Origin of the sequence: Halorussus ruber (assembly GCF_004765785.1) — an archaeon.
Taxonomy (GTDB): domain Archaea; phylum Halobacteriota; class Halobacteria; order Halobacteriales; family Haladaptataceae; genus Halorussus; species Halorussus ruber.
Genome location: NZ_ML219769.1, coordinates 1 through 115,343, shown reverse-complemented (window position 1 = coordinate 115,343; position 115,343 = coordinate 1). Strand labels below are relative to the sequence as shown.

Sequence of the window (115,343 nt, the reverse complement as noted above, 5' to 3'; positions counted from 1 at the left end):
GTCGTTCGACCCGACCGAGAACCCGTCGAACACCTCGGCGAACTCGTCGGCCCGAATCACGTTCGAGGGGAGTTCGGCCATCACGTACGCGTCGATTTCGTCGGTATCGAGGCCGAACTCGTCCATTAGGTCAAGCACTTTCCGCCCCTCGTCGGGGGTGCGACAGAACGGAACCAGCACGACGAGGTTGTCCAGACCCGCGTCCTCGCGGACTCGGCGCAGGGCCTCGCACTCCAGCGAGAAGGCCTCGCGGAACTCGGGGTCGTAGTAGCGCGACGCGCCGCGCCACCCGAGCATCGGGTTGGCCTCCTCGGGTTCGTACCGATTTCCGCCCCTGAGGTTGCGGTACTCGTCGGTCTTGAAGTCGCTGAGTCGGACCACTACGTCCTCGGGGTGAAAGGCGGCCGCGATTTTGGCGATGCCGGTCCGGAGGCCCTCGACGAATCGCTCGCGCTCGCGCTCGCCCTGCTCGATGGCGTAGAGGGGGTGGTCGCCGATTGCCGACGTTATTATAAATTCTTCGCGCGCGAGACCGACGCCGTCCACCGGAAGCTGGGCGAGCGAGAACGCGCGGGAGGGTTCGCCGAGAATCAACATCACGTCGGTCTCGGTGTCGGGTATCTCCTCCAAGCGATTCTCGCGGACCTCGTAGTCGAGTTCGCCCTCGTAGACCCGGCCGGTGACCTCGGTGCAATCGACGGTGACGGGCGTGCCGTCGCGCAGAACCTTGGTCGCGTGTTCGGCCCCGACGACGGCCGGAATCCCGAGTTCGCGCGAGACGATGGCGGCGTGGGAGGTCTTCCCGCCGTGTTCGGTGACGATGGCCGAGGCCTTGCGCATAATCGGCTCCCAGTCGGGGTCAGTCGTGTCGGTGACCAGCACGTCGCCCGCCTCGAAGCGCCGCATCTCCGTGAGGTCGCGCATGATTCGCACCGGGCCGGAGCCGATGGCGTTGCCGATTGCGACGCCTTCGAGGAGAGTCTCGCCCTCCTCGGTCAGGTGGTACTGGCGAATCGCGTGGTCCTCCGCGCTCCCGTGGACCGTCTCGGGGCGGGCCTGCACGACGTAGAGTTGGTCGCGCTCGCCGTCGTAGAGCCACTCGATGTCCATCGGTCGCCCGAAGTGGTCCTCGATGGTCTTGGCGTGGCGCGTGAGCGCGCGGATTTGCTCGTCGGCCAGCGCGTACTGCTCGCGCTCTGATTGGGGGACCTCCTCAACCACGTTGCGGTCCTCGCGCCACACCATCCGCGAGGCCTTCTCGCCGAGGCGCTTCTCGATGATTCCCTCGGTGGGCTTGAACGCGACGTAGCGGTCGGGGTTGACCCGACCCTGCACGAGGAGTTCCCCGAGGCCGTACGCGGCCTCGATGACGACCGCGTTCTCGAATCCCGTGTCGGGGTCGATGGTGAACGCCACGCCAGAACACCCGCGGTCGGCCCGGCCCATCACCTGCACCGGGCAGGCGAGTTTGACCTCGCGGTGGTCGAACTCCCGGTCGGCCCGGTAGGTTATCGCGCGGTCGGTGAACAGCGAGGCGTAACACCCCTTGACCGCCTCGATGAGGTCCTCCTCGCCCGAGACGTCGAGGAAAGTCTCCTGCTGACCCGCGAACGAGGCGGTCGGGAGGTCCTCGGCCGTCGCGGAGCTTCGGACCGCGACCTTCGGCTCGTCGGTCCCGACCTCGTCGGCGAGTCGGCGATAGCCCGCGAGGACCTCCTCTCGGAGGTCCGCGGGCATCTCCGCCGACTCGAACAGTCGCCGGAGTTTGGCTCCTCGGTCCTGTAGCGCCTCCACGTCGTCGAGGTCGAGGTCGCCCAGTAGCTCGTCTATCGACTCGCCGAGGCCCGCCGCCGAGACGTAGCGGTCGTAGGCCGCCGCGGTCGTGGTGAACCCCGGCAGAGTCGGCACGTCGGTACTGGCGAGTTCGCCGAGATTCGCGCTCTTTCCACCCACCCGGTCGATGTCGTCCGACCGTAGCTCCTCGAGTGACAGTACGAATTGGTCGTCCCCCATGTGAACCCCGTTGTTCTTCTTCGGGAAGCGCCTTAAACGGGGGTCCTCGGTCGGAGAGGACCTCGGCTGGGTCTCGGTTTGGTTCGCGGAGTCAGATTTTCGTCGACCCCCTGGGGTTCAGCGGGGTATTGGCGGTCGACGAAAACACTTGTATGGGTTCGGCCACGAGAGGCGGATAGGCCGGGAAATCCGGCATGGTTTCAGCAGAACCCTTGTGGGTTTGAAGCTGGGAAACGACGACCGGCACGGGTGAGAATACCGGGGTTTCAGCAGAACCCTTGTGGGTTTGAAGCCTCGTCGGGGCGGTCGCTCTCGTTGGCGGCGTTGGTCTCGTTTCAGCAGAACCCTTGTGGGTTTGAAGCACACTACCGCGACCGACAAGACGGTCGTGAATCGGGTTTCAGCAGAACCCTTGTGGGTTTGAAGCTCGACCTCGACCATCCGCACGTCGTCGCTGGCCGTTGTTTCAGCAGAACCCTTGTGGGTTTGAAGCGGTTTGTTCTCGATGATGTACTCCGCGCCGTACTGGTTTCAGCAGAACCCTTGTGGGTTTGAAGCGGTGAATTACTCGGCCGAGCATCTCACCGTGCGCTAGTTTCAGCAGAACCCTTGTGGGTTTGAAGCTACGGGTGGCGCGCGCTCGGGTTCGCGTCGGCGGCCGGTTTCAGCAGAACCCTTGTGGGTTTGAAGCGGTGTAGGTCGCGGAAAGGTCAACAGTACCCGACGTGTTTCAGCAGAACCCTTGTGGGTTTGAAGCGAGGACAGCGCCCGACCGGCCAGCCCTGCGACGCCGGTTTCAGCAGAACCCTTGTGGGTTTGAAGCCCCTGCTCCACGAAATTCACGGTTATGCTACTCGCGTTTCAGCAGAACCCTTGTGGGTTTGAAGCACCGAGGACGCCGAGAACACCAGCGGGACGACGAGGTTTCAGCAGAACCCTTGTGGGTTTGAAGCGGCCTCGTGTGGGTCTTCCGGGTCATCGTGCGGCGTTTCAGCAGAACCCTTGTGGGTTTGAAGCCACGGCATCCCCCGCGACGAGATCCGCCAGCAGTACCGGTTTCAGCAGAACCCTTGTGGGTTTGAAGCCCCGATGGGTCCGAGTCCAACCGGTCGCGCACGTCTGTTTCAGCAGAACCCTTGTGGGTTTGAAGCCGAGGACACTTTTGCCCGCGCCGGTTTCGCCCCCGATGTTTCAGCAGAACCCTTGTGGGTTTGAAGCGTTGAATCCGCCCCGCTCAGCAATCCACCCGTTCACGGGTTTCAGCAGAACCCTTGTGGGTTTGAAGCTCCCATCTCGGGGGACAAGTCCCGACGAACCACAAGTTTCAGCAGAACCCTTGTGGGTTTGAAGCAAACGGTAATCTCGGTGGGGGGTTCGGGTGAATTTGTTTCAGCAGAACCCTTGTGGGTTTGAAGCTCGATAGGTGTCAGTCCGAGTATGCGACAGCAGGTTTCAGCAGAACCCTTGTGGGTTTGAAGCAGCGCGTACGACGAGGACTTCGCGGTGCTGTTGGCGGTTTCAGCAGAACCCTTGTGGGTTTGAAGCGGGAGACACAATCCCGTTCCGGACCCTCGGGACGGTGTTTCAGCAGAACCCTTGTGGGTTTGAAGCGTGCTAGCCGGTGACTAGACGACAAGAGGGATACAGCGTTTCAGCAGAACCCTTGTGGGTTTGAAGCCAAGACCGGACCGACCGAGAACACGGAGCGTGGTCCGTTTCAGCAGAACCCTTGTGGGTTTGAAGCCTTCGGCCAGACGTTCGCAACCTCGATCCCCTGCCAGTTTCAGCAGAACCCTTGTGGGTTTGAAGCCGCGGGACCGTCGAGAAGGCCGGGACCACCCCCGCCGGTTTCAGCAGAACCCTTGTGGGTTTGAAGCTTACGCGGTTGGGTCGAATTCATTCGTGCTTCACCTGTTTCAGCAGAACCCTTGTGGGTTTGAAGCGGTATGTCGCGTCCCATAGTCGTGGCCACGGACCGAATGTTTCAGCAGAACCCTTGTGGGTTTGAAGCAGGCCGCACTCGCGCCGTACGCGAAGCCCGGCCGTCGTTTCAGCAGAACCCTTGTGGGTTTGAAGCGGCCCGGAATCGAGCGTTCATACGACGTAGTCCTGTTTCAGCAGAACCCTTGTGGGTTTGAAGCTCCCCCGTAGTTGCCCTGTGCGCCGGTCACGCCGGTGTTTCAGCAGAACCCTTGTGGGTTTGAAGCCGGGTCGCATACCCCCGTCGAGGAGGTCGCGTCCCCTGTTTCAGCAGAACCCTTGTGGGTTTGAAGCAGCACCTCCTTGTAGAGGCCCCGCGAGTCGGTCTCGGTTTCAGCAGAACCCTTGTGGGTTTGAAGCCCGTGGAGTTGCCCGATAGCGTCCACGGAGACGGTTTCAGCAGAACCCTTGTGGGTTTGAAGCAGGTCGTCGGGCCACTCCCGGTCGGTCTCGCGGGTTTCAGCAGAACCCTTGTGGGTTTGAAGCCCGTGGAGTTGCCCGATAGCGTCCACGGAGACGGTTTCAGCAGAACCCTTGTGGGTTTGAAGCGCAATCTGCAACCCGAGTTCGATGTTCTCGCGCGAGTTTCAGCAGAACCCTTGTGGGTTTGAAGCGCCCTCGACCGGGTCGGTCGGCGCGCCAGCCTGCACGTGTTTCAGCAGAACCCTTGTGGGTTTGAAGCGAGGCTCGCCGCGCCGCCGGTCATGTGGTAGACGTGGTTTCAGCAGAACCCTTGTGGGTTTGAAGCACGTTGGCGCTCCGGCAGTTGGCGAAGAAATCGAGGTTTCAGCAGAACCCTTGTGGGTTTGAAGCACTTGTCCGCCGTCCGGCGGCTGACCGGATTTGGTGTTTCAGCAGAACCCTTGTGGGTTTGAAGCGGCCGGGGCGACAAGCCGGAGATTGGCGACGCAGACGGTTTCAGCAGAACCCTTGTGGGTTTGAAGCTCATGTCGCAGTCTACAGACTGGGGGCTAAAGATAACCGTTTCAGCAGAACCCTTGTGGGTTTGAAGCGTGAGTTGCTCCAGCCAGAAGTCTTGGTAGGCGTGTTTCAGCAGAACCCTTGTGGGTTTGAAGCCTCGACCGGCCGCTGTTCCGGCCCGACGACGCATACGTTTCAGCAGAACCCTTGTGGGTTTGAAGCTCGGGTGAAGGCTCCGCGCCCGCCGAGTACGGCCACGTTTCAGCAGAACCCTTGTGGGTTTGAAGCCTCGTTTGGGTGGCGAAGCGCGGGCGCGTGGTGCAAGTTTCAGGAGAACCCTTGTGGGTTTGAAGCCTTCTGGGTCGCGTACTCGGGCGGGTTCTCCCAGTTTCAGCAGAACTCTCCGAGGAGTCACCCGCGGTGGAACATATCCTGACGCATCCGCAAAAGACCACCACGCAAATGATTCCATTTGTTTCCAGAGCATACAGACAATCTACGAACATAATAACATTGCTAAGAGACCACAGACTGTGGTCTAGCCGAGGAGAACACCGGAACCACGATTGGCAGTCCTCCGACAGTCCTCCTCTGGCCCGAACCCGTCGAACAGGTGAAACCGGGAAACCGACGCCCCGAGCGCGGGTCGGCGGGTTTTAACGAATTTAAGATTACTCTAGCGAATGCGCTATGGTTTTACTATATGCTATCCGCTATGGAACATATTTACGGGTCCAGACCGTCCATTCGTCTATGGCCGCGAGCGACTCACCGCCGATTGGACTCTCCCACCCGACCGTCGAGAAGCCGAAGGACTCCTCGTCGGGACGCGGACGGCGCGAGCGCGTCACCTGCGTCGATTGCGCGTACACGGTCGAACTCGGCGACGACTTGCCGCCAAAGTGTCCGGAGTGCGGCGGCGCGTTGACGTTCGACACGTCGTAGCGCGGGGGAGACGTTGGCGGAAACGTCGGTCGGAGTCTATCTTTCAGAGTTTTTCGCTCAGTGCGGAATGCACCGAGAGAAGCATCCCTATCGCTCGCGTGTAATTGCCGGATGGCAAAGTATTATTCTGGTGTGTTATAGCATACCGAAATGGAGGGCGCGCTGAACGGGAGTCAGCTATCGCCTGTCATCCCGGGCTGGTATCCCGTCACCACTACCCAAACTGGACCTTCTCGGGAGGACTGCGCCCCGAATGAGGACTGCGCCCCGAATTCAGGATTCGACCAGCTTGACGATTTCCCGGCGCATGTCGCCGCCGATGGGGATGTCCGCGAGTCTGCTGTCGAGGCCGACCGACTGGAGGATGAGGTTCGAGTCGTCGAGTAGCGAGAGTTTGAGGTAGGTGCCCTCGCGGTAGCCGTCGCTGGTGCGGTCCATGTCGATGATTTTGAGCGTCTCGTACTCCCGGAGCTGGTCGGTGATGCGCTTCTGGCCGAGTTCGTCCACGTTGATGGCCTGCGCGAAGGCCCGATAGACGCGGTACATCTCGGTCGCTTTGAAGTACGACCGGTCGGTGAACTCGTCCATCGCGGCCAGCGAGGCGATGGCGATTTTGGCCTGCGTCGGACAGCCCCGAATCAGGTCCCGGATGCGCGTGACCTCGGCGTCGTCGTTCGCCGAGCGGACGTGTTCCTCGCGGACCTCGTCGGCGTCCTCGTCGCGGGCGATTTCGCCCGAGAGGCGAAAGAGGTCGAGCGCGCGCCGGGCGTCGCCGTGTTCCTGCGCGGAGAACGCCGAGCAGAGCGGAATCACGTCGTCCGAGAGGACCCCGTCCTTGAAGGCGTCGCGCCGTCGTTCGAGGATTTCGCCGAGTTGGTTGGCGTCGTAGGCGGGGAAGACGATTTCGTCGGGCGAGAAGGAACTCTCGACGCGCGTGTCGAGTCGGTCGCCGTACTTCAGGTCGTTGCTGATGCCCAGCACCGTCATCCCCGCGTCGATGTCGTTCTCCTCGCCAGCGCGCGAGAGTTGCATGAGGAGTTTGCTGTCGTCGGCCTCCTCTGGGGGCATACCCGTGTTGAACTCGTCGTTGGGCGCGAGGCGGTCGATTTCGTCCAGCACCACGATGACGGCGTCGTAGAGTTGGTTGATGATGTCCCAGAGGCGGTCGTAGTACGCCCCGGTGGCGATGCCCGAGGCGGGAATGGAGACGCCGGTCTCGTCCGGTCGGTTGAGCGATTTGGCGAGGTTGATGACGGTCTGGGTTTCGGAGCGGCGCTGGCCGCAGTCCACGATTGCGCGCCCGACTCGGACGTCGTTGTCCCGCGCTCGCTGTTCGACTTCCCGACTGACGTACCGCGTGACGAGCGTCTTTCCGGACCCGGATTTGCCGAGCAGGAGCGTGCCCTTGCCGGACCCGCCGTCGAGCGTCGATTTGAGGCGGCGCGCGACGGTCTCGATTTGCCGGTTTCGGCCGACGATTTTGTCCTGATTCGGCACGTGGTCGATTCGGAGCAGGCTCTCGTCGGTGAAGATGGGGTCCTCCTCGTTGAGGACTGAGAGGGGGTCGTCGCGCTGTTCGGTCCGCGAGTGAGCGACGGCCCCGTGTTCGGCGGCGTACTCGCCGAGCGTTCGTTGGTCTACGCTGTCGGCCATACACCGGATTTCAAATGAAATCGCCTTAGTTCTTTCTCGTCGGGGAAGTCTCGGTATCGAGGTGTTTTCAGCGCGAGAGGAGGTTCGAGCGGTTGTCTGCTCGCAGAACCAACTGTTTCCGTGTCCGCCTTTTTTAGTCGTCGTTCGTGGATGTTTTCCCGGTCGTCCTTCGTGGGCGTTCTGCAACAGGTCATGGATAGAATACATCAGGTTCGACACCGGGTTTCAAATGAAGTCGAGGGCGAGGTGAAGTCGGGGTGAAGTAACGTTGAGGGTGAAGTGAAGTTGAGGGTGAGATGAAGTCGAGGGTGAAATCGGAGGCGAGGAGTAAAGTCAAAGGTGAGGAGTGAACTTGAGGGCGAGCGGAAGGAACTCGGCCGACACACACACACCAGATTTCAAATGAAATCCGATTTTGCGGCGGGGAGGGGTGGAGGCCGGGTCGGCGTGCGCGAGAACTCGGGAGCGGCCGAAACACCGGCAAATAGCAGTTTGAGACTACGGAACGCGAGTTTTCGTTTCAGATGGAGAGCTATCGCTCACTTCGCGTTATTATATAATTAACTGTTTAGGTAAAGTAGTAGTAAGAGAAACGAATGTAGAGAAGCCAGCACAGCAGACGACGTGATATTCACGCCTTCCAATTCGACCATTTAAGTGAAAACCGCCATGGAACTCGCTCTGGCCTCCCCGACACCAGAACCCCGACCCTTCTTCACCGCCAATTCATTTGAAATCCGGTGTGGGTCCCCTCATTCAGAGCGACCCCTTCTCGTCTGATTTCGTCGTCTCGACTTCCTCCCGCTCACTCCATCCCACCCGCTCACCCCCATCTCACCCGCTCACCCCATCCCACCCGCCCACTTCAAACTACATCCTACCCACTCACTTCAAACCAATTTCATTTGAAATCCGGTGTGGGGGAGAAAAGAGACACCGGCGACTACCGACCGCCCGTCGGGAACTCCGCGACCGCACCGGCATCCACGTACGAAACGTACAGCGACTCGTCTGTCGCCCCCCGATTCGCCGTCGCCAAGGCGAGCCGACTGTGCGACTCGGGTTCGTAGCGCCACCGGGTCTCCCCGGAGTCGGGCGCGACTGCGACTAACTCTCGTTCGGCGGAGACCACGACGACCGCGCCGACGGCGACCAACTCGTCCACGGTCGGCGCGTCGGTGACGACCTTCCAGCGCCGGGTCCCGTCGAGGCCGAAGCAGTCCACCCGCGCGAGGCTTCCGCCGTCCGGGTCGTTGACCTCGCTCCCGACGAACACCGCGTCGGCGGTCGGTTCGATGCTCTCGACGTCGTACCCGGCACTCGCGCGCCAGACGACCTCGCCGGTCTGGCGATTCAGCGCGACTACCTCCTCGTTCGAGTAGTCCTCGTTGTGAACGACGACGTACACCTGCGGGCCGAGTCGCGGCAGTCCGTCGATTTCCTTGTCGAGGCGCGCTCGCCACAGGACGCTCCCGTCGTCTGGTTCGTACGCCGCCACCACAGACCCCGTCACCGACCCGTATCCGTCCGTCGCTCTCCGCGCGACGATGACGAGTTCGTCCTCGGCAACGACAGTCGGGTACGACGACCACGCTTCCGTCTGCCAGCGAACGCTTCCGTCGCTCGGCGACAGCGCGGCGACGCGCGTTTCGAGGTCTGCTGGCACCTGCACCGCGAACAAATCCGCGGTCAGGCCCGCAGTCCGGTAGGAGTTGGCGACGGGCCGCTCGAATCGCTTCTCGCCAGTCTCGGCGTCGAACCCGCGAACTCGCTCGTCGTCGCTTCGAGAGTAGGGGTCGAGGTCCACGAGGAGCGACCCGGCGCGGGCGATTGTCCGGCGCTCGTCGAGGCCTTCGCGGTGCCACAGACGTTCTCCTGTAGGATTGACGGTATAGAGGTCTCCGTCGGTGCTGTGGACGTGGTAGGGGCCGCCCCGTTCCGGAACTGCCGGACGCGCCTCGATGGGGCCTCCGGTCTCGACCCGGAACTCGGCCGTGCCGTCACTCGCGCGGATGCCGTGGAGCGCCTTGTCCTGCGCGCCGACGAGGACCTGCCCGTCGGCGACGACCGGCGGACTCGCGGCGCTCGCGTTCGGGATGTCGTATCGCCACGTCGGTTCGACGCTTCCGCCGAGCGATTTCTCGACTGATTCGCGGAGCGAGGAGAGCGAACTGCACCCCGCGAGCGACAGGGACCCGGCGGCGGCGATGCTGCCCAGAAGTTCGCGTCGGGAGGCGTAGCTTCCCAGCACCTCGCGTCGGGAGGCGTACGTTTCACCGTCCGACCGGTCCGAACGCTCTCCCGTCACGCCTCCAGCACCTCCTCGCCGAGTCGCGCCAACTGATACGCCTGGCCGAGGTAGACGCCGTCGCCGATTGCCGCGGCCCAGCGCACCTGCCCGCCGTCGGTGTAGCCCTCGAATCGGTACTCGCTGACGAGCGTCCCGTCGGTGTCGTGGACGTACAGAACCGTCGGCGAGAAGGGAACCGTCCCGCTGGTGCCTCGCTGTCGCACGTCGCCGCCGACCAGCGTCACCAGCTTCGCGTCGGGAAGCGTCGTCCCACCGTCCGTCGTTGGCCCGTCTGCCATCGTCGTCCCACCGACTAGCGTCGGCCCGGACGTTATCGCGTTGGCGGTCTCGGTCCGCCAGCGTCGCTCGCCCGTCTGGGCGTCGAACGCATACAGGTAGTAGTCCGCCCCGCCGACGAACACCCGGCCGTCGGCGACCAGCGGGGGCGTGAAGACCGCGTTCTGCAACGCCCCGCGCCAGCGCAGGTCGCCGGTTCCGGCGTCGAACGCCAGCAACTCCTCGGTCGCGCTTCCGACGTAGGCCGTGCCGTCAGCCACCGTCACGCCCGACATCGGCGCGCCGACTTCTACCTTCCATTGCTCCGTTCCGCTGGCGTCCACGCGCCGGAGCGTCCCGTCGAGGAGCGGCACGATGACGCCGACTTCTCGGCCGTCGTCTCCTTCTCCCCCGCTGCCGTGGTCCGCGGCGGGCGCTCCCGCAATCGAGGCCGGGAGGTCGTGGCTGTACCGGCGCTCGCCGTCGGCCGCGGCGAACGCGACGAGTCGGTCGGGCACGTCGTCCTCGGTCCCGGAGGCGGGAACCACCACGCTCTCACCGGCCGGGACCGGCGCGAACTGGACCGCGCCGGGGTCGGCCCGGTCGAGTGCCCGAATCCCCGTCTTCCAAGCGATTTCGCCCTTTCGGTAATCGACAGCGAAGACCTTCTCTGCCTTCGAGAACACGTAGGCGAACTGCTCGTCCGCGCCGACCGGCGAGCTCCGACCCTCCTCGGCGGAGACTCCCCACCGTTGTTCGCCCGTCTCGGGGTCGATTCCGGCAATCATCGGGTCGTCGCGGTGGTGACTGCGCGAGCCGAAGACGAGCGGACTGTCTGGTGGTTCGACGCCGGGGGTTGACTTTCTGAGGTGGGTTCGCCACGCCGTCGGCGTCGGAAGGCCGTCGTCGTCGCCCGTGAACCCGCGGAGGCTGCTACAACCGGAGAGACCGACCGCGAGCGCCGGGAGGGTCTTGAGTGCGTCGCGTCGCGTGTGGAGGACCATCGTCCGCCGATTCCGAGCCGCCCGGTATCAGTTTTGTCCTCTGGTTGGCACCTTCCGCCCTGAACGCCCACGCTGATTTGACCCCACCCTCCAAAGTTTCTGGACAGTTTAGAATTTCTACAATGTGTGAAAATTGTACAGGTTTCGGACCTTACGGACTGTCGAAAATCGGTCGAGCGTCGGAAGCATTATAGAGCCGTACTGAGACTGTGTAAACGCTCCAAACACCGCACATAGTCTGAACGGTCTACAATGTTTGAACATTTCACGAGGTCCGGAGTTCTCGAACCGTGCGAGAACTCCGGACCGTCTGGACTGTCCGGAAAGCCCGCGACGCTCGGGCGACCGACCGCGCTCGAACATCGTAGAGTGTGCGAAAATCGTGAGCTGTCCGAACATTGTGGAGTGTCTGAACGTTGTGGAATGTCCGAACCTCGTGGGGTGTCTGAACACCGTGGAATATCCGGACCGTCCGGATATTCCAGACGCTTCGGGGTTCCGCCGACGTGCGAACCGTCTGTGATGTCCACACGTCACGGACAATCCACACGTCGCAGGCAGTCCACACGTCGCAGACTGCTCACAGTTCGCGGACTGTCTGCAGTTTGTCAACCGTCCGCAGTTTTCCGACTGTCCGCACGTTGCGAACTGTCTGGAAAGCGTGGAATGTCCACACATTGTGGGCTGTTCAGACCGTGAGGAGGGAGAAAATCACTATGGCACGCGCAGTAACCGTCAGTCTCCAGAAGGGTGGCGTCGGGAAAACGACCATCGCTATCAACCTCGCCGAGCGACTCGCGGCCCGCGGCAACGAGGTCCTCCTCGTGGACCTCGACCAGCAGGGCAACGCGACCGAAGGCGTCGGCCTCGAGGAGTTCTACAAGGCCGACACGCACCTCGGGCACGTCCTCACCGAGGACGACGGCCCGGATCCGGCGGACGTCATCCAGCAGGTACAGAACTTCGACGTGATTCCCGCCCACGAGGACTTCGACGACCTCGAAGACAAGGTCCGCAACTCCACGTTCGGCATGCTCTGGCTCCGCCGGAAGGTGGTCGAGCCGCTGCTGGGCGAGAAGTACGACTACATCGTCGTGGACGCCCCGCCGAACCTCGGCCCGCTCTCGGACGCCGCGATGATAGCCACCGGTAACGTCATCGTCCCGCTGCTGATGAGCGAACCGAGCGTCAGCGGGTTCGAGCGCATGGTCGACCAGCAAATCAAGCCGATTCAGAACGAGGTCGAACTCGAAATCCTCGCCATCGTCCCGAACTCGCTGTCGGGCAACAACGAGGAGAAGCGAATCATCTCGGACCTCGAAGACTCGCCGTTCAGCAAACAGCTTCCACAGTTCGCACGGTCCACACATTTTGAACAGTCTGACTCGCCCGGCCCGGGCATCCGCGACCGCATCGCGTTCAGTCGGGCGTGGCGAGAGGGCGTCCCGCTGGCCGAGTACGACCCCGAGAGCGACATGCTCCCGCGCCTCGACGAACTCGCGGCAATCGTGGAACGCGGCGAGGTCGCCTCGGAAAGCGAGGAGGCCCAGCGCGAGGAGGTGCGCCTCGATGGCTGACGACAACCGCTTCGCGGGAATCAGCGAGCAACTCGGCGAGGGAAGCGACGACGAGGACGCGGAAACTTCGGACTCCGACGCGCTCACGTCGGAGTCCGAAGATGTCGCCGAGGGGGAAGTCGGAGACGCCGCCGAGGAGAAAACCGGAGACGCCGCCGAGGAGGAAGCCGAAGTGGAGAAAAACACTGACGGGGCCGAGGAATCCAACGAAGTCGAGAAATCCGCCGAAACCGAGGAGACAGACGAGGGCGGCCCCGCCTTCGACTTCGGGACGACGGCCCAGACCAGCATCTACCCGCGGACCGAAACCGCCCGCGACACGCTGGACGACGTCGAGTTCGAAGTCGAGGGCGTCCTCCGGCGCGAACACGACGTGCGGGACCTCGCCGGGCGCGAACTCCACGACGCGATGATTCGCCTCGCGGCCGAGCGACCCGAGGAGGTCGCGGACCTCGTCGTCCAACTCCGGGACGACGAGTAGGTCCCGCGAGGGTCGGGGTCTGGAGGGGCCGCAAGTTCTGAGATCGTCTGCGAATTTTCGACGGTCCACAGGTTCTAAACAGTCTGCAACGTCTCCAGGACCCGCAATATCTAAAATCTTCGCAAGGTGTAGAATGTTTACAAGGTGTAGAATATCTACAAGGTCTAGAATGCCTGAAAGGTGTAGAATATTTACAGAGTTTAGAATATCCACACAGTTTAGAATGTATAAACGCTGTTAGTGGGCGCGCTCCCGCCCAAAAACACGTTCAGAAATATTTTATTATATTTAAAAATTATTTTATTCTTATAAGTAATAAATATATTCTCCAGCGTCGCTCGTCGCTGTACGTTTTCGTTCTTCGTCGCGGTGCGTTTCGTTGGGAGTCACGCACGAGGAGATATTCCCCCGCGCCTGCCGGTTTTTAAACCCTTTTCAGGCCGTTGTGCGTACTACCGAGTGGCTATGACTGACGCCGACTCACTCGACCTCGACTTCGTACAACTCGGCCGGACCGGCATCCAGACCAGCGAACTCCAGTTCGGCACGTGGCGATTCGGAAAGGAGACCGAGGAGGGCAACGTCGAAATCGGCGAGGAGCGCGCCTACGAACTCCTCGACGGCTACGAGGCCGCTGGCGGTCGGTACATCGACGCGGCCGACGTGTACGGCGGCGGCAAGGCCGAAGAGTGGATCGGCAACTGGCTCGCCGAGCGCGACCGAGAGCGCTACACCGTCGCCTCGAAGATTTACTGGCAGATTCGAGACGGCGACCCGAACAGTCGCGGCACCAACCGCAAGAACATCCGCCACCGCGTGGACGCGATTCTCGACCGGCTCGACACCGACTACATCGACGTGCTGTACATCCACCGCTGGGACGACCAGACCCCGGCCCGCGAGATGATGAAGACGCTCAACGGCCTCGTCGAGGCCGGAAAGGTCCACTACCTCGGCGCGTCGACGCTCCGACCGAACGCCTGGAAAGTCGCCAAGGCCAACGAAATCGCCAAGTCCGAGGGCTGGGAGCCGTTCACCGTCCTCCAGCCCCGGTACAACCTCGTGGACCGCGAAATCGAAGGGGACTATCTGGAGATGGCCCGCCAGTCGGACCTCGCGGTCTGCCCGTGGAGTCCGCTCGGGCAGGGCTTCCTGACCGGCAAGTACTCCCGCGAGGACGGACTCAGCGGCGAGTCCCGCGCGGCCGAGTCGAGTCGCTTCCAAGACGCCTACCTGACCGAGGAGAACTTCGACCTCCACGACGAACTCGACGCGGTCGCAGACGAGGTCGACGCCACGCCCGCCCAGACCGCCTTGGCGTGGCTCATGCACCGCGACGGCGTCACCGCGCCCATCGTCGGCGCGCGAACCACGGACCAGCTCGAAGAGAACCTCGCCGCGGCCCAAATCGACCTCTCCGACGAGCAGGTCCGGCGACTCACCGAGGCGAAGGGCGGCCCCTACGCCGGACTCTGAGTCGGTCGTCGCTTTCGCACTCCGATTCTACTCAGTTCAGGTCCGCCCGCTCGAAGACCCAGTAGCCTCCGAGGAGTGGCACGACAGTCCACGCCACCAGCACGAGGACGAACACCCACCATTCGAGGAAGACCGGCACGGGACCGCCGAGGAGGGCCTCCGGGCCGGGGAGCGCGGGGTCGGCCCCGCTCAGCGCCCTCGTGACGAGCGCGCTGTAGGCTCCCGAGGGACTCAGGCCTTCGAGGAGCAGGAACCACGCCGGAACGGACCCGCCCGGCGGCGACCCCTCGACGACGAGATGCGCGCCCTGCGGAAGCAGGTCCCAGAGGAGCGCGAGGCCAAGGTAGCTGGCGATGCCCAGCGTCATGGCCCTCGCTCGCGTCGGGGTCGCCGCTGAGATGCCGACCGCGATGCCGACGAACGAGATGCCCAGTCCCACCGTGAGCGCGAGGACCGCGAGGAACGCGCCGACCGGAAGCCCGCCGTAGACGACCCACGAGAGGGCGCTGGCGAGGACGAACCCGATGGCGAGACCGACCGCGACGACCGCTCCTCGGCCGAGGAACTTCCCGAGGACGACCCTTCGCCGGGTCGGTTCGAGACCGAGCAGGAGGCGCAGGCTCCCCGACTCTCGCTCGCCAGCGATGGCGAGGTAGGCGGCCACGAGCGCGACGATGGGCACCAGCATCGCGGCGAACTCGCTGGCCGCGCCCAGCCCCATCAGCGCCGAGGCGTCCATCGCGGGAATCGCCAGCGGCACGATGGAGGTCACCGCCATCATGACCGCGACGACGGCGACGAGTCCCCAGAGGAGCCGCGACCGAACCGAGTCGTCGAACTCCCGCCGGGCGATGACGCGCCAGCTCATCGGTTCGCCTCCGGACTTGCCTCTGTGGCCGGAGCTACCTCCGGCGCTGGCTCGTCGGGATGGGTGTACTCGGCGAACAGCTCTTCGAGCGACGACTCGCTGATTTCGATGTCCAGTATCGCGCTCCCCGCGTCCCGCACCCTGTCGATGACCGCGATTTTCGCGGTCGGGTCGGTGCAGGTCGCTCGGACCAGATTCTCCTCGACGGTCGCGTCCGAGACGCCGTCGAGTCCTTCGACGGTGAGGCCGGTGGGCGGCGAATCCACGGTCAGCGCGATGGTCGCGCCGGTTCCGAGCGCCTCGCGCAGCCCCTCGATTGAGTCCTCGGCGACCAACCGCCCGCGGTTCAGGATGCCCACGCGGTCGCAGACCGCCTCGACTTGACTCAGGATGTGCGACGAGAAGAAGACGGTCCCGCCGTCCTCGGCGTGCTGTCTGGTAATCTCCCGAATGTCGCGGATGCCGTCGGGGTCGAGTCCCGACGAGGGTTCGTCCAGAATCAGTAGGTCGGGGTCGCCGACCAGCGCCATCCCCAAGGCGAGGCGTTGGCTCATCCCCTTCGAGTAGCCGCCCGCGGGCCGATTCGCGGCGGTCGGGTCCAGACCGACCCGGTCGAGAATCCGGTCCGGGTCGTCCTCGACGCCCTGCATGTCGATGGCGAACTCGACGTGTTCGCGCCCGGTGAGCCGGTCGTAGAGGCTGTAGCCGTCGGGCAGAATCCCGATTCGGTCGTGAATCTCCTCGGCCTCGCGCTGGGCGTCGTAGCCCAGCACGGTCGCGGACCCCGAGGTCGGTCGGATGTAGTCCAACAGCACGTCGATTGTCGTGGACTTGCCTGCGCCGTTGGGGCCGAGGAAGCCGAACACCTCGCCCTCCTCGACCGTCAGCGAGAGGTCGTTGACGGCGTAGACGTCCTTTCCGTACCGCTTGGTCAGGTTGCGGGTTTCGATTGCGGGCACGTTCAGTCTCCTCCTGCCGGTCGGCCAGCTCTGACAGTCAGACCGCGCACCCGATTCTGGTAGAGGCTCCTTCCGACGAGGCCGACGACGGCGAGCGCGACCAGCCACGTCAGAATCGCGTGGGGCACGTTGACCGTGACCAGCGTCTCGGGGAGGAGTTCCCCCTCGGGCGCGACCACCGACAGGTCGATGGGGATGCGCCCCTGCGTGGCGTTGTCCGCGCCGTGCATCAGCATGGCGAGCCACGCGCTCCCGCCGGAGCCGTTGAACACCCACGCCAGAAGCACCGAGAAGCCGACGATGCCGACGAAGTACGCCGCCACCATCGAGGCTGGCCAGTCGGCGCGGACGCCGCCGGGGACGAACTGCGGGAGGTGCCAGAAGCCCCAGAACAGGCCGACGACGAGCGCGGCGCGAAACGCCCCGTATCGCTCCTGTAGCTCCGGTTGGGCGAACCCGCGCCAGCCGAGCTCCTCCTGCCCGCCGCCCAGCAGGGTCCCGAGGACGACGCCGATGACGATGGTCGTCGGCGCGAGTTCGAAGGACGCCCAGTCGATTGGACCACCGAGCGCCCACGAGGCGACCCCGGTCGCGTAGGTGATGGCGAAGGGGACGCCGATGGCGAGCGCGTACCACTTGGGGTGGACGCGGAACTTGAGGATGCTCCCGAGCCACTCGCGGACGCTCTCGCCGCTGGCGTAGACGACGATTGCCGCCGCGACGGAGGGCGAGAGCGCGCCCAGAAAGCCCGTGACGAACCAACTCGGCCACGACGGCTGTGTCATTCCCAGCAAGTCCGGTACCGCTTCGAGGCCCCACGCCAGCGCGTAGGCGAGGACGAAAAAGGACGTGAGGCGTCGTTTCCGAATCGGTTCGGTCAGTTTCATACGGGGCTTTCGCTGTCAGGGGTGAAAAGTATTATCAATAGGATTACATTTTGTCAGGGTTGCTACTCAAAATATTTTGACTTACCGTGACTGGAGTCCGACCATTCGAGAGTAGAACAGCGGAGCCTTGCCAAAAACATCATCTGCTGATAGACGTTCCCGACCGTGCGAAATATCGAGCGTGCATTAATCGAGTCGGTCAGATATTCCCGAAGATAAATGTCCTGATAGATACTAGTTATAATATGGTTAACCTGATCGGACTGATTATGGGAGTAATTGCACTCGGATTCGGTGTACGAGCAGTAATTTGGCCGTACAAGGTTGCAAAAATCAGCGAGCGATGGGACGCTATCGGAAGTAAGCGACGGCGCTCGGAAATAGAGCCAAAAGAGTGGAAAGTGAAACTTACAAGACTGTGGGGCGCGGTTTTGATAGGAATCGGGGTGCTTCTCCTACTTATGTCAACCAACTATGTATGAGAAAAAGGTCAGTTAAATTCTATAATTTCGCACCACGAGTTGCTCACGCTCCCTGCTGTCAGCGCCGAAGGGTTTCGACAGAGTCAGCGGCGGTCAGCCGTCGATTTTCTGCTTCTCGGGAGTCGCTGGTTCCACGTCGAGCGCGCCGTCGAGGAGCAGTTTCAGTTCGTCGTCTCGTGAGCGGTCGCCTTCGTCTCCTCGGATGGACTCGTCACCGTCGCGTCCCTCTGCTCCCCGATACCGGACCGTAATCGTCGCGCGGAAGGAGTCCTCGTCGTGGACCTCGGTCTCCCACTCGCGGATGTACTTCTGGACCTCCCAGAAGGGGACCGACTGGATGTCCACGCCGCGCTCCCAGTAGAACGCGACGACCGCGGGGTGGTAGAGCAGGCGGACGTACAGCGGCGCGAAGACCTGCCGGTAGCAACTCTCACACCGTGCGATACAGTAGTGCGTTATCGACTCGACCGTCTCGTCGGTGCCGATTTCGACCGCGGTTCGACCGCCACAGACCGGGCAGGTCCCCCGGAGCGCAGTCGCGTACTCGTGGTGAATCCGCCGGTCGCACGACCGGAGAATCTCCTCGCTCGTCCGGTCTTTGGCCTCTGCCGGGGAGAGGTCGTAGGTGACGATGGGAATCTCACAGTCGGGACACCGGACCGAGAGGGCCTTCTCGCTGTACTCGGCCCGCAGGTCCGCCGACTCGCAGGACGGGCACATCCCCTCGACCTCGGTGGCCTCGAACGACGGGCGCTCGGAGTAGGTGCCCGAGAGTATCGCCCGGACGATTCTGTCGCCCGCTTGGGTGAGTCGGTAGCGGTCGTCGTCCTTGTAGAGGAAGATTTCGTCGAGGAGGTCCAAGTGGTAGGACAGTTGCGACGTGCTGTCGATGGGGACCTCGTCGTAGAGTTCCTTGAACGTGAGCGCGCCCTCCTCGCCCCGCTCGTCGCGTTCGGCCTCCGCGAACACCCGCAGGATTTCGGTTCGCAGTTCGCTACCCAACGCCGAGAACGCCGCTTCCGGTGAGACGGGCGCACTGTCAGCCATCGGTGAGTCGTTTGGCGGGCGCGTCCTAAGCCCTTGTCCTCGGTCGGTTGGTGTCGGTGAGAGACGTTCCGGAAACGGCGATGGAGCCTCGGCGTAGTTGAGCAATGTAATACAGTCTTTAGAAATTCTAAATATATTTAAAGAATCTCATTTAGTTTCTCTTAGACAGAATTAGTTACTCGATGCTTCTCCGAGCGGGCGTTTTGGCGGAGTCACGCCTCGGTTCTGTGTCTCACACTCCAGAAGTCACACCTTGACTCTCTATCTCACACGCCAGACAAGTTTAATATACCGTGCCCTGTACGTCAAATCGAAGTCACGACCCACGACGAACGAGGTAACTCCGCACCATGACACTCACTCGCCACGTCTCGCGGCACGCCCCTTCCTGCGTAGCCGCGGGACCGAAACTCGAGGAGGTCCGACCCTCCCGGGGTGCGGAGCGACCCAATCGCCGGGCGTGGCGTCGCGGGGCGTTCGCTGGTGCGATGCCCTCCGGCGGACTCCCGACGCTTTTGCCCGCATAACTCGGCCTCCTCGCGGAGTACCCGCCCGGGGCGGAGGAACACGGGCTTTCTGCTAGCTTTCACCCACCAACGGTTCTACACCACACCCAGTCCAGACGCGAGAGACCGCGATGGCGGGATTTCCCCAGTCGGGCCAAGGGGCCGCGCTGGAACCGCGGTGTCCGCGAGGACGCGGGCGTTCGAATCGCCCTCCCGCCGTCTCGGGTGCGTGGTCCAACGGCACGACGCCTGCCTCCAGAGCGGGAGATGGCCGTTCGATTCGGTCCGCACCCATCGCCGCCGCATCCGAGGCGGCATCCGACCGCTCCCCTTCGACGGGGGCGACGACCTGCGCGCCGGTAGTCCAGTCGGTCAGGACGCCAGCCTTCCACGCTGGAGGCCCCGGTTCGAGTCCGGGTCGGCGCATGCGGATTCCCTGCCGGGAGGTCCCGCCGGGTGCGGGAGTTCGGCTGTTACCCGAACCGCGCGAGGTTCGAGTCCTCGTCCCGGCGTTCGAATCCGACGAAACGAACGGAGGAGACTACGATGACGATAGAAAAACTCGACCTGCAGTACAGCGACGAAGACATCCGCGAGTTCGTCGAGGACGCGGTCGCCCGAAAGGGAACTCGACACCGACCGCGGTTCTACGCCGTCACGGGGAGCCACGTCTACGGCTTCGACAGCGCCGACAGCGACATCGACGTTCGCGGCATCCACGTCGCGCCCGCCGAGGAGTACGGCTACCTCCGGACCCCGACCGAGGAGGTCACCGTCAATATGGACGGGACGACCGAGGGGTTCGAGGAGTACGCCGAAATCGACCTCCGGAGCTACGAACTCAAGAAGTTCGGCTCGCTGCTGGCGAAGGCCAACTACAACGTCGTCGAGTTGGTCTTCGAGGCCCCCACCGTCATGAACGGCCTCCCGCTGGAGATGGACGCGCTGAGGGGTCTGATTCGGGACCACCTGCCGATGAACGTCCCTCACGCCTACCTCGGCATGGCGAAGTCGAACTACTACAAGCACCTCGACCCCCAGAAGACCGAGGGCTACGACCCCCGAGCGAAGAAGTTCCTCTACGTCTACCGGGGCCTCCTCGGGGCGCAGTACGTCCTCGAACGCGAGGACGTCGAGGCCGACGTTCGGGAACTGGCCGAGGCCGTCGATGGCGGCGACCCCGACCTCGTGGCCGACCTCGTCGCCCACAAGCGCGAGGCCGACGACCCCCATGTCTCCGATTCGCTCGAAGAGCGCGCTCGGTCGGCCATCGTCGAGCAGTTCAACGCGCTCGACTCGCTGCCCGACCCCGACAAGTCGGGGTACCGGGAGGCGCTCGACGACTGGATGCGCAAGGTCCGGGCGTGAGTTTGCCCCCGAGCGACAGCCAGCGGGAAAGCCTCCGTCATTTCGCTCCGAGCGAGGAGGAGACTCGATTTCCTCACTCCTCGTCGAGGTCCCGAAGCAGTTGCTCGGCGACCGAGGTCGTCACGTAGTAGGTGTGCTTACGGTGGGTCTCGTCCTTGGGCTTCAGCTTTCGCTCGTTCTGCTTGATGATGCTCCCCTCGTAGGTCGTGACGAGGCCGACCCGCCGGAGCGCCCGGTAGAGGTGCCGAACGTACTCGAACTCCATGTCTAACTCCTCGGCGGTCATCCGGGGGTAGTCCGGGCCGCCGCGGGCCAGACGCTTGGCGATGGTCTGGCCGTCTGGCAGGTGCCGGAGGACGTTCAACTTGCCCTCGCGCTCTTCGAGGAATCGCAGGAGGTGGTCGCCCTGCTGTGAGAGCCGGTAGTAGGTGTGGTGCTGGCGGACCTCGTCGGCCTTCTTGGCCTTGACTTGGCGCTGTTTGACCGTGCCCGACTCGATGCGTTCGAGGAGTCCCGCGGTTTCTATCTCTTTACAGAGGTCTTCGACGTGGCCCCGGTCGGCGTCGAGGTGGCCCGCCATCGACCGCGGGTAGTTGCCGCCGACTCGGTCGAGGTGGTAGCAGACGAGGTACGCGACCGGATCTGCCGGGAGCGGTGCCAGTTGGCCGACGATGGACCGCTTTCGTTCGAGGTCTGCTTCCAGTTCGGCGGCGCGCTCGTAGCGCCGCTGGGCGTTCTCGGGCGCGTCGGCGTCGAGGTCCAGACAGACGTCGATTTGGTCGCCCCGAGGCGTCTCCAAGGTCAGTTCGAGTTCGCGGTCGTCCCAGTGGTCGCCCTCCTCGCGGCGCGCCTCTTCCAGCGCCTCCTCGACCGCCTGAATGCGGGTGAAGATGGTGTTGGCTTCCCGGCGGAGTCGCTCGACCTCGGCCTCCGAGACCATGCTGTTCGTCGGTAGTCGTCGCCCCCGTAAGTATGTGATGAGCGGCGAAGCCGCCGACTCATCGACTCCCTGTCGCTCGGCTCACCGCCCTTCTCGATGCCGGGACGCGAGTTCCTCGCGGGTCGCGTCGGCCAGCGCACGGAGATTGTCGCTGACGCCGACGGGATACTCGCCCGATTTCCGGGGTCGGCCGAGCGGGGACAATCTATTCGGACCCGACCGTCGTACCGCAATGGAAACCAACTCCCTGATGATGAACGACAGCCGCCCGAACATCGCTATTTCGTACTACGAGGACCGCGGCAATCCCCTCAAACTCGAACTCTTCGACCGCCTCAGGTCGTGGGCCGACCTCGAACTGCTGGACCCCGAGCGCGAACACTCGGACCTCGCCGACAGAGGCCTGGACCTCTATCACATGGCGCGCTGGCGGCGGGGCGGGCTCGCGGACCTCGAACGGGCCTGCGAGGCCGGGATTGCGACGCTCAACTCCTACCGCGGGGCGGCGCGACTCGAAGACCGACTCGAACGGTGCAAGACGCTCCGAGACCGCGGGTTCCACGTGCCAGCGTTTCAATTCGGTCGAGCCGAGGAGATTACGCTCCGACCGCCGGTGGTGGTCAAGCCCCGCCGCGAAATCGTGGAGGGGAGCCACACGTTTCGCCTCGTGCGCTCCGCGCCTATCGACTTCGAGGGCGAGCGGTTCGTCCAGCGTTACGTCGTGCCGCGGCGCAGTTACAAGATTTTCCGGGTCGGCGAGCGCGTGCGGACGACTCGACACGAGCGCCCCGACGGAAAGCCCAGAGCGGTCGAGACCCGCCGCCGGTTCGCCGAACTGACCGACGAAGTCGCCGACCTCTACGACCTCTCGGTCTTCGAACTCGACATCGTGGTCCACAAGAACCTCTACGTCATCGACGTGAACCCGGTGGTGAGTCTGGAAGGCGTCGGCGACGCGGTCGATATTTACGAGGAGTGCATCCGAGAGCGGATTCGGGAGTCTCGGTCTGGGGAGTCACCATCCCGGGAGTGAGACTCGCTCAGAGACGATGCTCGCTCGGCGCGCCGAGCGAGCATCACAAATATCCATATAACATATATAGACATTTCCTAAACAATCAAAATTACTGCTCTCTGCCGCCTCCGACTCACCACGTGGCTTCCGCGAGGAGACCCTCCTCGTCCGCGCTCAGGTCGTAGTAGTGGACCGTCGCCTCGCGCCGGTCGGCATCGACGGTCATCCAGCGCACGTCGCCAGCGTAGTCGGGGTCGCTCCCGCCGAGGTGGCGGGCGATGACGTACTTCACGCCCTCGACCGCGGTGGTCTCTCGCCCGTGGTCCGACGAGTAGTGGCCCGAGTTGACGAGGACGGTGTTGCCGCGTTCGAGGACGTGCTGGACCGAGGGGTAGTTGAGCGTGAACCGGTAGGCTCCGGTGTAACCCGTCTCCCAGTCGGGGTGGAGTTCGGTGTGCTTGGCCAGCGGCGCGTGGCAGAACACGAACGTCGGCACCTCGCCGTCCTCGTCCATCAGTCGCTCCAGCATCGACAACTGCGGGGCCGTCACGAAGTTCTGGGTCTGGGTGAGGTGGTGATACCCCTGATGGGGACTCGAATCGAGGAAGACGTAGCGCGCGCCGTCCTCGCGGAAGTGGAACCACTGGGGGTACTCCTCGGGCGGGAAGAACTCCTCCCAGACCGACAGCGGCCGGTCGTGGTTCCCCCGAATCGGGTGGTACTCGCCGTCGAGTTCGTCGTCGAGGAGTTCCTTCGCCCGCCGGAAGTCCTTGCGGTAGTACTTGTTGTCGGGGTCGTCGTGCCACCTGCCCCAGTCGGTTCGGTGGGGGTAGTGAGACGCCAGCGTCCGCAGGTCGCCGCCCGCCACGGTCCAGTCCACGCCGACCTCGTTGAGTTTCTCGCAGGCTCGCCGAGCGCGCGGGACGCCGTCGTACTTCCGGCGCTCGCCCTCGGCGTGAGTGTCGGACATCAGGTGCAGGTCGAAGATGAGGCCAATCGTTCGCATGGTCACTCGCTGTAGAGGATGACGCTGGTTCCCTGGTCGAGATAGCCGGTGCCGCCGGTCGCCTTCGCCCGGAGTTCGTAGCCCGCGAACACCTCGCCGAGGTCGGTGTAGTCGCCGGGTCGCTCCGGCGCGAACTCCACGAACGGCGTCTGGAAGTCGTCGCCGTCCTCGTGGGTCAACTCGATTTCCGCGTCGTAGGGCTTGCCCTCCCTGAGGTGGGTCGTCCGCAGGAGGAGCGTGAGCGTCGCGCCCGGCGTCACTCGGGCGTGGCCTCGGAGGTTGAGGTAGAGCGGCGTGCGCTCGATGTCCCCGGCGTAGGGGAGCGTCAGCCTGTTCTTCTGGACGGTGACGTACTCGTCGCTGGTAATCTCCCAGTCGGTGTCGCCGGGTTCGGACTGGCGCGGCGCGGTCCCGAGCGGCCACGACGCCAGCAGTTCCGGGCCGCGCGTCCGGGGTCTGTAGTCCCGCGAGACGAGGCCGGATGCACTCCGGTCGATGGGCGAGTCTCGGTCGAGGGGCCGGTCGTGTTCGTCCATCACGACCCACCTACGCAACGCGCAGGGTGATAACTGTAGTCGCCTCAGCGAGGCGCGAGTCCGACGCCCTCGGCCAGCAGTTCGTGGGAGCGCAGGGCGTCGTCGTGGTCGGCGACGACGTGCTGAATCATCACCTCGTCCACTCCGACGCGGTCGGCGAGTTGGTCCAACAGGTCGGCGAGCGTCTCCGGACTTCCGGAGACGGCTCGCGGCCACTCGTCGGCATCGAGCGTGGCTGGCGTCGGGTCGGGGACGTCGCCGAGTTCCTCGATGGCCTCGTCCACGGACGGCGTGGTCCCGACCTCGCCGCGCTGCATTCGCGCGAACGACGCTTCGGCCACCGCCCGGAGTCGGGCCGCCTCCTCGTCGGTGTCCGCACAGACCGCGTTCACCGCGACCATCCCCTCCGGACTCTCGATGCTCCCGGCCAACCGCGACGGCCGGAAGTGCTCGCGGTACGCCTCGAACGATTGGACCGCGAGGTGCGGGCGGATGAACGCCGCGAAGCAGTATCGCAGTCCGAGTTCGCCCGCGATTTTCGCGCTCGACGGACTCGACCCGAGGACCCACGGGACTGGCGGTCCCTCGCCCGACCGCGGGATTTCGAGGTCGCCGTAGGGGTGTTCGTCGGGGTAGTCGTCGTAGAGGTGGTTGACGACCGCCTCTATTTTCTCGGTGTGGTCCTCGTCGGGGTTCTGGACGCGCCGGGACGTGCCGAGCGCGCGGTCGGCGGCCGGGGACCCGTTCGCGCGACCGAGGCCCGCGTCGATTCGTCCGGGCGCGAGCGCGTCCAGCGCGCCGAACTCCTCGGCGACCTTGAACGGACTGTAGTGGTTGAGCAGGACCGCTCCGGACCCGAGGCGAATCGCGTCGGTTTCGGCTGCGAGGTGCCCGAGCAGGACTTCCGGAGTCGTCCCGGCAATTCGGTTCGTCATGCCGTGATGTTCGGCTACCCAGAATCGAGAGTAGCCGAGTCGTTCGGCCCGTCTCGCGGCTTCGACGGTGTTGGCGTAGGCGTCGGTCGCGGTGCCATCGTCGGGGACCGGCGAGAGATCGACGACAGAAAGCTCCATGTCCCGTCTCGGGGTTTGGGCAGAATAACGGTTTGGCTCTCGGCGGTTCTCTCACCGGAGGGTGCCGACCCCGAGTCGAAGGCGTTCGAGACGCTCGCTCCGAGCGCGACGGAAACTCAGAGCGTCCGGAACACCCGCACCGTGTCGCGCTTGCCGGGTTCACAGAGCAGTTGCGCCACGCCCAACTCCGAGAACTCGTCCTTCCAGTTGCGGTGGTAGAGCGGGAAGTCGTCGTGGACGATACTCACCTCGCACCCTTCGCGGCCGCGCCGGGGGCTGTTGCCCTCGTTTTCGGCGGTAATCAGCAGGTCCGACGTGGCGCGCACGAGGTCCTCGAACACCCACTTGTTCTCGGGGTGGACGTGCTGGAGCGTCTCGACCGAGAAAATCACGTCGAAGCGGTCGGCCTCGAACTCGGGAACGATGTCCTCGATTGCCCCAGTGTGGAACGTCCCCGTCTCGGCGAGTCGCGGGTAGTGGTCGGCCATCACGTCGAAGGAGTCGGCGTTGATGTCGATGCCGGTCAGGTTCTCGTAGCCGCGGTCCAACAGGCGCGCGAGGTGGCGACCGGAGCTACACCCGACTTCGAGGATTTCGGCGTCGCTGGCGACGTAGTGGTCGAACACCGCTTCGAGGGTCTCGGTGACCTCGTTCTGCCCGATTTCGGCGTAGTAGCCCGGCGAGAACTCCTCGGAGCGATTGGCCCAGTACTCGTGGTTGTCCTCGGGTGCCACGTCCTCGTCGGGTTTCGCGTCGTCCTCCGGTTCCATGCGTGGGGGAACGTGGTCGGCGAGTAAAGAGTCCGCGGAAAAGGAGTCCGCGGAGAAAGAGTCCGCGGAGAAAGAGTCCGCGGAGTCTCGGTCGCGCCCGACGGAGGGTCGGACTACGCGACCCCCGGAGTACCGGATTGCTGTGACTGCGTCGGCGAAGTTTCCATTCCGACTCTCGAACGCGCGATTTCTTTCGACTGCTAGCGTCTCGCGCGCGCAAAGTACTACAGTATAAGTCGCAATCGGGGTAAAGGATGCCGACGTAGTATCAGGTATGAGACCTCGATACAGACACGACGCTCGCGCTGTCCTGCTGACGGTCGCGCTCGCCGTCGCGGCGTTCAGCGGGACTGCGGTGGCCCACGGCGGCGACGACGGCTTCCACCATCACAACGGCTGGATGGGAACCCACGGAGCGTGGGGCGGGTTCGGCTTCCTCTGGATGCTCCTCGGCGGACTCGCCCTCGTCGGGATTCCGGCCCTCCTCGTCTACGCCTACGCCAACCGCGGTAGTGGCGGACGCTCCGACGAGGAGGCGCTCTCGCTCCTCCGACAGCGCTACGCCCGCGGCGAAATCGACGAGGAGGAGTTCGAGACCCGACGCCGGAAACTCTCCCAGACCGGCGACACGAGATAGCCCCGGGCGTCGGCTTCAGCCCGCGACTGCGCAGCTTTCTTGTAGAAGTGAGACAATACGGATAGCAGTCTAACCGAGGTCCCGAAGTTACTCTGGTCGTTATCTCCACCTATTTACCGTCCACAACAGTCATCAGTTTCGGGGCCGAATTGTGCGGTATGGACTATACGATGCAGAAGCGAGTGGACGCAGATTTCGACGCGACCGTCGAGCGAACCATCGACGCGCTGGAAGACGAGGGCTTCGGCGTCCTCTGCGACATCGACGTGCAGGCGACCTTCGCCGAGAAACTCGACGAGGAGTTCCGCCAGTACCGCATCCTCGGGGCCTGTAACCCGCAACTGGCCTTCGAGGGACTGGCGGACGAAATCGAACTCGGCGCACTCCTCCCGTGCAACGTCATCGTCTACGAGACCGACGACGGCGTCACGGTGAGCGCCGTGGACCCGGAGCGACTCGTGGGTATCACCGACAACGACGACCTCGATTCGATTTCTGAAGAAGTCGGCGAGCGGTTCGAGCGCGTTCTCGACGCCCTTTGACATCCTCCCCGCCCTGACGGGCGAGGATTCCCACGGCACCGCACCGCTGGGTTGGGATGGTTACGGTTTGTAGTCGCCTCGAACGACAACTACTGGCTGTGCCAACCAGCCGTTACTCCTATCCCGGCATGGAATTCGGAGATACTTTTTTTGACTTCACCCCGTGTTCCGATACAGAAAGGGGTTCTTTCTGCGCGGAATCGGAGAATCCCGATATTGTCCGATTGACAGGGCCGACAGGCCGCCTCGGTTGACTGTTACTCCAGTAGCTGATAACTTAAAACATCCGTTCACACGTGGTCGGTGGAGGAATTGTCGGATTCATCCCCGCGCTAAAACACGGGGCTTTCTCCTTGCACTTCTGTAAATCCGGTCAGGTGTCGTCCGAACTCGGCCACCGTCGGGCGTCGTCCTCGACGACCGCCCGCAGTTTCCGTCGCCGGTCCGCCAACTCTTCGAGCGACTCGCTGAACTCGTCCGACGAGACGGTCGAGATGCCGGTCTCTTCGAGGGCGTCGATGTCCGGCGGCGGCGGGGTGTGGTCGGCGCTCTGGATGGTCGATTCGAGCGTGTCGAGATAGCCGCCGATGCTCGACCGGGCGTTCGCCACGACTGCGGGGTTGGGCCGGTCCGCTTCTCGCACTCCGAAGCGGAGCGCCGTCAGCGCGTCTTCGAGGATGGCGATGCTCACCGGGGCGGCCTGCCGGGGGTTCTCGCTGTGGAAGTAGTGGAGAATCGGGTACGCCTTGTGGTTCGCCGACAGGGTGTTCAGTTGGCTGACGAACGTGTTGAGCGGTAAGTCGAGCGACGAGAAGTCCTCGCCGTTCCACGCCGACCGGAGGAGTTCCTTGCCCCCCATTCCGAGGCCGGTCACGTTGCTGGCGAACGCGCGCTTCTGGGAGACGGCGTCGAGGACCGACAGGACGTAGGTGACGCTCAGCGTGACGAAGAGCATCCCGCCGCCGGTCGCCAGCGCGGTGGCGATTCGCCAGACGCCGGTCCGAGGGACGAAGTCGCCGATGCCGAGCGTGAACAGCGTGTAGCCGGTGAAGTAGACGCGGTCGGCCCACGAGATTCGACCCCTGTTCAGGGTGTCGACGAGCGCCCGCTCGGCGCTGGCGAACACGAGCGTCCACCCCGCCCACAGGAGGACGAGCCAGCCCAGAAGGGTGAGGACGAGGACGAGCGGGCCGACCAGACTCAGCACCCGCGAGTGCCGTTCCGCGGTCCGGCGGAGCGCCCGCCACGTCCAACTCATGAGGCGAGTCGTCAGCGGCCCGGCACCGCCCTCGACCCAGAGCGTCGTCCACAGGAGGTCGCCGATGGCGACCGCGATGAAAGCGACGCCGAGACCGAAGTACAGCAGGTTCATGGTCGTTCTATCCCTTCTACGGGATACTCCCCTAACGTGATTGCGACTAGTGAAATCGGGGAGAGTCGCGGCGCTACTTTCGCGTTCGGTGAGAATCCGCCGAGAAATTCGAATTTCCGAACGTCGCGCTTCAGAGACAACATATTATTTCTATGGAAATGAAAAACATTTCTTAAGGATAGAAGGAGATTTCTCGGAGGAGAGACTTCGCGGGTCCGAAACGCCGCTCACGCGCTCACGAGGTCGTCGGACTGCTGGGCGTCGCCGCCGAGATACCGCTCCAATAGCGCGAATCCGGAGTCGAGCGTGATGGCCAGCAGCGCGCCGGGCACGGCCCCCGCAATCGCCATCTCCATGTTGTAGAGCTTGATGCCCTGAAGCACCCACGTCCCGAGGCCGCCGCCGCCGACGAAGAACGCCAGATAGGCGGTGCCGACGCCGATGACCGAACTCGTCCGGATGCCCGCGAAGATGACCGGAATCGCCTTCGGGAGTTCGATTTTCCGCAGGACCTCCGTGTCGGTCATCCCCATGCCGCGGGCGGCCTCGACCACGCCGTCCTCCACGTCCTCGATTCCGGCGATGGTGTTGGTCAGAATCGGGAGGAGAGCGTAGACGAACAGGCCCGCGACCGCCGTCACGAACCCGATGCCCGTGACGGGGAGCATCAGGAAGATGATGGCGAGCGTCGGGATGGTCTGAGCCGTGTTACCGAATCCCTTGATGGTCGGCTTCGCTCTGGGGAACCGGGTCGCCGCGATGCCGAGCGGAACCGCGACGAGGATGGCCAGCAGTTCCGAGACCAGCACGAGTTTGATGTGCGTCCAGAGGTGGTGGAGGAACTGCGACCAGTTGCTCGTGATGAAGTCGTAGGCTCCCGGTAGCTCCTCGAAGATTCCGAGGGGGGCGAGCGCGATTTCGAGGAGCGGGACGAGCGCCAACTCCGGCGGCGCAGACACCATCTCAAATCGACCCCCGCGTCGGGTCGCTGGTCCCCCGGAGGTCGGCCTCCTCGACCACGCCGACGACCTCGCCGTCCCGAGCGACCGGGAGGCGTCCCGCGTCGGTTTCGAGCAACCGCGAGAGCGCGATTTGGGCGGTGTCTGAGGGCGCGACCGGGTCCACGTCCGGCAGGCGCTCGCCGTTGGTCTCGTACATCACTTTCCTGACCGGCGTGACCTGCAACTTCTTGAGTTCGCGGTCCTGCCCGATGAAGTCCCGCACGAAGTCGTTTTTCGGGTTCTCCAGCACGTTCTGGGGCGTGTCGTACTGGACGAGTTCGCCCACGTCGAAGATGGCGATACGGTCGCCCATCTTGAGCGCCTCCTCGACGCTGTGGGTGACGAACAGAATCGTCACGTCGAGTTCGGCCTGAATGTCGAGGAACTCGTCTTGGAGTTCCGCGCGGGTGATGGGGTCGAGCGCCCCGAACGGTTCGTCCATCAGCATCACGTCGGGGTCGGCCGCCAAGGCCCGAGCGACCCCGACGCGCTGGCGCTGGCCGCCCGAGAGTTCGGTCGGGTGCTGGTCGCCGTACTCCTCGACCGGCAGGTCCATCAACTCGAGGAGTTCCCGGACCCGCTCCCGAATCCGGTCGTCGTCCCAGCCCTTGAGTTTCGGCACCGTGGCGACGTTCTCTCGGACGGTCATGTGGTCGAACAGCCCGATTTCCTGAATCACGTAGCCCACGTCGCGCCGGAGTTCTATCTCGTCCTTCTGCTCGATGTCGGTGCCCTCGAAGTAGACGGTCCCCTCGGTGGGTTCGATGAGGCGGTTGACCAGCTTCATCGTCGTCGTCTTCCCGCACCCGGAGGGGCCGACCAGCACCGTCGTCGTGCCCTCCTCGACCTCGAAACTGATGTCCTCGATGGCGACCGTGCCGTCGTCGTACTGTTTGGTGACGTTGTCGAATTCTATCATGGTTTTGCGCTGGTAGTGGTGGTGGTGGCGTCTGCGTCGTCGTCGCGCCCCGAAACCCGCGACGGCGCGGCCCCGGCCAGTCCTCGGACGGCGCGGGTTCCGAGGTTCGGCTGAATCTCCTCGCCGTTCCGGAGTCGGAACACCTGCTCGACCACGCCGAAGGCGTAGTCGATGGTGAGCGTCAGCAGGGCGAGGGCGACGGTCGCGCCGACGATTTCGACCGTGTTCGAGCTACGATACCCCTCGAAGATGGGGACGCCGAGGCCGCCCGAGCCGACGATTTCGCCGATGGCCGCGATGCCCACGAGCAGGACGACCGCGTTGCGGACGCCGGACATGACCACGGGCAGGGCCATCGGAATCTGAATCTTGCGCAGGCGCTGGAACTTCGTCATCCCCAGCCCCTCACCGGCCTCGACTGCGGCCTCGTCAACGCCGGTCAATCCGACGTAGGTGTTCCGGATGACGGGCAGTTGGGTGTAGAGGATGAGCGCCATCACGACCGGCGGCGACCCCGTGCCCAGCGAGGGCAACAGGAGCGCGAACAGCGCCACCGAGGGAATCGTCATCATGATGCCCGCCAACCACAGCACCACCGTCGCCAACTTGTCGTTGTAGGTGATGAGCGTCCCGAGCGTGACCCCCAGCGGCACCGCGACGACCAGCGCCCGCAGGACGAGAATCGCGTGCTGGCGAGTGTACTCCAGCAGTTGGGTCTGGTTCTCCGCGAAGTACCGAAACACCTCGGTTATCATTCCCAGCACGACGAAGGCGGGTTCGCCGACGGCCGCGAGTTCGCCGAGGACTGCGGGTCCGCCGATGGCCGCGGGGCCGCCGATGGCCGCGAGTTCGCCGACGAGCGCGACAGCGTTGGCGGGCATGGAGTTAGACGATTCCTTCCGACTTCAGGAAGTTCTTGGCGACGGTTCGCGCATCTTTGCCCTCGATGGAAACCTTCTCGTTCAGGCCCCGGATGGTCTCGGTCGTGAGTTTGCTCGCCACCTGATTCAGCGGTTTCTCGATGGCGGGGTTCTCCTCGACCACCTTCTGTTTGGTCATCGGCGCGGGGTTGTACACCGGGAAGAAGCCCTCGTCGTCCTCGAGCGAAGTCAAATCGAACTTCAGAATCTTCGGATTCGTGTTGAATCCGCTCCCGAGGGCGGCCTGTCCGTTCCCGACCACCTTGTAGGTCAGCGCAGATCCGACGTTCTTGGTGTTGAGCTTCTCGGCGGCGTCCGCGAAGCCGTAGTGTTCGGTGACGCCGGGCCAGCCGTCCTCGCGCTGTTCGAACTCGGCGTTCATCACGACGGTCGCGTCGGTGTTGCCGTTCTTGACCCACTCGGCGAACCCGGAAATCGAGGAGACGCCCGTCTCCTCGGCCCACTCCTTCCGGACGAGGAGGACGTAGGTGTTGTTGAACGGCGCGCGGTCGAGGAGGGTGATGCCGTACTCGTCTTCGAACTCCTTTTCGACTTTGTCGTAAATCTCCTCGGGGTCGGTGATGACCTCGTCGTGTTTCGGCGGGAGCGTCGCCCAGCTCGTCCCGGTGTACTCCCAGTAGAGGTCCGACTCGCCGCTCTTGAGCGCCTCGAAGTTGGTGACCGAACCGCCCAGTCCGACCTTGTCTTTCACCTCGACGTCGGTGTTCTCTTTCAGGGCTTCGACCGCGAGGTAGCCCAGAATCTTCTGCTCGGTGAACGACTTCGAGGAGACGGCGACGGAACCGCTCCCGCCCGAGCTACCGCCGAGGACGGCACTACACCCCGCGATGGAGGTCAACCCGGCCGCCCCGGCCGCCGCGCCGGTTTTCTTGAGGACGCTTCGCCGTGTGGTCTCGTCTCGCATACCTACTCGTAACCGGAATATACCGATTAATCATTGGCACGAACTATTATCGGTCTTTAAGTACCCTGACTCACGTCGCTCTCGCTGGCACGACCGTCACCGGCACGCTCGCGTTGAGGACGACTCGCTGGACGACGCTCCCGAAGACGGCCTTCCCGGCCGGACTTCGCTTGCGACCGTAGAGGTAGAGTCGGTCCGCGTCCACCGATTCGGCCGCGTCGAGAATCGCGTCGGCGGTCCGGTCGTCCTCGCGGACGCCGTGCGGGGTCACGTCGAGTCCGCCGTCGGTCAGTACCTCGGTGGCCGCGCCGACCCCGGCCTTCCGCGAGGCGAGGTCGTCCATCGACGCCCCCTCGGCGTCGAGGTTCTCGCGCGTCGATTCGACCTCCTCGCGGTCGAAGACGTGCAGGACGACGGCTTCGGTGCCCTCGTCCTCTACGTCGGTGACGATTTCCGCCACGTCTCTGGCCCACGGCGCGTGGTTCTTCACCGGCAGTAAGACGGTACTTTCCATACCGACTCATTGGCCGACTGGGCCATCATTCGACTGTACTACATGTAAGGCGTATAAGTCAGATTCGTCAGTCGTCCTCCGCCGCGAGGTTGACGTAGGTCACGAGAAACTCCATCAGCGAGCGCTCCGCCTTCCGGAGGTGGTTCGAGGCGGTGGTCTTCGTGATGTCCATCTTCTCGGCCAACTCCTCCAAGGTGGTCTCCCGCGGGATGTCGAAGTAGCCCTCGTCGAGCGCCAGCGTGATGAGTTCGCGCTGGCGGGGCGGGATGGAACTCAGCAACTCCTGCCACTCGGCCGCGCTCGGGGTCACCTTCCGACTGAAGTCGTTGGAGATGCGCTCGACCGAGACCGGACCGAACTCCGAGAGGACCTCCGTGGCCTTCGACAGCTCCTCGCGGTCGTTCAGAAGCAGGTCGAAACACTCCCGGCCGTCTTCGAGTTTGGTCGGCCCGAGCGGGAGAAAGCCCTCGTACAGGAGCGTCTGGAGCGGCGTGAACTCGGTGAGCGACCCGCGGACGAACAGCGTCGCCGACTCTCGGTCCGCGTGGTCGAGTTTGTATCGTTCGAGGACGTCCACCTCGTCGATTGCCTGATGGTCCTCGATGACCGCGAGCGAGGCGTCCAAGTCGTCGGCCTCCAGCGCCACGATGCCGATGTAGCGCCGGTTCCGAAACGTCGAGGCGAGGAACTCGGCGAAGACGCCGTAGCGTGCGAGTTCGGCGGTCCAGTCCTCCTCGTACCGGACGCAGACCTTGGCCGTGAGCATTATGGATACACCATTCTCGGGAGGGGTTAAACCTCCCCGTGGTCCGCCAGTTCGTCCGTCCGCCCCGACTCGGCGGCGTCGTTCGATTCGTTCGCGTCGCGCCACGGCCCCAGTAGCTCCTCGACGCTCGCCGACGGAGAAGCGAGGGTCTCCTCCACCCACTCGACGGTTCCCGACGAAAGTGGCCCCTCGAACAGGTCGGCCGCTTTCGCCCTGCGCTCGGCGTCGGAGAGGGGTCTTTCCTTCGCGCCCTTCGCTCGGGTCACGTCCGAGGAGACAGTCTCGCCCTCGCCGTCGCTCAGGACGAGTTCGACCCGCGCGAGACACTCGGCGGGGAACCGGGCTTCGAGGTCCGAGTCCACGACCATCTCGACTCGGTCGGCGAGCGCGAGGACCGATTCCTCCTCGCGCCGAGACGTCCCGAGTTCGGCAGGGGTGAACTCGCCGCGCGCCAGCGCCGCCGCGACGGGGTACGGATACGAGTACTCGGCGGCCTCGACCGACTCGGGGCGGCGCGTCCCGAGGTGGGTCGCCGCCTCGAAGGTGTGGACCCGAATCGTCTCGACCGACTCGGGCGAAATCTCGCGGGAGTTCCGCAGGTCCAAGACGGCCTCGACGCCGGGTTGCGCCCACCGACAGCAGGGGTAGGGCTTGAGGTACCCCGTGGTCAGGTAGCAGTGGTCGCCGAGGTCCTCGGTCGCGGAGACGCCCTCCTCGTCGAAGACGGTCCCCGCCGCGGTGAATCCGGCCTCGGCGAGGTCCACCGCGGCGGTCCCGGCGTAGGCACCCCAGCCGATACCGTCCTTGGTCATGCCGGGGCGCTCGACGCCTCGCATGATGGGCGTCCGAGGCGCGTGGTACTCGGCGGTCCCGAGGGCGCGGGCGGTGGTCTCCCAGTCGAGGCCCCGGAGTCGCGCGACTGCGGCGGCCGCCCCGAGAGCGCCCCACGACCCGGTGCCGGTGTAGACGCCGTCGGTCTCGTGGACGGCGAGGCCCGCCCGGACTGCGAGTTCGTACCCGACGCCGACCGCGGCGAGGAGTTCGCCGACCGTCGCGCCGACTGCCTCGGCGGCGGCGAGCGCGGGCGGGACGACCACGGCGGCCGGATGGCCCTTGACCTCGCGGTGGCCGTCGTCAACGTCGAGCGCGTTCGCTGCCGTCGCGTTCACGAGGACCGCGCCCTGTTCGGAGAGCGTGCTTTCCTTACCGCCCTCCCCCGAGAGCAGAGTTGCGGCGTCTCCTCCTTTCCCGTCCCCGCCGTGGTGGTCGGCCGCGTACTCTCGGACCACGTCGGCGGTCGGCAGGGCGAACCCGGCGGTCGTCGCCGCGAGCGCGTCGAGGACGCGATTCCGGAGGTGATTGCGGGCCTCCTCGGAGAAGTCGCTGCGGGTCGCGTCGCGGACGAACGAGACGGCGGTGTCGGTGGTCATGCGGGAGAAATGGGACAGCGCTGGGTCGGGACGCTCAGTCGCCAGTCGCCGTCAGTCGTCGTCTGCGGGCGCGGCCTCGACCTCCTCCCAGTCCTGCTTGTCCACGTCGAGACCGTAGAGGTCGATTGCGTTCTGGCCGAGAATCTTGGCCTTCTGCTCCTCGTCGGCCCCGATGCAGTTTATCTTCTCCAGCGCGACCGGGATGTTCGAGGAGTGCTCGGCGGCCATGATGAGCTTCTCCGCGCCGACGCGCTCCATCGCCCGGCGGATGTACATGTTCATCGCCAGCGTGGTGTCGAGGTAGATGTTGTCCCAGCGGTCGGCCATCTGGATGGCCTCCTGCGTGAGAGTGTAGGCCCCACCCATGTGAGCGAAGATGATGTCGAGGTCGGGGTAGTCGTCGGCCACGTCCATGTACATGCCGGGGACCGAGAACGGCATCCCGTGCGGGCCGGTGTGGACCATCACGGGCACGTCGTTGTCCACGCAGGCGTCGAACACGTCGTAGGCGATGTCCGAAGTCGGGTCCACGCCCCACGCGAGGGTATGGAGTTTGACGAACTTGAAGTCGAGTTCCTGGACGCACCGGGTAATCTCCTCGTGGACGAAGTCGGTCCCGAGGTGCGGGTTGACCGCCGCGGTCCCGAAGATGCGGCCGGGGTACTCTTGGCTCGCCTCGTAAATCTGGTCGTGGACCTCCGAGACCGACTTGTCCGTCTCTCCTCCGAGCGGCTGGAGGATGGTTGCGTCCACTTTGTTCTCGTCCATCGCGTCGATAATCTGCTCGACGCTCTCGGACCACTCGAACGTGCGGTCCTGCTGGGCGTTTTCGTTGCCGATGTGGTGGTGTCCGTTGACGACCGGGTAGTCTGCCATTGCGAATAGTTGTTGTGGGAATACTCCCCATGAGGTTTGACGACAACGTGTACACTCTTGAAGTGGGGTCGGGAGTATCGAACTCCGCTGTCCGGTCGGGACGACGGGGGGAGTCGGTACAGCGGTAGCGCGATTCAGATGACCGCAAACGCGATGCCGACGACCGAAACGAGACCGAGGAGACCCGTGACGACTTTGCCGAGTTGGCGCGTCCCGAGAACCCACACGAGCCCGGCTTTCACGAGAGTATTTGCGATAGCACCGATGACGATGCCCGTCGTCGCCACCGTCGGAGTAATCGACCCCTCCCTTGCGAGTGTACTCAGCGTGAGCGTTATCGCATCGACGTCGGCGAGACCGGAGACGAACGCAGTTACGTAGACGCCCGACACGCCGAACCACGTGTCGGCCGACTCGGAGACGAGCAACACCAGCGCGAAGATTACCCCGAAGAACAGTCCGGTCCGGAGCCTGAACGGGTTCGTGATATCTATCTCGACGACGTTCGGGTTCTCGGTCGTCGACCGCCAGTAGAGGCCCGCCGCGACAAGCGCGCCGGTAATCGTCATCGCGCCCAGTGGGATTACCACCTGCGGCAGAAGCGCCGGGTTGACGAACGCAACTTCGACTACCGCCCGCGGGAACATGACTGTCGAAGCGACGACTATCGAGAAGGCCGAGACGTGATAGAGCGACGGCGCGTCGGCCGTCTGCTCGGCCATCGACACCGTGGTCGCCGTCGAGGAGACGAATCCGCCGACGATTCCGGTCAGCGCGATTCCCCGCTTCGGGCCGACGATTTGGCTCAGGACGTAGACCGCGAAGCTCAGTCCCGTGACGAAGACGACCATCAGCCAGACGTACTGGGGGTTGAGTCCGGCCAGCACGTCGAGTTCGCGGTCCGGCAACACCGGGAGGACGACGACCGCCACGAGGATGAACTTGCTCGTCGCGCGGCGTTCCTCCTCGCCGACTTGGTCCACGAAGTCGTGAATCGCGTCTTTGGCGGAGAGGAGGACCGTGACCGCTCCGCCTACGATGACGGCCAGTTCTGCGCCCCGCTCTGAATGCGTCGTCAACGCCCCGAGGAAGATGGTGAGAATCGCGGCCGTCAGGGTCGTCAGCCCGATGTCTCGTTCTATCCAAATCTTCCCGGCATACGCGACAGTTAGCGCGAGCGTGATGGCACCGACCGCGACGGGTAACAGCGCGGGGAAGAACGCGTAGACGAGCGCACCGATAACCGCAAACAGGGGGAACGTGCGGCTACCCGCGAACGTGCCACCTGATTCGGCCTGCTCCCGTTCGAGGCCGACGAGTGCGCCGATAGCAAACGCGACGAAAACGCGGAAGGCGAGTATCAACAACGAGTCGGTAGCCGGTTGGACCATTCCGTTCGGGATTCGATTCACCCTGTTGTCAAGCTTCGGGGAGATTCGTCCGTTGGAGACTACTCACCGCGAAATAACGGTTTAGAAATTTCGGAGTCGTCGTACTCAGCTATCGAACCGGTGGAGGTCCCTCGGACCGGGCACGACCGCCCCGGCGCGCCCATTACTTCGAATTAAGCCACTCACACGATTATATAACAAATATTTTTATAGTCAAAGGAAACATATACATTTCTCCTCGCCGCTCCGAACCCGGGTTACTCGCTCGCCTCACCGTCAGTCGAGTCCGAGCAGTCCGGCGGGCGTCTCGGTCACGCACCGCCGAACCGACTCCCGAGAAACACCCGCGTCCGCGACCGCCTCGGCGAACTCTCGCAGTCCCGGCACCGGCGGGTTCTCGGCCTGCCCGTAGTCGGTCGCCAGCACCGCGTTCTCGGGGCCGACGCGCTCGACTGCCTCGGCGACGCGCTCGACGGTGTGGCCCTCGGTACTCTCGACCGAATACGCGCAGTACTCCATGACCGCGCCTACGTCGGCGAGTCGCTCCTGCTGGTCGAGGGAAATGTCCACGACGCGGAAACAGGGGTGGTTGACTAGACAGTCCACGCCCGCGTCGTCGCAGGCCGCCGCGACCGCCTCGATTTCGTCCGGGGTCGCGTGGCCCGTGCCGACCGTCGCGTCGTATCGCTCCGCGAGGTCGATGATGGTCCGGGTCGCGTCCGTGACCTCGCCGTCCCGAGCAACCGGAATCTCCTCGTCCGGGCCGGGCACGCGCTGGCCGACGAATCGCTCGACGCCCTCCTCGCGGGCCTGCGAGGCGTGGTTCGCGCTCCACGCGGTCGGAAGCCAGACGACTCGTCCGCCGAGTTCGAGCGCGGTCTCGACCGCGTCTCGGTTCAGACCCCCGACCGTGCCGTTGCAGGCGACCCCGCCGTAGAGGAGTTCGTCGCCGACCGCCTCGTTCACGAGGTCCACGCGCCCCGCGGTCGGGACCACGTGGCTCTTGACCACGACGCCGCGCATTCCGGCCTCGCGGGCGTCTCGGGCGAGTTCCACGTCGCTCTCGAATCGCTCCACGAGGTCCGGCGCGGTGTGGACGTGGAGGTCGATGGCCCCCGCCAAAATGTCCGAGTCCGTCACGCCACCACCTCCGCGAGGAGTTCCATCGGGTGACGAGTCTCCACGTCGCAGTCGGCGAGCTGCTGGCCGCAGGAGGCCCCGCTGGCGGCGACCACGTCGGCGTCCGCCGCGTCGAGTTTCGCCGCGAGGTCGGTCCCGAGGTCCATCGAGAGGTCGTAGTGGTCGGTCTCGTAGCCGAACGCCCCCGCCATCCCGCAACAGGTCGCCTCGACCGGCGTCACGTCGTAGCCCGCCTGCCTGAGCAGGCCGACCGGCGCGTGGTCGCGGCCCCTCGCCGTTGAGTGACAGTGACCGTGGTAGGCCACCGAGCGGTCGGCGGCGTTCGAGTCTGCTTCGTCGGGTACGGAAAGAGTCCCGCCCGTCACCTCGTCGAAGAGGAACCCGGCCACCGTCTCTGCGGCGTCCGGAACCGGGCCGGAATTGGCCAGCAGGTCGTCGTACTCCTCCAGCGCGCTGGCGCAGGAGGGTTCGAGGCTGAGGACTGGCGCGTCCTCGGCGACGTCCCCGAGCGTCTCGACGTTTTCGGCGGCGTCGCGCTTGGCCTTCTCGACCATCCCCTGCGAGAGCGCCGGGCGGCCACAGCAGTTCACGTCCGGAACCTCGACCGCGTAGCCGAGGGCTTCGAGGACCCGGACCGTCGCCATCCCGACTTCGGGGTGGTTGTACGTCGCGTAGCAGTCGGGATAGAGGACGACTGCTCCTCGCTGGCCCGCGGTCGGCGCGGAATTGTGAGCATCCATCCTGTCCAGTAGCGACTCGCTGGCGAACTCCGGAAGGCTCCGCCGCCGGTCGATTCCGAGGACCTTCTCGGCGACGACGCGGCCCGGCTCGAACTCGGCGAGTCTGTTCGCAATCGGGGCGAGCGCGCTCCCGACTTCGTTCAGCGTCCGGACGTTGCCGAACAGGCGAGCGCGGAGCGGCACGCCCTCCTCCTCGTGTTTCTGGTGCTTGGCCTCGGTCTTGAGCTTCGCCATGTCCACCCCGGTCGGACATTCTGTCTCGCAGGCCTTGCAGGAGAGACACAAATCGAGGACCTCCTCCTGAAACCAGTCGCTCGTCAGCGCGTCCTCGCCGAGTTCGCCGTCGATGGCGTCTCGGAGGGCGTTGGCTCTGCCGCGGGTGCTGGTTATCTCCTCGCCGGTCGCCCGGTAGGAGGGGCACATCACGCCGCCCTCGGTGGTCCGGCACTTCGAGCAACCGTTACATTGCTCGACGAGCGAGTCGAACCCGCGCTCGTCGCCGAAGTCGAGCGCGGTCTCGACTTCTCGGGGGTCGTAGTCGTCGTACCGGAGCGCGTCGTCCACGCTGGCCAACTCGCCCTCCGAGTCGGGGACGACTTTGCTCGGGTTGAACACGTCCCCGGGGTCGGCGGCGCGCTTGACCCGCTGGAAGGCCTCGTAGAGGGTCTCGCCGTACATCTCGGGCAGGTGTTCCGAGCGCAGGCGACCGTCGCCGTGTTCGCCCGAGACCGCCCCGCCCACGTCCAGCACCACGTCGTGGACCGCCTCGGAGACCGACCGGAGGAGTTCGCGGTCCTCCTCGGTCTGGAGGTTCAGGAAGGGCTTGACGTGGAGGACGCCCTGCCCGGCGTGGCCGAAGACGCTGGCGTCGAGGCCGTGGTCGGCCAGCACGTCGGCCACCCGGTCGAGGTAGGCCGGGAGCCTCGCGGGCGGAATCGCGGCGTCCTCGATGAACGACAGCGCCTGCTCGTCGCCCGGATGGCGGTTGAGCAAGGGGTTCGACGCCTTCCGGACCTTCCAGAGTCGGTCCTGTTGTTCCCCCGTTTCGGCGCGCTCGACGGCGACGGTCTCGGCGGTCGTGCTGGCGGCGACCGCTTCGTCCAAGCGCCGCGCCTGCTCGCTGGCGTCGCACTCGACTTCCACGAGGAGCGCGGCCCCGGCGTTCTCCGGCACGAGGTCGATGCCCCACGCCTCGCGGGCGTGGCCCAGCACCGCGTCGTCCACGAGTTCGACCGCGCTCGGGTCCGCGGCCAGCGCGTCGGTCACGGCGTCGGCGGCGCTCCGCACGTCGTCGTAGAAGACGAGGGCGGCGGCGCTGGTCTCGGGGCGCTCGGTGAGTTCGAGCGTGACCTCGGTGACGACGCCGAGGGTGCCCTCGCTTCCCACGAGCAGGTTCGAGAGGTCGGCCCACGACCCGTCCCCGGCGACGCTGGTTTCGAGGTCGTAGCCGCTGGAGTTGCGCTCCACGTCGGGATATTTGCGCTCGATTTCGTCGGCGAGGTCGGTCCCGAGGTCGCGGACCGTCCGGTAGAGGTCGCCGACGCGGTCCTCGCGGGCGAGTTCGGCGTCGAGGTCGTCGCCCGCGACTCGCTCGAACGTCTCGGTGGTGCCGTCGGAGAGGACGCACTCGACGCTGGCGACGTTGTCGCGGGTGGTCCCGTGGCGCACCGAGTGCGGCCCGGCGGCGTCGTTGGCGACCATCCCGCCGATTGTGCAGGTACTCGACGTGCTGGGGTCCGGCGGGAAGTAGAGGCCGTGCGCTTCGAGTTCGTCGTTCAAGTCGTCCAGCACGACGCCGGGCCGGACGGTGACGGTCTGGTCCTCGGGGTCTACCGACAGCACGTCGTCGAAGTGGCGCGAGCAGTCGAGGACGATGCCCTCGCCGACCGCGTTGCCAGTGAGGCTCGACCCCGCGCCGCGGGCGACCACGCTGGTTCCCTCCTCGCGGGCGAACTCGACGGTTCGGCGCACGTCAGAAACCGAGGCGGGCCAGACGACCCCCGCGGGTTCGACCCGGTAGATGCTCGCGTCGGTCGCGTACAGCGTCCGGGTCGTCTCGCCGAAGTCGGCCTCGCCGTCGAGACCCCGGAGGTCGGGCGGGACTGAGCCTCTCCTCTCGTCGCGGTTCGCGCTGGCTCTCGTTCCTGCGTCTCCGTCTGTACTCATTACCTCTCCGTGCGCCCGCGAAGGGGATGGTCGTTCAGTCGAACATGGCGCGGGTTTTACGAGGAGCAGCCTTCTTAAATCGCCCACGTGCCGGTGGAATTTCCCCTTCTGTGGGCAATATAAAGCGTAGATACTGTCGTTCTCGTGTTTCTGGTCTGCAGAGTTAAACGAATCTATAAATACGGGCTGGTTGTCGGGATAGTGGGACTAACCCATGAAAGACCACGACCTAACTCGGCGTGACGCCCTTCGCGGGCTGGCGGGAGCGACCGTCCTCGCTACTGTGCCCGTCGGAACAACGCTTGGCCAGACCGTGAAGAGTAATTTCAAAGACGAGGACGACAACGGCATTCCGGACGAAGGTGAAGTAGTGACCGGGACCTACAAATCACTCTACGCCTACGACGCCAACGGCGATTGGTACTGGGACCTCGGCGATGGTCGCGTGCAGGGGACTGTAGACAGCGTGAACGCGCTCGACCAATCCACGCTCACCACGTGCGACTACAAGGTTCAGTACCGGGGGAAGTTCGAGAACGACCCCTTCCTCGACTCCGGGTGGGTGAAAAACAACATCAACTGCAAGGGTTACGACGACGACGGCAACTACAACTACATCATCGTCCACGAAACCGACCCGCGCTACACGGGAACCCGCCCGAGTATCTGGGGGGACTGGGAGTACCACGTCGATGTCGAATCCGGTGTCGGAAACAAACTCGCTGGGCCAAAAACACCTCAATAAGACGGGAGTTTCCCAGTCGTAGCTTTTCTTCCCTCCGTCCCGAAGCTCCTCCACGTCTCCCGAAAAGGGGCGGACATGTTCTCGGGTAGCCTGAAGTAGTTGGATAGTGGTATGGTACCCATGAGCGAGAGCCAGCGCGTCGCCGCGTGCCAGTTCGAACCGACCATCGGCGACGTGGACGCGAACCTCGACGCGGTCGAGCGAACCCTCGCCGGACTCCCGCCGAGCGCGGGGGTCGCCGTCTTTCCGGAACTCTGCGTGACGGGGTACGACCTCGACGCGGCCCGCGAGCGAGCGACTCCCGTGCCGGGCGAGGAGACCGACCGACTCTCCTCGGTCGCCGACGACCACGGCGTGACGGTGGTGGCGGGCGTCCCCGAGCGCGACGGCGAGGACCTCTACAACAGCCTCGTCGTCGTGGACGGCGACGGCGTGCGCGCCACCTACCGGAAACAGTACCTCTGGGGCGACGAGGCCGAAGTCTTCGAGACGGGCGACGGCCCGACCGCGGTCGAGACCCGCGTCGGGACCGTGGGGCTGGCGCTCTGCTACGACCTCAACTTCCCGGAGGTCGCGCTGGACTACGCCCGCGAGGACTGTGACGTGCTGGCGGTCTCGGCGGCGTGGCGCACCGACTTCGCCGACGACTGGCGGCTCCTCCTCCGCGCTCGGGCGCTCGACGGCCCCTACTACGTCGCGGGGTCGAACCACGCTGGCGACCAGCGCGGCCGAAACCACGCGGGCCTGAGCCTCGTCGCCGACCCCACGGGCACGGTGCTGTCGGAAGTCGAGGCGGGCGCGGGCCACGCCGTCGTCGCGGTGGACCCCGAGCGCATCGAAGCGGGCCGCGAGCGGAATCCAGTGCGCGAAACTCGGGGATGGGCGGAATAGAGAGTGAGGTGGAGCGGACGGTGAAAGCAATTAGGATGTTTGTTTAGGAATTGTTATTATTACTCAAGGACAACTGAAATCACTTCTTCTGCATCCATCCCTCACGCGCTAGACGCTCTCGAAGTTCGTCGTACAGGTCCGCACAGCTTTCCTCCTCACTCCGGTGCGGGGCCACGGCCGAGAGCGTCTCCCAGTCGCCGACCAACACGAGGCGCTTTCGAGCGCGAGTCAGCGCCACGTTCAACCGGCGCGCGCCCTCGTCGGGGAGTTCGAGGAACCCGCCGTTGCCCTCGTCGTTGCTCCGGACGAACGAGACGACGACGGCCTCGCGCTCGCCGCCCTGAAACGAGTCCACCGTATCGACCGTGACTCGACCAGCGCCCTCGATTCCGGCCCGCCGAAGCCGCGAGCGGATGCACCCGACCTGTCCGCGGTACATCGAGATGACGCCGACGTCCTCGGGCGCGACTCCGTTCTCGACCAGCGTCTCGACCTCCTCGGCGACCGCTTCGGCCTCCTCGGGGTTGTACAGCGAGTCGCCGCCGGACTCCCGTCGCTCCTCGCCGTCCACGTCCACGCCGACGAGGGGGTCGAGGTCCCCGACCTGCCAGTCCCGGTTCCGGTCGGCGGTCTCCAGACTCCCGCCGTAGAAGGCCTCGTTCGGGAACTCGGCGATGTCCTCGTGCATCCGGTACTGGCGACCCAGCAGGACCGAAATCTCCTCGCCGTAGCGTTCCAGCAGGTACTCGAACAGCGAGGAGTGGCTCTGTTCTTCTTTCATCGTCTCGTCGGCGCAGTAGGGCGGCAGTTGCTTGTGGTCGCCCGACAGAATCAGCTTCCGCGAGCAGTCGAGGACGATGGCCGTCGCGGGGCGACTCGCCTGCGTGGCCTCGTCCACGACGCCGACGTCGAACTGGTCGGTGTCGAACTGGGCGGCCCCGCTGGTCGTCGCCGCCACCACGTCGGCTTCCGCGACCGAGGCGTCCTCGTAGTTGCGCTCGACGACCTCGTTCGTGGAGTTGTGGCCGACCCGCGCGATGCTGAGACCGTCTCCTTTCTCACCGTCGTCACGCTCCCGGCACGCGACCTCGTGGAGCGTGCCCGGTTCCGGGTCGCCGACGGTGCTGTCGCCCACCAGCAGGTTGTCCACGGCCTGATTCGAGTGGGCGGTCACCAGCACCGAGTCGCCGTGCCAGACCGCGTGGAGGACGTAGGCCGTGAGCGTCCGAGTTTTCCCCGTTCCGGGCGGGCCGTGGATGCACAGCAGGTCCTCGGCGTCGTCGGCCCACTTCAGCGCCTGCTTCTGGTACTCGTTCAACTCCAGCTCGACGCTCGGAACCGAGAGCCGGTCGGCGGCGAATCTGGCGGGGCGATTCCCGGTCAGCAGGTCTCGCTTGGACTCGTTCGACCGCACGCTCTCGACGGCCGCGGTCCGGCGCTCGAAGGGCACCGGATTCAGGAGGTGGGTGAGCCAGAACTCGCGGTCGCTCGTGAGCAGTTCCTCGACGACGGCGGGGTCGAGCGAACACCGCCGGTCGGGTTTCACCGTCAGCACGGACCCCTCGACTGCTGTCGTCCGCACCGCGAGCGGGAAGCGGTCGTCGTCGTCCAGCGTATCGACCAGAAAGACGCTGTCCGGGTAGATATCCTCGTCCCGGTAGCGGTCCACGTCGCGTCCATCGCTATCTCTCCCACCCGGACCGCTCTCCGCAATCTGGAACTGGAACCGCCCGACCGTGTTGGGGTGGCTCACCCGCCCGAGCGAGACGAACGGTCCGGCCGCGATTCCCTTCCCGACGAGCGTCTCGATACCGGCCTCGCGGTGGCGTCGCCGGTTCGCCCGCTGTTCGGCGTCGCGCTCGGCGGTCACGAACTCGACCAGCTCCTCGAAAAAGTCGCGGCGCTCTCCATCCGAGAGCTGGGATTTCGGCGTCACCTCCGGGTCGGGTAGCTCGAACTCCGCGAGTTGCTCCTCGGCCGCTGGCGTCAGGTCCGGGTGCCAGTACTTGAGTCGGTCGCCGATGGTGGTCTCGGCCGCCTCCTCGACCGAGACGAACCGGACCGTCCCGTCGATGCCGAAACTCGTGTCGTACCACCCGATTTGCTCGGAGTCGGGCCGCCAGAGGACGTACTCGTCGGTCGTGACCGGGTTTCCGGCCTCGTGGAGCGGCACGGCGTAGCCGTCCCGGTTCGGCGGCGTCTCGCGGACGGTCCGGGCCGCCCGGTCGAGCGCCGCCGTCAGCACCGCTGGCGAGTTGTTCCGCTCGAACCGCGTCGTCCGGTCGAGGCTCCCCTTCCCCCGGAGGAGCGTCGCGTCTCGGACGTTCCAGCGCTGGGTGAGCGCGCCGACCTCTCGGGCTTCGTCGCCCGCGTCGCTGGTCTCCTCGGTCTCGTCGCTGTCCGCGGTCATGTCCTCGTGGCCCCTCGGTCGAACGCCCTCGTCTGGCGAACGCCCGCCAACACCGGCTCGGGGGGTGATTTCGAAGCCATCGCTAAAGTCGTCTCGGAGTAGGAGACACCGAGATGATAGGCGCTGCGTTTCGGGACGAAAAATCGAACTGCTGGGGCGTCAGTCCGCCTTCGCGTGGGCGTCGGTCGCCTCGCTCACGCCGTTCGCTCGGAGTTCGGTGATGCTGCTGTACAGCACGGCCGCGCTCACCACGAGTGCGGACCCGAGGATGAGGACGATGCTGACCGTCTGTAGCACCGACACGTCGAAGGCGTTGCCGAGGTTCTTGCTCGCAACTGCCAGACTGCCAGCCAACAGCATCGCCGCGAAGTACCCCTTGATGTCGTCCTCGTTGGCCAGACTCGTCGCGGCCGCGCCGATTCGGGCACCGAGCGCGCTCCCGGTGAGCAGGGACGCCACGACCGGGAGGTTCAGGTAGCCCGACTGGGCGTAGGTGAACGCGCCGAACGCTCCCGAGAGGGTGATTTGGAGGATGTCGGTGCCGACCGCGACCGCCGCGGGCACGCCGAAGCCGTACATCATCGCGGGCATCAGCAGGAAGCCCCCGCCGACCCCGAGGATGCCCGAGAGGATGCCGATGCCGAAGCCGACCGCGAGGATTATCCACAGCGAGACGCTGGAACCGCCGTTGAGCGAGATGGTCGGCGGGATGCGGACGTTCCGGAGTTTCTCGGCGAATCGGCTGCCGTCGTCGCCGTCGTCGTCGCTTCGGGCGTCGCGGAGCGTGACGAGGCCGACGATTGCCAGCAGGCCGATGTACGCGACGCTGATGAAGAGGTCAAGCGCCCCGGCCGCGCTGAGGAACTCGATGACGTACTTCCCCACCTCGATGCCGCTGGTCATCCCGACGACCATCAACACGGCGAGTTTGTAATCGACCTGTCCGAGACCGCGGTGCTTGAGCGCCCCGATGACGCTCGTCCCGAAGACGAACGCGAGGCCGCTCCCGACCGCGACCTCCGACCGGAATCCCATCACGAGCAACGCTGGCGTGACGAGGAACGACCCGCCCATCCCGAAGAACCCGAACAGGATGCCGATGAGCAGGCCGAAGCCGGTGAACGTGGCGACCATCAGCGCGCTCATGCCGAGTATTTCCATCGCTATTCACCCCGCAGGGCGCTCCGGATTCGAGGTCCGAGTACCTGTCCGAGTGCGCCGTAGACGACGTACAGTGAGATTGCTTGGACGAACACGAGTCCGACGAGGGCGAGCGCTTTCGCGTTGCCGGAGAGGGTTTCGATTCCGAACATTGGTTGTGGGAGAGTTGGTTTAGTCGTCGGTGACGGCGATGTCTGCCGAGACCGTACGCCACGCCTCCATCCCGCCCTCGACGGTTTTGACGTCGTGGGCGTGACCCTCGGCTTCGAGCCATTCGGAGAACATTTCGGCCGACCGGCCGGTCGCGCAAATCGTGACGACCGTCTCGTCGGCGTCCAGTCGGTCCGGGTCGAACTCGCCGACGAGTTCGTCCCTGTCGCCGGAGTACTCGACGTTTTCCGCCCCGGCGACGTGCCGGTCGTCGAACGCCTCCGGCGAGCGCGTGTCGATGAGGACGAACTCCTCGTCGGCGTCTCGCATGTCTTGCAAGGTTTCGGCCGATATCGTTTCTACCATCGTTGGGTGTCCCTAGCGGTGTTGCACGTAAAACGATTCGAGCAGGGAGAATAATGTGTGGTAGACCACCGTTACGACCGCCGCAACCCCGGAGTACCCGAAATTATTTCCGGTACTTTACGCCGTTTTCAGGCTTTTGCAAGCCTGTTTTCGCGCTATCAGGCCGACCGCCACCGCCGATGGAACCAATAACGTCTTATCGGACCGGCCCTAAGGTTGTCTTGTGGGAATAATGCAAGACTCATCGGTCGAGGAAATCCTCGTAGACCTCCCACCCAGTTCGAAGTTCATCTTTCACGTTCTCTCTCGGGAGGGGTCGATGACGCTCAAGCAGATCACCGAGGAGACCCTCCTCTGTTCGCGGACCGCCAGATACGGTCTCACGCAACTCGAGGAGGAAGGTCTCGTGGAGGCCGCCCCGGCGCTCCGTGACGGCCGCCAGACCTGTTACAGCGTCAGCAGGCGGTCCATCGGGACCACCGCGACTGGGTATCCGGAGTCCGTGCTGGTGCGCCCCGACGGCCTCTACAGGCAACTGGAGGAGTTCGAGACCGACGACCCCGAGTTCCGCCTCGTGGAGGTCTCGACTGGCGACGAGTACGACACCGGCCACATCCCCGGTGCCGTCGAACTCGACCTGAAACGGGACTTCTCCGACGCCGGGACGCGCACCATTCCGGACGCGAACCGATTGGAAACGCTACTGGGCGAGCGCGGTATCACGCCGGACTCGACGGTCGTCCTCTACAGCGACGGCTTCAACGAGTTGGCGGCGTTCGTCTACTGGGCGCTGAAGTACTACCGCCACCGCGACGTGCGCCTGCTCAACGGCGGGAAGCACTACTGGACCGAGAACGACTACCCGACGACCACCGAGACGCCCGAGGTCACGCCGGTCGAGTACGAGGCCCAGCCCCCGAACGACCACGTCAGGGCCTACCGACGCGACGTGCAGGACGCCCTCTCCGAGGACGTGACCATCGTGGACGTTCGCTCGCCCGAGGAGTACTGCGGCGACGCGGACGTTCCGGCCCGCGCCAGCGGACACATCCCCCGGACGGTCAACATCGAGTGGACGAGCCTCGTCCGGGAGTGCGGCCGCTTCGAACACCGCCGCGCCCTCGAACGACCCTTCGCCGAGGTCGGTATCGAGGAGGACGACGAGATTATCGTCTACTGTAACATCGGCGAACGCTCCGCGCTCGTCTGGTTCGCCCTCTCGGAACTGCTGGAGTTCCCCGAGGTCACGAACTACGACGGGTCGTGGACCGAGTGGGGCAACCTGCTGGACGTGCCGGTCGAGACCTGCGAGAACGACCCCGAGAAGTCCCGGTAACGACTGCTCGGAGTCGTCGGCTGGTTTTCCGTCGCCCGTCTTGGTCGTCTCGCGCCGACCCGCGCCGTCGTCGCGTCCGTGAAGTTACACACATCTATTTCTTCACTTTAAGCATATAAATATTTCTTTAATATTTGTATATATTGCTCTACGATTGTTCAACACCCTCTCCCGCCCCAGTCACAATCAGGTCTCGCCCCGTCCCTGCGACCACCGCAGTCATGAGTTCCGCTCCGCCTCCGCGACCATTCCGAAATTTTTGTCGGAGGAATTCTGAAGACGACTAACTGACCAACATTCTCTCGGGTATCTCAACGGTCAGGTATCGCCACGCCAAAGATTGAGTGTCTATGGACCACATCGTGGTACTCGGTGCGGGGGTGGGCGGGACGATGACCGCCAACATGCTCTCGCGCCGGCTCGACCGCACCGATGCGAAAATCACCATCGTAGACAAGAGTACCGAACACGCCTATCAGCCGTCGTTCTACCTCCTCCCGTTCGGGTACATGGACCCCGACGACCAGTTCCGCGACGTTCGGGACATCCTCCGCGACGGCGTCGAGTTCGTCCACGACGAGGTCACGGGCGTAGACCCCGAGGAGAAGACGGTCTCGCTCTCCGAGGACGACCTCGACTACGACTATCTCGTCGCCTCGCTGGGTCACCGACTCGCCCCCGAGACGACGCCGGGGATGGTCGAAGGCTGGAAGGAGACCGACTCCGTCCACCCGTTCTACCACTACGAGGGCGCGATGAGCATGCGAGAGGCCCTCCCCGAGTTCGACGGCGGGCGCTTCGTCGTCTCGGTTCCGGACACCTCCATCAAGTGCGGGGGTGCCCCGCTGAAGATGACGATGCTCGCCGAGGACTACTTCCGGCGGCGCGGCATCCGCGACGACGTCGAGGTCGTCATGACGAAACCGAGCGACGCCATCTTCGGCGTCTCGCCCTACCGCGAGAAACTGGAGGAGATTTGGGCCGACCGCGGCATTCAGGCCGAACTGAACTTCACCGTCGAGTCGGTCGATTACGAGAACGGCGTCATTCGCTCGGAGGAGGGCGACTCGCTCGAATACGACTTCTACGTACCCGTCTCGCCCCAGTACGGCCAGAAGGCCCTCACCGAACGCTCGCCGCTGACCGACGGCGGCGAGTACGTCACCGTCGATAAGCACACGCTCCAGCACGAGACGTACCCGGACGTGTTCGCGCTCGGTGACGCCGGCGACACTCCGAACGCCAAGACGGCCGCCGCCGCGCGGAAGCAGGCTCACGTCGTCCTCGACAACCTCACCGCCCACATGGAGGACAAGCCCCAGACCGCCGCCTACGACGGCTACGCGGCCTGTCCGCTCCTCACGAAGAAGGGCAAGGCGATGGTCGCGGAGTTCGACTACGAGAACAGCATCTCCGCGCCCGTCGAGAGCCGCGCCAACTGGATAATGGACATCAACGTCCTGCCGAGCGTCTACTGGAACCTCTGGCTCCGGGGCTACGACCCGCTTCCCTAACATGGCTAGTCAAGACCGAAGCGTCGGCTCCGACGCCGCCGCACAACTCGACGCGGACGAACTGGCGCGGGCCATCGAGGAGAACGACGCGAACCTCGCGGAACTCCTCGAACTGCTCACCGTGACCGAGGAGTTGGCCGCGGAACTCGTGCCCGAACTCCGCGACACGGTTCGAGACAACCGCGAGCCGATTCGAGACCTCCGGGTCGCCTTCGAGCGCGAGGAGACGATGGTCCTCCTCCAGAAGGTCGGCGAGCAGTCCGAGACGCTGGTCGAACTGCTGGACCTCCTCGCGGTCTCGAAGGACCTCACCGACGACCTCGTGCCCGAACTCGTCGTGGCGGTGCGAGAGAACCGCGAGGTCCTCGAACGCGTTCGACCAACCTTGGAGAACGAGGACACGCTCGTCCTCGTCGAGCGACTCGGCGAGAACGCCGACACGCTCGTCGAGATGCTGGAGTTGCTGGACGCGACCCACGACCTCGCAACGGAACTCACGCCCGAACTGACCGACGCCGCGACCGACAACCGCGACGCGATTCGGGACCTCCGGATGGCCGCCGCCGGGTTCGCCGACGCCCACGCAGAGAACGACGTGGACATGTACGAACTCGGGCGGAACGCGGGCAACATGGTGGCGTTCATGCAGAAACTCGGCGACCCGAGCGTCACCGCGGCCCTCGACGCGACCATCGACGGCTTCGCCCAAGAGGACCCGAAACCCGTCGGATTCTTCGGACTGTTCCGGGCGCTGTTCGACGCCGACGTGCGACGTGCGCTCGGCCGCCTGCTGGCGGCGGCCCGCGGCCTCGGCGGCGTGGATTTCGAGGGCGACGACTGACGGCGCGCCGACGCGACCTCGCCCGCTGGCTATCTTTTTCCGTTTCGATTCCGGTAACTGCGAAATATACCTGTGCCAACGAGTACCTCAGCTCGAACAACCAGAAATATTGTTTCGGACTTCACAACGAGTCTCCGGAAAGTCCGAAAGAATAGTTCGTAGAAGGCCCGTTTAGTGTGGGCGTCTCCAATCGTTAGATAGAATGTCAGACTCAACTGAGACCGACGCGACGACGGTCGAGACACCCGGAATCGGCGACCGCTTCCCCGAACTGGAAGTCCAGACGAGTCACGGCGACCTGTCGCTTCCCGACGAGTACGAGGGCGAGTGGCTCGTCCTGTTCAGCCACCCCGGCGACTTCACGCCGGTATGCACCTCCGAGTTCGTGGCCTTCGAGCAGCGCCGCGACGAGTTCGAGGACCTCGGAGCGAAACTGCTGGGCCTCTCGGTGGACCGCGTTCACTCCCACATCAAGTGGACCGAGTGGATTCGGGAGAACCTCGACGTAGACATCGGCTTCCCCATCGTCGCCGACGACCAAGGGAGCGTCGCTCAGCGACTCGGGATGCTCCACCCCGGCGCGGGCACCGCCACCGTCCGGAGCGTCTTCGTCGTGGACCCCGAGGGAATCGTCCGGTTGGTCCTGACCTACCCGATGGAGATCGGCCGGAACATCGACGAGATTCTGCGGTCGCTCCGCGCGCTCCAGAAGAGCGACGACGACGGCGTCGCCGCGCCCGCCGACTGGCCCGACAACGAGACGTTCGGCGACAAGGTTCTGCTGTCGCCGCCGAGCACCGAGAGCGAGGCCCGAGCGCGCGAGGACGAACTGGACCCCGACCGCGACGAGTACTACGACTGGTGGTTCGTCACGAGCGACCGATGACCTGACCGCGGAGTCCTGCCTCGCGGGCGCGCCGTACACTAGTATGAACTGCGGTACGAACCGCACGAACCGCGGTGACGCCCGCCGAACTGACACCCCGACACCACCTCACACCAAATGATCGACCCAGTCATCGCCAGCAGACTCCAGTTTGCGGTGACGACCATCGTCCACATCATCTTCCCCGTGATGAGCATGGGCCTCGCGCCCTTCCTCATCTATTTCACGTGGAAAGAGATACGGACCGACGAACAGGTATACGAACAACTCCGAGCGTTCTGGACCCAGATTTTCGCCATCTCGTTCGTGGTCGGAACCGTGACGGGCATCGTCCTCGAATTCGAGTTCGGCACCAACTTCGCGGCGTTCTCGACCGCCGCGGGCGAACTCTTCGGCGGCCCGCTGGCCGTCGAGGGGATGATGGCGTTCATGCTCGAAGCGACGTTCCTCGGCATCTTCGTCTTCGGCCGCGAGCGCGTCACCGACCGCCTCTACATGCTGTCGAGCATCTTCGTCGGCCTCGGCACGTGGCTCTCGGCGGTCTGGATTCTCATCGCCAACTCGTGGATGCAGACGCCCCGCGGGTTCGAGATGGCGACCAAGAACGGCCAGCCGATCGTCTCGCTGGTCGACCCCATCGCCGCCTACGCCAACCCGCGATTCCCGTGGATGTTCGTCCACATGCAGAACGCCGCGGTCCTCTCGGTCGCGCTGTTCATGGCGGGAGTCGCGGCGTACTTCGTCTGGACCGACCGCGACACGCAGTTCTGGCGCAAGACGATGAAAATCAGTCTGGCGGTCCTGCTCGTCACCGCGCCGTTTCAGGCCATCCACGGTGACGCCTACGGCCGCCATGTCGCCGATACCCAGCCCCAGAAGTTCGCCGCGATGGAGGCCCAGTACGACACCGACTCGTCGGTCGGGCTGAAGCTCCTCGCCTTCCCCACGAGCGTCTCGGACATCACGGACCCGCGCGCCGAGGAGCTATTCGTAATCGAGTTGCCCTTCCTCGCGTCCATCCTCGCCAGCGGCGGTAATCCCGGCGCGACCATCACCGGGTTGAACGACATCCCGACCGAGGACCCGCCCGTCGCCATCGTGTTCTGGTCCTTCCGTGCGATGGTCGGCCTCGGCATGTGGTTCATCCTGCTTTCGTTCTGGGGCGGCGTCCGCTGGCTTCAGGGCAAACTCTTCGAGGACGATCTCCTCGCAAAAGCACTCGTCGGCTCGTCGGTCCTCGGGATTCTCACCGTCGAACTCGGTTGGATAGTCACCGAGGTCGGACGCCAGCCGTGGGTCATCGACGGGGTGATGAAGACCAGCGCGGGCGTCTCGCCGAACCTGACCGGGACCGAGGCCCTCGCCACTCTCGTCGGCTTCGTCGTGGTCTACAGCCTCCTGCTCGTGCTGTACACCTACGTCGTCCTCCGAATCATCCGCGAGGAGGCACCGACCGACCCGCCGAAACAGGCACCGGCCGACCCGCCGAAACCCGCCGCCGAGACGCCCGAAAGCGCGGAGGGGGTCCCGAGCGATGACTGACCCCGTCGCGCTCTCGCTGGCCGACGGCCCGCTGTTCGGCCTCCCGCTCGACACGCTCTGGTTCGCGCTCGTCTTCGCCGTCCTCGGGACTTTCCTGTTCCTCGACGGGTTCGACTTCGGCGTCGGCGCGCTGTTTGCGACCAGAGACGCCGAGGCCGAGCGCGAGACGCTGCTGGCGGCCATCGGCCCGTTCTGGGACGGCAACGAGGTCTGGCTGGTCGTCTTCGGCGGGATGCTGTTCGCGGTCTTCCCGTCGGTCTACGCGGCCCTGTTCAGTCGCCATTACCTCCTTCTGTTCGCCATCCTCGCCGCGCTCCTGATCCGCGGTCTCGCTCCCGAGATGTACGAACAGCGCCACGACGACCAGTGGCAGACGTGGTGGGGCCGGGCCTTCGTCGTCGGGAGCGTCACCGCCCCGTTCTTCCTCGGCGTGTTCGTCGGCAACTGGCTGTTCGGCGTCGAGGAGTTCGCGTCCGCCGCGAGCCTCCTCGTCGGCCTCGCAGTCGTCGCGCTCACCATCACCGACGGTGCGACCTACCTCGGCCTGAAGACGCGCGGCGACATCCGAATCGAGACGCGACCGATGGGACACCTCGCGCAGGCCGGCTATCTCCTGCTCGTGGTCGCCGCGCTCGCGGTCGGCGGCCAATCCGCCTCGCACGTCTCGCTCCTGTCGCTCCCGACGCTGGCACTCCTCGCGCTGACGGTGCTGTTGGCCGCGGCGAACGTCGTCGCCAGCAGGCGCGACCGGCACGTCCTCGCGCTCGGTGCCGTGGCCGGGCAAGCCTACGGACTCGTCGCGCTGGTTGCGACGCTCCTGTTCCCGCTAATCGACCCCGTGGCCGGCCTCGAAGTCGCGGACGCCATCGTTTCGACGCTCCCGCTCAACCTCTCGACCATCGCCGCGTCGCTCCTCCTGCCGCTGGTCGCAACCTACTTCGTCGTGCTGTACTCGTCGTTCAGCGGCCCAGTCGAGGACGAAGAATCCTACGCTTGAGAACCACGCGCCGAAACTCCTTCTCTTCGCTACTCGTTTTGCCACTTCTTCCGGAGGCCAGCGCCGAAGGCCAACAGCAGCGCGCCGATGGCGAGGTTGCGGAGGAGCGACCCGAAGTCGCCGCTGGCGGCGTACTGTAGCAGGCCGGTCACGACGAGGAAGCCGACCACGAAGACCGTCAGTATCAGCGTCCACGTCGCCACGTCGAAGGAGTCGGTATCAGTCATGAGCGTTGCATTCGGGGGAAGGCCGGAAACGCGTTCGGGTCCGCGGCGTCAGTGTGCGACCGCTTCGCCGGAGACGCCAATCGAGGAGAGCAACAGTCCCGCGGCGACGAGCAGTCCGAGTCCGAGCGCGGTGACGATGTCGCCGAGTGTGAGCATCCAGACGGCCGCGAGGCTACTCATGAGGACGAGCGCGACGCCAACTATCGTCAGGGGACTGTCGAGGGAGGCGGAGTCGATTCGTGCTGTCATTGGTCGGTCACGGGCGTAGCTAGCGGACGCAGTCGCAAATAGGCGCGTCTGGCCGAGATTATCTCGCGTTTCGAGTCCGACGGCGCAGATGTCGGTAATATTTTCGCGGGTGGTGGATTCAGTTTTCGCGGGCCGGGAGTTCAGTCCCGCGGGTCGGGAGTTCAGTCGGCTAGCACTGCTCGGCGAACTCCTTCGTCGGTCCCAAGAGGACGTAGTCGGTGTCCTGCAACTCCTCGACGGAGTCCGACCCGGTGACGAACATCGCGGTCTTCAGTTCGGCGACGAGGTCGTCCACCAAGTCGATGACCGCCTCGGGGCCGGACCCCGCTGGCTGTAAGAAGGGCTTGGCCAGCCCACCGGCCTGCGCGCCCAGCGCGATGGCCTTGGCGACGTCGAGGCCGGACCTGACGCCGCCGCTGGCGACCACGCAAGGATGGACTTCCGCGGTCTGGAGCGTGCTGACGGCGGTCGGAATCCCCCAACTCCGGAACCGGTTTCCGATTTTCGCGTGGCGGTCCGCGCCGACGGCGCTCGCGCGATACGCCTCGACGCCGGACCACGTCGTGCCGCCCTTGCCCGCGACGTCGAGGACGTCCACTCCCGCGTCGGTGAGCCTCCGTGCGGTGCCACGAGATAGCCCGTTTCCGGTCTCCTTGACGATTACGGGGACGCTCAGTTCGCTCGCCACCAGTTCGATGTTGGTCAGACAGTCCCTCGCGTCCACGTCGCCCTCGGGTTGTGCGGCCTCCTGGAGGAAGTTCAGGTGAATCGCCATCGCGTCGGCGTCTATCATCTCGACCGCGCGCTCGACGCCCTCGACGCCGTACTCCGCGAGCTGTGCCGCACCGATGTTGCCGTAGATGAACGCGTCGGGGGCGGCGTCGCGGACGACGGTGAACGATTCGAGCAACTCCTCGTCGTCGGGTTCCTCCAACCCCGCGCGCTGGCTTCCGACGCCCATCGCAATGCCGGTCTCCTGCGCGGCCGTCGCCAGCGAGCGGTTGATTTCGGTGGTGTTGGGGTGCCCGCCGGTCATGCTCTCGATGACTATCGGCGCGGCGAGTTCGCGCCCGCAGAAATCAATCGCGGTGTCGATGTCGTCCCGATGGATTTCCGGTAGTGCCTCGTGGACTAACTGGACGTTGGCGAAGCCGCTTCCGGACGTCTCGACGTCCTCCTCGAGAATGATGTCGATGTGGTCGTCCTTTCGACCGGACGTCTCTGGTTCCATACCTGTGTGTTCACCAGACAAGCTCCATTAACCGTCCGATTCGCGGTCGTTCGACGACCGCGAATCGGTAGCCCGACGCGGACAGCGGAAGTGCCCGACGCTGATAGCGGGAGTCAACGGATGAGAGCGGGAACCAGTAGCTAAGAGCGAGCGTTAGCGGCTGAGAGGGACTGAGAAGGCGAATATAGATATATACGTATGTTCTCGACAGGGCCGGATATATACATACGCCGTAGGAATAAGCGGATACTCCCCGTCTATCTAAATAGAACCCGATGAACGAACTCGCACTCGAACCCTCCGCCGACTCGGTCACCGTGCAGGTAGTGAACGCCGTCGCCGACGAGACCGGGCGCGACCCGAAGGCCCTCCCGCCGCTCCACGACGTGGTCGATACGGACGCGCTGGAAACCATCGTCGCCCGCGAACCGACGACGTCGCTGATAGGCGGCGAGTCGGACGCCGTCGAGGTCACAATCGAATACGCCGGACGCGTCGTGACCGTCTCCTCGACCGGGGAAGTCGATATCTCCGAGGAGGCCGCCGCGTCCCTTCGCGCCACTCCGACGTAAGCGCTCCAGTTCCGCCCACGGCTTCGCGCCGCCCGGACGCAATCGGTATCCCACCGCCCGACGTAATCGCTACAATCTCAATCACATCCATGATAGAACCCACCAAGAAAGACACGGCCTCGAACCCTCGCTACCACTTCATCGAAACCGACGACGCGGAGTACACGGGCTACAGCGACTACGACCCGCAAGTCGGTCCCGTCTACGTCATCGAATCCGACCAGCGCGACGACGCCTGGATTCAGTCCTCCTCCTCCGTCGACGTCGAGCGCTGACGGTCCTCTAGCGGTGTAGGGCGTTGACAGTTCTCTAGCAGGGTAAAGCGCTGACGGTTCTCCAGCGGTAGAGAGTACTGACGGCGCGGTTTGGCTTCGAGCGAGTCCCCACCGCGAGAACGATGGATATAGCTACATATTTCCTAAAAATATATATTTATTTCTTAGGGGAATAATCACATATGTCTGACGATGCGTTCTACTGTCGGGAAATGCGTTCGTCTCATTTCCCGAATTCGTTTTGGCGAGCGACAAATCCTGTCTGACCACCATACTTATTACCTGTTCTCGTTGGAGATTGCTATTCAGATACTGCTTGCACATCAGTATCTGTCATTCCGGGCTGGTATCCCGATACCACTACTCCCAAACTGGACTGTCGTGTTACACTCTGCCGCGCTACACCCGCATATCGGACCCTGAGTGTCGCACCTCGACACCGTTCTGGCAGTTTCTGGGCATACATGAATCCAAAGAATCATATTACAACAATCAGTCTCCGATTTTATGGGTTTATTTGACAGACTCCGGGGACTTCTGACGGATACCGACGGCGGAAGCGGACGACCGAAGGACGGACTCGACGGGGCGAAAGATGGACTCGCCGAATCGGAGGACGAACTCGGCGAATCGGAGGACGAACTCGGCGAATCAGAGGACGAACCCGGCGAATCGGAGGACGAACCCGGCGAACCGAACGGCGAGGAGCGACCGAGCGACCCGCCGACGAACCCGATGGCGGCGGCGTCGGTCGGAAGTGCAGGCCCGAGTGTGCAGAGCCACGGAAGTCATTGGGACACGCTCGTCCCCGACGAGAACCGGGAAGCGGCAATCAAGCAGTTGACGATGTCCGCGGTCGAGGAGGGAACCGTAATCGACGGGTTCGACCGGAACGGCCGCGAAGTGACCGGCCATCGCCTCGGCGACGACCCAGTCGGAACGGTCGCGGTCTCGCTCGACGGTGAAATCGCCACGGCGTATCCCGTCGTGGAGGGGGTCTCCCACGAGGTCGAGATGGAGTCGCTGAACGAGTGGGAGACCGGAATCGAAGCGTGGTTGGGGGGAACCCTCGCCGACGCCGCAATCACGGTCTTCGCCGCGAACTACTTCGAGCATTCGCCCGAGCGATTCGGCGGCGACTGCACGATTTCGCTCGCGCTCCTCGCCTACGATTTCGGCGAATCGGAGTACGATACCGTCGTCGACGAGAGCGGAGAGGAGGTCGACGTTTCGGACTTCGTCGGGTTCCGACCGTGGGAGCGAGGCGCACCGGACGATTACGTCGTCCGCACGAACGTCGAAGAAGTCGAGCGCGTCTCTCATCGCAGCTCTGACGGTTCTTGCGGCTCCGATGGTCCTCGCGGTTACGACGGGTATCTTCTTCGCGTGCCGCTGTTCCGGACAGACGACGCTGGTGTGGGCGACGACGCTGGTGTGGGCGACGGCGCTGACGCGAATGACGGCGCGGACACGGGCGATGGCGCAGATGTGGACGTGGCGCTTTTCGTCGCCGACCACGTCGCTGGCGACTACGAACCGCAAGTCGGCGACACCGTCGAAGGGGCGTGCTGGCTTCAGGCTCGGTTCCAGTAGCGAATAGGCCTGTTCCGGACGGGAAGCGAATTGACGGGCGAGGCGCGCTCGACCGCCGAGTGGTTCGCCACCCACGGCACGAGGAGGTCGGCCAGTCGGCGATGCGCCTCGTCGTACGAGAGCGGTGCGGGCGAGTCCCCGCGCTGGCCTCGATACGACCCGAACTGCGTGTGGTTCACGCCTCGAATCTCGCGGACGGTCGCGTTCGCCGGGAGTCGAGTCCGGCCCTGTCGATAGTTCTCGCGGTCGAGGACCGTGTCTGCGCTCCCGGTGACGCTGAGGACGGCCATCGGCGCGTCGCTCACGTTCGCGTTGCAGTAGGACGCCAACAGGACGAGACCCCGCACGTCGTGAGAGTCGGCGTACCGGCAGGCGGCGACGCCGCCGAGCGAGTGTCCGCCGACGAACCACGTTCGGATGTCCGGGTGGCGCGCCCGAATCGTCGGATTCGTCCGGATGCGCTCGGCGGCGTCGGCGTCCAGAAGCGCGACGTTGAGCGGCATCCTCGGGACGAAAACCGTGACGTTCGCCCGGGTGACCAGCGGCGCGAGCGAACTGTCGTAGGCGTCCGGGGCGACCCGAGCGCCCGGATAGAAGACGAGTCCGACGGTCGAGTTCGGTTCGGAAGCCGAATTCGTCCCCGTGGTCGGGTTCGACCCCGGAGTCGAGTTCGCGGCCGTCGGCGAGAGGACGCGGACGCCGTCGATGGTCGTCACCGAGACGCGCGGGTCGTCCTCGACCGACTGGACCGACGCCGCGGTCCCGTGATAGGGGACCGAGAAGTAGACGGTGACGCCACCGAGCGCGACGACGAGAAGCACGACGACGAGGAGTCCTCCTCGCTTCCACCAGCGCATATCAAGACGTGACGGGGCGCGTCTGAAAGCGTTGTCTAATAGCGGGAGAGCAATCGACTCCTCGGGAGGAAAATCCAAACTCTGACGAGCAGAAGTCGCTTTGGTGGCGGCTACTGCGGCGGACACTACGTTTTGTGGCGCACACTACGTTTCCAGTGGAATTTCCAGTAAAATCGAGGGGCGAAGGACACCAGTCGTCGTTGAGACACACACCGGGTTTCCAGTGAAACGGGGTGTCGGTGTGGGGGTTAGTTCGCGGGGTGTCTGTAGGCGGCGGGAATCTCGGTGAAAACTTCGAAATTTCCCATACTTTTATTATAGTGGATGGCGTAAAAGTTCATTAAGTTAGCTAACGCTACAATGTAAATCGTAGCTTTGCTACGATAACCGCCACGTGAAACACCCCCGCCAACTTCTCCGCTGGCGTCTCAACTCCTCCGCTAACGTCCCAACTTCTGCGCTAGCCTCCCAACTCCTCCACTAACGTCCCAACTCCTCCACTAACGTCCCAACTCCTCCGCTAACGTCCCGACTTCTGCGCTAGCCTCCCAACTCCTCCGCTAGCGGCTTTCTTCTCCGTTTCAGTGGAAATCCGGTGTCCGCGTCAGTTCCGAATGTATCCGCGTCAGTTTCGAGTGCGTCTGTGTCAGTTTCGAGTGCGTCTGCGTCAGTTTCGAGTGCGTCCGCGTCAGTTTCGAGTGCGTCTGCGTCAGATACCGTACTTCTATCGTCAGACACCGGATTTCTATTGAATTGCACTCGACATCTCGTGGCACCGAACCGGCGTTTCCTCTGGACCCTCCCCTCTCTCCACCCCATTTCACTGGAAACCCGGTGTGTGTCTCTCGACGATACTACTAAGTAGGTTTCACTGGAAACGTGGTGTCAATGAGCGATACCGACGACAGTCTCTTCTCGCGGGACGACCCTATCTTCGCCGACAAGGAACTCCTCGAAATCAACCACCTCCCCGACGACGGCCGCATCGTCGGTCGAGACGACGAAATCCAGTCGCTCGCCAACGCGCTCAACCCCGCGCTCTTCGGACAATCGCCCAGCAACGTCCTCCTCTACGGCAAGACGGGCACCGGGAAATCGCTCTGCGCCAAGCACGTCTCCCGCCAACTCGTCGCCGAGGCCGAGTCGGAGGGCGTGGCCGTCGGCCGTGCTTACGTCGATTGCGCGCAGGACACCACCGAAACGCAGGCGGTCCAGACCATCGCCAGCGAGGTCAATCGTTCGGGCACCGACATCTCCATCCCCGACAAAGGCATCTCGACGTCGACGTACTACAAGCGCCTCTGGCGAATCCTCGACGCCGAGTACGACGTGGTCATCATCATCCTCGACGAAATCGACAAGCTCGAAAACGACGAAATTTTGATGCAGCTCTCGCGCGCTGGCGAAGCGGGAAAGCTCGACTCCTGCAAACTCGGCACCATCGGTATCAGCAACAAAATCAAGTACAAAGACCGCATGGACGAGCGCGTCAAATCGAGCCTCTGCGAGCGCGAGTTCGTCTTCCCGCCGTACAACGCGAACCAGCTCCGCGACATCATGGCCGCGCGTGACGACGCGTTCAAAGAGGGCGTCCTCGAGGAGGGGACGATTCCCCTCGCGGCGGCGCAGGCCGCTCAGGAACACGGGGACGCGCGGAAGGCCATCGACATTCTGCGCTACGCTGGCGAGATTGCCCAGTCGGAGGGCGACGCGAAAGTCCGCGAGGAGTACGTCGAACAGGCCCGCGACCGCGCCGAGAACGACCGGTTCCGCGAACTCATCCGCGGTGCGACGCCCCATTCGAAGCGGACGCTCCGCGCGCTGGCGATGCTCTCGATGAACCACGACGGCGACGCGTATCGAACGTCTCGGGTCTATCAGGCGTACGAAAAAATCTGCGAACAGGCGGGTGCCGACCCGCTGTCGGCGCGCCGCGTTCGAGACCTACTGCGCGAACACGCCTTCTTGGACGTCATCGAGCAGGCCGACCAGAGCGGCGGAAGCGCGGACGGGAACTACACCGAACACCGCCTGGTCGAGGACCCAGAGGTCGTGATGGCGGTTCTCGGCGACGAGTAGCCGGATTTCACTGGAAACGAGGTGTCTGGCTGGCTCCGCCCCTCGATTGATCCACTCCCTCGATTAATCCACTCCCCCGATTAATCCACTCCCTCGACTAATCCACTCCCTCGACTAATCCACTCCCTCGACTAATCCGCTACCTCGACCACGTTCAGCGACTCGTCGATGGCGAGCGTCAGTCGGTCGTCGTCGGCGGGATAGGTCACACTCGCGCGAATCGGGTCTCGTTCGTGAATCCGACATCGGTCGCCGTCGAGCGCGCTGAACCGCCAAATCGAGGCCTCGCGGACGTCGATTTCCCGGTCGTGATAGAACGAGACGACGGCGGGGTGGTCCACGAACGCCGTTCCGACGTCGGCGTAGAGGCTCATTCCACAGCGGCCGCAGTCGTACAGAGCCATCGGAATGTCCTCGAACTCCTCGGGCGAACTGTCCGACCCCGCTTCGGTCGCCGGTACGACCGCCGACTCGATTCGCCCCTGACAGTACGGGCAGAATCCGTGCTTCGATTGCTCGATGAGCGCTTTCGCGTACCGACCGGCGACCGACGGGAAGGCGTCCGGTCCGTAGCCCGCGAAGATACCGGGCGGGGCCTCGAACTGGGTCTCGAGCGGACACTCCTCGCAGTCTATCGTGACCCGCTCGTCCTCGTACCGGAACGTCATCGGAGCGTCACAGCCGGGGCAGGACTCCTCGACTGGAAGCGAGTCCACGGACCCTTCCTTGGTGTACGCCCCGGCGAGGAGCGAACCGACGACGTACTGGCCCGCCGGTTTCAGCTTGTATCCGTCGTCGGTCTTCGCCACGAACCGCCCGGTCAGTTTGCCGAGGTGGTAGTTGAACTGCCCGGAGTCCCGCATCCCGACGGCTTCGCGCAGTTGTGCGAAGGTCGCTTCGCCGTCGGCGTCCGAGAGTTCGCGGAGGATAGCGATTCTCGACGAGTCCGAGAGCATCGAGAACGCCTCGTCCGGGTCCACGGCTTCGACGATGTGGGGGTCACTCATGGTCCTCTCTTACCCTAAGAATCCGGACAGGATGAATCCGACGGTGCGCTCGCGGTCGTTCGCTACAGCGTCCGCTTGGTCACGTCCGAGTCGCCGCGCCGTTCTTGATGGCGGTCTTCTGTTCGCACTCGTAGCACCCGTGGACTTCGCCGTCTCGGCCAGCGAAGACTCGTTGGAACTCCTGCGTGACGAATCCGCCGCAGTTCTCGCATTCGGGCATGGCTACGTCTCGGAGCGCACTCCCATTCACTTTTGGGGCCAATCCGCGGCGACAGCACGCTCTCGGCCGCTCGAACCACCCGCTCCTCGCCATCGGCCGCTCGAATCGCCTCCTCCTCGCCGTCGAAGAAATCGGTTTCGTAGGGCATCCCGCTACGAGGCCGACCGGTCTGCACTCCTGCTGTCCGACTCGTCCGCACCTCCCTCGTCACTCGCCCCGGACCGCTCGCCTTCGAGTTCCGCTTCGAGGTCTTCGATGCGGCGCTGTTGGGCCAGCAGCATCGAGAACAGCACCACGACCATCGGGTTCTGGTGGTCGAGGTGGCCGCCAGCGTCGGCGTACTGGCGGGCGTCCTCCCAGAGCCGGTCGAAGCGGTCCCGGTCGGGCCGCCGGAGCGCCCGCCGGTAGTCCCGCCAACTGTCTTCGAGCGACCGAAGCACGTCGCGGAACCTCGGATTAGTGCGCGCCATCGACGGTCACCTCCCGACTCCGCGCGAGCGACCGGAGCGGTCCCGCCGCTCGCTCGCCACCCTCGACTCCTCGGCGTCGAACGCCCGCGTCTAACTCGGACAACTCCGGTTTCGGTACCCCACCGTTCCGTTGTACTGCTCGCATACATCCGGATACTTTCGGTATCCGGTTAAGCCTCGGCGCGCTCCTTCCGGAAGTTCCGGAAGCGAGTTCGCCCGTCCTATTCGTTGGATAGCTACCCTGAAATGGCTGTCCTGTCCGATTTCCAGATGTTGCCGAAAGCAGAGCGACGAAAGCGAAGGTCGGTCGAGAGACAACCCGGCCGAGGCCCGGCTCCCGTCAGCAACGGCTGTCCGAGTCCTGCAGGAACGTCGGCCTGTCACCGAGTCCGTACTCGAAGATGACGTGCAGGCACATTTCGTTCGCTTCCGTGTTGTCGATTCCACGGAGTTCCCCGCGCGCGGTCTGGTCGTCCACGACGCCGTGAACCGCGACGGGGTCGAACTCCTCGGGCGGTTCTCGGACGACCGATTCGCTGGTTTTCGGGGCTACCTCGCGGGACTCCCACTCGCTCAGTCCGTCGCTCGTTTCGACGGCGAAGTGAAACGCGTGGCTGTCGTCCGTTCCATTCGCAAGTTCGACCTCCAACTCCGTAATCGTGGTCGTGCTATCGGGAAAGCCTGCACACCCGGCGAGGAGTGCCATCGCAACGCTACTCTCGGCTACAAAGCGACGGCGAGTGAAGGGCATTTCCTACGCAATTCTGACAACGCGATATTAATTTTCCGCTCGGTGGTCCGTCCGCGCGCCGGAGCCGCGACGCCATCTACTCGGGGAGGTTCTCGAACGTCTCCGAGACCGACCGATACGTCCGGTCTCGACTCGTCCCCTCGGCCCGAATCACGTCGTACTGGTCCATCTTCGAGAGGTAGTTGCGAACTGTCCGGTCGGTCTTCGGGTCGTCCATTCGCTCGCGGTACTCCTCGTACAACTCGTTCGGCGAGATGGCGTCGTGTTCCTCGATAATCTCGTAGAGCGCCTTCTGGTGAGGAGTCAGCGTCTCGACGTCCTTCTCGTGGCGCTCGGCGCGGGCCTCCGGAATCGACGCTTCCAGAATCTCGTCGGTGATTTCCGAGTCGTAGTGCTGGTGGGCCTGCCGGGCGGCGGTCCGGAGGATGCTGAGTGCGACCCGGGCGTCGCCGCCCGCGGCGTCGGCGATGGTCGCAAGCTGGTCGCGCTCGATAGCGCCCTCCTCCAGACCGCGCTTGACGCGAGCATCCATGATGGAGACTAACTCCTCGGAGTCGTAGCGGTCGAAGCGAACGCGCTCGCACCCGGTCAGCCGACTCGTCAGGCGCTCGTCGGCGTTCGCAAACAGCTCGCGCTCGCGGTTGGCGATGAGGAGCATCGAGAACTGGGGTAGTTCGTGGAGGTGATACAGCAGGTTCTTGTCTTCGAGCTGGTCGGCCTCGTCCAGAATCACGACGCAGGGAGGGCCGTCGTAGGTTCGCAGGCGCTCGAACAACTCGTCGCGCGGCGTGGACTGGCGGTGAATGTCCACCGTCTTGCCGAGGCCCTCCAGAATCCGGTAGAGCGTGCGGAACTCCGAGAAGTTCTGCCAGCAGTTGACGTACTGGTACTCCACGTCGAGGAGTTCTTGGCGCAACTGCTCGGCGGTGTACTTGGCCAGACACGTCTTGCCGACGCCCGAGGGACCGAGCAGCAGCGTCGTGTCGGCGGGATTGCCGTCGGTCAGCGGCGCGAGAATCTCGGTGAGGTGGGTCACCTCGGCGTCTCGATGCTCGACTTCGCGGGGGACGAAACCGGTCCGGAGGACGCGAGCATCGGTTATCATTACTTCCGGTATCAGGCCGCTGGTACATAAAAGAAGAGGCTCGTTTCCGGAAATTCCAGAAGTGTTCTCACGGTACTCGGTCGTCGGCTGGCTCGTGACTCGATTTGTTGATGGGTTCGGCCAGTTACCGAGCCGAGAATTTCGTAGCGTAGTATCTTTCACACCAAAATACGTCCGCACAACGGATAATACAAACCCGAACGCTTTGGTAGAGGAACCTTGAAGTAGGATGCACAGGAAGTGTTACATATGAGTGAGACCGTCGAGTCGAAGTTCACAGTCGAGGATATCATGAACAACGATATCTGGCTCAAAGATTTAGAGCGCGGTCTCACTGTCGCCGTGGAAGCTAGCGGGATGGAGTACTCTCGGGATATTCGGAAGAAAATCGACCGACTCTCCGAAGGCGATACGATCGCGGCAGAACTAGAGAGTCGCAATTCACTACGAACTATCTGGGCCTTCGAAGACATCGAACACAAGCGGGTCGGCAGTAACAAAGCGCGCGTTTAACCTACTGGTACCAGTTTGGAGCGTCTCGGCGCTTCCACGCCGGTTCTTCCCTGTCTTCTTCGTCTGCCGTCTCGTGGATTGCGAGGAAGTCCGTCAACAGATACTCGATGAACTCCTCTTCGAAGTCCTCTTTCAGTTCCCAGAAGAAGTAGAGCAACAGCGCGTACCCGAGGCAGAGAATCCAGAGAGGAGTCCAGAGTTCCACGACTACGGGTTTCCAAACCGTCAGGCCGACGAACTCGGCGAGAGAGGTGATCTCCTTTGAGAACCCTCGCGCGATAACTGCGGTAAACATCAGCAATAACGAAAAGTAGCAGGCGATCCACATTCCTCGATGGAAATTTCGAATCGCCTGAAAGCGGAGAGCTCTAGAGCTTTCGGCGCTAGATTCTATATCGCTGGAAATCAAGTGGAGTAAGTCCCCGTACTGGTCGTACTTACGATTTAAATCGTACTTTTTCCGGCAAATAGCCCACGTTTTTCCGGCGAGCGTCACGTCGGACAGTGGCCGGTCGCGTTTGATTCGAACCATCGCCGAGGCTTCGATTACTGCTCGGTACCAGCGGGCAGGTACTCTGGTGATCTTTCTAAGTATGGTCTCGCTATCTAATACGCCTTCACCAATAGATACGTCGGCGTCTTCCTCGGACGAGTTATTATTCAGATAGTCGTCGAGGTCCCACTCTTCCGGTTCCTCCGGGTGGAGGAACGAATAGACGGCGTATAGCCACGGATGTGCTGTCGGAAATCTCTCGAAATCCAACACCTCCGACTGACCGAGACTCTGATTGATAAGAATCGAGTTTCGAAAGGTTTCTCGTTTGCCGACTGCTCGCGCTGCGTAACTTTGAATCAAGTGTCCGAGAGCGAACGCTACTACCCCCAACAGAAAAACCGTCGCCAGTGGGGATGACCCGATTTGCGTCACGCGGTCTGGTGGAAGTAACACGATGACACTTCCCATGAGTAGAATACCCGGGACGAAGTTCCCCAGAAGATCGAATACGGAGAGGTCCCCAAAGATTCGGCCAATCGGCATCGTCCTAAATTCCCATCTCTCTAACTGATAAATGTATCTAAAATATCAGCAACTAACTGGCGAATATTCGCCGACTACCACGCAAACCTCGCGCCCGCACTTCTCGAACGATCTACATCCGATTTGAACTATATCTTCTCGGTCAGCGCGCTTCCGATTCGAGGTAGTCGAACTGCTTCGTCAGTTCCGCGCGGCGCTGGCGCTTGACGATGGTCGCGTCGAACGCCGGTCCGGCGTACGCGACGCCGATTGCGAACTCCGTCGTCGCGCTCACGGTCGATTGGCCGTCGTTCCCGTCGAGGGTGTACACCGTCTCCATCTCCTCGAAGATACCGTCGCGCTGTTCGTAGGCGAGGACGGCGTCCGCGCGTTCGACCACTTCGAGCGTCAACTCGATTTCGAAGAACAGTCCGACCGAGTTGCGAAGTCGAATCGTCTCGCCTTCGACCTCGACGCCGTCGAACCCCGCCGCACGCATGAACGGTCCAACGTCCCTGATGCGCTCTCGGAGAAGTTCGGGGGACGCCTCGATGTCCCGCGTCACCGTTACTGATTCCATGCCTACAGTTCTCGGCGGAAGCGGGATGAGCGCTTCGACGTGGACCTCGCGGGGTGGTCCGCTCGGGGGCCGAACTCTCGGGGACCGAACTGGCCGCGTCGTCCGTCAGTCGTCACGCCGTCCGACAGGGGGACGGCAATTGACGCGCTGTAACGTGGAATGACGAGCGCGATACGAAGTACAACGCGCGAGGAGTCGAGAGCAACGAGTCATTCACGATTATCAATTTTGAATTTCCGAGGGCGAGACCGCCCTGAACCGGACGAACGAAAGTCTCGCTTCTTGCTCTCGCCCGTCGAACAGTACGGGGATACCAATGAGCCAAACAGCAACCCTCGAAGTCACGCCCGAAGAAACCCGCGTCGCCGTCTTTGCAGGCGCAATCATCGCAGTCCTCGGCGCGCTCGCAACCCTGTTCCCGTTCGTCACGGGACTCTCGCTGTCGATTCTGTTCGGCGCGCTCCTCGCGGTCGGCGCGCTCGTTCACGTCGCCCACGCCTTCTCGGCGGGGAGCCTCTGGAGCGCCATTTGGCAGGTCGTCCTCGGTGCCCTCTACGGGTTCGCTGGCATCACGCTCGTGGCGAATCCCGTCGTCGGATTGGCGACGTTGACGCTTCTGGTCGTCGTGTTCTTCGTCGTGGACGGCGTCGTCGAAATCGGCTGGGCGCTCGCCGGTCGCCCCAACGACGGGTGGGTCTGGATGCTCGCCAGCGGCGTCGTGTCGCTACTCCTCGCCGTCTTGCTCTGGGCCGGGTTCCCCTCCACCGCGCTGTGGGCTGTCGGCGTCCTCTTCGGCGTGAACCTGCTGAGCACCGGCGTCACGCTGGTCGCGCTCGGCGTGACGAGTCGCCGCAGTGCAGAGGAGGCTGACGAAGCCGAAGACACGCCGATGGGCCAGCGAGGCCGAGAAGCGTAGACTCGCGGCTCCCATCTCGATTTTCTCTCAGGACTGTCCGTCTTCGCGGAGAGTCTCGTCGAGGAAGCGCAGCGTCTTCTCCCACGCGTCTTTGGTCGCCTCCGGGTGGAAGCTCTCGCCGCTCGGGTTGGCGAAGGCGTGGGCGGCCCCCTCGTAGACGTGAATCTCCTTCTGGACGCCGAGGTCGGCGAGCGTTCGGTTGAACTCGCGGACGCTCTCGATGCCGACGACTTGGTCCTCGGCCCCGAAGATGCCCAGCACCGGGGCGTCGATGTCGCGGAGGACGGACTCGTTCGTCGTCAGCGTGCCGTAGTAGATGACCGTCGCGTTTAGTTCAGTCTCGCTCAGGCTGAGTTGGAGGCTCTGGCCGCCGCCGAAGCACCACCCCAAGCTAGCGACTTTCTCGGTCGTGTACGGGAGGTCACGAATCCCTTCCGTCGCGCGGCCCATCTTCGCTACCGCTTCGTCGGGGTTGTTCCGGACCTCGGTCGCCAGTTCGGACGCGGTCGAGGAGTTGGTCGCCACACGTCCGTCGTAGAGGTCCACGGCGAAGACGACGTAGCCGTGACCGGCGAGGATGTCGGCCATGTGGCGGATGTTCTGGTTGAGTCCCCACCACTCGTGAATCATGACGACGGACGGGTACTCTCCGTCGTCGGCCGGTCGGGCCAAGTAGCCCGGCGTCCCGTTAATCGTCGTGTTCTTCGCCGTAATCGGCGCGAGGTTTTCGGCGCTGAAGATGTCCGCGTTCGAGCCGGACGTGACGGGCTGGCACGTTCCGTTTTTCTCGATTGCTCCCGGCTGACAGCCCATGTGCGGTGTCTGGGTGTACGACGCCTCCGCCGTTTCGGTCCCGGTTTCGGTCGCCGTCGCTGTCTCGCTCCGGGTGGTTTCGTTCTGTTCGACTGTGGTCGTCTCCTGTGCGCCGACGGTGTTCGCTCCTCCGTCTGCTGGCGTCCCTGCGAGCGTCGTGGCGGTCCCGCCTGCGAGTACCAACGCGACTGCCGTGGCGACGACGAGCGTTGCTCTACCGAAACGAGTCATTTGGTATCACGTCTCAATACGGGGCGAGAAATAGAATAAACGAGTACGACCGTTCAGACGCGTAATGGAACGTACTCCGCTTCACGGTCTGATTTTGCCCCGTCAATTCATCAGTACCATTTCACAACGACGACGGTCGTCACCGAGGAGACCGGGCGATAGCCGTCACCGAGGAGACCGGGATTCGAGTCGGGCCAGCAGTTGGTCGGAGACGCCGGTCAGGTACGCCGTGCCGAAGACGGCGACCAGCAGTCCGCCCAGCGTGTTGTACGAGAGGTCCAGAATCGTGTCGCCGAGTCCGTACTGGGTGAGGATTTTCGGGATACCGAGCAGTCGTGCCGCGACGGCGATGTAGAACTCCAGCAGTTCCCAGAAGACCCCGAACGCCATCACGAACACCAGCAGGTACGCGAAGGTGAACTTCGGCCCGAGGTGGATGTACTCGGTGTGTTCCTGCACGGCCCGCGTCACGGCGTAGGCCGACCCGACGACCAGCGACGACGAGAGCGCGTGGGTCATGTGGTCCCACCACCACGTCGAACCGTAGAGGCTCGCAAAGTCGAGGCCGGGGAGCGGGAGCGTCCCGAACGCGTGGAGGAACATCGCAAGCGTAATCCAGAGGACGAGCGCCACGTCCATCGTGATTTGGTATCGCTTCTCTAGCAGAGCCGGGAGTTGCGTGACCAGCAGTCCGACCGCGGCGTTGACCGCGATTCCCGCGTTGCCGAGCGAGAGTCCGACGACAAAAATGGCGACCATCACGACCTGCAGCAGTCGGACGAGTCCGGCCTGCGCTCGCTCGGAGACATGAAGCCGGTTGCGGACGCTCACCGGGACCGCGCCTCCGTTCCCACCGCTTCTTCTGGCCCCGTCGCTCCATCTGGCCCCTCCGCGCCGAGTTCCACCTCTTCACCGCCGACTCGGTCGCGGTTCGCGCGGAGTCGCCGCCGGAAGTACGCCCGGAAGAGGCCACCGGCCACGAACCCGGCGAGGGTGGCGGCGGTGAAAATCATCATGAGGTCGTCGTTGGTCTCGACGAACTCCGTCCCGAGGTACCTCGCGGAGGCCGCCGACCCGACCGCCCAGAAGCCAGCGGTCGCCATCGTCGTGAGGACGACGAAGAACACCGCGAAGTTCGGGGTCGTGCGCACCGAACTCGTCGTCTGGAGCGCGACGACCGCGAGCATCCCCAGCGCGGCGATGCTGAGGCCGGTGACGAAGTCCGCGAAGAAACTCAGCCCGAGCGCGCCCACCGAGAGGGGAATCGTACAGACCAACAGGAGCGGCCACGGCGCGGTCCGCGTCCACGACTCGCTGGCGAGTGCCGGCGCGACGGCGACGAACGCCGCGACGACCGCGAGCGCCATCCTGACGAGGAGGAACTCCAGAAACGCGGTTATCGCCACGGCGACGAGGACGCCGACGAAGAACCACGCGATGGCCGCGTTGACTCGTGAATCCGCGATAAACCACTCTTCAGGTAGTTGCTGGCTCATGCTCGACTGCTCCGTTCCGAGGGGTCGGTCGTACTCGACCGGACCGGCAGAGAGTCGCTTCGACCGGCCGAGGCGCGACCGACGACCCGACGGAATAGCCCCGATACGTCGCGCGTCGGAAAAACGGTTGCTACCGTCCAACTGTCGAGACGGCGAGACGCGCGCGGAAATCGACCCTTTCCCGAGCGACGACCACGGACTTTCTGGAGCGCCGACCACCGGAGAGCCGCCTCTCGAATCGCCGACTACCGCTCGTCGCTGGCGGCCGCGTAGCACTCGTCTACCTTCTGCTGGATGCGCTCGGCCACCCGCTCGCAGTAGCCCCAGAGCGCGTCGTTGAGTCGGTCCCGCACGTCGTCGTCCACGCCCGTCAGGCCGCCGTCCCCGGCCTCTGGTATCTGCGGGTGGTACGTGCAGACGACCTGCGGGACGTCCTCGTCGTCGGCGGCGCTGGCGTGGGCGATGCCGTAGCTGTCCGACCCCCAGATTCCGTCGCCGGTCTGCCTGCTCGACTCCGAATCGAGGCGGTCGAGTCTCGTCAGTCGGTTGCGTGATTTCGATGAGCGATTCTTCCAGCTCGGTACACCCTGCAAGGGTCGTAAGTGCGCCACCTGCACTCGCCGTGAGAAACCGACGTCTCGTCGCTCGCGCTGGCATACCAGACGATTCTTTACTATCCGGATAGGTCTTTTTTCCCCTGAAGCGACATCGAAACCCGAAATGGAGTGTCGAGCGGACAGTCCAAACAGGGCAGGGAACCCAGCCGAAACACTCTCAAGACGACCCTCGGCGACGACGGTACCGAGCGCCTCCTCGCCGGGCAAGCGGGCGTAGTGCTCCCCGTCGTCTTTGGTGATTCGTTCGACGCGGTCGCCATCTACGCCGAGGAGTTCGTTCGTGACGTTCGCCTCAACGCTGTCGTACAAGAGGTGCGCGCCTTTCTCTATCTAGGTGGCCCAGTTAGTTGGTTAGTTTGGTGGTACTAACGGCGACGGGGAGTCAGGGAAGTAGAAACTATTATCCGGCGAAACTGTATCGAAATAACACATGACGTACTGGTGGGTGAACACCAATAAAAGACACCTCCCGGATGATGGCCGGAAACCGCTTCACGAGGGATTCGTATCGACGTACGGTGATAAAGACCGGTTTCCGCAACGCGCAACAGAAGGCGACAAGGTATTTTCGTTCCTCAACGGGGCTGGCATTATCGGGTACGGAACTATCCGAACCGGCGAGTACACGACTGCGACTGACCCAGATAGCCGAGTCTACGAACGCGAACACACGGAATATCACCTCCCCGTCGCGTGGCATTACCTCCTCGACTCGGACAACGCGATTAGTAGCGCCACGGCAGCAGAGAAACTCGGTTACGACGGTCCGTCATTCGATAGCACGTACCGGAAGATCGATTCGGGAACTCCGAAAGCGCTAGTCGAGGAGATTCGGGCACGGGCTCGGACGATTGATCGACCAACACCCGACCAGTCTCGCCCTCACGTGGAATCTGAAGGGTATTATTTTGACCTTCCCGCGATTCAGTCCGCGCTCTGGTTGTTCGGTGAGCTGAAAGCGGACCCAACTCCCGAGGAGGCTGTTCTTGCCGCAGAGGGGCTAGTTGAGTACTTCTGTAATTGGGGGCCATATCGCGGGACGACGCACAACGACCATGGCACCTCGATGGACTTCACCACCGACGAAGCCGAGGACTTAGTTGACACTTGGAGTAGTGAAATCTCCATCGCGCTCGAGGAGCGGTGTGGCGTCGATGTCGCCCCAGACACCATCGCCGCCCTCGGGCGAGAACTTGGACTCGGGACGTTTCCGGATCTTACCGCCGATTACTTGCTGAACCATCTCTGGGACGTGTCTGCGCACCTCCACGCCATTGACCCTGATCACGAAGAAGGGCCACGAGACGTCGTTTCAGTCTACGATGATTTGTACGACGAGCTGCCGGCGGATTTCTGTGCGTATTGGCGGAACAAAGACACCGAGGAGAGTCCGATTAACGAAATCCGGGTCAAGGCGCTTGACCGGCACGCGAGCAATCGACTTACCAAGCGTGCATACGAGAAAGACGAACAAGAGGTCAACCAGCAGTACGACCGTAACATCACAAACGGATGGCGTCCATACGCAATCCTCGGCGGTGTGTACTATGACCTCCTCAAGCCGCGTCTGCGACATCATTTCGACTCTCTCTGTGAGGAGCTCCTGACCCTTGCTGACGGTGAGAACTTAGAGACGCATGTCGTCGATTACATGGGGTCGATGCAGAAACTCGGGAACTTCGGATGGTGTTGTGTCTACCCGAAACCCGAAGAAGGCGAATCCCACAAGGACCACTACCAACTCTATCTCGGCATCAACCACAACTACGTCCAGTACGGTCTCAACATCGGGAAAGATCTCCGCACCAGCGACTGGCGATCCATCCGCGATCTCACCCGTGTCGACCGACCAAACGAAGTCCTCCGATGGGACCGCGTCGAAACCAAACTGGAATTGGTCAAGCCGAAATTCGACCGTCTCAACGAGTTCGGTCCAGGAGAACGTGAAGACGAGGACACGAAGCTAGACGTCACCGCTACCCCCGAGATAGACGTCTCACCGGAAACGATCGACGGCTTGCACTTCCCTGAGACGATGGCGATCAGCCTCGATGGACTCCTCCAGCAAATCGAGGCTGCACTCAACGCAGGGAACCACATCGTCTTCACCGGCCCACCCGGAACCGGGAAAACGGAACTCGCGGAACAAGTCGCAACCCATCTCGCCGACGAATACGACGTCTATACTGGTACGCATCTCACTACTGCAACTGCCGACTGGTCGACATTCGAGACGATTGGCGGCTACATGCCGTCGCGCGAGGGTGACCGCGAACTCAAATTCCAGCCGGGCCAGCTCCTCCGCCGGTTCAAGCAGGACGGTCGGCAACGAAACGACGTGACCGTCATCGACGAGATCAATCGGTCGGATATCGACAAGGCGTTCGGCCAGTTGTTTACTGTTCTCTCCGGCCAACACGTCCAACTTCCCTACGAGACAAAGCAGGAGAACGAGATTCTCGTCCGGCCAGCACAAGCGGAAGATGCTCCTACTGACGGTGACGAAGACGACGACAGTAGCGAATCGGGCGGAACGGACCTCCCGCTCGAAGAGTTTATCGTGCCTGACTCGTGGCGGTTGCTCGCCACGATGAACAGCTACGACAAAACGTCGCTGTACGACATGAGCTACGCGTTCATGCGTCGGTTCACGTTCATCCGGGTCGGCGCTCCCGAGATTCCTGACGCCGAAGACGCAGCCCCGACGCCGGAGGAGTTCATCGCGGGGTATCTGGCCGAGTGGGAGGATATCGACCTTGAACCGCAAAGTCCCGTGGTGGCTGGCGTGCTCTCGGCGTGGCGAATTATGAACGAAGACGAGCATGCCCGGAGTCTCGGGCCTGCCATCGCGGAAGACATGCTAGGGTACGTCGCAGGACTCCCACGTGCGACGAAGGAACAACGTAATCGTGCAGTTGCAGATGCGGTTGTGGCGTACGCGTTCCCGCAGATGGAGGGGATGCTCGACCGACGACGCGACGACGTAATCGAGAAGCTAGCGTCGCTGTCCCGAGTGAGTACCGAGCGAATCGAGACCGCAGCGAAGGAACAATTCCGCGGATAGACGAGGAGCTATCGCATGAAGCCCGAGGAATTGATCGACGCGGTGGCCGAGAATCTGGAGCTGTACGTCCTCTCGGGGGAGCTCAATAGTGACGTCATCGGTGGTGCGTTAGCTGAGGCTGCGTTCGGTGAACGCATCGCCGGGTTTGACGATTTACTCATCCTCCATTACTTGCTGGAAGCAGACACCGTCGCGTTCGCCGAAGAGTTGCGCCCGCGGGTTCGTGAACTCCGGACGGGAACGTCAACCGAGGAGAACATCACCCATTCAGAAGTCTCAAGCCGGGTTGATTGGAGCAAGACGATTCGGGAGCGGTATAGCCGGGACCCCGATGACCAAACGGTGTTCGTCACCCAGTCCCGATACGAAGAGTACGACCTCGACGAGAACATCGTCCTGCGCGCGCTGCTCCAACGACTCGACGCGGGCCTGGAAACGTGGGCGGACGAATTAGCCACGTACGATTGGGGGAGCAGATGGGGCGAACAGCTCCTCGGTCGGACGCGCCAGACAATCGAGGGGAACGTCAATCTCGACCGAATCCGCGACCCGGATACCGGCGAACCGACGAACGCGATGCTCGAAACCGCGTCTCGGTCACGGCACGCACTCTACCGAGACGCTGCCGAACGCTACCTCCGCTACGAAGAACTCCTCTCGACCGAAGTTGACCGAGAGCTTCTGACAGATCTTCTGTCGAATACGCTCATCGTTCCAACCGACAGCGGCCACTCACCCGACCAGCAGTACAGCACGCTCTTCGAACTCTACGTGCTCTTCGCCGTCATCGAGACGTTAGAGGAGATACTCGGAACTGACGGTGAGCTCGCACCGATTCAGACTAACCGTGACGCCGTCGGTTCCTTCGAACTCGACAACGGCGACCACATCTCCGTATTTTACGAACAGGCGGCCCGGTCGAAACAGTTCTCGTTCCTCGGTGATACGGCCGACGTAGACGCCGCGTCGGTGACGCGACGGGAAGCGATACGAACACGAACCAAAGAGATAGCCGGTGACCTCTTCGACGCCGGGTCGCAAGTCAGGACGAAACGCCCGGACGTGCTCGTCGTCTACGAACGCGACGGCTCCATCGACCCGCAGCGGTCGTTAGTGGTCGAGGCGAAGTATCACGGCTCGGGGCGGTCGGGCAAGGATACCGTCGAGCGCGGCGTTCGAGAACTCCTCGAGTACCTCGCCTACATGCGTCACGACGAGGAACTCGTCTTCGGTAATCCAGCCGCAGACGACTGGCGAGGAGAGGAGAACGGACTGCTCGTCACCGACGACGACCGCCGCATCAACACGCGCGTTGACCACCATCCAATCCGCATTACCCAAGCCGGGTCGCTCGCCGAGTCACTCCGGACGCAGCTCGAACGCCTGTACGCCGATTCCTCCGAGGAGGCCCCCTCGTAGCTCCCCCGCGAGGGACGAGATTCGGACGCCGGTCACTCCTCGTCGAAGCTTCCGAGCGAGCGGTCCCCGCCGAGCATGCGCTCGTATCCGTCGTCGTCGGTCACCTCGGCGAGCGACTCACACGTCTCTCGGAGGTCGTCGTCGTCACTCCACTTCTTCAGGTAGTTGCCCACGGTCTTGCCGTGTTCGTAGCGGTACCGCAGGAACTGGGCCTTGTCGAGCGCCGACAGCGACTCGTCGATGGTGCCGTTGACCCGACTCTCGATGTACGCCCGGCGGTCGTCGTCGTCCCACGTCCCGAGGCTGAATCCGTCCCGCGTGGAGAACAACTTCTTGTCCTTCAACTCCTCGGGGGTGACGTTCGCCGACCGACACTCCAGATTCACATCGTCGTAAGTCGGGTTGTGCGTATCGAGGAGGCTCAGGAACACCTCGACTTCGCCCAGTTCGCTGTTCTCTTGGATGATGCCGTAAATCTCGTCCACCACGTCCTTCGCGGACATGATGTCGCCGAATCGCCGGACCTCGCCGTGGTGTTTCGAGTACTCGTGATAGCACTCGCCCATCTCGATGACGCCGATGTCGCCGGACTTGAGGTCTCGATTTTCTTCGAGTTGTTCGCGGGTCTCTTGGGCGGTTTTGATGATGTTGCGCCGGAGATTCCGCCACGTAATCGGTTCTCGTTCTTCGATGGGACGAGCGACGACTGCAATGTCGAACGCGACTGCTTCGCCCTCGATAAACTTAGCAAGGTCCGAAGAAATCGGGTACGTTGCAGTCACTTCAAATCCGTTATCGCAGAGCGATTCTAGCAATTCACCCCACGATTCAGACCCAGCATGGTGGTACGTGAATGTTAGAACACCATCATCTACCAGCGCGTTGTTGATGACTTCAAGTGCCTGTCCCATCTCGTGTTCGAAGTCTTCGGCAGTTTTGTCGAGGTAGGGATTTGTGACGATAGATTCTGCGCGAGGAGTTTTCTCAGCATCGAAGCCCTCATATTCGCCTTCGAGGAGTATCTTTTGCCAGATGTAGAAGTAATCGGCCACCTCCGAGTAGATGACGTTGTCGTAGTACGGTGGGTCGGTGATGACGGCGTCATACTCGTTTTCGTCCTCGATAAGCCGCATATCCCCACGGTATATGTCCGTGTTTTTCCCAATCGGTTGTTTGTAGGAGTCGGTCTCTCTGTTCTCGCCATTTTCAACGTGACGCTCAGTAGGAGCGTGAGCATACTCAACACCAGAGATTACCATGTCCCATGTTTTTTCGAATGTCCCCCTGCCGTACTTCGTTCCCCAGACGTTCGCCTCAATCATGTCATTCTGAGGCGGGAACGCCTTCATCCGATGAAGTGCAGACTCAATCTTATTCCCGGTATAGTTGTACATCGTGAAGAGATTCTGGAACATAATCGAGTCAGATAGGGCGAGAAGAACGTACTCCTTCGCATTCTGGGAATCAATCTCCTCGATGGACCGCATAAGTTTTGAGAGCGCGAGAAGCTGTCTCTCTGTGTACATATCTGTCCAGTCTTTGTAGCCGTGGTCGAAGACAGGATTCCGGTCCGAAGTCAGGTGCCCTTTGGGTATCTCTTCGTCAGGAACGTACTCGTGTAATTCCTCGTTCTCTTCCCACTCGAATGCGGCCTCGGAGAACAATGCTTCGTCAAATTCACCTACTGGCTTATATCCCTTTGCGTCACTTCGAGAACCATGTTCGTCGCATGTGGGACAGTAGTACTCTACTGCGTAGAGTCGCAAGTCGAAGCCACCCTGTTCCTGAATCGCGTCGGTGATGCCGTACTTCTGGCCGCAGTCAGGACAGGTGTACTTGCTTCCGGAGGTATTGCCCTCCTTGGGAACGAACTCGTGGGCACACGACGAGCAACTGCACTCGCTCTGCCAGTCGTCCACCAGCACGATGTCGCCGCAGTCGGGACAGAGGACGTTGTACTTGTCGTCGTTGTCGTACCGACCCTTCGCCACGCGGTAGTCCTTGAACAGCGGGACCGTGTGCCCGCACGCCGTACAGTCTAGTTCCTTCACCCAGAAGTTGTACATCACGTCGGCCTCGTGGTCGTGACCGTGGTCGAGGCGGTCGTCGTTGTCGGCGGCCTCCTCGTCCACGTCGGCGTTGGGGCAGGGCGTCCGGTAGTACTGGGTAATCTCGTCGGCCACGTCGTCTTTCACCTGCTCGAACGCGGCCTGTAGCTCCTCTACGTCCGTCCGGCCCGCTTCGAGTTCCTTCTTGGTGACGAACCACGCGACGGGATTCAAGTCGTAGCCGACGGACTCCGCGCCGAAGCGCGAGGCCTCGACCAGCGAGGTACCGCCGCCCATGAAGGGGTCGAGGATTTTCTTCTCCTCGACGCGAACGTCCTTGGGGTAGAGCTTCCAGAGGCTCTCGGGGTCGGCTTGGTCTACGTTCTCGATGAGTTCCTGAATCTCGTCGGAGCCTTCGCCGAAGTCGGCGAGCGACTGGTTCTCGCCCGGCTCGTAGACGGACACGTCGTCCGGGTCGTCGAGGAGGGTGTAGAGACAGATGGCGCGGAAGACGCTGCCGGGGCGTCGCGCCCACCACTTGTGCATGGTGTAAATCGGCCGATAGTACTGCTTCGCTCGGCTCTCCTTCTCGGCGATTTCGTTGATGCGCTCGATAGGGAACCCGCGTTCGATTGGGAGTTCAGTCCGGCCAGAATCGTCCGTCATAGCTAGGTACCCGTGTAGTCGAACAGTCCCTTCATAAAGATGCATGAATGATGAATCCCGCCGAATGCGGCGATTCCTGTCGAATCACCCGCGCCGGTTACGGCACCGCACACCCCGATTCAAGCATGTTTTTGAATTGTTAAACGATTAATTTCATTTCTTTCCACACCCGGTCGCCGCTCGTGAGTCCGTTCGTGGAACCCGTCCCGTCCGTTTCGCGGCTCCGAATCACCTCGCCGACGCTCACGGCGAGGCTTCTGACGGAGGAGGAGAGACGGCGGCGTCGGGTTGCGAATGGGTGACCCGCGCCCGACTGTCAACCGGGCAGGACTCGCTAGAATCGGAGCGCGAGGAGACTCCTCCAGACGAGGCTGTCGCACTCGCGGCCGAACGGGTGAACGCCTGCACTCTCCGGAAACGCCACCCGAGGAGGCACTCCCGACGCGGCCCGGTACCCGCGCGAACGAAGCCAAACCGAACCAGCGAACCAGCAACTTAGCGACCCGATCGCTCGCTTCGACAGGAACGACAGACGACGCCCGCTTCCCCGATGCGGGCCGAAGTCTGGGCGTCGAGACTGCAACCACACCGGTTGCAGGTGACCGCGTCGGTCACTCCGACTCCTCGACCGTACGGGAGCGTAACCGAACGACTCCGACCGCCTTCCGCGAGACCGACGACGAGGTCGCCCTTCTCGTACTCGACGACCGTCACCGTCACCGCTTCGAGCGCGACCTCGACTGCGTGTCGCTCCCGAACCTCGCGCCGCTTCTCCGGATAGTCTCGCTCCCGCTTCGACTCCAGCGCTTCGAGTTCGGACTCGATTTCCTCGCGCTCCTCGCGCAGCTCCGACCGCTCTTCCATCGCCGCGAGTCGCTCCGCCCTGTCGGCGGCGTCCTCCAGTTCGCGCCCGACCGCCTCTAGCTTCTCGGCGACTCGCTCTCGCTCCGCTCGTAGCTCCTCGATTCTGTCGTCTTGAAGCCCGGCGTACTCCTCTAGCTCGACGTTCGCGGCGCGCAGCGACCGGTCACGAATCGACTCCAACTTCGGAGACAAAACCGATTCCGCGTGCGACTGCGCGGCAGACCGAACACCATCGAGTGCGTCAGCGGAGACCGACTCTTCTACCACTTCGACCCGTCCGTCGCCGGGTTGCGGTTCAGCAGTTACCGAGTCGAACCACGCCGCTAGTTTCGGGAGTCGTTCGCCGGTCTCCGCGTCGACTGCAATCGGGACCACAATCGTTTGCTCGAACTCGCTGACCGTCTCGACTGAGGCCTCGAAGACGATACAAACGGCCGTTCGGTCGTAGTACGGTCGGAAGGACCGATTAGTAACTTCGATTGGCGACTCGGCGAGCCAATCCGGGTCCGGAATATCGCTGATACCGTCTCCGACGCGCCAACGACCGACCGGACTGGAGTCCGCATCCTCCTCGAGAATCGCCTCCACGAGTTCCCCGTCCGGAGCGCGAACGTACTCGTCCGGACCGAGTTCGACGTCAGTCTCACCTGATTCCGCTATTTCGGCCGCGGGCACTAACCGAATCCTCCCGTCGTCCGCCCTCGCAAGTGCGCTATCCAACGGCCCGATTCCCGTCGGGGTATCCGATTGGCTGGTGATACGCCACGCGCCCTCCTGCTGGTCAACGGTTACCTCGCTTGCGGCGAAGACCGTAGTAAGATACTCTTCGAGGCGCTCCTGCGTCCGGTCGAGCGCAAAATCGCTCCTGACTTCGCTTTCTGGCATCGCTACTCACCTCGCTGTCCATCCCCGAGGTCGACGGCCTGATCCGTTCCGAGGTCGAATCCCGAGAAGACGTCGTCGTTGAACTCCTCCATTTTGTCGGCAAGTGCTTGTTGTTCGGTGAGATCGACTGCCATCGCATCAAAGTCGTTCTCGAGGTCGACTTCGGAGTCTGCATTGACGAGCCGCTCGAAGATTTCGTCCTCGAAACTCGACCCGGACTCCTCGAGCCGCGAGAGGATGGTACTCAGCTCTCCGACCGTCTGTTGGAAGAGGTCGATCTTGTGGTAGAGCTTCTCTAAGACGTACTCCTCGATGGTGTCGTTGAGGGCCATGTTGAAAATGAAGACGTCGCGGTCTTGGCCGATGCGGTGGACGCGGCCGATGCGTTGCTCGACCTTCATCGGGTTCCACGGCAAGTCGTAGTTCACCATGATGTTGCAGAACTGGAGGTTCCGGCCTTCGTTCATCGCATCTGTCGAAACGAGAATCCCGCCCTCACGACGGAAATCCTCGACAATCGCTTCCTTCTCCTCGCTTGAATGCCCGCCGTGGAATGCATGGACGGTGTAACCGTCCTCCGCAAGCGAGGAGAGGAGTTCTTGCTGGGTGGCCCGGAACTGGGTGAAGACGATGACCCGGCCCTTTTCGACGTGTGAGCGGGCCTCCTCGACGATGTCGCGGAGTCGGTCCTGTTTGGTGACGGTGTCGATGCTGTCGATTTGGTCGACGATAGTCCGGAGTTCGTCGCGGTGGGTGAGTTCGTTTTGCTCGTGCAGGCGTTTTTCGATGGTGTGGCGGAGGGCGGCCGGACTGCTTACCACTTCTTTCTGGAGGAGCATCAGGACGAGTTTTTGCCCGCCGTCTCGGCTGTACGCGCCCGTGACGTAGTCGGAGACGAGTCGATAGAGTTCCTCCTCGTTCGGGGTCGGGTCGAAGGTCCGGGTGTCGATGTGGCGGTCGGTGAAGTCGATGTCTGTTTCTGCGCGCCGGTTCCGGATCATGACCTCTGCGAGGCGGTCTTTGAGTTCGGTCGTGTTGATGAGCGTTTCTTGACTGCTGTTGATGAAGTAGTGTTTGAACGTCTCGCGGGTGCCGAACAGGCCGGGCCGGAGGAGTGAGACGATGTTGTAGAGGTCGGTGACGTCGTTCTGAATCGGGGTCGCAGTAAGGAAGAACGCGTACCGATACGTGAGGCGGTCGATCAAATCATAGCGTTCCGTTTGTTCGTTTTTGACGTAGTGGGCTTCGTCGAGGACGAGGACGTCCCAGTCACGTGCGAGGACAGTCGAGCGGTAGCGGTCGCTCTTTGCCGTATCAATACTTGCGATGATCTGGTCGTGACTGTCGAAACCCTCGAACTCGTCGTCGTAGTTGCAGATATACTCGAGGCCGAATTTCTCCCGCATCTCGCCCTGCCACTGCTTCGCTAACTGGGCGGGAGTTAGGATAAGCACGGAATCCGTCGTGTCTCGATACTGCATTTCCTTCAGAATCATCCCCACCTCGATAGTCTTCCCGAGACCAACTTCATCGGCGAGTAATGCCTTCCCGTTCATCTCGAATAGCGCGCGATACGCCGCATCGACTTGGTGTTCGAGGAGTTTGACGTCCTCCGAATCAAGCGCCGAGAGGGATTGCAGTGATGTGTCTGGCTGACCAGCTAGTAACCGACGAGCGTGAAGTGATCGATGGTGGTTTCCATTTCGACCAGTAGATGAGTTTTCCGAGACGGATTTCTCGATAGCGTCGGACGTGTCCGATGTTACTTCTACTGAGATGAAAGCGTCGGTGTCCTCAGTAAGGTCCGCTGAATCGGGCATGCGTCTTTCTGTCTCGTTCATCCTTTATCAAACTGCAGTCTCGATACTAACCTTCGAAGATAGCTCATATACTCTCACCCCTAATCTGTCGCGCATTTGGCGGTGGCGAAGGAGGACTGACGAAGGTTTATGAACGGTGCCGCCACAGGTTGCACTAACATGGCCCATCAGGACGAACAGGAGGGCGGACGAGAGGACTCTCGCACTTCGCTTCCGATTGAGCGTGGCTTCCCTATCGAACGCATCAACGAAATCGCCGAGAAAGAGGGCCGAGCGAAACAGCACTATCGGCCGATTTACACGATGCACAAGTGGTGGGCGCGGCGTCTCGGGTGTGTTTTCCGATCAATCAGTCTCTACTCTCTTCTCGATGACGAAACTGAGATTCACGCTTCCGAACCCGGCGAGGAGACGACGAAGCTGAGCGACTTCGGTCTCGGAACAGACGACCTCGAAAAGTGGGTGGACGAGGTAGATGCGGCGGGTCCCGAGAGCCTCTGGAATCTCTATCCGAAGGACGTGACTGTCGAGGACAAGCGCGTTCTCGACCCCTTCATGGGTGGTGGGACGTCACTCGTCGAAGCGTCTCGATTCGGCGCTGAAGTCGTCGGGAACGACCTCAATCCGGTTGCGTGGTTCGTCGTGAAAAAGGAGATGGAAGCCGGGACGACCGACCTCGAAACGCTTGACGAGGCCTTCGAGGAGGTCCGAGACGCGGTGGGTGAGGAGCTTGCCTCGTATTATCGGACGCCGTGTCCGAACGCTGACCACGAGGGGGACGAGGGGCATTTCGCTGATGTGATGCATCATCTGTGGGTGAAGGAACTCGATTGTGTCTCCTGTGGAAATGGTGTGCCGCTGTTCTCCGACTATCGCGTTGCGAAGGGCCGGTACGAGAACGATGGGCAGTACATCGTCTACTGTCCGGATTGCGAGGGCCTGACGTACGTTGACGACTGGCGGAGCGAATCCGCCTGCGACAACTGCTTCAACGAGTTCATCCCCGAAGATGGAACGGTCCACCGAGGAGAGTACTCGTGTCCGGACTGCGGCCAGAAGTACGGTATTACTGACGCAATCGAAGAGTTAGGCGATTATCGTCAGAAGTTGTACGCGGTCGAGTACTACTGTGGGGAGTGTGAGGAACTCGGCCGGGAGAAGTCCGCGACGAAGGGGTACAAAGCACCGACTGAGTACGACAGACAGCAGTACGAGGAGGCTGTCGCGGAGTGGGAGGAGTCGCCGGAGTTGCGCGAGTACGTTCCTGACGAGCCGATTCCGGAGGGTGCGATTACTGCCGCGTCCTCGATTAGTGGGAACGACGTCTTCCAGCACGGCTACGAGGACTGGACGGATATGTTCAACAAACGCCAGTTGCTCGCGCTCTCGAAACTCCTCCGGGCGATCGATTCCGTCGAGGAGCAAAACGCTCGTGAGTACCTCCTGTTGGCGTTCAGCGACATGCTGCGGTTCAACAACATGATGGTCGGGTATCAGGCCTCCCGCAACCACATCAACGACCTCTTCCAGACAAACTCCTTCGACCCGCAACAGCGGCCCGCTGAAGTCAACGTGTGGGGGACCGAGTACGGCATGGGGAACTTCCGGAAGAACTGGGAGATGATCCGGGAAGGCGTCGAGTACGCGAACGCACCCACCGAACGCTACATCGAGGACGGCGACCCAGTCGAAACCGAGCCATTCGAGACTCCCATCGGTGAAAACGCTACACTCCATCAAGGCGACATGCGGACGCTCGGATTCGAAGACGAATTCGACGCCGTCATCACCGACCCGCCGTACTACGACAACATCATCTACTCCGAGGTCGCCGACTACTTCTACGTCTGGCAGAAACTCCTCCTCGAAGACGAGTACGAAGGCTTCGACCGAGACGTAACCCCACGCGCCGAAAGCATCGTCACGAACCCTTTCCTGGACAAAACGACGGAAGACTTCGAGTCCGAACTCCACGAAGCGTTCGCCGTCATCAAACAAGCCCTCACCGACGACGGCGTCCTCGCATTCACCTACCATCACAGCGACTCCGACTCCTGGGGTGAACTCCTCGCGTCGCTCTGTGATGTCGGGTTCGAGGTGACCGCGACGTACCCGATTTCGGCGGACGTCAAGAAGTTCATCACGGGCGAAGCAGTTTCCTTTGACATCGTTGTCGTTGCTCGGCCGATCGAGGAACACAAACGAACGCCTATTAGCTGGCGGAAACTGCGAGGCCGCATCTATCAGGCCGCTATAGAAACGCGGCAACAGTTCGCTGAGGGCCGTGACCTTTCCCGTGGTGATATCGGTGTCATGGAGATGGGCGTCTGTTTCCACGAGTACTCGAAGCATCACGGGAAGGTACGGCGTGACGGCGAAATCATGGAGGCGAAGGAAGTTGTTGACGAAATCTACGGCATCATTCAGGAGGCAAGTGAGATTGGGGTTATCGACGTGTTCGTCGATCTTCTCCGAGAACCGAACCCGACGTTCGACAACGTGAATAAGCTCTGCCGAGGGACGAACGCGGACCCCGACGACTTGAAAGAGCTGCGGTTGTTCTCGATGGAGGACGGGTTTGAGCTCGGCACCTGGGACAACGAGAAGCGCCAGGCCTACATCCAAGATCGAGTGAATAGTGACGGGGCGCTCACGACGCTTGATAAACTGCAGTTCCTCCGGCATCGGTATGAGACGGGGAAGACGATCCAGAACTACGTGAGTAAATGGGGTGTCGATGATGACCTCCGAGACCTCGCTGCTCGCCTCGCCGATGTAACTGGCGACGACACGTACCGGCGTGTCCTCGGCGACCGCGATATCTCCAGCTTCTAACACCAGCCCCCGTTTTCTCCCCGCTTTTGTTCTAGCTGGCCGGTGTTGTGAATTTGGATTCGTGCACCGCAGTACTTATGCAGTACCTACTTCATCATCCGAACATTCACATGACATCCACCGGGTCTCTTCCCTATACGATTGCGGACACCGTTACTCTAAGCGAGGAGTTACGCGAAGAAGGCCGGATCGACGGCCAAGTCAAACTCTACAATATCGACAAGAGTAGCGAATTCGAATCAGACGCCGCGACGTTCTTCGAGCGAACAGTCCCGACTCAGGGCCTGCACGAGACGCTGACTATCCTCCGAGACTCTCTCAACGGAGAGGACCCGCGCCAGACTCACATTCTCTACGGGCCATATGGTTCCGGGAAGTCCCACCAGATGGTGGCTCTCTATCACTGCTTCAACAACCCCGACGCCGCCTCCGAATGGGCGGACGGAAACATCGACGGACTCGGCGATGCGCTCCCCGAAGACGCAGTCCCGATTACCGTCGCAATGCAGTACGAAAACAACGACTACGACTATCTCTGGGAGCCATTCTTCGAGGAACTCGACTACGACGTCGGTTCGTTCGAGACCGGCGGCTATCCCGACGTCCAGACCATCGAAGAAGCCGTCGGCGACCAGACAGTCGCGTTCATCGCCGACGAACTCGAAGACTGGTACGACACCCTCGACGACGAACACGAAAGCGCAAACCGGGCCTTCCTCCAAGCGCTCCTCGAAGCCACGGCACTTCCTGACCTCGAACTCTATACTATCGTCTCCGTTCTCCGGAAGGGCTCGAAGGTTCACAACATCCTCGACCGCGAGGACGCCGTCGAAGTGAACATGAGCAGTAAAGTGAGCAAGCGCGACGTCCTGCTCCACCGACTCATCGACGACGTCGAGACCGAGCGCGCTCGTGAAATCGTCAATGGATACGTCGATGCCTACGAGACCTCGGACTACGTCGAGGTCGAACCCAGCCTCCGAGAGGACATGCGGGAGACCTACCCGTTACACCCCGAACTCATCGAAGCACTCGAATCCCGCTACTACGAGAACGAAGACAACCAGAACACGCGCGGGATGATATATCTCTTCTCCACCCTCCTCCTGGAACTCCGTGACGAGACGGACTTGATTACGCACGGCAACGTCGATGCCGAACGGTTCGAAGACGAACTCTCGAAAATCAACTTCGAGCGACCGTCCGCGTGCATCTCCGACATCAAAAGCCGCGTTGGAGACGAAGTCGAATACGGACGCCGCATTCTCAACACGATTCTGCTCTACTCGCTGAACGACAGCCACGGCGAAGGAGCCGAGGTCTCCCAAATCGTCATGGGGGCGTACCAGACCAACGACCGCATCTCGGACATCTACATCAACCTCGAACAGCTCCACGGCGTCGCGTGGCACCTCCACAAACTCAACGGCAAATTCGCCATCCGAGAGAAGCGCAACCCCAACGCGCTCATCCGGAACGCCGCCAGCGACGTCTCCGAACGGTCTGCAAAAGGGGAAATCGCGGAAATCGTCGGCGAACTCTTCGGACCCGGCACACATACTGTCGGCTTCCGCACCGACGACATCCGAGACATCCCCGACTCTCGGGACATCAAAGTCGTCGTCAAAGACAGCGAATGGACGAAAGACGAAGTCAAGCGCGTCATCACGGACGACGGCCGCGGTCGGAACTGGCGAAACACCTTCGTGTTCGTCCAGCCGGTCGAAGACGAAGCCATCGAATCCGGCACTCGCTACATCGACAAAGCCCGCTACGTCGAAGGCGCACGCCAAGTCCTCGCCGACGACGCCCTCGACGAGAACATCCGGACCACCATCGAGGCGATGAAAAGCCAAGAAGCAGAGGAACTCCGGAAAGAGCTCCGCCGAGCGTACGGCGAAGTCATCGACGGCGACGACCTCCTCAACGGGTTCGACGACGCGAAACCGATGGCGCTCGACGTCTTCGTCTTCGAGGGCGACGAGTACAGCGCCCGCAACATCGCTTCGGAAGCTTCCGCCGACCCGTTCGACTTGGAGGAGCCGACTTGGACCATCGTGGAGGACCTCCTCGACCGGAAAGGCAAAATCACGCCCGAAGACGCGTACGAGGAGTTCCTCCGCCGACCGAGCTATCCCATCCCCGGAAGCGTCGGTGACGTCATCGACGCGGCGGAGGCGGCGCTCGAAGAGAAACCCGTCCTCATCCACACCAAAGACGGCGGGTTCGCGGAAACTCTCGAAGACCTCACGCCCAAGACGACCATCATCCACTCCGGCCCGGTCGAGACGTGGGACATCGACGACATCGAGGAGGACCTCCGAACCCAGTTTAGCGGTGATACGAACGAGATCGACATTGCCGAGTACTACGAGGACCTCCTCACGCAGACGGAGGTCCGAATCGAGGGCGACGAGAAAGACAAGCTCATGATGGCGGTCGGCCGCCTCACGAACGACGACGCCTACATCGTCGTCCGGGGAACGACCGTCCTCGACAAACCGAAGCTCGATGCGGCGATTCGGGACGTTTCCGAGGCGGACATCATCGGGCCGTCAGAGATTCGAGCGCGGGTCGACGAGACTATCACCGCCGATGGCCGAGCGAGCATGGACCGGATTCTCCGCGACATCCGGGGCGATTCGGACGTGTTCCTGCCGCCGGACCAAACCAACACGGCGGTCCTGAAAGTCGTGAACGACTGCCTCACCGAGAATTACGTTCTTGAGGCGGGCCGTCGATACCTCTCCGACCTCGGTAGTCGTGACCCGACCAGCGTCACGCTGGTACCCACGGTCTCGAACCGCGTCGGCGAGGAGATCCTCGAATACATCGACAACTTGGACCCGAAAACGAAGTTCACGGTGACGGACGTCCGCGAACGGTTCGGCAGCTCCGTCTCCGAGGCCGCCGTCCAGACGTTCCTCCTCCAGAATCTAGGGGAGGATACGGAGCCCAAGTACAAGATCGGGACGAACGGCTCGACAGACCCGAGCGACTGGATGAACGGCTACCCGTTCAAGACGCCGGGTGATGGCGAGGATACGTGGGACTTCGATCACGAGTTCGATAGTCCGACGAAGATGCGCAAGCGGTGGCGGCAAGAACACCAAGAGGGACTGCTCAACTACGGTTCGATTCGATTCGTCCTTCCCGAGTCGGATGGCGTCCCCGAGGAGATGCGGGATATCGCCGCAATCGAACGGACGCACGTGGACATGACGCTGGAGTCCGACCAAGAGTACACGGTGTTCTCGCGGCTGTTCGACAAGGTTCCGGAGAACGCGACAGACATTCAAATCGAGATGGAGTTCCGGAAGGAGTAACCGAGATGCCTAGCCGAGATTCAGAGAGCGAGACCGAACAGTCGGACCGCGAGCGGACCGAACTGCCAATCGAGCGCGGGTTTCCAATCGAGCGCATCAACGAGATCGCCGAGAAGGAGAGTCGCGCCAAGATGTACTACCGGCCCATCTACACCATGCACAAGTGGTGGGCGCGCCGTCTCGGATGCGTGTTCCGGGCAATCTCGCTGTACACCCTGCTGGACGACCCTGAGAAGGTCTCGGTGAACGACCCCGGACAGGAGAACGAGACGCTCGCGGACTTCGACTACGGCGAGACAGACGTAGCGGACCTCCTCGGGCAGGTCGATATGACCGACCCCGAGAGCCTCTGGGAACTCTACCCCAAGGACGTGACCGTCGAGGAGAAGAAGGTGCTGGACCCCTTCATGGGCGGCGGCACCTCGCTGGTCGAGGCCTCGCGCTTCGGCGCGGAAGTCGTCGGCAACGACCTCAATCCGGTGGCGTGGTTCGTCACCAAGAAGGAACTCGAAGCGGGCCAGACGGACCTCGACGAACTCGAATCGGCCTTCGAGGAGGTCCGCGACGACGTGGCCGACGAGATTACCCAGTACTACAAGACGCCGTGCCCGAACGGGGACCACGACGCCGACGTGATGTACAACTTCTGGGTCAAGGAGTTGGACTGTGTTTCCTGCGATGCTACCGTTCCGCTGTACCGAGACTTCCGAGTCGCGGCGGGTCGGTACGACAACGACGACAAGTACAACGTCCTTTGCCCGGCCTGCGAGGAGGTCGTGCTGGTTGACGACTGGCAGAGTGAGTGCGATTGCTCGGAGTGTGGTCACGAGTTTACTCCGAAAGAGGGTCACATCGACTACGGAGACTACATCTGTCCCGACTGCGGCCAGAAGTACCCCGTCACCGACACGATTGAAGAGCAGGGTGGCTTCGACATTCGACTCTACGCGGTCGAATACTACTGCCCACATTGCGACGAACAGGGGTGCGAGAGGAGTGAGGTGAAAGGCTACAAGACGGCCGAGGAGGCCGACAAAGAACTGTTCGAAGAGGCCAAACAGGAGTGGGAGGAGTCCGACGAACTCCGACAGTACGTCCCTGACAAGCCGATTCGACCCGGATGGAAGACCGACGCGACCCAGTTCGATGGGTCGATGGGAGGCAACGGTAATCTGCCTAGCCACGGGTACGAGAAATGGACCGATATGTACAATGAGCGGCAGTTACTTTGCTTGTCTAAACTCCTTAGAGCATCAGAAAACGCCGCTCAGGACGATGTTAAGGAGTATCTTTATCTGGCAATTTCGGACTCCCTGCGGACGAACTGCATGATGACTTCTTACGACTCCACCAGAAACGGCGTTGACCACATTTTCCGAAGCAACTCGTTTGAGCCACCGCTATATCCCGCAGAGAACAACATCTGGGGGACAAAATACGGTCGGGGTACCTTCACGGCGTCGTTCGATATGGTTAAAGCTGGTGTTGAGTACGGACGAAACCCCACAGAACGGGTCGTTGAAGACGGAGAAACGAGGGAAACAGCCCCGTTTCGCCAGCCAGTCGGAGAAAACGCGACAGTTACCCAAGGAGATTCTCGACTCATCGACGCCGAAAACGAGTACGATTTGGTCATCACCGACCCGCCGTACTACAATAACGTTCTCTATTCCGAACTATCCGATTTCTTCTATGTCTGGCTAAAGGAGGTACTTGAAGATGACTACGACTGCTTTGAGACAGAACATACTCCTCGGGCGGAGAGCATCGTGGTCAATCCCGCCTCAGATAAGGAAATAGATGACTTCGAATCCGAGTTGAAACAGGCGTTCTCCACAGTTCGGCGTGCGCTGAAGGACGACGGGGCACTCACCTTCACTTACCACCATAGCGACTCTGAGTCGTGGGGTGAACTGCTGGAAGCACTCTGTGAGGTTGGTTTCACCGTCACCGCGACGTATCCCGTCTCGGCGGACCTCACTAAATTCCTCGAAGGTGAATCCGTCTCGTTCGACATCGTCGTGGTCGCTCGGCCCGCAGAGAATCGCACCGCAATTTCGTGGAACGACCTCAGACGGAACATCTACGACACCGCCCGCGAGACGCGCAAGAAGTTAGAGGAGAACCGCGACCTCTCGCTGGGCGACATCGGCGTCATCGAGATGGGCGAGTGTTTCCGCGAGTACTCCAAGCACCACGGCAAGGTCCAGCACGACGGCGAGATTCTGGACGCCAAGGACGTGGTGGAGAAGATTTACGGCATCATCCAAGAGGCCAGCGACGAGGGCATCGAAGACGTGTTCGTGGACCTCCTCAAGACGCCGGACCCCTCCTACGACGACGTGAACAAGCTCTGCCGGGGGACCAGCGCCACGCCCGAGGAGCTAGAGGAGATGCGCCTCTACACCCAAGACGACGGCTTCGAACTCGGGACGTGGGACAACGACGCGCGGAAGGCCTACATTCAGGAGCGGGTCAACGGCGAGGGTGGCGACCACCTCACCAACCTCGACAAACTCCAGTTCCTGCGCTACCGCTATCAGGAGGGCAAGACCGTGGGCAACTACGTCGAGAAGTGGACCACCGGGCAGGACATCCGCGACCTCGCGTCCCGACTCGCCGCGGCGACCGACGACGACACCTACGAGCGCGTCCTCGGGAACCGGGACCTGACGAACTACTGACGAGGGCCGTCCGTCTCCGCCCTCGGTGGCTGTTTTCGCGGGACCGACGCGTCGGTCCCGTCCGACTGCTCCCGGCGCTGACTGACTGTCCCCGGCGCTGACCGACTGTCCTCGGCGTTGACCGACTGGGGGAGTCCCCGCGAACAATCGCAGTCCGAGCGCGAGCCCGTGGGTCGGCTGGCGGTGGCCCCGTCGCTGGAGCGGCGCGTCCCTCGACTGAGTCGGCATTTCGCCCACGCCGTCCGACTCGCGGTTCTGCGCCCGCGTTGACCTGCCGCTCCTCGTCCACCAGCGAATACAGGCAGAACAGACAACTTCGAGCAATCCAGAGGAGTCTTTCGACATTCTATATAATCCTTAAAGAAATGTATCCCTTGTTTGAGTGCCGTGGAGGCGCTCCGCACCGCCGAGGAGCGAAACGCGCCCTCCTCGATACCTGTCGAACTATCTGGTCAACTCCGTGCGGTGATTCTCGTTACATACTTACCACTACGATTCGAAACTCAACCGAACAACCAATGCCTGAAGCAGGCCGACTTCGTGGGGTCTACAACATCGTTACCGCGGGGGACTACGAGACGGTCGATTACCAGATTCCAGTTGACGAGTTCCTCGAACGCCTCGAAGACGACGACGTACCCGAGGAGGTTACTGTCGTGGGACTCGAGGACGCCTACGACGACGAGTCCTTCATCGACGAACTTTCGCGGGCGATGGACCGGAAAGCCGACGATTTGGAGAACGCCGACCCGACGCCGATGGTTCAGTTCGAGATCGACGCCGACATCCACCGTGGCCAAGTCGCGTTCGACATCTTCCACGAGGGCGAAATCTATCCGCTCCACGAGGTGTTCGGCCGTCAAATCAAGCCGAAAGACCAAACCGGTAGTTGGTACACCACGCCGTTCTAGGGCGGACTCGGCTCCGTCCGAAGGTCGACCCGGACCGATTCGACGGAGCCGTCGTCGCCGGTATTGATGAAGTACAGGTCAATCCACTCCTCGCTCCGCGTTCGGTCCGAGCAAAACACGGGGACGCACGTGTAGGCGTACGGTGACCGGTCGTCGAGTTCGAGTTCGATTTGGTCGCGCGCCCAATTCCCCTCGTCCTCGAATTCGGTGATGTTCCCCGCTAACCACGAGAGTCGCCCCGCCATCTGGAGGATACTCCAAGAGAACTGGCGCTTGTTCCGATACGCGAACGGGCCGCTCATCGACTTGACTTCCGGGAGCGCGGTAGCATCGACCCCCTCCAGACAGATAGCGGTCTCGATACCGTCCGGGGTCGGCCCCTCGACTTCCCGCATGATTTCGAGCGCTGGCTCCTCTTCCACGAGAACAGCAAAGAGGTAATCGTGAATCGCAGCCTCGTACGCACTCGGCGAAAACCCCGCGTCTGTCTGCGGCGCAACCACGCGGAGACGAGCATCCGACTGCACGACCGTTCGCTCTTTCGGCTCCATCAACGGACACAGGAACCCAAGCTCGTCAGCCTCAAGCAGATACGCGTAGCTGAACAGCCGCGACCGGGACGGTGACCGTTTGACGGGGTCTTTCCCCTCGGCGTAGTACTTCGAGTCGAGTACTGCGAGCGTCTCGTCACCCTCGATCAATTCGTGATCCGGTTGGTGGAACACGTCCCCCTCGCCCTCGAACGGCGTAACCGTCGGCGACCCACGCATCGCTACCTCCGACGTCGCCCCCAAATAATCGTAGCCGCTGATCTCGTCAAGCTGGTTTTCGAGGACCACCTGCGAGTACTCCTCGAACAGCGACTCCATGTTCATCACGTAGTCGACGGACAGCTCGTATCGACCGTCGCTAAATTGGTGGCCAAGCGACGACGAGAGGATCGTCTTCGAGACGTAGAGGGCGTCAGCGTAGTAGCGGCGTTGCCGAGGTAAATCTTCTACCGAGAGTTCGTGGTAGTCTCCGACGCGCTGTGCATCGCTCGTTACACCCATCTCTTCGAGACGAGCCACCTCGCGGTCTAACTCCGAATATATCCGTTGGTGCTGTCGGGACCAGTCGTCCCGAGCGCCGTCTTGAAACAACCGTAGCAGCGTTCTGCCAGCGTACTGCAGGAGCGAGTTGGCCGCGTTGTCGTAGTCGACTTCGTTCTGAATCCATTGGGGCTGTAGCTTCCCGTGGGCTTGATTCAACAGCGTCTGCTCGAGGTCAATCTGGCCACGCCCGTCCATGTCGTTGACGCGGCAAACGTTGAGGTCCCGAATGAATCCGCGCCGCCGGATTGTCGACAGCCCATCGAGGAAGTTGATTGCGAGTATAACGAGGACGTCTTTGAGGTCCGTCCCGTCTTCGAGAACTTGATCCGTCGGAACTCCTCGGTACTCCGCGGACCGCTTCTGCTCGTAGACCGCCAACAGCATATCGAAGATGTGTTCCCAATCGACCTTCGGGTCGATCCGCACAGTCGCGTTCGGAGTGATACTGACTGTGCCAACTAGGTCGGTCGCGTCTATCCGAAGGGTCGACCCACCGTCGTGAAGCCGAATCGTGAGGACCTCGTACTCCCGACCCTCCTCTGCTGGCCCGATAGCCTGCTGACTCTTCCGATACAGCCCCTGGGCCTCCACAGTAAACGATGCCCGTTCTATCTGACGGTCGATACTCTCGGGACAGTCCCGAATCTCTATCGTCCCCCGCTCCGGAATCGGATACGTCCGAATCTCCGGGTCGTATTCGTAGACGGCGTCGACACTACTCGCAGGCTCTCCTCGCCCGACCGAAGTTGCAATCCGTTCGTCCATGGAACTCATCGAGGATTATGTCCCGAGCTGACGGCGCTCTTCAGCTAACCGTCGCTCAGCTACTTCAACAGCTGGCTCGAGATCGAACGCCGTAAACTCGTCGTCGAGGAGGCGATAGTGTTCGGCGATTCGTTCGATCTGCGGGAAGGCCGCCGTGTTCAAGAGCCGCGGCACGAGGAAGGTTTTGTACGCTTGGCCGACCGCCCGTTCGAGGTCGTCTTCGTACTGGCCGTCTTCAGCACACGCCGCCCCGATGAATGCAGCGACGTCTCGGTAATGCATCGGCCCGAACCGCATAATCGACCCCTGCGAGGTATCTTCACGGCCGCGATTGATTCCTCGATAGTCCGCCTCGAATAGTTCGTACAAGCGCGTCGTGTCGATATCGATGGCGTTCTCGACGAGGTCGTCGAGCCAGCCTTCCAGTAGTTGTCGGCGGTTCTCTTTGGGGTACTCGTCGAGTTCCACCATCGCAAACCGACGCGTAATCGCGTCATCGAGCTCGTTCACCGTCCGATCCGACATGTTCATCGTACAAATGATGTTCACTCGCTCGTCCAACTCGATCGTCTCACCATCGTCCGTCTCAAAGATCGTCTGGTGCGGATTCTCGATGGCCGTGTAGAGGGGACCGAAAATCTTCGAGATATCCGCTCGCGTGATTTCGTCGAGGATGACGCCGTAATCCACGTTGAACTTCCGAGCGCGTTGCACCGCCTTCGAGACACATCCGAGTTCACGATGATACTGGATTCCGCGTCCGGAGGTATCCGGAGAAATCCCGCCGATGATATCCGACGGCGTCCAGGACGGCGTCGCCGTATTCAACGTGTACCCGATGCACGTCCGTTGCGCGAGCTGCTTCGCAAACGTCGTCTTCCCCGTCCCAGTCGGCCCATACAACACCACCGGTTTCCCCGTCTCGAGCGCCACCGTCGCATTCCGAACAGCCTCCTCCGGAACCAGAATCTCCTCGGGGGTATCGTCTCCTCGGTAGCTCACGAGACGCTTGACGTCCCGAGGAGCTATATTGGAGTTGAGTACTGCCTTTCGAATCTTCCCGAGCCCCCGCTGTCCATCGTGCGTTTTGTCCAACTCCTCCTCTTCGATGAGGTACCGAATTACGTCGACGCTGGCGGCATTTTCGATCGCGTTTTTCGTCTCCGATTCGTTCCGGCGGAGAACATCAATTTCGTCGCGGGCTTGCGATAGAGAAATGTTGTTGGTCATTGCGAGGAGTAAATCAACCCCGTTGCTTAAATCCCGATGTAGTGTTCGCGGGACGCCCAAGTGGACGGCACTGTCTAGCTCGGCCAGTTTGAGAAGCGAGCAGGCCGTAGCGATCGGTGTCCATGCAACTCGCAGACCTGCTCAGAGAGACGTTAGACACCGCGACTCTCGAATGTTGGCGGCGGGAGCGGACGGCGACGCCCGTCAGGGCGTTCGCCGTCCGCCCACGCTGCCGGGTGTTCGCTCAGAGAGACAGCAGCGATTCTCGAGTTAGTAGGCGTTGAACGGACACGTGGAGCGGTCTGGAGTTGGGTACATCGACTGGCTGACAGCGTGGGCGACCCCTCGACGCGGGTCGCGGTCGACGAGACCGCTGTCCGAATCAACGGCGAGTGGTCTTGGGTGTACGCTGCGATCGACCTCGAAACGAAGGTACTGCTTGCTGTCGCCGTGTTTGGACGGCGTGGCACTGATCCAGCAGCTGCATTCCGCCACGGCCTCACTCAGAAACGCGAGTGTTCAGAAACCGTGTTTCTGGTCGATGGTGCAGGCTATCTGATTGCTCTCTCCCGATTAGGATCGAGCGGTCAACTTGAGTATGTCGACCGAACCCACATCGAAAAGTGGTTTCATACCCTTGAGGTGTGAGCTGACCGCTTCCATTCGTCGTGGGTGGGCAGTCGGCCGAGCGTCCGCCAGTGGCTTGCGTCGTTCGTCCATTACTATAATTTTCAGCGACCGCACCAAGCACTCGATGAACGCACACCGGTTGAGGAGGTAAACTAGACAGTGCCACCGAAACCAAATCGAAAAATGGTTTCAGACCCTCACGATGCGCATCGACCGGTTCCATACCTCGTGGGTGGGCAGTCAGCAAAGCGCCCGCGAGTGGCTTGTACAGTTTACACACTATTATAACGCACAACGACCGCATCAAGCACTCGATGGACGCACCCCGATTCAGAAGGTGCGTAACTAGACAGTGCCCCGACAACGGACTCATGGAACGGCAGACAACCGGTGAGGATCGAGTTCGGATGGTCGCGCGTCAGTTGTCAGAGCCACGGACCGCAAACTGGATTGCCTCCGAAGCAGACTGGTCGCACGAACCGACCAAGCGCGTCCTCGAACGGCTGGTCGACGATGGTATTCTCCGTCGTGACGACAGCGGTACACACACCACGTACTCGCCGGATTACCGCCGCCAAGCGATGCAGGAAGCAACGCGCCTTCGAGACAGCGGGCATACGGTCGAAGAGCTCACGGACCGTCTCGCCGACATAAAGGCACAAACCCGGGACTGGGAGGACGAGTTCGAGGTTGAGTCACCGAATCAGCTTCGCGGAACAATCGCCGACGAGGCTCTTGATGCTGAAGACGAAGACCGCCGCCGCGAAATCGCGCGTGAGTGGGAACATCTCCAGCGCCGCATCCAGATCGTCGGGTTCGTCATCCGAGAATGGGACTTTCTGGCTCCGACAACTGAGCCAGCCGAGGCCAGCAGCTAACGGAGGTCTGTTCCACACCCCGAGGGTGATCCGAACGCGAACCTGTACGCGCAACTGAAGCAGGGCGTCCTTGAGCGTGTTCCCCAGATTACGACGGTCGAATACGTTCCAGATGCTATCGAAGCCAAGCAGTTGCGAGCGACGTTTGACCCGACCCCCTTGACCCACCAACTGGACCGGAATCACCAGAACTCCTCGTAGCGTGGTATCGCCAGGAGCCACACGATTGGTTCCGCGTGAACTACACCGACCCGAATACGGGGTTTCACGCTGGTTGGCACCAAGACGAGGTTCATCCTGATCTCGGTCGGACGCATTTCTAGTATACGACTGACGACGAGGAAGACCGACGGAGTATCTCGTTCGAACATGAGACTCCGTCCTTGATTCTCTGGGAAATCATCGACCAACTCCTTGAGGATATCCATCCGACATACCATTGACGCCCCTGCCTGAGGAGCGAGGATTCTCGACGCTTGAGTAGTGTGACGCTCGCAATGCTCGTACAGGACGAGCTAGCCGACCGAGGAGAACGTTAGATACAATCGACGAGCGACGTGCATGTAGGAGAGGCATTCCAAGCCAGCGGGTGGAGTGGCCAGCAGAACCGACAGGAGGTACATCGGATGCGTGTACTCCCTCTCGGAGCGACGGAAATGAGGGGCGGTTTTATTGAGGTCCACTTTGAAATCTAACTGAATGTACGATCGGATCCTGCTTTCGACGGACGGTACAGTCGCGTCTGAAGAGGCTGAAACTCACGCACTTGATCTCGCAGCCGCGCACGATGCTGTTCTTCACGTTCTCTACGTCGTCGATGAGAACGTCGTGACTGCGTACAGCGGCGACGAGTACGTCGACGAAGCCGAAGGCCCTGAACACGGTCTCGAAGAACACGGTGAGGAGACGCTCTCAGAACTCCGAAGCCGAGCATCAGAAGCCAGCGTCGACATCGAGACGGCGATACAACACGGTCGGCCTGCTGAGACTATCGTGGAGTATGGAGACGAGACTGACGCGGACTTGCTTGTGCTCGGAACGAAACGACGGCCGGACGAATATCGCGCTCTGCTCGGGAGTGTCACCGACCGGGTCCTCCGATTGACGACCCGGCCAGCGACCGTCGTAAAAACTGAAGTCAGCGAATAGCGCCGGAGCGGTCAGTAACCGCTATTACTGAACCGCCACGAGCGTGGTGGACGGTGATTCCCGCTTGGCGAAGCTCTTCTACCACCAGTGGCGGGCCATCACCCCGTCTGGCCGGTCGCCTCGGACGAGGTGTACTACTATGAGCCGTCGGATCGTACCCGTGCCCTCGACTGGGTGACGACAAGCAACGGCAATCCTCATAAGAAATCATCTAATAACTGAACAAAAATGGACGTCGACATCGCGATTCACGACGCGTACGTCCTCACGGTCGACGAACGGAATCGCCTCTACGAACGAGGCACGGTACTCATCGAAAATGGTCGCATCACCGAGGTGCGAGCCTCGCGGGACGACGATGCGGACATCGCGGCCGCCCACGTCATCGACGGCGAGGGCAAGCTCGTGATGCCGGGGCTGGTCAACGCCCACACCCACCTCGAACTGACGCCGCTCATCGGCGCGTTCAGCGACCTCGACCTGATGGAGATGATGAGCGGGATGACCGCCATCTACGGCGACATAGCCGAAGGCGAGTACGACTACCTCACCGAGGCGGGGTACGAACTCGCCGCACTCAACTTTCTCGCCGGTGGCGTCACCACCGTCAACTCGATGGACGTCCGCCCGTGCGCGGGCGCCGAGACGTTCGGCGAGGCGGGTCTCCGCGGGTTCTTTGGGATAGCGCTCTCCGACCTCTTCTGGGACGTCTCTGTCGATGAGCAGTTCGCCCGTGCCCGCGAATTCATCGACGAGTACCACGACACCTACGACGGACGAATCCGAGCGACAATCAACCCCCACGACGACTGGTCGTGTACCCGCGAGCTGTGGGAGCGTACCGCTGACCTCGCCGCAGAGTACCCCGACCTACTCGTCCACACCCACCTGCTCGAACTTGAGGAGAGCAATACGATGGCGCGGGCGAACGGCGCCGAGGACTCGCTCACTCTCCTTGACGACGTCGGCCTCCTTGACGATCGGCTGGTGGCCGCCCACTTCCGCCTCGCCGACGACGAGGATATCCGGCGGACTGCCGAATCGGGCGCGTCGGTCGCGCATTGTCCGTCCATCTTCTGCTACTGGAACACGGACGGCGATGTGCAGTGGACGCCGGTGCCGGAACTCCGCGCGGCGGGCATCGACGTCGGATTGGGTATCGACGACCATTACTGGCACGACTCTTACAACCTGTTCGGGGAGGCGCGACAGGCAAGGCTCGCGGCCAATCTCAAGCGGTCGACCGGTCAGTACCACTCGATGGAGTTAGTGCGGATGCTCACCATCGAGGGGGCAGAAGCCCTCGGCGTCGGCGACGAGATCGGGAGCCTCGAGTCTGACAAGCGGGCCGACGTCATCTTGCTTGACGTCGAGAAGCCCAAGTTCACACCCCTGACCAATATTCCAGCGCAGGTCGCCAATAACGCAGCGCCAGCCGATGTGGAGACGGTCATCGTCGATGGCGACGTGCTGATGAAGGACGGCGAGATCGAGACGATGGACGCCGACGCTGTGCGTGAACGTGTCGAAATCGCGGTCGACCGCTTCGCGTCGGAGACCGACTGGGAACTCGGAATCGGTGGAAGTGAGCCGCCGGGTAGGGTAGATGTCGCTCGCGACCTGCCGAAGCGCGGCCCTGCCCAGTTGCTCGGGCGGCTTGCCTTCCAGTCGCTCAAGGACAAATACCCGTTCTAAGACAAGTCGGTGGGATCACCCGGAAACAACCCGGTGACGAGGCAGATTTGGACGTGAAAGGCGAGTGTCTGAAATCACACGTTGTTCCTTTCGAGACTTCGGTGACAAGGAGACTCAGACCATGCTGTAGCCGCTTCTGTTGGTCTATATGATTCTCGGACAGTCGGTACGAAACGATAGGTCGCCTTAATACCCTGAAATTATTTACTGGCACGAGAGAAACGCGACAACGAATGCCCTCCCGCTCCCGACGGCGCGCCCTCCAGGTAGCTGCCGGCTATATCAGTCTGCTCGCCGGGTGTAACAGTCGCCCCGACTCCTCGACCACGCCCACGCCGACCGCGAGGAGTCCGCCGAACGACGCGGTTACTGACCCACCGACAGTTAACCTCCGGAATCCAGACGGCTCCGCCGTCGTTATGAACAGTGACGAGACGACTGAGGACGACACCGAGTCCGACGACCACCTGTGGCGACACACCCTCGTCGCCGACGAGGAGTCGGCCGACGAACTCGTCTTCGCCGACGTTGAAGGCGTCGAGCGCGCCCGCCAGTTTCTCGTCGATACTGACTTCGGCACCGAGACGGTGTACGTCGAACAGACTGAACTCGGTGAATGTTACGCCCGAGAACTCTGCTGGGTCCGCTGGACCGAGTCCGCAATAGAGACGTCGTACCGCGACGGCTATCGCGACGCCGACGTCGCCTGCGACACCGGAGAAGATGACGTCGTGGCGCTCCTCGTCCGACTCCCGGTCGCACTCGACTCGGACCAGATTCGCCGCTTCAGTTCCAACAGCGGAAGCGGCGGATGCCGGACCCACACTAGCGAGGAGGAAACAGCGTGAGGTCGTCGCTCGGCCGTCGGCGCGTCCTCGCGCTGACAGCGACCACGGCACTCGCAGGTTGCAGTAGTCGCCTGCCGTGGAGGGGCCCGCCCACTATCGACGCCAGTCGTCTCAGCGAGATGGCGAGCAAGCCCGCACCGTCAGTTTCGGAGACGCTCCCGGTCACAGTCGAACCGTCGTTCGCCGCCGCCCAAGCCGAGGCCGCACGCCAGTTGCTCGACGACGTTCCGCGCACCTTCGACAGCGACCTCGTTCCCAACGGCGCGATTCGCAAGCGACTGAACTACCTGAACGATTCTGCCAGAGAACAGGTCCGAGAGATCGAGGACGCCCCGACGACCCTCGAACGATTGTGGCAAGCCAGTCGCGCTCGGCCGGACGCTCGCGAGGTCCGAGCGACGTGGCGGGCGATCGACTCGGATTTGACTCGCAAGGAAGTCCGCGAGGAGACCCCCGAGATTCGTGCGACCACCGAGGAGTTCGCGTCACGGTGGTCGTACATCGGCGACGACCCGGTTCGAGCGCTCCGCGTCCACGCCGAAATCGAGAGCGACCTCGTCGGTGCCCGCAACTGGGCGGCGTCCGATGGTCGGGATCACCGACAGTTCGGGGACGGCCCGTTCGGAGTCGGCGAAGCGGCGAGTAGGCTTGAACGCGCTCGCGTGGACAACGACGTGATGAACCACATGTTCGACCGCTTCCAGCACAGTCTCGAAACGACGTCCGACCTCAAGCCGCGACTGGAGACGGCCCGCCGAACACTCTACGGCCGTGTCCAACGGCGAATCGAGTCGCTTCCCGACGTGGACGCCGACCTCCACGAGTCGCCGAGCGCACTACTGGACAGAAACGTCGGCGACACGGCAGGGGTGTGGGCGCTCGCGAGGCTCTATCAGGAGTCGGAGCGTAACGCTCTCGTCCTCCGCAACGCGGACGACCCCGAACCGGCGCTCGCTCGGAGAATCCTCGAAGCGACCGCCGTACTCGTGACCGTCCGCGCGTTCGACCGCCTTCGCAGTCGCATCGAAAACGGCGACGAAATGAGTGTCGAGTCTGCAGAAGCCGTCGTCGCTCTCCGCGAAAACGCCCTCGAAGCAATCGAGGCCGCTCGGACGAACGAACTGGCTTCGGGATTGGTCCGAGAGCTTCTGCCCCAGTTCGCCCGGTACGTTCGCTGGACCGACGAGGAGTTTGCGAACCAATCGGGGGCGATTTCGGTTCGCTCCGTCGAGCGGGATGTCGCCGACTACATCGTCGCGGCCGAGACCTGTCGCGTCCTTCCCGCAGTCGCGTCCGACACCGCGAAGGTAGTACGCGAACCATAGAGAGATAGCGTGTCCAGTACTACACCGACGGCCTCCGTTTTCAACTCGGAGACGGGTGCGACCGAGACTACGACGGGATGTGTCCCGTAGTACCCTGAACAATTCACCACAGAAGACATTTATCCGGATAGGTCAGTACGCCACGGTATGGACCGCCGCGCCCTCCTCGCCTCGCTCGGCTCGACCGCGACATCCGCCTTGGCCGGATGCTCCTCGGCCGGTTCGAACTCGAAGCCGACGAATTCCCGAACGACGACCGACCGCCCTACGTCGGCAACGACGACGCCGGGAACCGACGCGGTCGAATCGGTGAGCGCAGGCGATGTCGTCTCACTCCCCGCGGGTACGGTCGAACTCGGCCCGCTCGCCGTCCAGTCGTCGTTCCACCGGCAAGTCAACCTCGCGTGGGAAATCGTCGGTCGGCGCGGCGAACTGCTCGTCGTCCTCGACCTCGACGTTGCGGAGTACGACCAAGATGTACACCGACTTCCCCTCGGCATCGAGGTCGATGGCGAGCGCAACCCTGCGGGCAGTGAAGCTCCGGTCCACTCGCTGAATCGGCCGAGCGTTCGCGTCGGAGTCTCTGTGCCTACTGGGTCGGGCAAAGAGTTCGCGGTCCTCCTCGACGGGGGTGAAACTACATATCGATACCCTCTGCCGGGGGTGCTCCAGAAGCAAATTCGGGAACCGCCCGCGTGGAACGTCGACGTCTCGTTTCCAGACCGCGTCCGGAGCGACGGTGAACTCGATATTACTGTCACCGCCGAGAACACGGGGGCGAGCGAAGGGACGCTTGTCGGTGCGGTCACCCACGACCGTATCTACGACAAGTTCTGGGACTTTGACGTCAATGCCGCTCCCGGTGAACGCGTAACAGAGACCGTTTCAGTCACCTACGTCGGTGGTGAAGCTGGCGACCTCAGCGTGAGCGCCTCGTGGGGTCTCGGCCACACCAGCGAGACAGTCGCTGTCGTGACCAATGGTTCTGACGGCGGTTAGCTCGTTGGTGCCGGTGTACACGCTTGACGGGAGTAACGGTCAATCGACCTGGGCGTGACGACAGAGTTTGCGATCGGTGCGGCGTACGCCACGCCGGTATTCGACGCGACTAACGTCAAACGGCAACGTCGGGAAGAACTGAGCAAATAGCTCGACTGTCTCGAATCGAAAATACACCGAGTTCATGTTGTTCGGTCGCGTATCACGAAGAACTATTTGTACGGTGGCGAACAGCTATATTGATGACGCCCTCCAGACGAAAACTCCTCTCAGCTCTTGGCGTCGCTAGCACGTCACTACTGAGCTATTCCGGTACTGGCCGAGGAGCTCCGCCTTCGGTCCCGGAAACGACGTGGAGTCGAACCTATGCTACCAAGGGTCGATACGCGGGAATACAGACAATTGTTCCCGTCGGTGATGGGTATGTTCTCGCTGGAAACGTCGAAACGCAGACTTACCAAGGACTGGTGGTTCGAACGGATACGGCAGGCCGGGTCCAATGGCAACGGGCAGTTAGCGGTTCTCCAAGTCTCTTCACTGCAGGGGCTCGACATCCGAATGGCGGTGTCGTTCTGGCGGGGACAACCAACGTTAACGAACAAGTTCACATCAATGACGAGGCACCGCTCTCTAGTGACCCATGGCTTGTTCGCTTCGACGAAGACGGAGACATAGTGTGGCGTCGAACGCTCCAGCCGACCGCTGGCAGTGGCGGCATCAGTAGCATCGCGCCGATGGCGGACGGCTTTCTCGTCGGTGGTGAACGTCGTGTCGACAGAGACGAAACGTCCCGGCCGTGGGTTGCGTCCGTCTCGACGAGCGGCCATCAACGCTGGGCGAAACCACTCGCCAGTCCGGATCGACAGGGTGGAGTAAACGCGGTCGCTGCCTCCGATAATGCGTTGTATGCCGGGGGGTCCACGAAGCCTGCTACAAGTGACGACTATGGCAGAAGCGAAGTCCCCTTCGTGAGTTCACTTACCGCCGACGGTAGCGTGCAGTGGACGTACACCGCCGATGAACCGAAAGGCGCTCGAATTGCGGATCTCAGTCCGGATGCGCGAGGTATCGTCGCCGTCGGTAATCGTGGGTTCTCCTACGACGATGATGGGCAAGGCTGGCACTTCCGTCTAACTGTAGCTGGAGACGTCGAGTGGCGACACTCTCATTCAACTGGACCCTGGAATTGGCTTGCGGAGGTTGCAGTTCTCGACGATGGTTATCTGCTCGTAGGTACTCGGGAACGCACGCCAGATAAGTCGCGTGAAAATGGGCCTCGCGGTGCGTGGGTTCTGCGAACGGGACCGACTGGACAAGTACAGTGGGAGACAACCTATTTCGACGGCCAGCACAGTACTGGCGATGCAGTTCACGTCCTCGATACCGATGCGTTTCTCATTGCTGGACAGACAGGAGCCAATGGGAACAGAGTCGGATGGCTGATGAACGCTGGTGGCCCTGAACCGAAAAACACCTCCGACGTCTCTATTTCGATCGGAAAGTTCATCGACCAGACTCCGTCGAATGCTGACGATATCGCATTCGGTGCGGTGGTCGGCGCTGGTACAGTCACAGCACTCCAGCACGTATTCAGGGACGATTGAGATGAGACGCGATACGACTTACTGGTTATAACAAGCACATTCTGATACCCTATCGAAGGAACTAAGCAATTCGTACTACGAATCTACTGAGTCCCGGCCTCTACGGGAGTCTCTTCACAGTCTGTTGGTACGACAAGGAGGGATGCCTCAGGGAAATTGCCCGTAACGATATTGACTTTGTGACAGTCGTTGCGTTCACCCGCCGCAGCGGTCAGTTCAGCGTCTCTCCATTCACTATCCTTTGTTTTTGCTCGGACTACCCACCGCTGGGCGTCAGCATTGTCTTTCCACTCGTTAAGAACAATCTGGGGCCGTTCTTTCGGCGAACCGGGGGCGAGCTGGTATGACGAGTTGAGGACGGTCGTTCCATCGCGGATGACCTCGACGGCTACTTCAAACGACTCGTCGGTACTGTTTGCAAGCACTACCTGACCGAGTCGCTGTGTTTTCAACCCTAGTTCCGCCTTGAGGGTTGCACACCCTGCAAGAGACGGGAGGACTGCTACACCACTACGTCGGAGGAGAGCCCGCCGAGGAAGGGAACCAGTCACATCGGATAACAGTTAGACAATTAGAAGAAAGCACCGATAGCAGGGATATCGATGTATTTGATCCACGCTCGTATCGCTCACCACTAGGTCATCCCGCCCAACAGTAGAGATAGAGTCATACCCGTCTTCAGATGTCGGAATTCTCCTCACTACAGTTGTAACAAACATCCCAAATAGCCATGGGTCAACGGTATCAACACTAGTTCTATGTCGAGCGGCACCATCGATATCGACGAGTTCGAGAACGCCGACGACGACGAGTTTGAGGAGCAAAACGATACCGAGCGGATCGTGGTGTTCCTTGACGAGAACGACGACCGTGCGTGGAAGGCGGCGACGATTGCCGAGCAACTTGAGTTGGATACAGGCGCCGTGAGTGCGATTCTCTCACGACTGAAGGAACGAGGTCTCGTGCGGCACAAGCGTCCGTACTGGGCGATTACTGACGATGAGGAACGGCTCCGGGCCGCCTACCGCCTCCACCAGCACCACCAGACCGCAGACGAACAGTATGGCGAGGAGCATCTTGAAGAGTTGAAAACCGACGAGATATGAGTAAGAAAGAACCCCGTTGGGCCGAGAACGCGGATGCAGAAGAGCGTGTCCGCCATGTCACGCTAACGCGGACTGAGCCACGTACTGCGGAGTGGGTTGCTGGGGAGGCAGACGTCCCACGCGACTATCCGGAAAGAGACTCTGGAGGAGTCCTTCGAGCGACTCGAGTTCTCGGTCGTCGGATGTGGGTAGCCCGACGTAGTATTCGAGGCGACCATCGGGTGAAGCAGTGAAGAGCCATTCGAGTGTCCTCGGATCGGGTCAGTCTTCGAGCTAAGTCGTCGTGACCACGAGCGCTCGTCGTCGTTCGTGAGCAAGCGATGGAGATGGGTAAATTGCGTAGTCACAGAACCGACTGAGAGCGAGTCGGTGGTCGGCTGGATTCGAATGTAGCGTCGTTCGAAGGGGGTCTGAGAGGAGTCGTCGAAAGGCATGCGGAATCCGTCGAATCGTCTATTGCTCACGCTGTAGCCCGATAAATTCTCGTTCAGGCGAACCGAACGCAGAGGGTGGGTAACAGGGTTTCCGGGACTCTTGGTCGAGAACCGAGATATAATCATTCAGAAAACTTTTCCAGTATCAATGGGACTACTCCGATGATGCCCTCCCCAACGTTCTCGCGGCGAGCCCTCCTCACCGCGGCCAGTGGACTCACAACTGGTCTCGCTGGCTGTGCTACCTTCGAAGAGTCTGGGTCGCTCCCGTTAGGCGACTGGCCGCAGGTAGCCCGTACTCCGACGAATACCGCCTTCTATCCGAATGCGACCGTGCCCTCGAAGGTCACCGAAGCGTGGGACGCTCATATTGGCGGCTGGCCCTACACCTCTCCCATCGTCGGTGATGGTCGAGTGTTCATCGCTACGCAGAACACGCTCACCGGAATTAGAGCCACGAGCGGCAAGCGCACCTTCGAATCCGACCTCCCGCACGAACCCGGTGGGACACCTGCCTACGATTCCGATAGTTCGACAGTCTACGTGCTGGCCTACGACCGAACGACCGATGAGGAAGGTGCATTCGTCTACGCCTTCGACGCCACGGGCGGCAATAGAAAGTGGGCACGGAAAGTCGGCGACGACGCAGTATATGCACCCACTCTTCGGAAGGGCACAGTTTACGCTCGGACCAGCAACGCCGTCGTCGCACTCTCGAACGGCGAGGAGTTGTGGCGATACAACGGTCTCGAACCGCTCGAATATCCCGAGTATAATATCTCGGACTCGCTCGACGTCACAGGGAACGTCGCGCCCGCGGTAACCGGAGATCGGGTCTACGTCCCTGTACAGCATGGCGTCCTCGCACTCGACCGCAAGACGGGCAAACAGCGCTGGCAAGACGACGTGAAGTACGCGCTGGGCGTCTCAGTCGGCGAGCGCGGTGTCTACGCGCAGGGCTACAAACAGCTTCGAGCGTTCACTCTCGACGGCTCAGGTCGCTGGACGCGCGACGACATCGGCGGGACCTCTGCACCGACGCTATCCGGCGATGCAGTATACGCCAAAGATGGCGATACAGTCCGAGAACTTGACCCCAAGAGTGGTGAGACCCGCTGGTCGTTCGACCTTCGGACGACCGTCATGTCGTCTCCATCGCCGATACTCGAGAACGCCATCATCGCACCGAGCCATCGCGCGGTCGCAATCCGACGTGGGAACGGTCTCAAGACGAAACTCTCCGGGCGGAAGCTCTGGGAGACAGAATTCGATCCGGCCCAGACCGCTGCACCTGCTGTCGGTGCAGGACGTCTCTTTCTGGTTGATCCATTTCGACAGCGACTCGTCGCCTTCGAGTCCGCCTAGGGACGTAGACGACGTGTGGCTAGTCCCCGCAATTGCACTCCAGCGATCTGTCGAAGAGACCACAACTGACAGCCACCAACGCGAGCGACCAACCAGGAGGCACCTCGAGTGTCGTGAGTGCGACCGTGGTACGGGGCACCGACTCCTCGACTTCGAGACCGTTCCAGACGACGAGTGGAGTGGTCACCCGATGTGGGAGTGCCACGTCTGCGGAATGCCTCGATACGGGCCAGAACCCAAAGTGGGCAAGTAGGCGAGATGGTAATCTTAGCAGTAGTTAGTAGTACGGTTTCTTTGTTCACTTTGTAGTCCGTAACTGTCTCAGTAGTTTTGCTCAATACATGGTGAATAGTTAGTGTTTCGCCAATTATATTTTTGAGGGGCATATAGTGCGGATATGTCCCTCACTAGCAGTCAAGTAGACGAGATTGAACACTGGACGGGGAGACTCTTGGCGATTGCTGGCGTCCTGATACTCATTGAAGCTGCCAGCGGTGCCATCAGTGAGAGTCTACGTGGGATTCCGTTTGCATGGCTTCTCACGTCAATTCCGTTCGGAATCGGCTTTGTCTTACTCCCGCTCGTGCTGCTTAGGTCGTATCAGTACCTCTCGGACCGTACACCGACATCGGCTATCGTCGGGGTTGCCCTCGTGGCGGCGCTTCCGGTTGGGGCCGTCGTCATAGTAGCGTGGGCTGTCGCGGCTGACGCCAGTAGTATCGTCCCCGACGTAACCGTCCTGCCGGTCAAGATCGATACTGTCTTTTTCACGCTCTTGGCCGTGTTCGCGGGTGGCATTGCGACATTTGGACTCTCTTTGCTTCGGTACGACCGAACCCGACTGCTCGGAGGGGCGTTACTGATGTTTGGATCGGCCTGGAGCCTCCCGCTGGTCGTCGTGGGACTATCAGGAGTGTATCCAGGGTGGCTTTCTCCTCTTCTCGTCGCCTCAGTGGCGACAACAATGATAGCCATCGGCTACTGCTTCCCACTAGTCGAACCTGAGAGTCGATGAGAACAGACGTTGTGCTGTACTTATCCTCTAAATCTTGCACGCCGTTTGTAGCAAATCCTATAGACAAACCAGTCGTGTCATACGTCGCTTCCTTAAATCGGACGTCAGTTGCATCGGTGATTCTGAATGAAGAAATCGTGCTACCCTCTACTGTTAACCAACAGACGAGCGCGTATTTCGGCATTGTTGGTTAACTACAGTCCAACTCACAACTCCTTCCCAGTTGGACGATGTCAGTCCGTGTTTTTCTGCGCCGACGATGAATGCTGGCGCAACAAACAGTAGCGCGGCATGTAGTCGCGTGCGTCGGCAGATCGAAGTGAAAACCAATGCATATGGTGATTTACTCGCTGGTAGAGGCATCGACACGAGACGACGCACTCACAACTGGAAAGACAGTATTTGACCAACTCGTCGGGGCTAACCCACACGCAGATGCTGTGTTCGATTACTACGTGACGTTCGATGAGTCGGGCACGTCAGTCGCTGGGAAGGCCCGGTGGGGCGACCTGCCAGTAGCAGTTCCTGTGGAATCCGACGATGGTCAGGAACTGCTAGAACGTGGGTGGGAGGCGACGAAGAGCGAGTTCGAGCGGAATCTTGACCGCGTCCGGGACGCGCTTGAGGAATTGAGCGGCGAGGAGATTATGCGCGATGACGGACTCGCCCGGCATGCGTTCCACCAAGTCGGCGCGTACGACGGCCCCACCATCTTCCTGTATGACGAACACGGCAGTGGTATTCGGCACCGAGACCAGCTCGACAGCATCCTTGACGAGAGCGAAAACCTCTGGATTGTCCCAACAGACGTTCACTACTGAGCACCTGAAGTAGCCAAGGAATGTGACGGAGTGGACGAGATTTTAGGCTGGAATTGGACGAGTAGACCGAGAATAATATATTTCCAGTACAGTAGATATATGTTCGAGCAGAGCGTAGATACGAGTATGTCCGACGACCCCACCCAAAACGATAACCAGAATCAAGCGTCGATGACGCGTGGTGAACGAATCCGCGCGGCTGCGCGGACGCTCCAGACACCGCGTACTGCCTCGTGGATCGCCGATGAGACAGACGCGTCGGTGAAAACAGCCCAGAAATATCTCAACCAACTCGTCGAGGACAACGTGCTCCGGAAGATCGAGCAGGGCGACCAGACGCTCTACTGCGTCGACCAACTCATGGCGACCTACCGTGAAGTCGCTGCGCTTCAGCGCGAACACGACCGCGAAGCACTCACGACCTCACTCGAATCCATGCGCACCAAAATCAGGGACTGGAAAGCTACCTACGACGTCGAGACACCGGGTGAACTCCGGGCGAGTATCGCCGACCTCGACAACTCCGAGGAGATCGAAGAACGACGGGAGGTTGCCAGCGAGTGGGAGCAGCTCAAAGAGCGCATCCCGGTCGTCCGGGCAGCACTCAACGAATACGACTGGGCAAACGAGCGTGACGCCCTCCCTGCCTAATACAGATGAGGCTACCAGGAACGACAAGCAGTTCAGTCTACGAGGGGCTGAAGGACGTCCTGCAACGACACCCAACCACCACGACGGTTGCCTACAAACCGGATAGTATCGTCAGGCAGTTCCTACAGGCAGAAATCGACCCAAGCCGTGTCGTCCCACCAACGGGACCAGAGCCACCAGCACTCGACGTTGAGTGGCGGTTCGTTGAGGATGAACCGTACTATCGCATCCACTACGCTGATTCGAATACAGGGTTCAATTGTGGCTGGCATCGCGACCACGACCATCAGGACCTCGGGCCAGTTCACTTCCAGTACGAACACCCCGTTGCGGGCAAACGTGACCACAAGCCTGCCGAATTCGAGAAGACACTTCCAACAGAGGTTCTCTGGACCGCACTCGATCGACTGTTTGAGGAGAAAATCCCGACACTATCGGATGAAGGCTGACATCAACTAGTTTCATCACCGCCGAAGTGACATTCGACGAGTCTGGCACACCAGTCGCTAGCAAAGCCTGCTGGGACGACCCTCCAATTGCAGTAACGATAGATATGACGACTGGCTTGCCCGGCACGCGTCAAGAATCCCGACCGTATCACGAAGAGTAATACGTTCTGGATTGTGCCAGCAGACGTTCACTACTGAGCGCCCGAGCGAGCCAGGAAACATGACGGAGTGACCGCGTAAGTTTTTCACCCCCTAAGGGGTGCGGGGGAACTTGAAGTAGTCCCTCGAATTGAACCATGAGTGGAACAATCGACTCGCAGTCGCTTGAACAGACACGGCCAAACCAGAATCAGGATATCGTCTACGTCGGCTACCGGCGGTGCGGACGCGCTGTTGTGGAAAAACAACCCGGACAAGAGGTGACGCCAGAGCCGAGTCTCGAACTGGCGAACCACAGTCCCTCGGGTTTCGGCTGGGGATACGGTGGAAGTGGCCCGTCGCAACTTGCGCTAGCACTCTTGCTGGACTATACCGGCGACGAGGATGTCGCACTAGCCCACTACACTGGGTTCAAAAACCGGGTCGTGAGCCAGTTAGACTGCTCTCATCCTGAAGGGCACTGGCGACTCACCGGCACCGACATCGAAAATGCCCTTCGTGAACTGTCCGACGACGTGGTCGCACCGTCCAACTGAACACTAAGTAATACAGCTACACCATGTCAGAACACAACTCGCCGTCTCGCGCAAGCAACGAATCGAAAGCGACCAATGACGAATCGTCACCAACGGAGTACGTTGAGCGGAGCGACGTCGGTGTCTCGCTCACCGTGAAACTCAAGCGAGGGACTGGGACGCGGGATGAAGACCAGATTAAGGCGAAGGTCAAAGCGAAAACGCTTGACGACGCCCGTGACGATATGGACGCACTTCGAGCGTATATTCGTGATCTTGCCGAGGAGGCTCGTCAGATTCAACCGGTGGAGTGAGACGAACACGTAAATGAGTCAAACGGGGTTTAGACTCAAATAGCTCTGTTAAAACCCTTAATCTCTGATAGGAGGGGACATGCGAAATTTGTGGTGCGAATTGACCATGGGACTTCCCATTATTTACGTATAGTATTCCGAGAGATGTGCTGAATATAGAGGCTGTGTTCAAGAAAATCATCGCTTAAGGGCACAGATTTGTCACCTACTGCTCGCGGTTCAGACGTACCTGAATATCGCGAGCCACCAGATGTTCGGACCGGGGTCAGTCAAGGTCTCTATCTGCTCAGGCATCTTGTCCGGCTCTAATACCCCGTGTGGGGCTACTGTAAGATGCACTTCTGTGCTTTCCGGGGTTGAGAGCGCCGAGCCAGTAAATGGTTTACCGGTCGTTGAGATGTGACCGCTTAGGGTGAGGGTGGAATCGTTGACCAGCTCGCCGGTCACGAAGAACCCGCCTTTTCCCGCGGCCTCTCCAAATGGCTCATCCGCGCCACAACCATTGACACCGTCTTCTGAATAGATAGTCTTCACTCCAATTCTAACTCTTCACGCCGTCTTTTTGCATCTGTAATCTCCTTCTGGAGACGCTGAATCATTTGGTTATCTTCAAGACTAGGATTGAGATCTATGACTGTTTCATAAAAATTCTCCGCTGTTTCGATGAGTTCAGAAACCCATTCTTTTTTCGCCACAACTGCGCTTGTATCAACCGAAAGGCGTTGGTCAGGGTTACGTACACCCTCAATGGTTGCGCATCCAGTTAGCTTGACTGAGTCCTCGTCATGCGGTTCAAATACAAGCCACATTGGTCCATTTTCGTACTCAATAACTACCTTTTCATCAGCGAGTATTTTCCTAAGTTCCCCCAACTGAACGATTAAATTAGTCGTCATATAACCACTATTCATGTAATTTTCATCACCAAACACATATGTGTCTCCTACTTTGACTCTCGTTCTCACAATCGGATCCGGTCGTTCGCGTTTTGTTACGGATTCCTGGAACTCAGAGTCGTATTGAAGTTCAATTGAGACACTATCAGCAGTCATCTGTATCACTTTACCCATTTTCGACTTTTCCATTTGGGAGAACAGAGACTCGCATTCCGCTAATCCCCGAATTTGGGCAACTCTCCTCAGTTGGCTCAAAATAACACTTCCATTTTCCCAATGGGACGATCTCTCGCCTTCTTTCATCGATCGGTAAATGAGTTCACGGACATTCCTCTGATCAAGGAACTAATCATCTCCTTCGGCTATCGGAAGAATATATTCACTTTCGATACTTACGCCGGTTTCCTTTTTCCTCGCAAGCAACAACAAAGCCGTTGCAGGAAGACTGACCGCTTCCTTGGTCGTCGTTGGCTCACCTTTAACTGTCGAGGAATGGTGGTCTAGCAATTGCTGTATTCCTTCTGCTACCATATCTTCATCAGTAGCAAGAATACCTTCGACGAAAGTAGCGATAGCACCGAAGAACTGTCTCATTTCTGGTCGCAAGCCGTCAAGAGAGTTATTGAGTGACTGGAAATTCGCCTTGGCTTCTCCTGTGTCAAGGATAACCGACGCAAGAGCCTTTGCGGCATAGTACTTGAAGTCCATATCCGGAAATTCAGTAACGTATGTGGTGTCCATTTCGAGCGTTGTTCTCGCTACCTCATCCAGTAACTCCTCATCACATGCGAGAGGTGCAGTATACAGAGCATCAAGTAGGTAACTCGGTTCACTTTCACGATTTCCTTTGGTGATCTCGTCTTGACGTTCACGTGCCGTACGGACACCCGACAGATAGTAGTCTACCGCTTCGGCGAACTGTTCGCACGCCTTCGATTCTTCGCCTAAGAGCGAAGAGTATACACCGAGGCTACGATAGTCACCACCTAGTGAATTATAGACTAAGTGAACCCTATCATGCGGGACCTCTCCCTGTTTTAGATTTTCCTTTGAATCATCAATCATATCCTTGATGAATTCACGTTTCAACCGTAGCTCGTCCTCTGTTTTTGAGATCATTTTACGACTTTTCCGAGTTTGATAACATCCACCCTCGTTATCCGAAGGTCGTTGAGATTATCTAAAGCCGTTTGCCCATCTGGCTTCGCGTTCTGCGCTGTTACGAGTTCTTTTCGGATATTTCCTGTCTCGAAGGCTTGTTGCAGTTCCCTTACCATTTTTAGCTGCTCTTTTGTCGTGGCTTTGTCCCTCATCTCATCAATTGTCTTTCTAATCCATTCATCAGACATTTGCTTGCCCTTTGTTTCGGTACCATCTAACCACGTCTTTTTAGAGATACTACCGCCTTTGCTCTTGAATTTTGCTTCGATGATGACCCACGTGGGACTATCGGGGTCTTTCGCAATCACGTCGAAACCAGTATCCTCAGTCCCGGTATCGAAGGGGTCACGAACGTCGTACCCGCGTTTGTCGGCCAACTTCGGAGCAATCTCATCCTCAACAATATCTCCTTTTTCTGTCTCAGAGAGTTCTGAAAGGTCCCTGTCGCCAACACCACCTTTTGTTCGCACGTACTCCTCACCATCCTTGGGATACTTTACGCTCACGTCCATACCATCTCGCTCTGCGTTAATTGTCAGAGTATCACCATCAGCCCGAACTGTATCGATTTGGTCCGTGTTTTTAACCAGCTTACTGAGAGTCCCAGTATCAAGACGAGTGATTAGTTTTACCGCATCGCTATCTGCATCGGCGAGCAGACGGATTGCTCGATCCCGGGCAACCCCGTCTGCCGCGTCAATCCGTTGAATGGCGTCCTCTATTTCCTTTGCAGATACCTCATCCTCGTCACTCGCCTTGACAACCGATTGGGCAGCCTGCTTACTAGTCTCCTTATCCAAACAACTCTGGGTGTAGCTCTGAATGCTTAGACCCGAACGTGAACACGACGCTCGAAAATCGAATATATCCTCAACAGAATCTTTATCCAGCTTATTTATTGCCTCAACTCCGTCGTCACCTGTGTACGCTAAAACCGTTCGCAGGCGTGCCTCCTGCGAGGGCGACAGGTCGTCAATCTTGTTACCATCAATCTTCCGTAGATGCCCGTACAACCGAGTCTGTCCAGCGGCCGTTTTCGCCCCGCTCAAGATCCGTTGACCACTTTCTTTCGCCAGCCAGGTACTTCCTTCCCCGAGGCGAGTGCCTAGCTTGTAACTGCCACGTTTGACGGGTCCTGTCGTCCGGCCCTTGGCCGCGTCGAGGTACCGTTGGACCTGCGTCAGCCGACCATTCCGGTCGAGTTTGTCAACTACATTTGAGAACGTATTCGTACTCTTAACCGCATTCTTCGCCTGCCCACCGACGATGATCGCAACGACTTCGAACGCGACGTAGCCGAGGTAGTAGCTCGCCCGGAACGACTCGTACTCGTGTCGCTCACTCGGGTCGTTCGGGTCGTACGGATTGGCCTGTTGTTGTTGCTCCTCGAACCCCTCAATTAGTTGCTGGGGAAGCGTCTTGAGGAGTTTCTTGACGAGACCCAACTGGTTAACGAGTCTGGCGAGTTGCTGGAGCGACCGGAGAAACCCAAGTGGATTCTCGACCACCGCGTTGAGGGCACGAGCAGTACTTCCCGCGCCGACGGTAAAGCCCGAAAATAGACCCACACTACTTGCTGCCGCTGTTTCGTTCCCATCGTGTTCGTCGACGAGTTCCTTCGCCAGCGACCCCCAGACGGTCGCGCGCTCCATCGCCACCTTCGTCCGCTTATTTTTGTTGCGGTCGCGGGCACGGACCTCGACCGTGGTCCCTGTCAGCCCGTCGAAAATCGTCTCTTTTGCGCCGGTCTCGAACTGGGCCGACCGACTGACGTGCCGGTCGCCATCCCACGAGGCGTCAGTTTTCACCTCGCCGTTCTTGACGAGTGCTGACGATTGGAGTCCGCTCGGGTCATCCGCTGAGTAACCGATAGAGTAGACAGTCTTTGCACTCCACGCCTTCTTCTCGAATTTCGCCCGGAACACGCTGATTTCCGGCCCTTTGTAGTCGTAGAGCGTCGGATCGGTATCGTAGGCCAATTCGTCGCCGTCGGAAATCCCATCGCCGTCGGTGTCCGCCCGCGATGGGTCAGTCCCGAGTTCGAGTTCTTCCCCGTCCGGAATTCCGTCGCCGTCGGAATCCTTCCGCATGGGATCTGTTTTGACAGTCCGCGATGCGAGATGACTTCCCGGGTCGCCGTCGTTATAGAGCGCGGCGAGGAATTTCTTCGACTTCTCCTTCGATTTCGTGTACTGGACGGGGTGACGTTCGTACGTTTCCTCGTAGTCGTCGAGTCCATCAGCGTCGGAGTCGACTTCGGTCGGGTCGCTCTCCAACTCGAAGTACCCGCTATCGACGTAGCGGGCGATGTGACCAGCTACCTCCTTCCCGTCAGAAATCCCGTCACCGTCGGTATCAGCGTCGTAGGGGTCGGTATAAATCCGGCCGGTCCCGGTCTTGATACCGAGTTTCTCCAGCCCGTTCGTCAGGCCGTCGCCGTCGCTGTCGCGCTTCGTCTCGACGTCGAGATACGGCAGACTCGCCCCCGAGAGGTTCTGCTGATGTACCCAAACTTCCACCGTCTCGCCCGTCGGATTCTCGAACGTCTCGTCGATGTAGGCGCTCTCGAACGCGCGCTCGCCGTCTTCGCCGCTGAGGTCGAGGACGTGGCGCGTCTCCCCACCGACTCGAACCGCGACGGTGACGC

The 115,343-nt window shown here is 61.8% G+C and carries 97 protein-coding genes, 3 tRNA genes, 4 pseudogenes and 1 CRISPR repeat array (1 of these 105 running past the window's edge); of the genes and pseudogenes, 49 read left to right on the top strand and 55 right to left on the bottom strand.

Translation table 11 applies throughout. From position 1 onward, the window contains the following. Positions 1 to 2,013: the 5' portion of a phosphoenolpyruvate synthase gene (gene ppsA / locus EPL01_RS02730; protein WP_135823730.1), read on the bottom strand. Its footprint begins 399 nt before the window's first position; the window shows 2,013 of its 2,412 coding nt (coding positions 1-2,013); it begins with the start codon at positions 2,011 to 2,013; its stop codon lies beyond the left edge, outside the window. 197 nt (positions 2,014 to 2,210) lie between these two features. Beyond that, positions 2,211 to 5,268: direct repeats of the CRISPR family, unit length 30 nt; unit sequence GTTTCAGCAGAACCCTTGTGGGTTTGAAGC. A gap of 399 nt (positions 5,269 to 5,667) precedes the next feature. On the opposite strand from ppsA, the gene EPL01_RS02725 reads away from it, so the two are divergent. Further along, positions 5,668 to 5,859 (top strand): hypothetical protein, encoded by a 192-nt coding sequence (locus tag EPL01_RS02725; protein WP_135823729.1) that lies wholly within the window; start codon positions 5,668 to 5,670, stop codon positions 5,857 to 5,859. A gap of 273 nt (positions 5,860 to 6,132) precedes the next feature. Here EPL01_RS02725 and EPL01_RS02720 read toward each other — a convergent pair whose 3' ends face one another. The 3 genes from EPL01_RS02720 to EPL01_RS02710 all read right to left on the bottom strand — a co-directional run bounded on the left by EPL01_RS02720 (position 6,133) and on the right by EPL01_RS02710 (position 11,082). Next, a complete protein-coding gene (locus EPL01_RS02720) occupies positions 6,133 to 7,512 on the bottom strand; it encodes a Cdc6/Cdc18 family protein (RefSeq protein ID WP_135823728.1) in 1,380 nt (459 codons plus the stop codon). A 943-nt stretch (positions 7,513 to 8,455) separates the two neighbouring features. Further along, entirely contained in the window at positions 8,456 to 9,820 is a 1,365-nt protein-coding gene (locus EPL01_RS02715; RefSeq protein WP_210424054.1) for an outer membrane protein assembly factor BamB family protein, read from the bottom strand. Then, positions 9,817 to 11,082 carry an outer membrane protein assembly factor BamB family protein gene (locus EPL01_RS02710; protein ID WP_135823727.1) on the bottom strand — a complete coding sequence of 422 codons (1,266 nt, stop codon included), beginning with the start codon at positions 11,080 to 11,082 and terminating at the stop codon, positions 9,817 to 9,819. Before EPL01_RS02710 ends, EPL01_RS02715 begins: the two co-directional genes overlap by 4 nt. A gap of 716 nt (positions 11,083 to 11,798) precedes the next feature. On the opposite strand from EPL01_RS02710, the gene EPL01_RS02705 reads away from it, so the two are divergent. The 3 genes from EPL01_RS02705 to EPL01_RS02695 all read left to right on the top strand — a co-directional run bounded on the left by EPL01_RS02705 (position 11,799) and on the right by EPL01_RS02695 (position 14,616). Continuing rightward, positions 11,799 to 12,659, top strand: a complete 861-nt coding sequence (locus EPL01_RS02705) for a ParA family protein (RefSeq protein WP_135823726.1) — start codon at positions 11,799 to 11,801, stop codon at positions 12,657 to 12,659. Beyond that, complete coding sequence (locus EPL01_RS02700; protein WP_135823725.1) at positions 12,652 to 13,140, top strand: DUF7970 domain-containing protein; 489 nt, start codon at positions 12,652 to 12,654, stop codon at positions 13,138 to 13,140. The genes EPL01_RS02705 and EPL01_RS02700 overlap by 8 nt, the downstream gene beginning before the upstream one ends. A 465-nt stretch (positions 13,141 to 13,605) precedes the next feature. Next, entirely contained in the window at positions 13,606 to 14,616 is a 1,011-nt protein-coding gene (locus EPL01_RS02695) for an aldo/keto reductase (protein ID WP_135823724.1), read from the top strand. Positions 14,617 to 14,647: 31 nt separating this feature from the next. Here the strand turns inward: EPL01_RS02695 and EPL01_RS02690 are convergent, their stop codons facing one another. From EPL01_RS02690 to EPL01_RS02670, 4 genes are all read right to left on the bottom strand, one after another. Next, complete coding sequence (locus EPL01_RS02690) at positions 14,648 to 15,484, bottom strand: ABC transporter permease subunit (RefSeq protein ID WP_135823723.1); 837 nt, start codon at positions 15,482 to 15,484, stop codon at positions 14,648 to 14,650. Next, positions 15,481 to 16,443, bottom strand: coding sequence for an ABC transporter ATP-binding protein (locus tag EPL01_RS02685; RefSeq protein ID WP_135823722.1), 963 nt, complete (start codon positions 16,441 to 16,443; stop codon positions 15,481 to 15,483). Before EPL01_RS02685 ends, EPL01_RS02690 begins: the two co-directional genes overlap by 4 nt. A 2-nt stretch (positions 16,444 to 16,445) precedes the next feature. Next, a complete protein-coding gene (locus EPL01_RS02680; RefSeq protein ID WP_135823721.1) occupies positions 16,446 to 17,330 on the bottom strand; it encodes a CPBP family intramembrane glutamic endopeptidase in 885 nt (294 codons plus the stop codon). Between the two features lie 575 nt (positions 17,331 to 17,905). Next, positions 17,906 to 18,859: a DUF7351 domain-containing protein gene (locus EPL01_RS02670; RefSeq protein ID WP_135823720.1), complete on the bottom strand. Its 954-nt coding sequence runs from the start codon at positions 18,857 to 18,859 to the stop codon at positions 17,906 to 17,908. A 639-nt stretch (positions 18,860 to 19,498) separates the two neighbouring features. Between EPL01_RS02670 and EPL01_RS02665 the strand changes: the two genes are divergently transcribed. The 4 genes from EPL01_RS02665 to EPL01_RS02650 all read left to right on the top strand — a co-directional run bounded on the left by EPL01_RS02665 (position 19,499) and on the right by EPL01_RS02650 (position 20,733). Then, positions 19,499 to 19,584, top strand: a tRNA-Ser gene (locus tag EPL01_RS02665). 4 nt (positions 19,585 to 19,588) lie between these two features. Beyond that, positions 19,589 to 19,659 (top strand) — tRNA-Trp (locus EPL01_RS02660). 59 nt (positions 19,660 to 19,718) lie between these two features. Next, a tRNA-Gly gene (locus EPL01_RS02655) sits at positions 19,719 to 19,791 on the top strand. 120 nt (positions 19,792 to 19,911) lie between these two features. After that, the gene (locus tag EPL01_RS02650; protein WP_135823719.1) at positions 19,912 to 20,733 is read left to right on the top strand and encodes a nucleotidyltransferase domain-containing protein; all 822 of its coding nucleotides are present in this window, start codon (positions 19,912 to 19,914) and stop codon (positions 20,731 to 20,733) included. Between the two features lie 73 nt (positions 20,734 to 20,806). Here EPL01_RS02650 and EPL01_RS02645 read toward each other — a convergent pair whose 3' ends face one another. Further along, the gene (locus tag EPL01_RS02645) at positions 20,807 to 21,673 is read right to left on the bottom strand and encodes a DUF2250 domain-containing protein (RefSeq protein WP_135823718.1); all 867 of its coding nucleotides are present in this window, start codon (positions 21,671 to 21,673) and stop codon (positions 20,807 to 20,809) included. Between the two features lie 232 nt (positions 21,674 to 21,905). Between EPL01_RS02645 and EPL01_RS02640 the strand changes: the two genes are divergently transcribed. After that, positions 21,906 to 22,706: an ATP-grasp domain-containing protein gene (locus EPL01_RS02640; protein WP_135823717.1), complete on the top strand. Its 801-nt coding sequence runs from the start codon at positions 21,906 to 21,908 to the stop codon at positions 22,704 to 22,706. Between the two features lie 115 nt (positions 22,707 to 22,821). On the opposite strand, the gene EPL01_RS02635 is transcribed toward EPL01_RS02640, so the two are convergent. The 4 genes from EPL01_RS02635 to EPL01_RS02620 all read right to left on the bottom strand — a co-directional run bounded on the left by EPL01_RS02635 (position 22,822) and on the right by EPL01_RS02620 (position 26,037). Next, positions 22,822 to 23,694: a metallophosphoesterase family protein gene (locus tag EPL01_RS02635; protein WP_135823716.1), complete on the bottom strand. Its 873-nt coding sequence runs from the start codon at positions 23,692 to 23,694 to the stop codon at positions 22,822 to 22,824. A gap of 2 nt (positions 23,695 to 23,696) precedes the next feature. Further along, entirely contained in the window at positions 23,697 to 24,230 is a 534-nt protein-coding gene (locus EPL01_RS02630; protein ID WP_135823715.1) for a hypothetical protein, read from the bottom strand. 44 nt (positions 24,231 to 24,274) lie between these two features. Further along, complete coding sequence (locus EPL01_RS02625) at positions 24,275 to 25,303, bottom strand: LLM class flavin-dependent oxidoreductase (protein ID WP_135823714.1); 1,029 nt, start codon at positions 25,301 to 25,303, stop codon at positions 24,275 to 24,277. A gap of 116 nt (positions 25,304 to 25,419) precedes the next feature. Continuing rightward, entirely contained in the window at positions 25,420 to 26,037 is a 618-nt protein-coding gene (locus EPL01_RS02620; protein ID WP_135823835.1) for a class I SAM-dependent methyltransferase, read from the bottom strand. Positions 26,038 to 26,347: 310 nt separating this feature from the next. Here EPL01_RS02620 and EPL01_RS02615 point away from each other — a divergent pair, with 310 nt between their 5' ends. Together EPL01_RS02615 and EPL01_RS02610 are read left to right on the top strand one after the other, a co-directional pair. Continuing rightward, positions 26,348 to 26,710: an SHOCT domain-containing protein gene (locus EPL01_RS02615; protein ID WP_135823713.1), complete on the top strand. Its 363-nt coding sequence runs from the start codon at positions 26,348 to 26,350 to the stop codon at positions 26,708 to 26,710. Positions 26,711 to 26,868: 158 nt separating this feature from the next. Continuing rightward, the gene (locus EPL01_RS02610) at positions 26,869 to 27,252 is read left to right on the top strand and encodes a DUF302 domain-containing protein (RefSeq protein WP_135823712.1); all 384 of its coding nucleotides are present in this window, start codon (positions 26,869 to 26,871) and stop codon (positions 27,250 to 27,252) included. A gap of 373 nt (positions 27,253 to 27,625) precedes the next feature. On the opposite strand, the gene EPL01_RS02600 is transcribed toward EPL01_RS02610, so the two are convergent. The 12 genes from EPL01_RS02600 to EPL01_RS02545 all read right to left on the bottom strand — a co-directional run bounded on the left by EPL01_RS02600 (position 27,626) and on the right by EPL01_RS02545 (position 41,412). Continuing rightward, complete coding sequence (locus EPL01_RS02600; protein ID WP_135823710.1) at positions 27,626 to 28,624, bottom strand: potassium channel family protein; 999 nt, start codon at positions 28,622 to 28,624, stop codon at positions 27,626 to 27,628. Positions 28,625 to 28,851: 227 nt separating this feature from the next. Beyond that, on the bottom strand, positions 28,852 to 29,586 hold the full coding sequence (locus EPL01_RS02595) for an ABC transporter permease (protein WP_135823709.1): 735 nt from the start codon (positions 29,584 to 29,586) through the stop codon (positions 28,852 to 28,854). Between the two features lies 1 nt (position 29,587). Then, positions 29,588 to 30,544 carry an ABC transporter ATP-binding protein gene (locus EPL01_RS02590; RefSeq protein WP_135823708.1) on the bottom strand — a complete coding sequence of 319 codons (957 nt, stop codon included), beginning with the start codon at positions 30,542 to 30,544 and terminating at the stop codon, positions 29,588 to 29,590. Continuing rightward, complete coding sequence (locus EPL01_RS02585) at positions 30,541 to 31,425, bottom strand: ABC transporter permease (RefSeq protein WP_246045614.1); 885 nt, start codon at positions 31,423 to 31,425, stop codon at positions 30,541 to 30,543. Before EPL01_RS02585 ends, EPL01_RS02590 begins: the two co-directional genes overlap by 4 nt. Positions 31,426 to 31,429: 4 nt before the next feature. Next, positions 31,430 to 32,389 (bottom strand): glycine betaine ABC transporter substrate-binding protein, encoded by a 960-nt coding sequence (locus EPL01_RS02580; protein WP_135823707.1) that lies wholly within the window; start codon positions 32,387 to 32,389, stop codon positions 31,430 to 31,432. A 70-nt stretch (positions 32,390 to 32,459) separates the two neighbouring features. Further along, positions 32,460 to 32,903: a universal stress protein gene (locus tag EPL01_RS02575; protein ID WP_135823706.1), complete on the bottom strand. Its 444-nt coding sequence runs from the start codon at positions 32,901 to 32,903 to the stop codon at positions 32,460 to 32,462. Between the two features lie 67 nt (positions 32,904 to 32,970). Next, positions 32,971 to 33,669, bottom strand: coding sequence for a helix-turn-helix domain-containing protein (locus EPL01_RS02570; RefSeq protein ID WP_135823705.1), 699 nt, complete (start codon positions 33,667 to 33,669; stop codon positions 32,971 to 32,973). Between the two features lie 26 nt (positions 33,670 to 33,695). Then, a complete protein-coding gene (locus tag EPL01_RS02565) occupies positions 33,696 to 35,099 on the bottom strand; it encodes an MmgE/PrpD family protein (RefSeq protein ID WP_135823704.1) in 1,404 nt (467 codons plus the stop codon). 51 nt (positions 35,100 to 35,150) lie between these two features. Further along, on the bottom strand, positions 35,151 to 35,975 hold the full coding sequence (locus EPL01_RS02560; RefSeq protein WP_135823703.1) for an amidohydrolase family protein: 825 nt from the start codon (positions 35,973 to 35,975) through the stop codon (positions 35,151 to 35,153). A 134-nt stretch (positions 35,976 to 36,109) separates the two neighbouring features. Then, positions 36,110 to 37,366 (bottom strand): MgtC/SapB family protein, encoded by a 1,257-nt coding sequence (locus EPL01_RS02555; RefSeq protein WP_135823702.1) that lies wholly within the window; start codon positions 37,364 to 37,366, stop codon positions 36,110 to 36,112. Between the two features lie 276 nt (positions 37,367 to 37,642). After that, the gene (locus tag EPL01_RS02550; protein WP_135823701.1) at positions 37,643 to 38,506 is read right to left on the bottom strand and encodes a DUF6282 family protein; all 864 of its coding nucleotides are present in this window, start codon (positions 38,504 to 38,506) and stop codon (positions 37,643 to 37,645) included. After that, a complete protein-coding gene (locus EPL01_RS02545; RefSeq protein ID WP_135823700.1) occupies positions 38,503 to 41,412 on the bottom strand; it encodes an FAD-binding and (Fe-S)-binding domain-containing protein in 2,910 nt (969 codons plus the stop codon). The genes EPL01_RS02550 and EPL01_RS02545 overlap by 4 nt, the downstream gene beginning before the upstream one ends. Before the next feature lie 214 nt (positions 41,413 to 41,626). On the opposite strand from EPL01_RS02545, the gene EPL01_RS02540 reads away from it, so the two are divergent. Both EPL01_RS02540 and EPL01_RS02535 read left to right on the top strand, forming a co-directional pair. Then, complete coding sequence (locus EPL01_RS02540; protein ID WP_210424053.1) at positions 41,627 to 42,157, top strand: hypothetical protein; 531 nt, start codon at positions 41,627 to 41,629, stop codon at positions 42,155 to 42,157. A gap of 120 nt (positions 42,158 to 42,277) precedes the next feature. After that, entirely contained in the window at positions 42,278 to 43,048 is a 771-nt protein-coding gene (locus EPL01_RS02535) for a carbon-nitrogen hydrolase family protein (protein ID WP_135823699.1), read from the top strand. 79 nt (positions 43,049 to 43,127) lie between these two features. Here the strand turns inward: EPL01_RS02535 and EPL01_RS02530 are convergent, their stop codons facing one another. From EPL01_RS02530 to EPL01_RS02520, 4 genes are all read right to left on the bottom strand, one after another. Then, positions 43,128 to 45,458 carry an AAA domain-containing protein gene (locus EPL01_RS02530; protein ID WP_135823698.1) on the bottom strand — a complete coding sequence of 777 codons (2,331 nt, stop codon included), beginning with the start codon at positions 45,456 to 45,458 and terminating at the stop codon, positions 43,128 to 43,130. Positions 45,459 to 45,617: 159 nt separating this feature from the next. Next, the gene (locus tag EPL01_RS02525; RefSeq protein ID WP_246045613.1) at positions 45,618 to 46,619 is read right to left on the bottom strand and encodes a sulfite exporter TauE/SafE family protein; all 1,002 of its coding nucleotides are present in this window, start codon (positions 46,617 to 46,619) and stop codon (positions 45,618 to 45,620) included. Between the two features lie 2 nt (positions 46,620 to 46,621). Next, complete coding sequence (locus EPL01_RS21385) at positions 46,622 to 46,771, bottom strand: DUF7512 family protein (RefSeq protein ID WP_168215786.1); 150 nt, start codon at positions 46,769 to 46,771, stop codon at positions 46,622 to 46,624. 19 nt (positions 46,772 to 46,790) lie between these two features. Continuing rightward, complete coding sequence (locus tag EPL01_RS02520; RefSeq protein WP_135823697.1) at positions 46,791 to 47,135, bottom strand: rhodanese-like domain-containing protein; 345 nt, start codon at positions 47,133 to 47,135, stop codon at positions 46,791 to 46,793. A gap of 232 nt (positions 47,136 to 47,367) precedes the next feature. Between EPL01_RS02520 and EPL01_RS02515 the strand changes: the two genes are divergently transcribed. From EPL01_RS02515 to cydB, 6 genes are all read left to right on the top strand, one after another. Further along, positions 47,368 to 48,471, top strand: a complete 1,104-nt coding sequence (locus tag EPL01_RS02515; RefSeq protein WP_135823696.1) for a rhodanese-like domain-containing protein — start codon at positions 47,368 to 47,370, stop codon at positions 48,469 to 48,471. Between the two features lie 350 nt (positions 48,472 to 48,821). After that, positions 48,822 to 49,985, top strand: coding sequence for an NAD(P)/FAD-dependent oxidoreductase (locus EPL01_RS02510; RefSeq protein ID WP_135823695.1), 1,164 nt, complete (start codon positions 48,822 to 48,824; stop codon positions 49,983 to 49,985). Between the two features lies 1 nt (position 49,986). Then, positions 49,987 to 50,826, top strand: coding sequence for a helical membrane plugin domain-containing protein (locus tag EPL01_RS02505; RefSeq protein ID WP_135823694.1), 840 nt, complete (start codon positions 49,987 to 49,989; stop codon positions 50,824 to 50,826). 202 nt (positions 50,827 to 51,028) lie between these two features. Further along, positions 51,029 to 51,712, top strand: a complete 684-nt coding sequence (locus EPL01_RS02500) for a peroxiredoxin (RefSeq protein ID WP_135823693.1) — start codon at positions 51,029 to 51,031, stop codon at positions 51,710 to 51,712. A 117-nt stretch (positions 51,713 to 51,829) separates the two neighbouring features. After that, positions 51,830 to 53,254: a cytochrome ubiquinol oxidase subunit I gene (locus EPL01_RS02495; RefSeq protein ID WP_135823692.1), complete on the top strand. Its 1,425-nt coding sequence runs from the start codon at positions 51,830 to 51,832 to the stop codon at positions 53,252 to 53,254. Beyond that, positions 53,247 to 54,251, top strand: a complete 1,005-nt coding sequence (gene cydB / locus EPL01_RS02490) for a cytochrome d ubiquinol oxidase subunit II (protein ID WP_135823691.1) — start codon at positions 53,247 to 53,249, stop codon at positions 54,249 to 54,251. The genes EPL01_RS02495 and cydB overlap by 8 nt, the downstream gene beginning before the upstream one ends. 29 nt (positions 54,252 to 54,280) lie before the next feature. On the opposite strand, the gene EPL01_RS02485 is transcribed toward cydB, so the two are convergent. The 3 genes from EPL01_RS02485 to fni all read right to left on the bottom strand — a co-directional run bounded on the left by EPL01_RS02485 (position 54,281) and on the right by fni (position 55,958). Then, positions 54,281 to 54,478, bottom strand: a complete 198-nt coding sequence (locus EPL01_RS02485; RefSeq protein WP_135823690.1) for a DUF8073 family membrane protein — start codon at positions 54,476 to 54,478, stop codon at positions 54,281 to 54,283. 48 nt (positions 54,479 to 54,526) lie between these two features. Further along, positions 54,527 to 54,727 carry a hypothetical protein gene (locus EPL01_RS02480; RefSeq protein ID WP_135823689.1) on the bottom strand — a complete coding sequence of 67 codons (201 nt, stop codon included), beginning with the start codon at positions 54,725 to 54,727 and terminating at the stop codon, positions 54,527 to 54,529. 169 nt (positions 54,728 to 54,896) lie between these two features. After that, positions 54,897 to 55,958 (bottom strand): type 2 isopentenyl-diphosphate Delta-isomerase, encoded by a 1,062-nt coding sequence (gene fni / locus EPL01_RS02475; RefSeq protein WP_135823688.1) that lies wholly within the window; start codon positions 55,956 to 55,958, stop codon positions 54,897 to 54,899. Between the two features lie 275 nt (positions 55,959 to 56,233). On the opposite strand from fni, the gene EPL01_RS02470 reads away from it, so the two are divergent. From EPL01_RS02470 to EPL01_RS02460, 3 genes are all read left to right on the top strand, one after another. After that, entirely contained in the window at positions 56,234 to 56,530 is a 297-nt protein-coding gene (locus tag EPL01_RS02470; RefSeq protein WP_135823687.1) for a DdfA family disk-determining factor, read from the top strand. Positions 56,531 to 56,619: 89 nt separating this feature from the next. Beyond that, complete coding sequence (locus EPL01_RS02465) at positions 56,620 to 56,805, top strand: hypothetical protein (RefSeq protein WP_135823686.1); 186 nt, start codon at positions 56,620 to 56,622, stop codon at positions 56,803 to 56,805. 507 nt (positions 56,806 to 57,312) lie between these two features. Then, positions 57,313 to 58,398, top strand: coding sequence for a hypothetical protein (locus tag EPL01_RS02460; RefSeq protein ID WP_135823685.1), 1,086 nt, complete (start codon positions 57,313 to 57,315; stop codon positions 58,396 to 58,398). On the opposite strand, the gene EPL01_RS02455 is transcribed toward EPL01_RS02460, so the two are convergent. Next, positions 58,380 to 59,255, bottom strand: coding sequence for an alpha/beta hydrolase (locus tag EPL01_RS02455; protein ID WP_135823684.1), 876 nt, complete (start codon positions 59,253 to 59,255; stop codon positions 58,380 to 58,382). The two genes, EPL01_RS02460 and EPL01_RS02455, sit on opposite strands and share 19 nt — an antisense overlap. Before the next feature lie 888 nt (positions 59,256 to 60,143). Between EPL01_RS02455 and EPL01_RS02450 the strand changes: the two genes are divergently transcribed. Beyond that, a complete protein-coding gene (locus EPL01_RS02450) occupies positions 60,144 to 61,334 on the top strand; it encodes an orc1/cdc6 family replication initiation protein (RefSeq protein ID WP_135823683.1) in 1,191 nt (396 codons plus the stop codon). Between the two features lie 131 nt (positions 61,335 to 61,465). On the opposite strand, the gene EPL01_RS02445 is transcribed toward EPL01_RS02450, so the two are convergent. The 6 genes from EPL01_RS02445 to EPL01_RS02430 form a co-directional block, all read right to left on the bottom strand. Next, positions 61,466 to 62,341 carry a DUF7351 domain-containing protein gene (locus EPL01_RS02445; protein ID WP_135823682.1) on the bottom strand — a complete coding sequence of 292 codons (876 nt, stop codon included), beginning with the start codon at positions 62,339 to 62,341 and terminating at the stop codon, positions 61,466 to 61,468. Positions 62,342 to 62,420: 79 nt separating this feature from the next. Further along, positions 62,421 to 62,561, bottom strand: coding sequence for a DUF7563 family protein (locus EPL01_RS21380; protein ID WP_168215785.1), 141 nt, complete (start codon positions 62,559 to 62,561; stop codon positions 62,421 to 62,423). 152 nt (positions 62,562 to 62,713) lie between these two features. Continuing rightward, on the bottom strand, positions 62,714 to 63,031 hold the full coding sequence (locus tag EPL01_RS02440; protein WP_210424052.1) for a DUF8156 family protein: 318 nt from the start codon (positions 63,029 to 63,031) through the stop codon (positions 62,714 to 62,716). After that, positions 63,018 to 63,176 (bottom strand): hypothetical protein, encoded by a 159-nt coding sequence (locus EPL01_RS21375; RefSeq protein WP_168215784.1) that lies wholly within the window; start codon positions 63,174 to 63,176, stop codon positions 63,018 to 63,020. The genes EPL01_RS02440 and EPL01_RS21375 overlap by 14 nt, the downstream gene beginning before the upstream one ends. Positions 63,177 to 63,371: 195 nt before the next feature. Next, complete coding sequence (locus EPL01_RS02435) at positions 63,372 to 63,737, bottom strand: hypothetical protein (protein WP_135823681.1); 366 nt, start codon at positions 63,735 to 63,737, stop codon at positions 63,372 to 63,374. 121 nt (positions 63,738 to 63,858) lie between these two features. Beyond that, positions 63,859 to 64,887: a Cdc6/Cdc18 family protein gene (locus tag EPL01_RS02430; RefSeq protein ID WP_135823680.1), complete on the bottom strand. Its 1,029-nt coding sequence runs from the start codon at positions 64,885 to 64,887 to the stop codon at positions 63,859 to 63,861. Between the two features lie 249 nt (positions 64,888 to 65,136). On the opposite strand from EPL01_RS02430, the gene EPL01_RS02425 reads away from it, so the two are divergent. Then, positions 65,137 to 65,400 (top strand): hypothetical protein, encoded by a 264-nt coding sequence (locus EPL01_RS02425; protein WP_135823679.1) that lies wholly within the window; start codon positions 65,137 to 65,139, stop codon positions 65,398 to 65,400. 1 nt (position 65,401) lies between these two features. On the opposite strand, the gene EPL01_RS02420 is transcribed toward EPL01_RS02425, so the two are convergent. Both EPL01_RS02420 and EPL01_RS02415 read right to left on the bottom strand, forming a co-directional pair. Next, on the bottom strand, positions 65,402 to 66,439 hold the full coding sequence (locus tag EPL01_RS02420) for a hypothetical protein (RefSeq protein ID WP_135823678.1): 1,038 nt from the start codon (positions 66,437 to 66,439) through the stop codon (positions 65,402 to 65,404). Between the two features lie 142 nt (positions 66,440 to 66,581). Next, on the bottom strand, positions 66,582 to 66,998 hold the full coding sequence (locus EPL01_RS02415) for an SRPBCC family protein (RefSeq protein WP_135823677.1): 417 nt from the start codon (positions 66,996 to 66,998) through the stop codon (positions 66,582 to 66,584). 316 nt (positions 66,999 to 67,314) lie between these two features. Between EPL01_RS02415 and EPL01_RS02410 the strand changes: the two genes are divergently transcribed. After that, complete coding sequence (locus EPL01_RS02410; protein ID WP_135823676.1) at positions 67,315 to 67,914, top strand: HdeD family acid-resistance protein; 600 nt, start codon at positions 67,315 to 67,317, stop codon at positions 67,912 to 67,914. Between the two features lie 27 nt (positions 67,915 to 67,941). Here EPL01_RS02410 and EPL01_RS02405 read toward each other — a convergent pair whose 3' ends face one another. From EPL01_RS02405 to EPL01_RS02390, 4 genes are all read right to left on the bottom strand, one after another. Continuing rightward, the gene (locus EPL01_RS02405) at positions 67,942 to 68,958 is read right to left on the bottom strand and encodes a dienelactone hydrolase family protein (RefSeq protein ID WP_135823675.1); all 1,017 of its coding nucleotides are present in this window, start codon (positions 68,956 to 68,958) and stop codon (positions 67,942 to 67,944) included. Between the two features lie 165 nt (positions 68,959 to 69,123). After that, the gene (locus EPL01_RS02400; protein WP_135823674.1) at positions 69,124 to 69,789 is read right to left on the bottom strand and encodes a DUF2238 domain-containing protein; all 666 of its coding nucleotides are present in this window, start codon (positions 69,787 to 69,789) and stop codon (positions 69,124 to 69,126) included. Further along, complete coding sequence (locus EPL01_RS02395) at positions 69,786 to 70,454, bottom strand: hypothetical protein (RefSeq protein ID WP_210424051.1); 669 nt, start codon at positions 70,452 to 70,454, stop codon at positions 69,786 to 69,788. The genes EPL01_RS02400 and EPL01_RS02395 overlap by 4 nt, the downstream gene beginning before the upstream one ends. Before the next feature lie 245 nt (positions 70,455 to 70,699). Further along, complete coding sequence (locus EPL01_RS02390; protein ID WP_210424050.1) at positions 70,700 to 71,065, bottom strand: DUF7539 family protein; 366 nt, start codon at positions 71,063 to 71,065, stop codon at positions 70,700 to 70,702. Between the two features lie 436 nt (positions 71,066 to 71,501). On the opposite strand from EPL01_RS02390, the gene EPL01_RS02385 reads away from it, so the two are divergent. Further along, complete coding sequence (locus tag EPL01_RS02385; RefSeq protein ID WP_135823673.1) at positions 71,502 to 74,135, top strand: AAA family ATPase; 2,634 nt, start codon at positions 71,502 to 71,504, stop codon at positions 74,133 to 74,135. Positions 74,136 to 74,150: 15 nt separating this feature from the next. After that, complete coding sequence (locus tag EPL01_RS02380; RefSeq protein WP_135823672.1) at positions 74,151 to 75,554, top strand: hypothetical protein; 1,404 nt, start codon at positions 74,151 to 74,153, stop codon at positions 75,552 to 75,554. A gap of 32 nt (positions 75,555 to 75,586) precedes the next feature. On the opposite strand, the gene EPL01_RS02375 is transcribed toward EPL01_RS02380, so the two are convergent. The 3 genes from EPL01_RS02375 to EPL01_RS02365 all read right to left on the bottom strand — a co-directional run bounded on the left by EPL01_RS02375 (position 75,587) and on the right by EPL01_RS02365 (position 81,837). Beyond that, positions 75,587 to 78,268 (bottom strand): DUF1156 domain-containing protein, encoded by a 2,682-nt coding sequence (locus EPL01_RS02375; protein WP_135823671.1) that lies wholly within the window; start codon positions 78,266 to 78,268, stop codon positions 75,587 to 75,589. Between the two features lie 495 nt (positions 78,269 to 78,763). Continuing rightward, a complete protein-coding gene (locus EPL01_RS02370) occupies positions 78,764 to 80,017 on the bottom strand; it encodes a hypothetical protein (protein WP_135823670.1) in 1,254 nt (417 codons plus the stop codon). Positions 80,018 to 80,019: 2 nt separating this feature from the next. Beyond that, positions 80,020 to 81,837, bottom strand: a complete 1,818-nt coding sequence (locus EPL01_RS02365) for a DEAD/DEAH box helicase (RefSeq protein WP_135823669.1) — start codon at positions 81,835 to 81,837, stop codon at positions 80,020 to 80,022. Between the two features lie 159 nt (positions 81,838 to 81,996). On the opposite strand from EPL01_RS02365, the gene EPL01_RS02360 reads away from it, so the two are divergent. The 4 genes from EPL01_RS02360 to EPL01_RS02345 all read left to right on the top strand — a co-directional run bounded on the left by EPL01_RS02360 (position 81,997) and on the right by EPL01_RS02345 (position 91,593). After that, on the top strand, positions 81,997 to 84,672 hold the full coding sequence (locus EPL01_RS02360) for a DUF1156 domain-containing protein (protein ID WP_135823668.1): 2,676 nt from the start codon (positions 81,997 to 81,999) through the stop codon (positions 84,670 to 84,672). Between the two features lie 110 nt (positions 84,673 to 84,782). Then, positions 84,783 to 87,998 (top strand): DUF499 domain-containing protein, encoded by a 3,216-nt coding sequence (locus EPL01_RS02355; RefSeq protein WP_135823667.1) that lies wholly within the window; start codon positions 84,783 to 84,785, stop codon positions 87,996 to 87,998. A gap of 5 nt (positions 87,999 to 88,003) precedes the next feature. Continuing rightward, positions 88,004 to 90,682, top strand: a complete 2,679-nt coding sequence (locus EPL01_RS02350) for a DUF1156 domain-containing protein (RefSeq protein ID WP_135823666.1) — start codon at positions 88,004 to 88,006, stop codon at positions 90,680 to 90,682. 518 nt (positions 90,683 to 91,200) lie between these two features. Next, positions 91,201 to 91,593: a DUF8076 family protein gene (locus EPL01_RS02345; RefSeq protein ID WP_135823665.1), complete on the top strand. Its 393-nt coding sequence runs from the start codon at positions 91,201 to 91,203 to the stop codon at positions 91,591 to 91,593. On the opposite strand, the gene EPL01_RS02340 is transcribed toward EPL01_RS02345, so the two are convergent. Beyond that, positions 91,590 to 93,461, bottom strand: coding sequence for a 5-methylcytosine restriction system specificity protein McrC (locus EPL01_RS02340; protein WP_246045612.1), 1,872 nt, complete (start codon positions 93,459 to 93,461; stop codon positions 91,590 to 91,592). The two genes, EPL01_RS02345 and EPL01_RS02340, sit on opposite strands and share 4 nt — an antisense overlap. 6 nt (positions 93,462 to 93,467) lie before the next feature. Next, positions 93,468 to 94,682: an AAA family ATPase gene (locus EPL01_RS02335; protein WP_135823664.1), complete on the bottom strand. Its 1,215-nt coding sequence runs from the start codon at positions 94,680 to 94,682 to the stop codon at positions 93,468 to 93,470. A gap of 122 nt (positions 94,683 to 94,804) precedes the next feature. Between EPL01_RS02335 and EPL01_RS02330 the strand changes: the two are divergent. The 10 genes and pseudogenes from EPL01_RS02330 to EPL01_RS02280 all read left to right on the top strand — a co-directional run bounded on the left by EPL01_RS02330 (position 94,805) and on the right by EPL01_RS02280 (position 103,810). Then, positions 94,805 to 95,468 (top strand): annotated as a pseudogene (locus tag EPL01_RS02330) (IS6 family transposase). Between the two features lie 10 nt (positions 95,469 to 95,478). Beyond that, a pseudogene (locus EPL01_RS02325) lies at positions 95,479 to 95,661 on the top strand (integrase core domain-containing protein); the annotation flags it as partial. Then, a complete protein-coding gene (locus EPL01_RS02320) occupies positions 95,627 to 96,190 on the top strand; it encodes a DUF7342 family protein (RefSeq protein ID WP_135823663.1) in 564 nt (187 codons plus the stop codon). The pseudogene EPL01_RS02325 and the gene EPL01_RS02320, both read left to right, overlap by 35 nt. 54 nt (positions 96,191 to 96,244) lie before the next feature. After that, positions 96,245 to 96,633, top strand: a pseudogene (locus EPL01_RS22555) (hypothetical protein). A gap of 256 nt (positions 96,634 to 96,889) precedes the next feature. Further along, positions 96,890 to 97,339: a universal stress protein gene (locus EPL01_RS02305; RefSeq protein ID WP_135823662.1), complete on the top strand. Its 450-nt coding sequence runs from the start codon at positions 96,890 to 96,892 to the stop codon at positions 97,337 to 97,339. A 228-nt stretch (positions 97,340 to 97,567) separates the two neighbouring features. Next, on the top strand, positions 97,568 to 99,034 hold the full coding sequence (locus EPL01_RS02300) for an amidohydrolase family protein (RefSeq protein WP_135823661.1): 1,467 nt from the start codon (positions 97,568 to 97,570) through the stop codon (positions 99,032 to 99,034). A gap of 419 nt (positions 99,035 to 99,453) precedes the next feature. Further along, positions 99,454 to 99,882, top strand: a complete 429-nt coding sequence (locus EPL01_RS02295; RefSeq protein ID WP_135823660.1) for a hypothetical protein — start codon at positions 99,454 to 99,456, stop codon at positions 99,880 to 99,882. Then, positions 99,879 to 101,207: a hypothetical protein gene (locus tag EPL01_RS02290; protein WP_135823659.1), complete on the top strand. Its 1,329-nt coding sequence runs from the start codon at positions 99,879 to 99,881 to the stop codon at positions 101,205 to 101,207. The genes EPL01_RS02295 and EPL01_RS02290 overlap by 4 nt, the downstream gene beginning before the upstream one ends. A 147-nt stretch (positions 101,208 to 101,354) precedes the next feature. After that, positions 101,355 to 102,206, top strand: a complete 852-nt coding sequence (locus tag EPL01_RS02285; protein WP_135823658.1) for a hypothetical protein — start codon at positions 101,355 to 101,357, stop codon at positions 102,204 to 102,206. Positions 102,207 to 103,201: 995 nt separating this feature from the next. After that, positions 103,202 to 103,810 carry a hypothetical protein gene (locus EPL01_RS02280; protein WP_135823657.1) on the top strand — a complete coding sequence of 203 codons (609 nt, stop codon included), beginning with the start codon at positions 103,202 to 103,204 and terminating at the stop codon, positions 103,808 to 103,810. Positions 103,811 to 103,893: 83 nt separating this feature from the next. Here EPL01_RS02280 and EPL01_RS02275 read toward each other — a convergent pair whose 3' ends face one another. Next, positions 103,894 to 104,235: a hypothetical protein gene (locus EPL01_RS02275; protein ID WP_135823656.1), complete on the bottom strand. Its 342-nt coding sequence runs from the start codon at positions 104,233 to 104,235 to the stop codon at positions 103,894 to 103,896. A 333-nt stretch (positions 104,236 to 104,568) separates the two neighbouring features. Between EPL01_RS02275 and EPL01_RS02270 the strand changes: the two genes are divergently transcribed. From EPL01_RS02270 to EPL01_RS02230, 8 genes are all read left to right on the top strand, one after another. Next, on the top strand, positions 104,569 to 104,916 hold the full coding sequence (locus EPL01_RS02270; RefSeq protein WP_135823655.1) for a MarR family transcriptional regulator: 348 nt from the start codon (positions 104,569 to 104,571) through the stop codon (positions 104,914 to 104,916). A 599-nt stretch (positions 104,917 to 105,515) separates the two neighbouring features. After that, positions 105,516 to 106,715, top strand: a complete 1,200-nt coding sequence (locus EPL01_RS02260) for an outer membrane protein assembly factor BamB family protein (RefSeq protein WP_168215783.1) — start codon at positions 105,516 to 105,518, stop codon at positions 106,713 to 106,715. 397 nt (positions 106,716 to 107,112) lie between these two features. Then, on the top strand, positions 107,113 to 107,730 hold the full coding sequence (locus EPL01_RS02255; RefSeq protein WP_135823652.1) for a hypothetical protein: 618 nt from the start codon (positions 107,113 to 107,115) through the stop codon (positions 107,728 to 107,730). A 329-nt stretch (positions 107,731 to 108,059) separates the two neighbouring features. Beyond that, positions 108,060 to 108,551 carry a DUF7995 family protein gene (locus EPL01_RS02250; RefSeq protein WP_135823651.1) on the top strand — a complete coding sequence of 164 codons (492 nt, stop codon included), beginning with the start codon at positions 108,060 to 108,062 and terminating at the stop codon, positions 108,549 to 108,551. Positions 108,552 to 108,677: 126 nt separating this feature from the next. After that, positions 108,678 to 109,202 (top strand): DUF7342 family protein, encoded by a 525-nt coding sequence (locus EPL01_RS02245; protein WP_210424048.1) that lies wholly within the window; start codon positions 108,678 to 108,680, stop codon positions 109,200 to 109,202. 5 nt (positions 109,203 to 109,207) lie between these two features. After that, positions 109,208 to 109,651 (top strand): hypothetical protein, encoded by a 444-nt coding sequence (locus EPL01_RS02240; protein WP_135823650.1) that lies wholly within the window; start codon positions 109,208 to 109,210, stop codon positions 109,649 to 109,651. Positions 109,652 to 109,947: 296 nt separating this feature from the next. Beyond that, positions 109,948 to 110,346 (top strand): DUF6166 domain-containing protein, encoded by a 399-nt coding sequence (locus tag EPL01_RS02235; protein WP_135823649.1) that lies wholly within the window; start codon positions 109,948 to 109,950, stop codon positions 110,344 to 110,346. Positions 110,347 to 110,369: 23 nt separating this feature from the next. Beyond that, positions 110,370 to 110,639: a DUF7389 domain-containing protein gene (locus EPL01_RS02230; RefSeq protein WP_135823648.1), complete on the top strand. Its 270-nt coding sequence runs from the start codon at positions 110,370 to 110,372 to the stop codon at positions 110,637 to 110,639. A gap of 219 nt (positions 110,640 to 110,858) precedes the next feature. On the opposite strand, the gene EPL01_RS02225 is transcribed toward EPL01_RS02230, so the two are convergent. From EPL01_RS02225 to EPL01_RS21370, 4 genes and pseudogenes are all read right to left on the bottom strand, one after another. Then, on the bottom strand, positions 110,859 to 111,173 hold the full coding sequence (locus EPL01_RS02225) for a hypothetical protein (protein ID WP_135823647.1): 315 nt from the start codon (positions 111,171 to 111,173) through the stop codon (positions 110,859 to 110,861). Next, positions 111,170 to 111,838 carry a hypothetical protein gene (locus EPL01_RS02220; RefSeq protein WP_135823646.1) on the bottom strand — a complete coding sequence of 223 codons (669 nt, stop codon included), beginning with the start codon at positions 111,836 to 111,838 and terminating at the stop codon, positions 111,170 to 111,172. The genes EPL01_RS02225 and EPL01_RS02220 overlap by 4 nt, the downstream gene beginning before the upstream one ends. A gap of 42 nt (positions 111,839 to 111,880) precedes the next feature. Next, positions 111,881 to 112,624 carry an Imm49 family immunity protein gene (locus tag EPL01_RS02215; protein ID WP_168215782.1) on the bottom strand — a complete coding sequence of 248 codons (744 nt, stop codon included), beginning with the start codon at positions 112,622 to 112,624 and terminating at the stop codon, positions 111,881 to 111,883. A gap of 26 nt (positions 112,625 to 112,650) precedes the next feature. Next, positions 112,651 to 115,343, bottom strand: a pseudogene (locus EPL01_RS21370) (hypothetical protein); the annotation flags it as partial.

Bases quoted from the DNA above. Each gene is read 5' to 3' on its own strand.
- EPL01_RS02725 (WP_135823729.1), top strand. From the start codon at position 5,668: ATGGCCGCGAGCGACTCACCGCCGATTGGACTCTCCCACCCGACCGTC.
- EPL01_RS02720 (WP_135823728.1), bottom strand. From the start codon at position 7,512: ATGGCCGACAGCGTAGACCAACGAACGCTCGGCGAGTACGCCGCCGAA.
- EPL01_RS02710 (WP_135823727.1), bottom strand. From the start codon at position 11,082: ATGGTCCTCCACACGCGACGCGACGCACTCAAGACCCTCCCGGCGCTC.
- EPL01_RS02705 (WP_135823726.1), top strand. From the start codon at position 11,799: ATGGCACGCGCAGTAACCGTCAGTCTCCAGAAGGGTGGCGTCGGGAAA.
- EPL01_RS02700 (WP_135823725.1), top strand. From the start codon at position 12,652: ATGGCTGACGACAACCGCTTCGCGGGAATCAGCGAGCAACTCGGCGAG.
- EPL01_RS02695 (WP_135823724.1), top strand. From the start codon at position 13,606: ATGACTGACGCCGACTCACTCGACCTCGACTTCGTACAACTCGGCCGG.
- EPL01_RS02690 (WP_135823723.1), bottom strand. From the start codon at position 15,484: ATGAGCTGGCGCGTCATCGCCCGGCGGGAGTTCGACGACTCGGTTCGG.
- EPL01_RS02680 (WP_135823721.1), bottom strand. From the start codon at position 17,330: ATGAAACTGACCGAACCGATTCGGAAACGACGCCTCACGTCCTTTTTC.
- EPL01_RS02670 (WP_135823720.1), bottom strand. From the start codon at position 18,859: ATGGCTGACAGTGCGCCCGTCTCACCGGAAGCGGCGTTCTCGGCGTTG.
- EPL01_RS02650 (WP_135823719.1), top strand. From the start codon at position 19,912: ATGACGATAGAAAAACTCGACCTGCAGTACAGCGACGAAGACATCCGC.
- EPL01_RS02645 (WP_135823718.1), bottom strand. From the start codon at position 21,673: ATGGTCTCGGAGGCCGAGGTCGAGCGACTCCGCCGGGAAGCCAACACC.
- EPL01_RS02640 (WP_135823717.1), top strand. From the start codon at position 21,906: ATGGAAACCAACTCCCTGATGATGAACGACAGCCGCCCGAACATCGCT.
- EPL01_RS02635 (WP_135823716.1), bottom strand. From the start codon at position 23,694: ATGCGAACGATTGGCCTCATCTTCGACCTGCACCTGATGTCCGACACT.
- EPL01_RS02630 (WP_135823715.1), bottom strand. From the start codon at position 24,230: ATGGACGAACACGACCGGCCCCTCGACCGAGACTCGCCCATCGACCGG.
- EPL01_RS02625 (WP_135823714.1), bottom strand. From the start codon at position 25,303: ATGGAGCTTTCTGTCGTCGATCTCTCGCCGGTCCCCGACGATGGCACC.
- EPL01_RS02615 (WP_135823713.1), top strand. From the start codon at position 26,348: ATGAGACCTCGATACAGACACGACGCTCGCGCTGTCCTGCTGACGGTC.
- EPL01_RS02610 (WP_135823712.1), top strand. From the start codon at position 26,869: ATGGACTATACGATGCAGAAGCGAGTGGACGCAGATTTCGACGCGACC.
- EPL01_RS02600 (WP_135823710.1), bottom strand. From the start codon at position 28,624: ATGAACCTGCTGTACTTCGGTCTCGGCGTCGCTTTCATCGCGGTCGCC.
- EPL01_RS02595 (WP_135823709.1), bottom strand. From the start codon at position 29,586: ATGGTGTCTGCGCCGCCGGAGTTGGCGCTCGTCCCGCTCCTCGAAATC.
- EPL01_RS02590 (WP_135823708.1), bottom strand. From the start codon at position 30,544: ATGATAGAATTCGACAACGTCACCAAACAGTACGACGACGGCACGGTC.
- EPL01_RS02585 (WP_246045614.1), bottom strand. From the start codon at position 31,425: ATGCCCGCCAACGCTGTCGCGCTCGTCGGCGAACTCGCGGCCATCGGC.
- EPL01_RS02580 (WP_135823707.1), bottom strand. From the start codon at position 32,389: ATGCGAGACGAGACCACACGGCGAAGCGTCCTCAAGAAAACCGGCGCG.
- EPL01_RS02575 (WP_135823706.1), bottom strand. From the start codon at position 32,903: ATGGAAAGTACCGTCTTACTGCCGGTGAAGAACCACGCGCCGTGGGCC.
- EPL01_RS02570 (WP_135823705.1), bottom strand. From the start codon at position 33,669: ATGCTCACGGCCAAGGTCTGCGTCCGGTACGAGGAGGACTGGACCGCC.
- EPL01_RS02565 (WP_135823704.1), bottom strand. From the start codon at position 35,099: ATGACCACCGACACCGCCGTCTCGTTCGTCCGCGACGCGACCCGCAGC.
- EPL01_RS02560 (WP_135823703.1), bottom strand. From the start codon at position 35,975: ATGGCAGACTACCCGGTCGTCAACGGACACCACCACATCGGCAACGAA.
- EPL01_RS02555 (WP_135823702.1), bottom strand. From the start codon at position 37,366: ATGGTCCAACCGGCTACCGACTCGTTGTTGATACTCGCCTTCCGCGTT.
- EPL01_RS02545 (WP_135823700.1), bottom strand. From the start codon at position 41,412: ATGAGTACAGACGGAGACGCAGGAACGAGAGCCAGCGCGAACCGCGAC.
- EPL01_RS02540 (WP_210424053.1), top strand. From the start codon at position 41,627: ATGAAAGACCACGACCTAACTCGGCGTGACGCCCTTCGCGGGCTGGCG.
- EPL01_RS02535 (WP_135823699.1), top strand. From the start codon at position 42,278: ATGAGCGAGAGCCAGCGCGTCGCCGCGTGCCAGTTCGAACCGACCATC.
- EPL01_RS02530 (WP_135823698.1), bottom strand. From the start codon at position 45,458: ATGACCGCGGACAGCGACGAGACCGAGGAGACCAGCGACGCGGGCGAC.
- EPL01_RS02525 (WP_246045613.1), bottom strand. From the start codon at position 46,619: ATGGAAATACTCGGCATGAGCGCGCTGATGGTCGCCACGTTCACCGGC.
- EPL01_RS21385 (WP_168215786.1), bottom strand. From the start codon at position 46,771: ATGTTCGGAATCGAAACCCTCTCCGGCAACGCGAAAGCGCTCGCCCTC.
- EPL01_RS02520 (WP_135823697.1), bottom strand. From the start codon at position 47,135: ATGGTAGAAACGATATCGGCCGAAACCTTGCAAGACATGCGAGACGCC.
- EPL01_RS02515 (WP_135823696.1), top strand. From the start codon at position 47,368: ATGCAAGACTCATCGGTCGAGGAAATCCTCGTAGACCTCCCACCCAGT.
- EPL01_RS02510 (WP_135823695.1), top strand. From the start codon at position 48,822: ATGGACCACATCGTGGTACTCGGTGCGGGGGTGGGCGGGACGATGACC.
- EPL01_RS02505 (WP_135823694.1), top strand. From the start codon at position 49,987: ATGGCTAGTCAAGACCGAAGCGTCGGCTCCGACGCCGCCGCACAACTC.
- EPL01_RS02500 (WP_135823693.1), top strand. From the start codon at position 51,029: ATGTCAGACTCAACTGAGACCGACGCGACGACGGTCGAGACACCCGGA.
- EPL01_RS02495 (WP_135823692.1), top strand. From the start codon at position 51,830: ATGATCGACCCAGTCATCGCCAGCAGACTCCAGTTTGCGGTGACGACC.
- cydB (WP_135823691.1), top strand. From the start codon at position 53,247: ATGACTGACCCCGTCGCGCTCTCGCTGGCCGACGGCCCGCTGTTCGGC.
- EPL01_RS02485 (WP_135823690.1), bottom strand. From the start codon at position 54,478: ATGACTGATACCGACTCCTTCGACGTGGCGACGTGGACGCTGATACTG.
- EPL01_RS02480 (WP_135823689.1), bottom strand. From the start codon at position 54,727: ATGACAGCACGAATCGACTCCGCCTCCCTCGACAGTCCCCTGACGATA.
- fni (WP_135823688.1), bottom strand. From the start codon at position 55,958: ATGGAACCAGAGACGTCCGGTCGAAAGGACGACCACATCGACATCATT.
- EPL01_RS02470 (WP_135823687.1), top strand. From the start codon at position 56,234: ATGAACGAACTCGCACTCGAACCCTCCGCCGACTCGGTCACCGTGCAG.
- EPL01_RS02465 (WP_135823686.1), top strand. From the start codon at position 56,620: ATGATAGAACCCACCAAGAAAGACACGGCCTCGAACCCTCGCTACCAC.
- EPL01_RS02460 (WP_135823685.1), top strand. From the start codon at position 57,313: ATGGGTTTATTTGACAGACTCCGGGGACTTCTGACGGATACCGACGGC.
- EPL01_RS02455 (WP_135823684.1), bottom strand. From the start codon at position 59,255: ATGCGCTGGTGGAAGCGAGGAGGACTCCTCGTCGTCGTGCTTCTCGTC.
- EPL01_RS02450 (WP_135823683.1), top strand. From the start codon at position 60,144: ATGAGCGATACCGACGACAGTCTCTTCTCGCGGGACGACCCTATCTTC.
- EPL01_RS02445 (WP_135823682.1), bottom strand. From the start codon at position 62,341: ATGAGTGACCCCCACATCGTCGAAGCCGTGGACCCGGACGAGGCGTTC.
- EPL01_RS21380 (WP_168215785.1), bottom strand. From the start codon at position 62,561: ATGCCCGAATGCGAGAACTGCGGCGGATTCGTCACGCAGGAGTTCCAA.
- EPL01_RS02440 (WP_210424052.1), bottom strand. From the start codon at position 63,031: ATGGCGCGCACTAATCCGAGGTTCCGCGACGTGCTTCGGTCGCTCGAA.
- EPL01_RS21375 (WP_168215784.1), bottom strand. From the start codon at position 63,176: ATGCGAGCAGTACAACGGAACGGTGGGGTACCGAAACCGGAGTTGTCC.
- EPL01_RS02435 (WP_135823681.1), bottom strand. From the start codon at position 63,737: ATGGCACTCCTCGCCGGGTGTGCAGGCTTTCCCGATAGCACGACCACG.
- EPL01_RS02430 (WP_135823680.1), bottom strand. From the start codon at position 64,887: ATGATAACCGATGCTCGCGTCCTCCGGACCGGTTTCGTCCCCCGCGAA.
- EPL01_RS02425 (WP_135823679.1), top strand. From the start codon at position 65,137: ATGAGTGAGACCGTCGAGTCGAAGTTCACAGTCGAGGATATCATGAAC.
- EPL01_RS02420 (WP_135823678.1), bottom strand. From the start codon at position 66,439: ATGCCGATTGGCCGAATCTTTGGGGACCTCTCCGTATTCGATCTTCTG.
- EPL01_RS02415 (WP_135823677.1), bottom strand. From the start codon at position 66,998: ATGGAATCAGTAACGGTGACGCGGGACATCGAGGCGTCCCCCGAACTT.
- EPL01_RS02410 (WP_135823676.1), top strand. From the start codon at position 67,315: ATGAGCCAAACAGCAACCCTCGAAGTCACGCCCGAAGAAACCCGCGTC.
- EPL01_RS02405 (WP_135823675.1), bottom strand. From the start codon at position 68,958: ATGACTCGTTTCGGTAGAGCAACGCTCGTCGTCGCCACGGCAGTCGCG.
- EPL01_RS02395 (WP_210424051.1), bottom strand. From the start codon at position 70,454: ATGAGCCAGCAACTACCTGAAGAGTGGTTTATCGCGGATTCACGAGTC.
- EPL01_RS02385 (WP_135823673.1), top strand. From the start codon at position 71,502: ATGACGTACTGGTGGGTGAACACCAATAAAAGACACCTCCCGGATGAT.
- EPL01_RS02380 (WP_135823672.1), top strand. From the start codon at position 74,151: ATGAAGCCCGAGGAATTGATCGACGCGGTGGCCGAGAATCTGGAGCTG.
- EPL01_RS02375 (WP_135823671.1), bottom strand. From the start codon at position 78,268: ATGACGGACGATTCTGGCCGGACTGAACTCCCAATCGAACGCGGGTTC.
- EPL01_RS02370 (WP_135823670.1), bottom strand. From the start codon at position 80,017: ATGCCAGAAAGCGAAGTCAGGAGCGATTTTGCGCTCGACCGGACGCAG.
- EPL01_RS02365 (WP_135823669.1), bottom strand. From the start codon at position 81,837: ATGCCCGATTCAGCGGACCTTACTGAGGACACCGACGCTTTCATCTCA.
- EPL01_RS02360 (WP_135823668.1), top strand. From the start codon at position 81,997: ATGGCCCATCAGGACGAACAGGAGGGCGGACGAGAGGACTCTCGCACT.
- EPL01_RS02355 (WP_135823667.1), top strand. From the start codon at position 84,783: ATGACATCCACCGGGTCTCTTCCCTATACGATTGCGGACACCGTTACT.
- EPL01_RS02350 (WP_135823666.1), top strand. From the start codon at position 88,004: ATGCCTAGCCGAGATTCAGAGAGCGAGACCGAACAGTCGGACCGCGAG.
- EPL01_RS02345 (WP_135823665.1), top strand. From the start codon at position 91,201: ATGCCTGAAGCAGGCCGACTTCGTGGGGTCTACAACATCGTTACCGCG.
- EPL01_RS02340 (WP_246045612.1), bottom strand. From the start codon at position 93,461: ATGAGTTCCATGGACGAACGGATTGCAACTTCGGTCGGGCGAGGAGAG.
- EPL01_RS02335 (WP_135823664.1), bottom strand. From the start codon at position 94,682: ATGACCAACAACATTTCTCTATCGCAAGCCCGCGACGAAATTGATGTT.
- EPL01_RS02320 (WP_135823663.1), top strand. From the start codon at position 95,627: ATGGACGCACCCCGATTCAGAAGGTGCGTAACTAGACAGTGCCCCGAC.
- EPL01_RS02305 (WP_135823662.1), top strand. From the start codon at position 96,890: ATGTACGATCGGATCCTGCTTTCGACGGACGGTACAGTCGCGTCTGAA.
- EPL01_RS02300 (WP_135823661.1), top strand. From the start codon at position 97,568: ATGGACGTCGACATCGCGATTCACGACGCGTACGTCCTCACGGTCGAC.
- EPL01_RS02295 (WP_135823660.1), top strand. From the start codon at position 99,454: ATGAACAGTGACGAGACGACTGAGGACGACACCGAGTCCGACGACCAC.
- EPL01_RS02285 (WP_135823658.1), top strand. From the start codon at position 101,355: ATGGACCGCCGCGCCCTCCTCGCCTCGCTCGGCTCGACCGCGACATCC.
- EPL01_RS02270 (WP_135823655.1), top strand. From the start codon at position 104,569: ATGTCGAGCGGCACCATCGATATCGACGAGTTCGAGAACGCCGACGAC.
- EPL01_RS02260 (WP_168215783.1), top strand. From the start codon at position 105,516: ATGCCCTCCCCAACGTTCTCGCGGCGAGCCCTCCTCACCGCGGCCAGT.
- EPL01_RS02255 (WP_135823652.1), top strand. From the start codon at position 107,113: ATGTCCCTCACTAGCAGTCAAGTAGACGAGATTGAACACTGGACGGGG.
- EPL01_RS02250 (WP_135823651.1), top strand. From the start codon at position 108,060: ATGCATATGGTGATTTACTCGCTGGTAGAGGCATCGACACGAGACGAC.
- EPL01_RS02245 (WP_210424048.1), top strand. From the start codon at position 108,678: ATGTCCGACGACCCCACCCAAAACGATAACCAGAATCAAGCGTCGATG.
- EPL01_RS02240 (WP_135823650.1), top strand. From the start codon at position 109,208: ATGAGGCTACCAGGAACGACAAGCAGTTCAGTCTACGAGGGGCTGAAG.
- EPL01_RS02235 (WP_135823649.1), top strand. From the start codon at position 109,948: ATGAGTGGAACAATCGACTCGCAGTCGCTTGAACAGACACGGCCAAAC.
- EPL01_RS02230 (WP_135823648.1), top strand. From the start codon at position 110,370: ATGTCAGAACACAACTCGCCGTCTCGCGCAAGCAACGAATCGAAAGCG.
- EPL01_RS02220 (WP_135823646.1), bottom strand. From the start codon at position 111,838: ATGAAAGAAGGCGAGAGATCGTCCCATTGGGAAAATGGAAGTGTTATT.